Annotated in this window: 97 protein-coding genes and 8 pseudogenes (1 of these 105 only partly in view); 66 read left to right on the forward strand and 39 right to left on the reverse strand. The window is 70.6% G+C overall.

The window, feature by feature from the left end:
* Nucleotides 1-937 carry the 5' portion of a CHAT domain-containing protein gene (locus ACIBVL_RS25775; RefSeq protein ID WP_399100188.1) on the reverse strand. Its footprint begins 353 nt before the window's first position, so only the first 937 of its 1,290 coding nucleotides appear in the window; its start codon is at nt 935-937; its stop codon lies off the left edge, out of view.
* 120 nt (nt 938-1,057) lie between these two features.
* Between ACIBVL_RS25775 and ACIBVL_RS25780 the strand changes: the two genes are divergently transcribed.
* Nucleotides 1,058-2,134 (forward strand): hypothetical protein, encoded by a 1,077-nt coding sequence (locus ACIBVL_RS25780; RefSeq protein WP_399100191.1) that lies wholly within the window; start codon nt 1,058-1,060, stop codon nt 2,132-2,134.
* Nucleotides 2,135-2,251: 117 nt separating this feature from the next.
* Here the strand turns inward: ACIBVL_RS25780 and ACIBVL_RS25785 are convergent, their stop codons facing one another.
* The gene (locus ACIBVL_RS25785) at nt 2,252-3,007 is read right to left on the reverse strand and encodes a class I SAM-dependent methyltransferase (protein WP_399100418.1); all 756 of its coding nucleotides are present in this window, start codon (nt 3,005-3,007) and stop codon (nt 2,252-2,254) included.
* Nucleotides 3,008-3,087: 80 nt separating this feature from the next.
* Here ACIBVL_RS25785 and ACIBVL_RS25790 point away from each other — a divergent pair.
* Nucleotides 3,088-3,159, forward strand: a pseudogene (locus tag ACIBVL_RS25790) (ATP-binding protein); the annotation flags it as partial.
* A gap of 91 nt (nt 3,160-3,250) precedes the next feature.
* On the opposite strand, the gene ACIBVL_RS25795 reads toward ACIBVL_RS25790, so the two are convergent.
* From ACIBVL_RS25795 to ACIBVL_RS25805, 3 genes are all read right to left on the reverse strand, one after another.
* The gene (locus ACIBVL_RS25795; protein ID WP_399100193.1) at nt 3,251-3,658 is read right to left on the reverse strand and encodes a hypothetical protein; all 408 of its coding nucleotides are present in this window, start codon (nt 3,656-3,658) and stop codon (nt 3,251-3,253) included.
* Between the two features lie 271 nt (nt 3,659-3,929).
* The gene (locus ACIBVL_RS25800; protein WP_399100195.1) at nt 3,930-4,919 is read right to left on the reverse strand and encodes a hypothetical protein; all 990 of its coding nucleotides are present in this window, start codon (nt 4,917-4,919) and stop codon (nt 3,930-3,932) included.
* Nucleotides 4,920-5,194: 275 nt separating this feature from the next.
* Entirely contained in the window at nt 5,195-5,479 is a 285-nt protein-coding gene (locus ACIBVL_RS25805) for a hypothetical protein (protein ID WP_399100197.1), read from the reverse strand.
* 109 nt (nt 5,480-5,588) lie between these two features.
* Between ACIBVL_RS25805 and ACIBVL_RS25810 the strand changes: the two genes are divergently transcribed.
* Entirely contained in the window at nt 5,589-6,164 is a 576-nt protein-coding gene (locus tag ACIBVL_RS25810; protein WP_399100198.1) for a hypothetical protein, read from the forward strand.
* Here the strand turns inward: ACIBVL_RS25810 and ACIBVL_RS25815 are convergent.
* Both ACIBVL_RS25815 and ACIBVL_RS25820 read right to left on the reverse strand, forming a co-directional pair.
* Nucleotides 6,098-6,736, reverse strand: coding sequence for a GGDEF domain-containing protein (locus ACIBVL_RS25815; RefSeq protein ID WP_399100200.1), 639 nt, complete (start codon nt 6,734-6,736; stop codon nt 6,098-6,100). The two genes, ACIBVL_RS25810 and ACIBVL_RS25815, sit on opposite strands and share 67 nt — an antisense overlap.
* Nucleotides 6,737-6,964: 228 nt before the next feature.
* Nucleotides 6,965-7,867, reverse strand: coding sequence for a hypothetical protein (locus ACIBVL_RS25820; RefSeq protein WP_399100202.1), 903 nt, complete (start codon nt 7,865-7,867; stop codon nt 6,965-6,967).
* A 512-nt stretch (nt 7,868-8,379) separates the two neighbouring features.
* Here ACIBVL_RS25820 and ACIBVL_RS25825 point away from each other — a divergent pair.
* The 3 genes from ACIBVL_RS25825 to ACIBVL_RS25835 are packed head-to-tail and all read left to right on the forward strand — an operon-like array spanning nt 8,380 to nt 10,644.
* Entirely contained in the window at nt 8,380-8,889 is a 510-nt protein-coding gene (locus ACIBVL_RS25825; protein WP_399100204.1) for a hypothetical protein, read from the forward strand.
* 13 nt (nt 8,890-8,902) lie between these two features.
* Nucleotides 8,903-9,946, forward strand: coding sequence for a hypothetical protein (locus tag ACIBVL_RS25830; RefSeq protein WP_399100206.1), 1,044 nt, complete (start codon nt 8,903-8,905; stop codon nt 9,944-9,946).
* Nucleotides 9,943-10,644, forward strand: a complete 702-nt coding sequence (locus ACIBVL_RS25835) for a glycine-rich domain-containing protein (RefSeq protein ID WP_399100208.1) — start codon at nt 9,943-9,945, stop codon at nt 10,642-10,644. Before ACIBVL_RS25830 ends, ACIBVL_RS25835 begins: the two co-directional genes overlap by 4 nt.
* Nucleotides 10,645-10,818: 174 nt before the next feature.
* Here ACIBVL_RS25835 and ACIBVL_RS25840 read toward each other — a convergent pair whose 3' ends face one another.
* From ACIBVL_RS25840 to ACIBVL_RS25850, 3 genes are all read right to left on the reverse strand, one after another.
* Complete coding sequence (locus tag ACIBVL_RS25840) at nt 10,819-11,028, reverse strand: hypothetical protein (RefSeq protein WP_399100210.1); 210 nt, start codon at nt 11,026-11,028, stop codon at nt 10,819-10,821.
* Nucleotides 11,029-11,065: 37 nt separating this feature from the next.
* The gene (locus tag ACIBVL_RS25845) at nt 11,066-11,845 is read right to left on the reverse strand and encodes a hypothetical protein (protein ID WP_399100213.1); all 780 of its coding nucleotides are present in this window, start codon (nt 11,843-11,845) and stop codon (nt 11,066-11,068) included.
* 256 nt (nt 11,846-12,101) lie between these two features.
* On the reverse strand, nt 12,102-12,368 hold the full coding sequence (locus tag ACIBVL_RS25850; RefSeq protein WP_399100215.1) for a hypothetical protein: 267 nt from the start codon (nt 12,366-12,368) through the stop codon (nt 12,102-12,104).
* Between the two features lie 146 nt (nt 12,369-12,514).
* On the opposite strand from ACIBVL_RS25850, the gene ACIBVL_RS25855 reads away from it, so the two are divergent.
* Nucleotides 12,515-12,820, forward strand: a complete 306-nt coding sequence (locus ACIBVL_RS25855; protein ID WP_399100217.1) for a hypothetical protein — start codon at nt 12,515-12,517, stop codon at nt 12,818-12,820.
* Between the two features lie 414 nt (nt 12,821-13,234).
* On the opposite strand, the gene ACIBVL_RS25860 is transcribed toward ACIBVL_RS25855, so the two are convergent.
* The 5 genes from ACIBVL_RS25860 to ACIBVL_RS25880 all read right to left on the reverse strand — a co-directional run bounded on the left by ACIBVL_RS25860 (nt 13,235) and on the right by ACIBVL_RS25880 (nt 19,338).
* Nucleotides 13,235-14,458, reverse strand: a complete 1,224-nt coding sequence (locus ACIBVL_RS25860; RefSeq protein WP_399100219.1) for an acyltransferase family protein — start codon at nt 14,456-14,458, stop codon at nt 13,235-13,237.
* Between the two features lie 434 nt (nt 14,459-14,892).
* Nucleotides 14,893-16,011, reverse strand: a complete 1,119-nt coding sequence (locus ACIBVL_RS25865) for a glycoside hydrolase family 113 (protein WP_399100420.1) — start codon at nt 16,009-16,011, stop codon at nt 14,893-14,895.
* Nucleotides 16,012-16,016: 5 nt separating this feature from the next.
* Nucleotides 16,017-17,465: a glycosyltransferase family 2 protein gene (locus ACIBVL_RS25870; RefSeq protein WP_399100221.1), complete on the reverse strand. Its 1,449-nt coding sequence runs from the start codon at nt 17,463-17,465 to the stop codon at nt 16,017-16,019.
* Nucleotides 17,466-17,806: 341 nt separating this feature from the next.
* Nucleotides 17,807-18,424 (reverse strand): hypothetical protein, encoded by a 618-nt coding sequence (locus tag ACIBVL_RS25875; RefSeq protein WP_399100223.1) that lies wholly within the window; start codon nt 18,422-18,424, stop codon nt 17,807-17,809.
* 90 nt (nt 18,425-18,514) lie between these two features.
* Nucleotides 18,515-19,338 (reverse strand): IS5 family transposase gene (locus ACIBVL_RS25880; protein WP_399100226.1). Its coding sequence is split into 2 segments (ribosomal slippage): nt 18,515-18,882 and nt 18,882-19,338, totalling 825 coding nucleotides; the frame shifts between segments, so codons are not numbered across the junction.
* Here ACIBVL_RS25880 and ACIBVL_RS25885 point away from each other — a divergent pair.
* The 4 genes and pseudogenes from ACIBVL_RS25885 to ACIBVL_RS25900 form a co-directional block, all read left to right on the forward strand.
* Nucleotides 19,328-19,510, forward strand: a pseudogene (locus ACIBVL_RS25885) (histidine kinase dimerization/phospho-acceptor domain-containing protein); the annotation flags it as partial. The gene ACIBVL_RS25880 and the pseudogene ACIBVL_RS25885 sit on opposite strands and share 11 nt — an antisense overlap.
* Nucleotides 19,507-19,692, forward strand: a pseudogene (locus ACIBVL_RS25890) (IS5/IS1182 family transposase); the annotation flags it as partial. The pseudogenes ACIBVL_RS25885 and ACIBVL_RS25890, both read left to right, overlap by 4 nt.
* A gap of 369 nt (nt 19,693-20,061) precedes the next feature.
* Entirely contained in the window at nt 20,062-21,162 is a 1,101-nt protein-coding gene (locus ACIBVL_RS25895) for an amidohydrolase family protein (protein ID WP_399100422.1), read from the forward strand.
* Nucleotides 21,163-21,188: 26 nt separating this feature from the next.
* Nucleotides 21,189-21,854: a GntR family transcriptional regulator gene (locus ACIBVL_RS25900; RefSeq protein WP_399100228.1), complete on the forward strand. Its 666-nt coding sequence runs from the start codon at nt 21,189-21,191 to the stop codon at nt 21,852-21,854.
* 122 nt (nt 21,855-21,976) lie between these two features.
* Here the strand turns inward: ACIBVL_RS25900 and ACIBVL_RS25905 are convergent, their stop codons facing one another.
* Nucleotides 21,977-22,297 carry a hypothetical protein gene (locus ACIBVL_RS25905; protein WP_399100230.1) on the reverse strand — a complete coding sequence of 107 codons (321 nt, stop codon included), beginning with the start codon at nt 22,295-22,297 and terminating at the stop codon, nt 21,977-21,979.
* Nucleotides 22,298-22,645: 348 nt separating this feature from the next.
* On the opposite strand from ACIBVL_RS25905, the gene ACIBVL_RS25910 reads away from it, so the two are divergent.
* The 4 genes and pseudogenes from ACIBVL_RS25910 to ACIBVL_RS25925 all read left to right on the forward strand — a co-directional run.
* Nucleotides 22,646-22,972, forward strand: a complete 327-nt coding sequence (locus ACIBVL_RS25910) for a hypothetical protein (RefSeq protein ID WP_399100432.1) — start codon at nt 22,646-22,648, stop codon at nt 22,970-22,972.
* Nucleotides 22,905-23,081, forward strand: coding sequence for a winged helix-turn-helix domain-containing protein (locus ACIBVL_RS25915; RefSeq protein ID WP_399100424.1), 177 nt, complete (start codon nt 22,905-22,907; stop codon nt 23,079-23,081). The genes ACIBVL_RS25910 and ACIBVL_RS25915 overlap by 68 nt, the downstream gene beginning before the upstream one ends.
* A complete protein-coding gene (locus ACIBVL_RS25920; protein WP_399100233.1) occupies nt 23,078-23,617 on the forward strand; it encodes a transposase in 540 nt (179 codons plus the stop codon). Before ACIBVL_RS25915 ends, ACIBVL_RS25920 begins: the two co-directional genes overlap by 4 nt.
* Nucleotides 23,618-23,744: 127 nt before the next feature.
* A pseudogene (locus ACIBVL_RS25925) lies at nt 23,745-24,029 on the forward strand (transposase); the annotation flags it as partial.
* A 77-nt stretch (nt 24,030-24,106) separates the two neighbouring features.
* Here ACIBVL_RS25925 and ACIBVL_RS25930 read toward each other — a convergent pair.
* Both ACIBVL_RS25930 and ACIBVL_RS25935 read right to left on the reverse strand, forming a co-directional pair.
* The gene (locus tag ACIBVL_RS25930; protein WP_399100235.1) at nt 24,107-25,288 is read right to left on the reverse strand and encodes an amidohydrolase family protein; all 1,182 of its coding nucleotides are present in this window, start codon (nt 25,286-25,288) and stop codon (nt 24,107-24,109) included.
* A gap of 109 nt (nt 25,289-25,397) precedes the next feature.
* Nucleotides 25,398-26,201, reverse strand: a complete 804-nt coding sequence (locus ACIBVL_RS25935; RefSeq protein ID WP_399100237.1) for a FadR/GntR family transcriptional regulator — start codon at nt 26,199-26,201, stop codon at nt 25,398-25,400.
* A 178-nt stretch (nt 26,202-26,379) separates the two neighbouring features.
* Between ACIBVL_RS25935 and ACIBVL_RS25940 the strand changes: the two genes are divergently transcribed.
* On the forward strand, nt 26,380-27,219 hold the full coding sequence (locus tag ACIBVL_RS25940; RefSeq protein WP_399100240.1) for an enoyl-CoA hydratase-related protein: 840 nt from the start codon (nt 26,380-26,382) through the stop codon (nt 27,217-27,219).
* On the forward strand, nt 27,216-27,806 hold the full coding sequence (locus ACIBVL_RS25945; protein WP_399100242.1) for a DUF2889 domain-containing protein: 591 nt from the start codon (nt 27,216-27,218) through the stop codon (nt 27,804-27,806). Before ACIBVL_RS25940 ends, ACIBVL_RS25945 begins: the two co-directional genes overlap by 4 nt.
* A 197-nt stretch (nt 27,807-28,003) precedes the next feature.
* Here the strand turns inward: ACIBVL_RS25945 and ACIBVL_RS25950 are convergent.
* Both ACIBVL_RS25950 and ACIBVL_RS25955 read right to left on the reverse strand, forming a co-directional pair.
* Nucleotides 28,004-28,213: pseudogene (locus tag ACIBVL_RS25950) on the reverse strand (flotillin); the annotation flags it as partial.
* A 150-nt stretch (nt 28,214-28,363) separates the two neighbouring features.
* Entirely contained in the window at nt 28,364-29,590 is a 1,227-nt protein-coding gene (locus ACIBVL_RS25955) for an acyl-CoA dehydrogenase family protein (RefSeq protein WP_399100244.1), read from the reverse strand.
* Nucleotides 29,591-29,703: 113 nt separating this feature from the next.
* Between ACIBVL_RS25955 and fabG (ACIBVL_RS25960) the strand changes: the two genes are divergently transcribed.
* Genes fabG (ACIBVL_RS25960) through ACIBVL_RS25980 form a run of 5 tightly spaced genes read left to right on the forward strand, consistent with a single transcriptional unit; the run spans nt 29,704 to nt 35,180 of the window.
* On the forward strand, nt 29,704-30,450 hold the full coding sequence (fabG, locus tag ACIBVL_RS25960) for a 3-oxoacyl-ACP reductase FabG (RefSeq protein WP_399100246.1): 747 nt from the start codon (nt 29,704-29,706) through the stop codon (nt 30,448-30,450).
* Between the two features lie 23 nt (nt 30,451-30,473).
* On the forward strand, nt 30,474-31,724 hold the full coding sequence (locus ACIBVL_RS25965; protein WP_399100248.1) for an acetyl-CoA C-acetyltransferase: 1,251 nt from the start codon (nt 30,474-30,476) through the stop codon (nt 31,722-31,724).
* Nucleotide 31,725: 1 nt separating this feature from the next.
* The gene (locus tag ACIBVL_RS25970) at nt 31,726-33,162 is read left to right on the forward strand and encodes an OB-fold domain-containing protein (protein WP_399100250.1); all 1,437 of its coding nucleotides are present in this window, start codon (nt 31,726-31,728) and stop codon (nt 33,160-33,162) included.
* Complete coding sequence (locus tag ACIBVL_RS25975) at nt 33,162-34,370, forward strand: acetyl-CoA acetyltransferase (protein ID WP_399100252.1); 1,209 nt, start codon at nt 33,162-33,164, stop codon at nt 34,368-34,370. Before ACIBVL_RS25970 ends, ACIBVL_RS25975 begins: the two co-directional genes overlap by 1 nt.
* Before the next feature lie 15 nt (nt 34,371-34,385).
* A complete protein-coding gene (locus ACIBVL_RS25980; RefSeq protein ID WP_399100254.1) occupies nt 34,386-35,180 on the forward strand; it encodes an SDR family NAD(P)-dependent oxidoreductase in 795 nt (264 codons plus the stop codon).
* Between the two features lie 69 nt (nt 35,181-35,249).
* Here ACIBVL_RS25980 and ACIBVL_RS25985 read toward each other — a convergent pair whose 3' ends face one another.
* Nucleotides 35,250-37,946, reverse strand: a complete 2,697-nt coding sequence (locus ACIBVL_RS25985) for an ATP-binding cassette domain-containing protein (RefSeq protein ID WP_399100256.1) — start codon at nt 37,944-37,946, stop codon at nt 35,250-35,252.
* A gap of 129 nt (nt 37,947-38,075) precedes the next feature.
* On the opposite strand from ACIBVL_RS25985, the gene ACIBVL_RS25990 reads away from it, so the two are divergent.
* Genes ACIBVL_RS25990 through ACIBVL_RS26005 form a run of 4 tightly spaced genes read left to right on the forward strand, consistent with a single transcriptional unit; the run spans nt 38,076 to nt 42,796 of the window.
* Nucleotides 38,076-39,320 (forward strand): ABC transporter substrate-binding protein, encoded by a 1,245-nt coding sequence (locus ACIBVL_RS25990; protein ID WP_399100258.1) that lies wholly within the window; start codon nt 38,076-38,078, stop codon nt 39,318-39,320.
* A gap of 11 nt (nt 39,321-39,331) precedes the next feature.
* Nucleotides 39,332-40,057, forward strand: coding sequence for an ABC transporter ATP-binding protein (locus tag ACIBVL_RS25995; RefSeq protein ID WP_399100261.1), 726 nt, complete (start codon nt 39,332-39,334; stop codon nt 40,055-40,057).
* 10 nt (nt 40,058-40,067) lie between these two features.
* Nucleotides 40,068-41,408 carry a hypothetical protein gene (locus tag ACIBVL_RS26000; protein ID WP_399100263.1) on the forward strand — a complete coding sequence of 447 codons (1,341 nt, stop codon included), beginning with the start codon at nt 40,068-40,070 and terminating at the stop codon, nt 41,406-41,408.
* Entirely contained in the window at nt 41,408-42,796 is a 1,389-nt protein-coding gene (locus tag ACIBVL_RS26005) for an acyl-CoA reductase (RefSeq protein WP_399100265.1), read from the forward strand. The genes ACIBVL_RS26000 and ACIBVL_RS26005 overlap by 1 nt, the downstream gene beginning before the upstream one ends.
* A gap of 62 nt (nt 42,797-42,858) precedes the next feature.
* Here the strand turns inward: ACIBVL_RS26005 and ACIBVL_RS26010 are convergent.
* From ACIBVL_RS26010 to ACIBVL_RS26020, 3 genes and pseudogenes are all read right to left on the reverse strand, one after another.
* Nucleotides 42,859-43,088: pseudogene (locus ACIBVL_RS26010) on the reverse strand (IS256 family transposase); the annotation flags it as partial.
* A gap of 263 nt (nt 43,089-43,351) precedes the next feature.
* Nucleotides 43,352-45,178: an ATP-binding protein gene (locus ACIBVL_RS26015; RefSeq protein WP_399100267.1), complete on the reverse strand. Its 1,827-nt coding sequence runs from the start codon at nt 45,176-45,178 to the stop codon at nt 43,352-43,354.
* Nucleotides 45,168-45,869 (reverse strand): response regulator transcription factor, encoded by a 702-nt coding sequence (locus tag ACIBVL_RS26020; RefSeq protein WP_399100269.1) that lies wholly within the window; start codon nt 45,867-45,869, stop codon nt 45,168-45,170. Before ACIBVL_RS26020 ends, ACIBVL_RS26015 begins: the two co-directional genes overlap by 11 nt.
* A 92-nt stretch (nt 45,870-45,961) precedes the next feature.
* Between ACIBVL_RS26020 and ACIBVL_RS26025 the strand changes: the two genes are divergently transcribed.
* From ACIBVL_RS26025 to ACIBVL_RS26040, 4 genes are read left to right on the forward strand one after another with little or no spacing between them, the layout of a single operon-like run.
* Nucleotides 45,962-46,498, forward strand: a complete 537-nt coding sequence (locus ACIBVL_RS26025; RefSeq protein WP_399100271.1) for a hypothetical protein — start codon at nt 45,962-45,964, stop codon at nt 46,496-46,498.
* Nucleotides 46,485-47,780 carry a hypothetical protein gene (locus ACIBVL_RS26030; RefSeq protein WP_399100274.1) on the forward strand — a complete coding sequence of 432 codons (1,296 nt, stop codon included), beginning with the start codon at nt 46,485-46,487 and terminating at the stop codon, nt 47,778-47,780. The genes ACIBVL_RS26025 and ACIBVL_RS26030 overlap by 14 nt, the downstream gene beginning before the upstream one ends.
* A gap of 35 nt (nt 47,781-47,815) precedes the next feature.
* The gene (locus ACIBVL_RS26035; protein WP_399100426.1) at nt 47,816-48,490 is read left to right on the forward strand and encodes an ABC transporter ATP-binding protein; all 675 of its coding nucleotides are present in this window, start codon (nt 47,816-47,818) and stop codon (nt 48,488-48,490) included.
* Nucleotides 48,487-49,719, forward strand: coding sequence for an ABC transporter permease (locus ACIBVL_RS26040; RefSeq protein WP_399100276.1), 1,233 nt, complete (start codon nt 48,487-48,489; stop codon nt 49,717-49,719). Before ACIBVL_RS26035 ends, ACIBVL_RS26040 begins: the two co-directional genes overlap by 4 nt.
* Nucleotides 49,720-49,743: 24 nt before the next feature.
* Here ACIBVL_RS26040 and ACIBVL_RS26045 read toward each other — a convergent pair whose 3' ends face one another.
* Together ACIBVL_RS26045 and ACIBVL_RS26050 are read right to left on the reverse strand one after the other, a co-directional pair.
* Complete coding sequence (locus ACIBVL_RS26045) at nt 49,744-50,133, reverse strand: endo alpha-1,4 polygalactosaminidase (RefSeq protein WP_399100279.1); 390 nt, start codon at nt 50,131-50,133, stop codon at nt 49,744-49,746.
* A gap of 491 nt (nt 50,134-50,624) precedes the next feature.
* Entirely contained in the window at nt 50,625-50,891 is a 267-nt protein-coding gene (locus ACIBVL_RS26050; RefSeq protein ID WP_399100281.1) for a hypothetical protein, read from the reverse strand.
* 95 nt (nt 50,892-50,986) lie between these two features.
* Here ACIBVL_RS26050 and paaI point away from each other — a divergent pair, with 95 nt between their 5' ends.
* The 3 genes and pseudogenes from paaI (at nt 50,987) to ACIBVL_RS26065 (ending at nt 53,456) form a co-directional block, all read left to right on the forward strand.
* Nucleotides 50,987-51,454, forward strand: coding sequence for a hydroxyphenylacetyl-CoA thioesterase PaaI (paaI, locus tag ACIBVL_RS26055; protein WP_399100283.1), 468 nt, complete (start codon nt 50,987-50,989; stop codon nt 51,452-51,454).
* Nucleotides 51,451-52,797, forward strand: a complete 1,347-nt coding sequence (gene paaK, locus ACIBVL_RS26060) for a phenylacetate--CoA ligase PaaK (RefSeq protein ID WP_399100285.1) — start codon at nt 51,451-51,453, stop codon at nt 52,795-52,797. Before paaI ends, paaK begins: the two co-directional genes overlap by 4 nt.
* Nucleotides 52,798-52,822: 25 nt before the next feature.
* Nucleotides 52,823-53,456 (forward strand): annotated as a pseudogene (locus ACIBVL_RS26065) (TetR family transcriptional regulator).
* A gap of 19 nt (nt 53,457-53,475) precedes the next feature.
* On the opposite strand, the pseudogene ACIBVL_RS26070 reads toward ACIBVL_RS26065, so the two are convergent.
* From ACIBVL_RS26070 to ACIBVL_RS26085, 4 genes and pseudogenes are all read right to left on the reverse strand, one after another.
* Nucleotides 53,476-53,593: pseudogene (locus ACIBVL_RS26070) on the reverse strand (IS110 family transposase); the annotation flags it as partial.
* 50 nt (nt 53,594-53,643) lie between these two features.
* Nucleotides 53,644-55,101 carry an ABC transporter substrate-binding protein gene (locus ACIBVL_RS26075; RefSeq protein WP_399100287.1) on the reverse strand — a complete coding sequence of 486 codons (1,458 nt, stop codon included), beginning with the start codon at nt 55,099-55,101 and terminating at the stop codon, nt 53,644-53,646.
* Nucleotides 55,102-55,237: 136 nt separating this feature from the next.
* Nucleotides 55,238-55,588, reverse strand: coding sequence for an ArsR/SmtB family transcription factor (locus ACIBVL_RS26080; RefSeq protein ID WP_399100289.1), 351 nt, complete (start codon nt 55,586-55,588; stop codon nt 55,238-55,240).
* 106 nt (nt 55,589-55,694) lie between these two features.
* Nucleotides 55,695-55,880: a hypothetical protein gene (locus ACIBVL_RS26085; protein ID WP_399100291.1), complete on the reverse strand. Its 186-nt coding sequence runs from the start codon at nt 55,878-55,880 to the stop codon at nt 55,695-55,697.
* A gap of 66 nt (nt 55,881-55,946) precedes the next feature.
* On the opposite strand from ACIBVL_RS26085, the gene ACIBVL_RS26090 reads away from it, so the two are divergent.
* Entirely contained in the window at nt 55,947-56,201 is a 255-nt protein-coding gene (locus tag ACIBVL_RS26090) for a hypothetical protein (RefSeq protein WP_399100293.1), read from the forward strand.
* A 67-nt stretch (nt 56,202-56,268) separates the two neighbouring features.
* The gene (locus tag ACIBVL_RS26095) at nt 56,269-57,639 is read left to right on the forward strand and encodes an amidase family protein (RefSeq protein WP_399100295.1); all 1,371 of its coding nucleotides are present in this window, start codon (nt 56,269-56,271) and stop codon (nt 57,637-57,639) included.
* Between the two features lie 749 nt (nt 57,640-58,388).
* Here the strand turns inward: ACIBVL_RS26095 and ACIBVL_RS26100 are convergent.
* The 4 genes from ACIBVL_RS26100 to ACIBVL_RS26115 are packed head-to-tail and all read right to left on the reverse strand — an operon-like array spanning nt 58,389 to nt 62,189.
* Nucleotides 58,389-59,543, reverse strand: coding sequence for an acyl-CoA dehydrogenase family protein (locus ACIBVL_RS26100; RefSeq protein WP_399100297.1), 1,155 nt, complete (start codon nt 59,541-59,543; stop codon nt 58,389-58,391).
* A 4-nt stretch (nt 59,544-59,547) separates the two neighbouring features.
* A complete protein-coding gene (locus ACIBVL_RS26105) occupies nt 59,548-60,702 on the reverse strand; it encodes an acetyl-CoA C-acetyltransferase (protein WP_399100299.1) in 1,155 nt (384 codons plus the stop codon).
* Between the two features lie 50 nt (nt 60,703-60,752).
* Entirely contained in the window at nt 60,753-61,376 is a 624-nt protein-coding gene (locus ACIBVL_RS26110; RefSeq protein WP_399100301.1) for a TetR/AcrR family transcriptional regulator, read from the reverse strand.
* Between the two features lie 12 nt (nt 61,377-61,388).
* Complete coding sequence (locus tag ACIBVL_RS26115; RefSeq protein ID WP_399100303.1) at nt 61,389-62,189, reverse strand: SDR family NAD(P)-dependent oxidoreductase; 801 nt, start codon at nt 62,187-62,189, stop codon at nt 61,389-61,391.
* A gap of 104 nt (nt 62,190-62,293) precedes the next feature.
* Between ACIBVL_RS26115 and ACIBVL_RS26120 the strand changes: the two genes are divergently transcribed.
* The 21 genes from ACIBVL_RS26120 (at nt 62,294) to ACIBVL_RS26220 (ending at nt 83,762) form a co-directional block, all read left to right on the forward strand.
* Nucleotides 62,294-62,746, forward strand: a complete 453-nt coding sequence (locus tag ACIBVL_RS26120) for a MaoC family dehydratase (protein ID WP_399100305.1) — start codon at nt 62,294-62,296, stop codon at nt 62,744-62,746.
* A complete protein-coding gene (gene fabG, locus ACIBVL_RS26125) occupies nt 62,746-63,495 on the forward strand; it encodes a 3-oxoacyl-ACP reductase FabG (RefSeq protein WP_399100307.1) in 750 nt (249 codons plus the stop codon). Before ACIBVL_RS26120 ends, fabG (ACIBVL_RS26125) begins: the two co-directional genes overlap by 1 nt.
* Nucleotides 63,492-64,265 (forward strand): enoyl-CoA hydratase/isomerase family protein, encoded by a 774-nt coding sequence (locus tag ACIBVL_RS26130; protein WP_399100309.1) that lies wholly within the window; start codon nt 63,492-63,494, stop codon nt 64,263-64,265. Before fabG (ACIBVL_RS26125) ends, ACIBVL_RS26130 begins: the two co-directional genes overlap by 4 nt.
* Before the next feature lies 1 nt (nt 64,266).
* Nucleotides 64,267-65,076, forward strand: coding sequence for an enoyl-CoA hydratase/isomerase family protein (locus ACIBVL_RS26135; protein ID WP_399100311.1), 810 nt, complete (start codon nt 64,267-64,269; stop codon nt 65,074-65,076).
* Nucleotides 65,077-65,092: 16 nt separating this feature from the next.
* Nucleotides 65,093-65,887 carry an enoyl-CoA hydratase/isomerase family protein gene (locus ACIBVL_RS26140; RefSeq protein WP_399100313.1) on the forward strand — a complete coding sequence of 265 codons (795 nt, stop codon included), beginning with the start codon at nt 65,093-65,095 and terminating at the stop codon, nt 65,885-65,887.
* Between the two features lie 2 nt (nt 65,888-65,889).
* Nucleotides 65,890-67,506 carry a class I adenylate-forming enzyme family protein gene (locus tag ACIBVL_RS26145; RefSeq protein ID WP_399100315.1) on the forward strand — a complete coding sequence of 539 codons (1,617 nt, stop codon included), beginning with the start codon at nt 65,890-65,892 and terminating at the stop codon, nt 67,504-67,506.
* A 76-nt stretch (nt 67,507-67,582) separates the two neighbouring features.
* Nucleotides 67,583-69,286, forward strand: coding sequence for a class I adenylate-forming enzyme family protein (locus ACIBVL_RS26150; RefSeq protein ID WP_399100317.1), 1,704 nt, complete (start codon nt 67,583-67,585; stop codon nt 69,284-69,286).
* Nucleotides 69,283-70,554, forward strand: a complete 1,272-nt coding sequence (locus tag ACIBVL_RS26155) for a Rieske 2Fe-2S domain-containing protein (RefSeq protein WP_399100319.1) — start codon at nt 69,283-69,285, stop codon at nt 70,552-70,554. Before ACIBVL_RS26150 ends, ACIBVL_RS26155 begins: the two co-directional genes overlap by 4 nt.
* A gap of 3 nt (nt 70,555-70,557) precedes the next feature.
* Nucleotides 70,558-71,076 (forward strand): aromatic-ring-hydroxylating dioxygenase subunit beta, encoded by a 519-nt coding sequence (locus ACIBVL_RS26160; RefSeq protein ID WP_399100321.1) that lies wholly within the window; start codon nt 70,558-70,560, stop codon nt 71,074-71,076.
* Nucleotides 71,077-71,087: 11 nt separating this feature from the next.
* The gene (locus tag ACIBVL_RS26165; RefSeq protein ID WP_177262142.1) at nt 71,088-71,309 is read left to right on the forward strand and encodes a hypothetical protein; all 222 of its coding nucleotides are present in this window, start codon (nt 71,088-71,090) and stop codon (nt 71,307-71,309) included.
* 11 nt (nt 71,310-71,320) lie between these two features.
* The gene (locus ACIBVL_RS26170; RefSeq protein WP_399100323.1) at nt 71,321-72,583 is read left to right on the forward strand and encodes an acetyl-CoA hydrolase/transferase family protein; all 1,263 of its coding nucleotides are present in this window, start codon (nt 71,321-71,323) and stop codon (nt 72,581-72,583) included.
* On the forward strand, nt 72,580-73,797 hold the full coding sequence (locus ACIBVL_RS26175; RefSeq protein WP_399100326.1) for an acetyl-CoA C-acetyltransferase: 1,218 nt from the start codon (nt 72,580-72,582) through the stop codon (nt 73,795-73,797). Before ACIBVL_RS26170 ends, ACIBVL_RS26175 begins: the two co-directional genes overlap by 4 nt.
* A gap of 5 nt (nt 73,798-73,802) precedes the next feature.
* A complete protein-coding gene (locus tag ACIBVL_RS26180; protein ID WP_399100328.1) occupies nt 73,803-75,269 on the forward strand; it encodes an OB-fold domain-containing protein in 1,467 nt (488 codons plus the stop codon).
* Complete coding sequence (locus ACIBVL_RS26185) at nt 75,266-76,459, forward strand: acetyl-CoA acetyltransferase (protein ID WP_399100330.1); 1,194 nt, start codon at nt 75,266-75,268, stop codon at nt 76,457-76,459. Before ACIBVL_RS26180 ends, ACIBVL_RS26185 begins: the two co-directional genes overlap by 4 nt.
* A 79-nt stretch (nt 76,460-76,538) precedes the next feature.
* Entirely contained in the window at nt 76,539-77,735 is a 1,197-nt protein-coding gene (locus tag ACIBVL_RS26190; protein WP_399100332.1) for an enoyl-CoA hydratase-related protein, read from the forward strand.
* A gap of 2 nt (nt 77,736-77,737) precedes the next feature.
* On the forward strand, nt 77,738-78,904 hold the full coding sequence (locus ACIBVL_RS26195) for an acyl-CoA dehydrogenase family protein (protein WP_399100334.1): 1,167 nt from the start codon (nt 77,738-77,740) through the stop codon (nt 78,902-78,904).
* Nucleotides 78,905-78,936: 32 nt separating this feature from the next.
* The gene (locus tag ACIBVL_RS26200) at nt 78,937-79,800 is read left to right on the forward strand and encodes an SDR family NAD(P)-dependent oxidoreductase (protein WP_399100337.1); all 864 of its coding nucleotides are present in this window, start codon (nt 78,937-78,939) and stop codon (nt 79,798-79,800) included.
* A gap of 50 nt (nt 79,801-79,850) precedes the next feature.
* Nucleotides 79,851-81,182 (forward strand): phytoene desaturase family protein, encoded by a 1,332-nt coding sequence (locus tag ACIBVL_RS26205; protein ID WP_399100339.1) that lies wholly within the window; start codon nt 79,851-79,853, stop codon nt 81,180-81,182.
* Nucleotides 81,182-81,373, forward strand: coding sequence for a ferredoxin (locus tag ACIBVL_RS26210; protein ID WP_059210178.1), 192 nt, complete (start codon nt 81,182-81,184; stop codon nt 81,371-81,373). Before ACIBVL_RS26205 ends, ACIBVL_RS26210 begins: the two co-directional genes overlap by 1 nt.
* Nucleotides 81,373-82,608: an NAD(P)/FAD-dependent oxidoreductase gene (locus ACIBVL_RS26215; protein ID WP_399100342.1), complete on the forward strand. Its 1,236-nt coding sequence runs from the start codon at nt 81,373-81,375 to the stop codon at nt 82,606-82,608. Before ACIBVL_RS26210 ends, ACIBVL_RS26215 begins: the two co-directional genes overlap by 1 nt.
* Nucleotides 82,609-82,619: 11 nt before the next feature.
* Nucleotides 82,620-83,762, forward strand: a complete 1,143-nt coding sequence (locus ACIBVL_RS26220) for a CaiB/BaiF CoA transferase family protein (protein WP_399100344.1) — start codon at nt 82,620-82,622, stop codon at nt 83,760-83,762.
* An 89-nt stretch (nt 83,763-83,851) separates the two neighbouring features.
* On the opposite strand, the gene ACIBVL_RS26225 is transcribed toward ACIBVL_RS26220, so the two are convergent.
* The 3 genes from ACIBVL_RS26225 to ACIBVL_RS26235 are packed head-to-tail and all read right to left on the reverse strand — an operon-like array spanning nt 83,852 to nt 86,805.
* Nucleotides 83,852-84,553, reverse strand: a complete 702-nt coding sequence (locus tag ACIBVL_RS26225) for a TetR/AcrR family transcriptional regulator (protein ID WP_399100346.1) — start codon at nt 84,551-84,553, stop codon at nt 83,852-83,854.
* A 7-nt stretch (nt 84,554-84,560) separates the two neighbouring features.
* Nucleotides 84,561-85,610 carry an LLM class F420-dependent oxidoreductase gene (locus ACIBVL_RS26230; RefSeq protein WP_399100349.1) on the reverse strand — a complete coding sequence of 350 codons (1,050 nt, stop codon included), beginning with the start codon at nt 85,608-85,610 and terminating at the stop codon, nt 84,561-84,563.
* A gap of 37 nt (nt 85,611-85,647) precedes the next feature.
* Nucleotides 85,648-86,805, reverse strand: coding sequence for an acyl-CoA dehydrogenase family protein (locus ACIBVL_RS26235; RefSeq protein WP_399100351.1), 1,158 nt, complete (start codon nt 86,803-86,805; stop codon nt 85,648-85,650).
* A gap of 79 nt (nt 86,806-86,884) precedes the next feature.
* Here ACIBVL_RS26235 and ACIBVL_RS26240 point away from each other — a divergent pair, with 79 nt between their 5' ends.
* Nucleotides 86,885-87,772, forward strand: a complete 888-nt coding sequence (locus ACIBVL_RS26240) for an HpcH/HpaI aldolase/citrate lyase family protein (protein WP_399100353.1) — start codon at nt 86,885-86,887, stop codon at nt 87,770-87,772.
* A gap of 52 nt (nt 87,773-87,824) precedes the next feature.
* The gene (locus ACIBVL_RS26245; protein WP_399100355.1) at nt 87,825-88,847 is read left to right on the forward strand and encodes a MaoC family dehydratase; all 1,023 of its coding nucleotides are present in this window, start codon (nt 87,825-87,827) and stop codon (nt 88,845-88,847) included.
* 9 nt (nt 88,848-88,856) lie between these two features.
* On the opposite strand, the gene ACIBVL_RS26250 is transcribed toward ACIBVL_RS26245, so the two are convergent.
* Together ACIBVL_RS26250 and ACIBVL_RS26255 are read right to left on the reverse strand one after the other, a co-directional pair.
* Nucleotides 88,857-89,894: an MBL fold metallo-hydrolase gene (locus tag ACIBVL_RS26250; protein ID WP_399100357.1), complete on the reverse strand. Its 1,038-nt coding sequence runs from the start codon at nt 89,892-89,894 to the stop codon at nt 88,857-88,859.
* A gap of 141 nt (nt 89,895-90,035) precedes the next feature.
* Nucleotides 90,036-90,596, reverse strand: coding sequence for a TetR/AcrR family transcriptional regulator (locus ACIBVL_RS26255; RefSeq protein ID WP_399100359.1), 561 nt, complete (start codon nt 90,594-90,596; stop codon nt 90,036-90,038).
* Nucleotides 90,597-90,839: 243 nt separating this feature from the next.
* Between ACIBVL_RS26255 and ACIBVL_RS26260 the strand changes: the two genes are divergently transcribed.
* The 8 genes from ACIBVL_RS26260 (at nt 90,840) to ACIBVL_RS26295 (ending at nt 100,577) form a co-directional block, all read left to right on the forward strand.
* Entirely contained in the window at nt 90,840-91,241 is a 402-nt protein-coding gene (locus tag ACIBVL_RS26260; protein WP_045557809.1) for an SCP2 sterol-binding domain-containing protein, read from the forward strand.
* A gap of 37 nt (nt 91,242-91,278) precedes the next feature.
* Entirely contained in the window at nt 91,279-92,538 is a 1,260-nt protein-coding gene (locus ACIBVL_RS26265) for a cytochrome P450 (RefSeq protein ID WP_399100361.1), read from the forward strand.
* Nucleotides 92,539-92,558: 20 nt separating this feature from the next.
* On the forward strand, nt 92,559-93,350 hold the full coding sequence (locus ACIBVL_RS26270; RefSeq protein WP_399100363.1) for a coniferyl-alcohol dehydrogenase: 792 nt from the start codon (nt 92,559-92,561) through the stop codon (nt 93,348-93,350).
* A 13-nt stretch (nt 93,351-93,363) separates the two neighbouring features.
* Nucleotides 93,364-94,764, forward strand: coding sequence for an aldehyde dehydrogenase family protein (locus ACIBVL_RS26275; RefSeq protein ID WP_399100365.1), 1,401 nt, complete (start codon nt 93,364-93,366; stop codon nt 94,762-94,764).
* A 61-nt stretch (nt 94,765-94,825) separates the two neighbouring features.
* A complete protein-coding gene (locus ACIBVL_RS26280) occupies nt 94,826-96,373 on the forward strand; it encodes an acyl-CoA synthetase (protein ID WP_399100367.1) in 1,548 nt (515 codons plus the stop codon).
* A gap of 145 nt (nt 96,374-96,518) precedes the next feature.
* A complete protein-coding gene (locus ACIBVL_RS26285) occupies nt 96,519-97,733 on the forward strand; it encodes an acetyl-CoA C-acetyltransferase (RefSeq protein ID WP_399100369.1) in 1,215 nt (404 codons plus the stop codon).
* Nucleotides 97,734-97,771: 38 nt separating this feature from the next.
* Nucleotides 97,772-99,937, forward strand: a complete 2,166-nt coding sequence (locus ACIBVL_RS26290) for a 3-hydroxyacyl-CoA dehydrogenase NAD-binding domain-containing protein (RefSeq protein WP_399100371.1) — start codon at nt 97,772-97,774, stop codon at nt 99,935-99,937.
* Between the two features lie 439 nt (nt 99,938-100,376).
* Nucleotides 100,377-100,577 carry a transposase domain-containing protein gene (locus tag ACIBVL_RS26295; RefSeq protein ID WP_399100428.1) on the forward strand — a complete coding sequence of 67 codons (201 nt, stop codon included), beginning with the start codon at nt 100,377-100,379 and terminating at the stop codon, nt 100,575-100,577.
* Nucleotides 100,578-101,051: the final 474 nt, after the last annotated feature.

Raw genomic sequence — 101,051 nt, forward strand, 5'->3', positions numbered from 1 at the left:
CGTCGGGCAGGTCCGTGCCGGGCATCGCCGTCTCGCAGGCGGACAGGACCGCCAACCGGACGCGCAACTGCAGCTCCAGTAGCCGGCGCAGGGTGACCTTGCCGCCGGCGAGCAGCAGGCCGCTGTCCAGCGGGCTGTCGAGCCGGGCGAATCCGTGGCAGGCGAGGTGCAGCACGTCGGCCTCCGGTGCGGCCCGTTCGAAGGCAAGGAACGTCGCGTCGTTTCCGTGCAGAGTGGTCCCGACGGTCGGGAAGGCCGCGGCGGCTGATCCCGCTTCGTGCCGCGCCATCGCGAGCCGGGCGGCCGGCACCGGCCACGGGTCGGCGATCGCCAGCAGCCGGCTCGGCGTCATCTCTGCTGCGAGCCGTCGGGCCGCCGCCAGCGACCGCGCGTTGGGCGCGTAGCTGAGCGGCAACATGTCAAGCGCGTAGCGGCGCCCAGACCCGGCCGTGCTGTCCGGCGTCCACGCCGCATGCAGCGGCAGCAGTCCAAGCAACCCACCGGCGACCAGCACTGCGCCGCCTGCTCCGTCGACGCCTTCGAGTTCGGCGAGGACCGGGCCCATGACGTCGTCCCAGAGCCATGCGGTCACGTCGTCGAGGGAACCGTCCCACCGGGCGCGGTTGTCGCGGGGCGCGGCCCGGTACCCGGAATACGCCTCGAGGTACTGGTGTGTGCGCTCCTGCACGGACTCCGCCGAGAGGTGTTGCAGCGGGACGTGTGCGACGTCGGTTCCGCGGACGATCAACGCCAGCCCGCCGGGTTTCGCGGCGGCCACATACACCAGGGGACCGGCCTGTGCCGCGCCGACGACGTCCTCGAACGTCGGTGGGGCGAGGAACTCCTCGTATTCCGGCACCGCACGAATCTCGTCGATGACGGCGTCCAACTCGTCGCGCGCAGCCCGGATGTCGTCAAGGCTGGTCCCATCCGCCATGCTGACCCTCCTGCCGACCCGGGTCGGCGTCGCGTGCCACCCTGTCGCAACCGCGCCGCGCACCGGCTGTCCCCACCAGAGTATCGTGACAAACGGACATATGCGACGAAGGGTGCGGCGATGTACGACCTGACAGCGGCCGACGTCGGCCTGCTGACCGTGCTCACCGACCTGGTCTCGGCGAGCACCTGGGACGAGGCCCGCGACGTCGTCGACCAGAATCCCGTCCTGCTGACCGACCGCGCGCTCGTTCTTCTCGACCTGGTGGGAAGCCGGATTGCCACGCCCGACAACGGCGACGACATCGTCCGGCCGCTTCGCCGCTTCCTCACCCGCAGCCGCGAGATCGGCACAGTGGCTGCCTGGGAGGAGCACTCCGGTCGACGGCTACCGTCCTGGCTCACGCCGTATGCGGATCGGATCGAGTCCACCGAGGACGTGACGGCGGAGGTACAGGCGTACGAGGAGATCCTCGCCCACGCGGAGTTCGTCGGGCTTACGCCACAACTGCGGGCCCAGATCCTCGGTCGGGCGGCCTCAGCGCTGTTGCGGCGATCCGAAGCCGGTCCACAACACGACGACATCGATCGGGCTCTGCAGCTGCTGGACGAGGCGGGACCGCTCGTCCCGGACGACAGCGAGGTCGGCGGTGAAGTGCTCAGCCACCTCCTGTTCGGCCACGTGCGCCGCTACGAGCGCGACGGTGCGGAGCGCGACCTGGCGATGGCGATGGACGTCCTGCGCCAGGAGGACCGGCGCGATGGCCACGAGGTGTCCGACCACATTCACTACATGGCGACGATGGGCTTCGCGCTGCTCGACCGCTACGAACGCCACGGCCTACCGGCGTCGCTGAACTCGGCGGTGCGGATCCTGCAGCAGGCCGTCGACGCTTCCACAGGGGACGATCCCGAGCTTCCTGGCCGGTTGGATCAACTTGGTGGGGCACGGTTGCGGCTATACGAACTCGAAGGATCCGCAGACCAGTTGCGGAGGTCGGTGGCGTGCCTGGCGCGAGCGGTCGAGATGACGGCGACGTCGGCGCCGGAGCGGCCCGGCCGGTTGAGCAACCTCGGCAACGCGTTGCTGACCCGGTACGAACGCGACGGGACACCGGCCGACCTGGACGCCGCGATCGCGTCTGGATGCGACCAGGAAACAGCGCCACACCGTCACCTCGGATCTACCGCCGTCTGATCGACGAGCACTCCTCGTCCGAGGCGTTGCGTTGACCACTTGAACCCGCACCGATGAGAGGGCGCAAGCGTCCTGCGAGCAACCGCGCGGTCCGGCCAGGGCCTGAGAGTCCGGTGTTTATACCTTGCTCGCTACCACCATGTAGTTCTCGGCCTCAAGATCGAACGTGCTCAGTTCCGTCTGGAGTCCGACCCGGTGCAGCTCGACTTCGAGTTCCTCGTACCGGTAGGGCCAGCAGGACAGCTGTTCCGACCGGACGAGAACCGGCCCGGTCGCATCAACTTGCGCGATCGCAATCTCGATGTGGTGCTCCTCCTCCCAATGCGGCGCAATCTCCCAGCGGTAGACCACGACGGCATCGCGACCGTTCCGGCGGACGAGTCGGTCCCAGATGTCCAGCCGGGAACCTCTGGCCCTCACGAGTTCCCAAGTGCGGGATGTGAGTACCAAGTGCCCGCCGGGGCGCAGAAGCCGTGACATTGACTCCAGAGCAGCACCCCTGCCTGTCGCGCCCGTGGCATGGTGAAGCGAGTTGCCAACGCAGAACACCATGTCGAACGTGTTGTCCTGGAAATGGTCGGGCAACTCTTCCCAGTTCGCCCGTACGGTCCGGACGGGTGCCCCGTACTCGTCCGACAACTCTGCAGTCCGACGAACCATCGCTTCGCTGGCGTCAGTTGCGACAACCTGCATGCCACGACCGGCGAGGCCAACCGCCAACTGTCCGGTTCCGCACGAACAGTCGAGGACGTGAGCGTTCGACGGCAGGAGACTGAGGACGTCGTCGAACGACGCAGCGAACTCGGCTGGAGGCAACTTCGCATCCGAGATGAGCCATTCGTACACCTCGGCAAGCACGTCATAACCTGTCACAGCCACTACCTCCGTCACGCGGCAGACTCACGGTAGGACGTCAGTCCATCAGCGGAGCAAGCCGGGCACCAATGGGTTTCGCGCGGGCGATGGGCATGGTGCAGTTGGTTGTCAGCGAGCTGGTCACCAACGCCCGCAAGTACGCGCCCGGTCGACTTGGCGCCCTCTGGAGGACCGGCTCACCCGCCGTGTGTCCGCAATACCAGGCTGGGGAAGCGGTCAACGTCGTGCCCGCCTCGGGTGTCAGGTGACGCTGGCAGAGAGGCGCCGGACGGGGCTGCGCTGGGTGCTGTTGTCGGTGCGCCGGTCCAGCTCGGTGCGGAGTTCGTGGATGACCTGGGCATAGACACTGACGCGCTCGCGAAGCCGGTCGTTGTCTTCCCGCAGGGCCTGGGCGGCGGCCTCGGCGTCTACTGCGCGGGCGTGCAGATGCTGGAATGCGGGTGGGATGCCGTTCGCTTCGGTCTTTCGGCGGGTGAATTCTTCTTTGAGGTCCACGTGCTTGTGGGTGAGGACCCAGCGCTTAACGCCTGCCTCGGCGGCGAGCTGCAGCGTGGTGAGCGCCCCGGTGGACCGGGTTGGACAGCCGTCGAGCAGCCGCTGCATCGCTGCGGTGATGGCGTCGCGCTCGGCGTCGCGGTCAGTGGCCATCGTTGGGTTCTCCGGTCGAGTCGTGGGCGGTGACGATGCGTTCCAGGCGGTCGAGTTCGTGCTTCGCGGGCGTGGCGGAAGGCGGGAGCCAGCGGGTCGTCGACGAGCGGCCTTAGCCGCTCAATCTGGACGAGGACGTGTTCGATGTCGCGATCGGTCCGCGCGATGTTGACGCAGTTCGGGCGGCAGTCGTCGAGGTCGGGGGTGCGGCGTGTGCCGTCCTACTCGCTGCGCAAGGGGCAAGCTGCCCGCTTCGGGTCCAGGACGCAGGTCATGCCCTTGCCGGGAAAGATCTGCAGGTCGGGGTTGGCGAGCATGGTGGTGGCGTGCCGCTTGGTGCGCAGGACTCGGCCAGCGAAGCGAGTGGCGGCCTGGACGCGGTGCCCGTAGGTCTCGGCTGCCGGGCCGCTGACCTGTTCGCCTTCACGCAAGACTGGTGTGCGTCGGCGAGGGTGTCCAGCCGGGCCAGCCAGTCCTCGAAAGCGAGGTCGTCGGGGAAGCCCGAGGCGTAGTTTCCGGCGTAGCCGAGGGTCATCTGGATGCGGAGGTGTCCGCATTGGATGGCGGCGGCAACCAGACCCCGTGGCCGGCGGACGATGAACCAGGCCAGGGTGCGGCGCAGGCGAGCGGAGTAGATGACCGGGTGGACCGGGTCGGGCGGAATGGGGTCACTGCGGCCGTGCTCGGCGCAGTAGGTCTCGACCCAGGCCAGGAACTCGGCGATGTCGTGGTTGATCCGGGTCTCCGACCGGGAGCCGCCGACGCGGCTGCGCAGGATGGTCGCGCCGTCGCGGCCGTCGGTGAACAACGTCGCCGGGAACAGCCAGGTGCTCGTGTGCAGCCGTTCCAGGACGGCGACGGCGGTGGCGACGGCCTCGGTGACGACCCACGGATCGGCCCGGATCTCGCCCTCGGGCATCTTGTCGCCGGCAGCGTCGCGGACACCTTTCCAGTGTCGGCCGCGCAGGAGGACCAGGCCGTGGGCGTGGTCTCGCTCGACGCAGCCGCGTTCAAGACTGAGAGCTTCGCCTGCCCGCATCCCCGACAGGTAGCTGATCACGATGAAGCAGGCCGTACTCAGATGCCTGGCCAGGAAACCGGCCTCGGTGTAGTCGATGGCCCCGTCGTGCCAGGGCCGGCCGTCCAACTGCCCGGTAACCGGCGCGTCCAGCGGTGCGCCTTCGATGACGGGCAGCCCCATCTCGGCGAAAACGGCGCGGTTGCTGGGGTTGTCCAGCGCGCCGCGGGCCGTGTCGAGCACCTTTCCCAGATGCGAGAGGTTGACCCGTAGCGTGCCGTCGTTGTCCCGGAGGCCGGGAAGCGGACGTCCCCGCTCGCGGTAGTCGCTCAGCAGGACGCGCAGCTCATCGGTCAGCGCGCCCTTCGGACGCCGCGGTCGGGGAACGCTCCGTCCCCCACGGCTGCGGCCGCTGCGCCCTCTGCCGGGCCTCGGCGACGTCGGCGGCCGTCAGCACTCGCATGACCTGAGCGGCCCTCGCGCCGGCCAGCTGCTCCTCCAGCAACAGTTGCTTGTGGCTAGAGACCGCCCCCGCATCCAATGGCGATGCGGCTGGGACCGGCGGGCAGGTCGGCGTAGTCGGCGAGGTTGGCGAGCAGCTCGCGGGCGCCGGGGGTGTTCAGGACGACGTCCTGGACGCGGGGGTTGAGGCCGTCGAGGTCGAGGATGTCGCGGGCGGCGGCCGGGTCGTGGAGCCGGTCGCGGACGTCTTCGATCCGGTCGGCGGCGGGCGGGACGGGGGAGCCGTCCGGGCCGGTGGGCAGGTGCAGGTAGCCGAACGAGGTCAGACGGATCGGGCGCAAGTGGAGGCCTCCTGCTCGGTGATGAGGGGCGGGAACACAGGGAGCGCCGCGCCCGGCCGGGAAGGGCGGGCGCGGCGCTCCGGGGTGGTGCTACTGGGTGGTGGTGTCGGTGACCACGAGGAACTGGTCGCTGGGCAGGTCCATCACGACCTGGGCGTTGGTGCCCCGGGCGCGCTGGGCGGCGGCGTACTACCTTCGGCTGGCCAGGTGCCGCGGGGCCTCCGGCGGGGGACCGTTCCAGTACGGTGCGGGCCTGCGCGGCAGTGGCGGCCATCAGGCGTACGCCGCCCTCCGACAGACCGAGGGTCTCGCGGACGTGCTCGGGGCTGTCGCCGTTGTTAAGCATGGAGACGGCGGTGGCGGTGAAGGCGTTGGCGGGCATCTGAGCTCCAGTCGTCGGGGCGTCGGCGGTGGTGAGGTGGGGGAGCAGGGGCACGAGGTCGTCCTCGCCGCAGGGCAGACCGAGCGCGCCCAGCAGGTCGGCGAGGTCGTCCTTGTCTCGGGCGTGGTGGGCGACCACCAGGGAGGCGGCGCTGTGCTGGTCGCTGCCGAGCGGGGTGAGTTCGAGGTCCTCGGCTGCGAGGGCCTCTTTCATGTCGGTGAACATGACCGGCCCTCCTACGCGGCCCTGGTGCGGGGCTTGCGCTGGGCGCTGTCCAGCAGCTCGCGGGTGCGCTTCTGCTGAGCCGCCGTGAGCGGCCGGGCCTTTGCGCCGTGGCGGTGCCAGAGCGGGGAGGCGAGGGCGTGGTCGACGTCGCGGTCGGTGCTGCTCATGGCGGTCCTCCCGGTGGAGGTCAGGCGTCGCAGCGCCGACCGAGGCGGCGACGTCGACGGTGCGGCCGTCGTCCAGGACGACCGGGGTGTGCAGCATCCGGACCAGCTGCTCCAGGCGGTGCGCGCGGCCGTCGGCGGGCAGGTCCAGTCCACGGCGAACTCATCGCCTCCCGAGCGCCTGGCGCCGAACGCGGCGAGCACGGCGTCTCCGGCCGGATGTCCCATCGTGTCGTTCACGGCCTTGAAGTGGTCGGCGTCGACCATGACCACGGCCACGCTGTCGCCGTGGCGGGTAAGGATCCGGCGGGCGCGTGCGGTGTAGGCGTCGCGGCGCAGCAGCCCGGTCAGCGGGTCCTTCCGCGTGGCGGCGAGCCGCTTGTGCAGCGCGATGGCGTGCACCGCCCAGCCGGTCAACGGCACGGCGGCGGTGATAAGGAGTGTGCGCGAGCCGATCCGGCCCCGGTGGTGCAGGACGGAGTCCATACTGAGGATCTCCCTCTCGTCTCGTACGGGTTGGGTGGGCCCGGGGCAGGCGAACTGGTTTGGACGCCTTGAGCACCTGTCCCGGGGCAGAGCTACAGCTCGAAGGGGCTGGAGTTGAGCCAGATGTACGGGCTCCTCCAGGGGCCAGCCTTCGCGGCGGGCCAGTCGAGCTCCCAGCCGGGCCGGTATCCGCGAGCGCCCCAGCCGTCCGGGCGCCCGTGGGGAATCTCAAGTCCGGCCCGCCGCGGCGCGTGCCGCGGCGTAGACCTCATGCGCGGCCTTCATGGCGGCGCTACGGCTGTCGGCCTGGCCAGTGAAGATGTGCACGACTTCCAGGCCGGGGGTCTCGGTGCTCCGTATGGGGACGTCGACCTCGAAGTAGGGCAGGGGCATGACGTCCATCTCCTCTCGTGATCGCGGCGCTTGAGGGACCACCGCGACCGCCCCGGGCCCCAGGCGGTGAGCCGAGGGCCGGGGCAGCACGGAGGGTCCGTCAGCCGCGGATCGCTTCGAGGGCTTGCTCCTCGAGGTCGGCGCGGCCTTCGGGGTCGTCGTCCTGGTCGTCGGCGTTGTTCGGGCCGTGGACCGTGCAGACGATGTCCTCGTCGGCCAGGTTCGCCGTTCAGCGCGCGGAACAGGCAGGTGACGCTGTAGGCGGGCACCCCACGCGTAGCCGTCACATTCGTCGTCGTGCGGGCACGGCACCATCACGTCGAACCCGACGCCACCCTCGCCGTCCACGTCGGTGCGCAGGGCGAGGGTGAGGTACTGCTGGCCGAGGCGGACCTCCGCGACGCGGTCGCCGCCAGCGACGTTCGAGCCGGGCTTCCAGCGCCACAGCGGCAGGATCTCCTCGCCGAACACCTGGGAGACGAGGTCCAGGTCACCGAGGCCGTCGCCGCCGTCCAGCCCGAGGCCGGCTTGCCGGGCCTCGCTCAGGCCCTCCAGGAACGGCAGCAGCCGGTAGAGGCTGTCGGAGAAGACGATCTCGGCGAAGCCCTCCGCCTTGAGGGTCCGGTGCGAGTCGACCATGTCCTGGCGCTGCTTGACGACCGTAACCTCCGGCACCGTGCGGTTGGCCGGTCGCGGGCCCTGCCGCTCGATGCACACGGAGCCGGGCGTGGCGACCATGAGCGCGATGGGGGAGCATGTTGTGCCGCTTGGCGGCGGCGACCAGCGGCTCCCTGGCGGCCCTGGTGACAATTGGTTGCGTTCCCCCGCAAGTTCTCGTGTTCAGTTAGGTACCCAGCGACCTGGGACTCATTGGAAGGACGAGCCTCCCTTGCTCCAGCTGGGCGTGGCTGTGGATGACCGGCATTGGACCGCCGCTGTCCCTCTCAGGGAGTGCGACCGAGATACGCGCAGAAGGGGCAACGAATAGTCCGGGCGAGCCCTTGAGGCGCCGGGCCCGGCGGCCTGTCCGCCTCGCTGCCGCGGCAGTCGGGACGTACGCGTCGAGGATCAGCTGCAGGCCGCGGCAGTCTTACGGTGAGCACGGGCCCGTCGAGCTCGCGGTGCCGCCGTTGAACAGTTGCTCAACGGCGGCGATGCGGGCCGACTGCGGCCACTCGTCGTTCAGGCAGGCCAACACGCTGATCACGCAACAGCAAGCGAAAACGTCGGCAATATGCTCCAATTCGGACATGAGTAACGAATCGCTCCCCAAGAATGCAGTGTTCGAGAAGCTCGCCGCCGGAGGCGTCGACGTATCCGAGGTGATGTCCCTGCCCGGCTATGTCGGGTCGATGACCGAGGGCCGTCCAGTCCAGCTCTTCCCATCCCTGCAGGATCTTTCGATCTATGTCGAGATCCCAGCCGACGCGATTCTTCACATGGAGAAGGCAGCTGAGACCACACTGCCCAACAATGGGGTCATCGTCTGGGTCCGCAATGACACTGAGGTGATCTTCAAGCGCACGCGGACCGTCCACACCATGGCCCGGTGGGTACGTCACGTGTTCGGCAGCCCGGACACACACACGGAATCGTCGGCGGGAGCGGGGGCGCCGCTCGTCACCAAGCCCCAGCTCGTCGAAACGAGCCGTGGTCGGTTGCGCATCATGGCCCGCGACATGATGGCCGCCGATGTGTGCCAATCGAGGTGCAACACGTGTCAATCGAGATGTCTGACGTGCCAGTCGCGCCCGATGTGAGCGGTGGCTGTCGGTGAAGCTCGACGATCTGTGCGGGTTCCTCGACGCTCGGTCCTTCCCGTCGGCGCAGGCGCGGGAGCAACCGGAGCGGGACGACGTGGCGGCGACACGAACAGCCGTCTCGGCCGCAGTGGGCGACGACGAGTTCCTCGTCGACTGTATGGCTCATGAACTGAACCTGGTCGAGAGCGGAGTGCCCCGGCGCGGGCTAACCCCGTTCTTCACCATGCCCGATCTCGGCATCCGGTTCGCCTTCGGCTACTGGCGACCCGGCAGCGCGCCCGGCCCGCACGAGCACACCGCATGGACCATCACCGCCGTGTGCCGCAACGAACTTGAGGTGCTGACCTACGACCGCGAGGAGTCCTACCGTAGGCAGACACTGGTCCCGAAGAACCGGTTCGAAGCACCGGCGGGACGTTCCGGCTTCATCTACGAGCCGTGCATTCACAACCCGAGCAACAACACAGACCGGTGGTCATTGTCGTTCCACGTCACCAGCCCTCGGGACGGGGAACAGTTGGTCGATGAGGAACGGTCGCTGCCCATCCTCGACGAGTTCGTGGCCCGAATGCTGGCCGATCGTGGCCATCCATACGACGGGGTGCTGGCTGCTCGGCAACGACAGATCGTTGTCCGCCAGGTGGCGCACTTGCTGGCCTCGGTCGACTCGTCCCAGGCCGACATCCTGCTGAACCGCTGCCATCGGGCTGGCACTACGGCGACCCGGCGATTCATCGAGCAACTTCGTGGCGGCGGCGCGGTGGCAGGATGCGACGACCATGCTTGGATGCTCGTCCGCACCCATCCAGATCTAGCGATGAGCTATCGGAACGATGAGCAAAGCGGCCTCGTCAGGCTGGGCGTGGAGACACCGGAGGGCTGGGTGGAGGAGCTGGCCATGAGCAGGGTGGCCCGCGACGCGCTCGCCTTCGCCGCGCGAACCAACGCCTTTGACGTACGTCAGTTGCCGGGAAATCTGTACGAGGACGAGCGGCGGATGATCGCCGAGGCCCTTGAGGAGTCCGGCTTGTTTACGAGGAACACGCAACCATGACGACCGTGGCCACGCACCAACCGCTGGACCGCCCACCGGCCGAGCCAACCGAATCGGCCCTAGACGCCGTCGACTTCGAGGCGCCCTACGTCATCGACAAGCTCGTAAAGGACCACATCGCCGACACAGTCGACGAAGCCGAGTGTCTCTTTACCGAGGCGAAGCGATTCATCGTCCTGGCCCAGTCGGATGCCGACGCGACCTGCGAGATGTACTCGGTACGGGTCGACGAAGCCTGGCACCAGTTCATCCTCTACACCGACGAGTACATGGACTTCTGCCGGCGCTTCTTCGGCCACTACGTTCCACACAGCCCTAGCAACGCACCGAAACAGCCCTCGACTCAGCATTACGAGCGAATGACCTTCGACGAGTTCAAGGCGCGCTACGAAGCCCTGTTCGGCGAGGCCCTCCCTGACATCTGGTACGACACACGCAACCTCACGACGTCCCGACGGGTCATCCGCGACGCGACCCCGAAGGTGTCCATCTCCCGGCACGACGGCCAATGCGATCTGCGCGACGACGCGGGCGACCTCGTCCTATCGGTCAACGACCTCGCTCACTCCGCACTGGAGTTCATCACGCGGACGGGAGTGTTCTACATTCGGGAACTACCTGGCGAGCTGACCGACGAGGAGAAGACGGCTCTCGTCGAGGCGTTGCTGGCGGCGCATGTGCTCCGTCCCGCCGCCTGACGTACAGACTCTACCCAGAACACCCTCACAGGGCAGCGGTCCCCGCCGTCCCCGCTCTGGTACCCGAACCACATGCCACTCGCTCGACCGACGCCTCCCCTGACGCTCGAACTCGCTCAATCATCAGGGAAGTGGAGTCCACCAGGGTCGGCAATCGGCGTGCCAGGCGGCAGGTCAGCACCGTGTCGAAGACGGCGACCGCGGCCGGGGGGCTGTCCTGCAGACCGGGTCGTCTGCTACCCGCTCGCGGCAGTCGTCGAGGGACAGGCGCCAGGTGCGGGGGAACGCCGTGGCGATCCGGGTCTTGCCGCTCCTGGCCGCTCCGATCGTCAGGTAGAGGCCGGGCGTGGGCAGGCCAAGTGCGGCCAGGGCGGATTCGATCATGCGGCTCCTCACGTAGGGCTGAAAGTCGACCGGAGGGTCAGCGCTGGAGCGCGTGGATGTTGTCGCCGTAGTCGTCGCCAGACGGGGTGGTGGCGTGGAGGTGGAGCGCAGGGTTGAACTGGGGTTGGAACTGCGGCGGGTGGTTGTGGACGATGGGCCGCAGGGTCAGGCCGCGCAGGGCGAAGATGCTGGCCAGTGCCCACATGAGGGCGGCCAGCCCGGTGGCGGCGGCGCGGCCTCCGGCCGGGGATGCGGACCAGACCATCGCCGGAGTTACGCAGCCGAACAGGCCCCACGCGATGCGCGCCCCGGAGTTGCGGAAGAAGCCGCCGATGGGGGAGAGCAGTCCGGTCAGCTGCCAGAAGGCGTACAGGGCGGCGGGGGCGACGGCGAGGTGGGCGGCCTGGTCGGCGAGGAAGAGCCGGATGGGCTGGTCGACCGTGCCCCACAGGCCGCTGCCGTCACCGGCGTTCGTGGCCGGGGCGGTGGTCAGGCCCTTGAGGGTGGCGCTGGCGATGTCGCCGGCGGTGTCCACCATCATGACGATGAGGCTGATCCCGACGAGCAGTCCGGCCGCCTTGATCCAGTTGGCGACCTCGTGCCAGCTGCCGCGCCGGGCCTGGAAGATCTCTTCCCACCGCTGGTAGAGGAAGCCGCCCTCTTCCCAGGACCCCTTCCACGCGGCGCGGAGCTTCGCGAGCCGCCTGGTGCCGTGCTTGCCGTCCAGTTCGAGGACCGGCGGCGGGGGAGTCTGGTCGAACAGGTCGAAGAAGGACGGGTTGTCCTGGCCGTTGACCGGCTCGTCGTTGCTGGGCATGGCGTAGCTGCTCCTTCGGCGGAGGTCGGTGGTGAGCGGTGGTGCGCTGGCCGGAGCCGGTCAGCGGATCTCGTTGCGGTGCGGGCGAAGAACGCGCCGCGCGTGATGCTGTTGTTGTGGATCTCGGTGTGGTGGGTGACCGGACCCTCATAGACGTTCTTGGTGACGGCGGAGCGCGCCTTGCTGATCACGCCGCCGATGGCGGTGGCGGCCATGGCCAGGCCCGCGAACGGCAGGGTGACCATCAGGACGCCGTTCAACGTGACCGAGGCCAGGCGCTGAGCACCAGCCAGGCCCCGCAGCCGATGCCGGTGACTCCGGCGCCGACGCCGATACTCGCGACAGCGATCCCGGCCGCCCAGGCGGGCACGATCCTCTTGTCGTCCTGCTTCACGGGCGGGGCGGTGCCGAAGGCCGGCGGCTCGGTTTCGTCGCGGAACGAGGTGGGGTGGTGGCGTACGGGCTTGCTCGCCCAGTCGTCGATCAGGCGGCGGGCTTCGGCCGCGGCCTCGGACTCGGGCATGCCGTGCTGGGTGTTAGGGGGTCCATCGGGGTTCTCCGATCACCGAGAAGGACGCCTGCTACAGCGTCCCCCAACTACAAGACCTGCTCGATGAGTGGCTGGTGCATTACCATCACCGGCCCCACGAAGGCCTGCGCCACCCTCTGATGCCGAGAAAGGCCCTCACCCCGAACCAGATGTGGGCCGCGCTCGTCGCCGTCGCCGGACACGTCCCCGTCCCGCTCACCGGCCGCGACTACCTGGAACTGCTGCCCGTGCGCTGGCAGGCCATCACCCCCGCCGGCATCACAATCCACCACCGCACCTACGACCACGATCTCCTCGCCCCCTACCGCCGCCAGCCCTCCCCCGTCGCCGGCCGCGGCGGGAAATGGCCTCTCCCCCGGCCGTCGCGCAGCGTGCCCGGGACGGGGATTTCTCCCCCACTGGAATGGGCGGAATGCCGCAGGTAGCGGAACTGGACAAGGGGCAACGCAGGCGCCGGCCAGGCGAGTCCGCTCACCGTCGGTGCGCGGACTCTGTCCACAGGCATCTGCTCTGAAGATCGCTTATGAGGGCGCCGCGATCGGCGCGGCGCCCCGTAAGTTCAGGAGCCGTCATGCCCACCACCAACATGCCGCTCGCCCCGATGACCCCGGACGCGGCCATCAGCGCGTTCAGCTACTTCCGGGCCGTCCAGGCCGACGATGTCGAAGCCGCCCGCGAGTTCTCCAGCGGCGAGCCGCGGATGCCCGAGCTGCTCGGCTCCAGTCCATGGCATGGGTGCGGACGCGGGCTTCTTCGCTCAGCCGTCGGACCCGCGCCCACTCCGCCCCGTACCGACCAGTGGCATGTGGGCGGCTCACCGGCCGGTGAGCCCTTTCCGGTTACGCAGTCAGCACCGGCAGGGCGTATGCGCCCGCCACCACAGCGAGGTACGCCGCCAAGGTCAGCGGGACGGCCCGCCCGGGGCGCCATGGGCGGGTGCCCAGACGCTCGACCAGCAGGTAATGAACGAGCAGCGAGAGGAACCAGGCCGCCGCGCCCCCGACCAGGAACAGGGCGAGAGGGCTGACGCCGGGCTGGCCGCGCTGCAGCAGCCAGTACACGGGAAGGTGCAGCAGAAAGAGGCTGTAGGACATTCGGCCGATCTCGGTGAGCAGGTCGACCGAGAGCAGCCGCGCCAGGGGGCCTAGGCCGCCGCAGAGCACTGCCGTCAGCACAGCCGCTCCCAGCACGACCACGACCGCGTACCAGTCCCCGCCCTGACCGCTGCGGCGAAGGGCGGCCGACACCGCCAGGGCCGCAGCCACGGCGAGGCTGGTCGTCGTCAACAGTACGGCGGCCGGGCGGGACACCGCGCGGCCACCTCGTTCGACCAGGTGAACGAGGCACGCGGCGCCGGCACCGGCCAACGGGGCGAGTGCCTGCATGCCGGTGACGGTGGCGACGCCGGGCAGTGCCCCGCGGGCTGCGGCGACGGCCGACATCCCGGCGATCAGGACGGCAACCGGTGCCACCGCAAAGAGTCGACGCCGGGCCAGGAGGCCGAGGAACGCCAGCACAAGTGACCACGCGAGCACGGAACCCGCGGTGAGGTCCCACAACCGCAGCGGAGCGAGCGGCGAGTCCGTCGCGCGGACGGCGCCCGGGAGTCGCCCGTGCGCCCAGCCGCCCCAGTCCCCATAGCCGAGGAGCGCCGACGGAACCTGCCGGGCCAGTTCGCGGATGACGCGTGGTGAGCCCAGCATCCAGCAGAGCGCGAGGGTCATGGCGACCGACATGAGCAGCGCGGGAGTCAGCCGCTTGGCTCTGCGGGCCAGGAAACCGACGGCTCCCGTCCCCCCGGTCGCCGTGGCCGTACGGAGCAGCGGCAAGGTGGTGAGGAAACCCGAGAGCACCAGCAGGACATCGACGCCGGTGCCGGCCCAGGAGAACCAGCGTCCGGCCGCACCGGTGTCCCGCAGGAGAACGGCCAGCACCGCCGCTCCCCGCAGACCGTCGACGGCGGCGAAGCGTCTCCCACTCGGCTCCCGGCCGGAGTCCCGCCCCGTCGACGGGGCCGGTTCGGCCGGGGGCTTCGAAGCAGGCACGGCGCTCGGCGGCGTCATGGAAGCGGCGAAGTCCGCAGGGGGCACAGTGCCGACCGGCTCGCCGAACGCGAACCGTCCTGCCTCTGCTTCCGGCGCCGGCCACATGAAGGGATCTCGATCCGTGATCCGTCCATTCCACCCTGCCCGAGGCTCCTCGGCGACCTGGGGGTACCCATAGTCCCCTGCCCAGTCTGGGGCCTGCCCGTACTCGCCGGGGCGGTCCGGAATCCGGCCGTGGTCGCTGGCCCAGCCATGCGGGCTCGTGCCGCCGCCCGGTTCCTGGGCACCTGCCTGGTCCCCGATCGGTCCCGGCTCCGAAGTCGGCCTGGCGGGCCATGGATCCGATCCGGTGTACGGATACGTCTGCTCCCACGAGGGTTGGGGACCAGAGCCGTACTCGTACCAGTAGGACCCGGAGGGGTTCGGCGGCTCGTGCCGACGGCGCTCTTCGTTCATCTCGGCCAGGTCCGAAAGCAGGAGGAAATGACGGCCTCGGCGGGACGGCCGAGGAAGGAGGTGTGGGAGCCGGTGGGGGCACCGGCCGCCAGGTCGGCGTGGAAGTCGAGGTTCCACCAGTACAAACCGGCCATGTCCCGGTCCCGGGCGACCTTGCAGGCCGCTTCGAACCAGCGCTTCTGCACGGTCGGGTCAAGCCTCCCGCCGCCCTTCCAGGCGGCCGGGTGACGGTAGGCGCCGCTCTCGGCGGGGATGCCGACTTCGGTCAGCACGATCCGGGGCAGTCGCCCGGTGCTCTTACGGTCCAACCAGCGCTGCCACCCCGCGGTCAGGTCCGCGACGGAGGCGTCGTCGCCGAGCCCGGAGAGGGGGAAGTAGGCGTCGACGCCCAGGTGGTCGACGGGGACGGGTATGTGGCGGGACACGTAGTCGTCCCAGTTGGCGTCGTAGGAAATCTCACCCGAGAAGGACCTGCGCGCTGCGGCGATCACCGAACGCCAGCGCGGGTCGCTCTCCAGCGACGTCAGCTCCGCCCCGATGACGAACGTGCGCGCGTGGTGGCGGGCCGCGAGGGCGAGATAGGGCGCGAGGAAGGTCTCGTACGACCGGAACCAGGCCGCCCTGTCGGCAGGAGCGAGGGAGCCGCGCCAGGCCAGGGGGTCGCGGGCGGTGAGGTCTCGTTCGTCGAGGAGCGGACGCAGCGTGATGCGCAGCCCGGCCGCCGCCGCGACGTCCATGAGCATCCCGAGGTGCCGTGCCGAGGGCGTCTGCGACGAGGCGCCGACCTGACTCGCCGTGGGGCCTGCGGTCGTGAACGGAAAGGTCATCGAGATCGCGTTCATGTGTTTGCCGACCATGTAGTTCACCAGGCGCAGTGCCTGGGTGCGCACGGACGAGTCCGATTCACCCCGGTACGTGTACCAGAGGACCTGTGCGCCGAGTTGGGGGTCGCCGGGGCGCCAGGGGCGGGGGACGCGTGCCGGAACCGGGTTCCGGGACGCAGAGGCGGATGCGGTGGTCGCCGCCGGGCCTCCCAATCCCGGTGTGACGCACCCGGCCGTCAGGAGGAGGGGAAGGAGCGCGAGAAGGATGAGACGACGCCGACGTGCGCGCATGCCGGTCAAGCCGGTTTCGCTATGACGACGAACTGGTTCTCCACACCGCGCAGCCAGCGCAGCAGCCCCCGGAAGGAACCGGCCGCCTCCCAGACCGCGAAGAACGGCATCAGGGCGACCACCGCGATCGGCTCCCACCACAGTCGGCGGCCGTTACCCGACACCGAAGCGTTGATCTTGAGGCCCTCCCAGTACATCCAGACCGCGTAGCCCATGGTCACCGCCCACAAGGGCAGGATCCACGGCGTGACGGGCGAGGTGTTGAGGTCGCCGAGGAGCGCGCCGACCGCGAGGACGACGCCGACGTGCTGGAAGGGGCCCATGACCCAGGTCGTCACGCTGTACATGAGCAGGGCTCTGGAGCGGCGCGGAAGGCTGCGGTTGAAGGCCAGACCCACCAGACCCCAGGACCAGCGCTCGCGTTGTTTGAGGAAGTCCCTCACGGTCGAAGGGGACGCGCCGTAGCTTCGGCCGGAGAACCAGTCACTGCGGCCCTTGTAGCGGCTGGCGAAGACCAGGGCCAGGTGGGCGTCCTCGCAGATGGAGTCCGGGCCGAAGTCCCAGCCAATCGTGGCCTCGACGGAAGCACGTAGCAGCAGCAGTTCGCCGTGCAGCCCGGCCAGCGGGGTGCCGCCGCCGGTGAGGACGGCGAAGCGGGCGATGTCGTCGGCAGGGCGTATCGCGTCGGCCAGCCAGGTCAGACGGTTGACGGCGTTCTCACGCGGGTAGGTCAGCATGCCCTGGGCCAGGTGCTTGCCGTCGGGGCCGGCGCGTCGCTGGGCGTTGATGAAGCGGGCGACCTGTTCGGCGGTGTCAGGCCCGACGCCGGTGTCGTCATCCATGTGCAGCACCCACACGTCGTCCAGGGCTTCGCCCTCGGCGATGCGCAACTCGTGGGCGTAGTGGTTGGCGCGGGCCTTGAAGCGGGTGCCGTTCGGTGTGCGGTAGGCCTTCGGCACGGTGACCACGCGGATCAGGGGGCTGGCGGCAGCCAGGGCGTCGATGCGGCCGACCGCATCGCAGCCCTCCTCCGTGAGGACGTCGATGCGCAGGGCGGGGAACCACCGCGGCAGGAACGCACAGTACGAAAGCACCGACCGCTCCAGTGCCGGGTAGGTGTCGTGCCGGCCGATGGTCGGAACGAGCACCACGAGTCGGTCGTGCAGCGCCGGGGCAGCCTCGGCCCAGTCACGTTGGCGGGCGATACGGCGGCGGGTCAGCACGGCACCGGTGATGCCGACGAGCGAACTGACCACGGGCAGCGTCCACAGGACGCTGACCACCCAGCCCATCAGGGTCGCCCTGGGGTAGTACAGCGCGGAGGAGAAGGCGTACGCGAGTACTGCGGTGACCAGGAACGGCAGGAAGCCAGGCTTCCAGGCGGCCTGACGCTTCACCAACCGGGCGGTGCGGCGGGACTGGGAGATGGAGATGCCATCTGCAGAGGCGGTCATGATCTCCCACTTGCCTTTCTAAAAGGCGACTTATCACTCAGAAGCCGAACACTCCCGACACGCCCCTGCAGAATCTTCTATCACGCTTGTGCTCTTTTCGTGAATGTGATTCCGCCCACGGACCTGTCGACGAGGGCGTGCACCCGGGGTTCGGTGGCCAATGACAGATCGTTTCGGTATTGGTGTTGCCGATGCTTCGTCGTCGCTTCAGGCAGGTGCGTCGGGGCGGTAGTGGCTCTCGGTGACCGCGATCCTGCCGCGGTGAGCGGGCCGCAGCCGGGGTGTTCGGCAGACTGGAAGCGAACGGCAACGAGCTGTACGTCATGTCCCGCGACGCCCCCTCAAGCCCGACGCCTCGGCTGCACCCGCCTGCCCCTCGCCGCCCCACAGCCGAGCCCCGCCAAGTCGGTCAAGATCTGCGCCCAGCAGTCGATCACGATCCCGCCCGAAGCAGAAGCCCGGCACCACCCGGTCTCGCCCACGGTGGCGAAGACTGGCAGCGCGTCTACTTCCGGCTCCGCAACAGCGTCGAAGGCTTCAACGGCTTCGCCAACCGAATGGCGCCAGCCGCAGACGGCCGCCGCTTCGCGGGATGCGGCGAACTTCACCGCGTCCATCTTGCCGACCAGTTCCGCAGGCCGGACATCCAGCAGCGAGTGCCCGCCGTCCCCCATCACGGCCAGAAAGTCGGGGATGTGCCCGGCGTGGCCGTCGACGTGCTCAAACGTCAGGGCAAAGCGCTGCGGGATCACCTCGATCACCGTGATGAAGTCCAGGGCCAGCAGTGCCGCCCGCTCCTCCAATGACTCAAAGCCGTGCTTGCGCCCTGTCGAGACCAAGAACTCCAGCCCCGGACGATGCTTCTGCTTAGCCCGCCAGGTGAAGCCGCGGACCGGCTTGGAGGACAGCAGCGGCACCAAAGCACTGGCCAGATGACCTCCGATCCCTTGATCTGCCACGCAGCCGTCCAGCGGCTTGCCCAGTTGCCCCGCATCACCAGTCGCGTACGGGCCACATCAAGGCCCGCGTAAGGCGGCTTACTGATCATTTCAGAGTGAGGTTCGGAGCCGTCTCAAGCAGATGATGCTGCAGGCGGGTTGGAGCAGTCCGGGGTGGAGGTCGGCTCGTATCTCGTAGCGGATCCGCAGGCGCTTGAACTGGTGGAGCCGGGCGAAGGTGCGCTCGACGACCCACCTGGTCCTGCCCGGGCCGGATCCGTGGGCGGTGCCCTTGCGGGCGATCTTTGGCGTGATGCCGCGAGCGCGGAGGAGCCGCCGGTACGTGTCGTAGCCGCGGTCGGCGAACAGCCGCCGTGGTCGGTGACGTGGCCTGCCCACCAGGCCGCGGATGCGGGGTATCGCGTCCAGCAGGGGCATGAGCTGGGTGACGTCGTGACGGTTTCCGCTGGTCAACGACACCGCAAGGGCGTTCCGTGCCGGTCCGTGATCACATGGTGCTTGCTGCCCCGGCGGCCGCGGTCGACCGGCGAAGGACCGTGTGAGCCCCCTTTCAGGGCCCGGACGTGCGAGCCGTCGACCGCGGCGTCCTCCAACAGTCCGGCCTTGCGGAGTTCCGCGAGGAAGATCTCGTGCAGGCGGGGCCAGACGCCGGCCTCGGTCCAGTCCCGCAGCCGCCGCCAGCACGTCACCCCGCTGCAGCCGATCGCCTCGGTCGGCACGTCCGCCCAGGTCACACCTGTGCGCAGCACGTAGACGATCCCCCGCTGAGCCGCACGGTCATCCGCCGGCAGCCGGCCTGGACACCGCCGACGCCGCGGTGGGCGAGGCGGGAGCAACGGAGCGACACGATCCCACAGGTCATCAGGCACAAGATCATCCGATACCCTCTCGGTCAGGACCTGGCGCAAGGCCATGGTCAGCGACGTCGCCCATGAACTGCGCACCCCGCTCAGCACCATCCGCAGCTGGCTCGAGGCGGCCCAGGACGGCCTGGCCGCCTCCGACGAGGCGTTCGTCGCCTCCCTGCTGGAGGAGGCCCTGCTGCTCCAGCACATCGTCGACGACCTCCAGGACCTGGCAATGGCTGGCTCATGCTGCCCCGCCGCTTGGCCCGCGACTACGAGACCCTGCCCACCCGCTCCGAAGCCGTGATCCACATTGCCGTGACCGACCTGATGGCCCGTCGCCTCACTGGCGAGAACACCATCTCCTGGCGCGACCCGACATCACAGACCAAACAGCGAATTCCGGTTAAAACATCAGGATAAAACGACCTCTCAGGCGCAACGACAGTCTTCGCTCGGTGACCGTGCTGCTATTTCTCGTGAACATCCACGGGTCTCAAGATCCGCAACTGCTGTCGAAACCGGCAGACAAACGCTGCCGCCTGAAGTGAACGAAGCCAGTCAGCCATGGTTTGCCGAGGGCTACATGCCTCACGTCCTTCTCCGAACCAAAGGAAGTAGCGGCCGGACGATCAAGTGCCGCAAGTGGACGGCGGGAACGGGCCAGGCCCCGCCCTCTGGACCGCGTCCGTCCGAGGTAACCGGCCTCGAACAGGGCACGCCGTGCTGATTGCAGGCCCGTCGCCGGGCCATCGTGGTGCAGCAAGCTGGAGCTACGGATGGGATACGCGGATGCCGGAATCAACCGAGGCCATGAGTCGGCGCAGTCTGCTGATGACCGGTGGTGCGGTGGCGACCGCCGTCGCCGCGACGGGCGGGGCCAGTGCTCTGACCAGGGAGGAAGCGGTGTCGCAGGGCTCGCAGAGCGGTGCCAACGCCGGCCGGGCAAGGATTGACGTCCACCACCATTTCACCGCTCCGGCATGGGTCGATTGGGCCGAGCGTGAGGGCCTGGTGCGGCGGCAGGAACTGCCGTGGTGGGCGCGCTGGGATCTGGACTCCACTCTGGCGCTGATGGACCGGGTGGGCATCGCAACGGCGGTCCTCAACCCGACCATGCAGGACCGGTACCGCTCCACCGCGCAGGCCAGGGAAGGCCTCACTGTCGTCTTCGAGGCACTGGCCGAGCTGGTGGCCGCGCACCCGGGCCGTTTCGCGATCCTCGGCCCTGCTGTCCTGGACCATCCCGACGTGACCACGTGGGCTCTCCAACACGCTTTCGACAAGCTCGGTGCCGTTGGAGTCAGCGTGAAAGCCAACTACAGCGGTATCTACCTCGGTGATCCCTCCTACGACCGCTTCCTCGCGGAACTCGACGAACGCGCCACGGTCCTTTTCACCCACCCGCTCGACCTCCCGGGCGGACCACCCGGCGTGCCCACCGTCCCCGGAATCCCGAACTTCATGTGCGATTTCCTGCTGGATACCACGCGTGCCGCCGTGAACCTGATCCGTACCAGGACACTCGACCGCTACCCGCACCTGTCAGTCGTCCTGCCACACGCTGGCGGGTTCCTCCCTCAGATCGCCACCCGCATGAAGGCCTTCGGAAGCTTCTGCACCCCACCCCTCGATGCTGCCCGTGTACAGGACTATCTCCACCGCTTCTACTACGACACAGCGGGCCCGCTGGCCCCCTCGGCCACGCTGGTGGCCACCGCCGGTGCCGACCGGATCCTCTTCGGCACCGACTGGCCGGCGGCCTCCGCCGACATCATCACCAGCTTCACGGTGCCAGCCGTCGAGACCGACCCCGTCCTCACCAACCGCCAACGTCGCGGCATCAACCGTGACAACGCCCTCCGCCTCATGCCCACGCTCAAGCGCACCTAGCTCTATAGGTTCGCTCCGGTAAGTGCATGAGTACTCTCGCCGAGACCCCAGCCGAGCGGATCGCCGGTGGCCTCGCCCTGGCCATACACCAGCGGCTTATCCGGCCCGGCGAACGGCTCCCCTCGCAGTCCAAGCTCATGGCCTCGTACGGCGTCGCCATTGGCACCCCGTCCGCCGCCCTGGGCAAACTTGCGGCCACCGGCCTCATCCGGACCGTGCCCGGGGCCGGGACGTTCGCCGTCCGTCCGAACCCCGTGCTGGACTTCTTCGCGGCCGCCTCCCTGTGCCGGACCCTCACCGCGCACTCCTTCGGTCCGGGCTCCGCCCCGGTGCTGGAGATCCGCGTGGGCGAGGACGTCGACACGTCCGGGGGCCGTGAGGGGCCGCTGACGCGCCGGGTCGACGTCTCCGCCCTGGAGGACCTGGACCGGCACGTCCTCCGGTGGATGAGCGAGGCCCTGCTGCCCTCCGCGCGCCGCCTGGTCGCGGACGGCCCGTGCGAGGGCGACGCGCACGTCATCGCCACGGCCCGGCGATCCTGCGCGACGGCGGCCGCCGCCCCGAGGACCAGCCCGCATCGCCGTCCACGGCGGCCCCACGCCCAAGGAGGAGGCCGCCGTAGTGCTGCGGATCTGGCCCGAGCGCGACGAGCCCCGCGAACCAGACAGCCCGCCGTTCTAGGCGCCCCCTAACTCCCGACCGAATCACCGACACGTCCAGGAGGACGACCACACCGAAGAACACGCTCGGTGGAAGGGCCCGGAGTCCGCCGCCCCTACGACGTCCCCGCCTTCACGCCGCGGATCCACGTAGGTCAGGCGCGGTGCAGCGTGCGGCTGATGCGTCGGCGCAGCACATACGCGCCTGCTCCCAGGCCGCCCAGGAGCGCGAGTTCGCCGACAGGCGTCGAGCCGGAGGTGGCAAGACCGCCGCCACCGGTGTGCATGCCCCCCTTCGGCTTGTCGTGCTCACCACCGGCTTCCTTGTACTCGTCCTTCTTGTACTCGTGGTCGCTGCTGTAGGAGTGGTCGTCCTTGTCCCCTTCGCCGGCGCTGGAGGCGTAGGCACCAGGGGCTGCGACGGCGAGGGCCGCCGTTGCCGCGCCCGCGGCGAGGAGAGTGCGGGCAGAACGCATGCGTCATTCCTTCCGTCGCAGCCTGCGTCAGCTGACGTACTGCCAGCTGGTGGAAACCGCGGCGGCGACGTGGCTAACGTCAACCCAGATGTGCGCGCACCACCGCCCAGGCGGGTATCCGGGTGAAGGCATGTCAGGTGAATGGATGAGGCACTCGACTGTCCGTGTCACGCGAGCAGCCAACGGCACTCATCCGGACCCTTTGGATCATTCGGCCGTGTCCCGCTGGCGCATGCCTGCACTGCGGATCAGGGGTTACTGACCTTTTCGGGTTGCCTTCGGGTAGTGACGTTGCGTGATCCCTGCGGTATGCCGGTGTTATGCGGTACGCGGATGGTGGGGGCCTGAGTGCTGAGCGGCGGGCTGCGCGTGAGCGAGCGTTCGGTGGAGCAATGGCGCCGCAACTGGCGTGAAGGCGGCATGGAGGGGCTGAAGTCGAAGGGACCCTCGAAACTGCCGAAGCTGTCGGACGAACGCTTCGATGTGCTGGAAAAGGAGCTGGCCAAAGGTCCGGCCGCGCATGGCTGGGAAGACCAGCGGTGGACTCTGGAACGCGTCAGCACGCTTGATCGGCCGCCAGTTCCAGATCAGCTGCTACATCGCGGGAGTGTGGCGGCTCCTGCACCGCCACGGCTGGTCCTGGCAGAGCCCGGCCCGTCGTGCGCTGGAACGTGACGAGCACGCGGTCGAGCTCTGGAAGAAGGACGTGTGGCCGCAGGTGGAAGCACCGCGGCGGCGCTTGGGGCCTGGATCGTTTTCGAGGACGAGGCCGGGTTCGCGATGACGCCGCCACGCGCCCGCACCTGGGGCCGGCGCGGACAGACTCCCGTGGTGAGAGTGAGGGGCCGGTCCCGGCGGCGGATCTCGGTCGCCGCGATGTGCTGCTACCGGCCCGGCGAGAGGTCCCGGATGATCTACCGGCCCCGTTTCCACTCCTTGCTGAAGGGTGCACGCAAGAGCTTCGCCTGGCAGGACTACCGCGACCTCCTGGTCCGCGCGCACCTGCAGCTCGGCGCTCCGATCATCGTCGTCTGGGACAACCTCAACACCCATCGCACCGCTGGCCTGCGTGACTACGCCGCAGGCCACGACTGGCTCACGATCGTCCAGCTCCCCTCCTACAGCACGGACTTGAACCCGGTGGAAGGGGTCTGGTCCCTGTTACGGCGAGGCCCGATGGCCAACACCGCGTTCACCGACCCTGACCACCTCACCCGCACCCTCCGCCGCGGCCTCGCCCACATCCAGCGCCACCCGGAACTCATCGACGGCTGCCTCACCGAAACCGGTCTGACCCTCAGCCCCGGCACCCGAAGCTAATCCGACAAGGTCAGTAGGGCGACTCTCCCCCCGGTCTCGTTTCTCTGTGCTGGTTTTTCCGGTTGGATCCGTGAGGATCACTTCGGGTGGGCGGTCACCCTCGTCGTGATCGCCGCAGTAGCCCCATCAGGCGTACTCCGCCCGCGCGATCCGCGAGCACCTGCGCAGCCGCGGCATCCGCGCGGTGATTCCGGAACGGGCCGACTCGCAGGCCGACCGGCGGCAGCGCGGACAGGCGGGGCGGCACCGCCGGCCTTCGACCGCGAGGCATACGAGCAACGCAACACCTTCGAGGGGTGCATCAACCACCTGAAGCGGGTGGCGCGGCATCGCCACCCGCTACGAGAAGACCGCGACCGTCCACCTCGCCGGACTTCACATCGCGGGCGTCCTCCTCTGGTCTGCCCACTGATCCAGACGAAACCGCCTGGACGGGTCCCAGCCCGGTACCGGATCCCGGTACCGGGCTCGCCCCTTGAAGCGCGCCGCTCAGCGGCTGATCAGCTGCTGAGCGTTGTTGTACATGATGTCGTCCTGGGCGGACTCGTCGAGTTCGGCGATGAGCTTGCGGAAGTCGCCGGGGGCGGCCAGGCCCTCCGCGTGCGGGAAGTCGGAGCCCATGACGATGGACTCGTGGTAGCCGAGGCGCTTGACGACGTTCACGATGTCGTCCTCCGGATAGGGCACCACGCGGACGTGCTTGCGGAAGACCTGGCTGGGACGCTCGTCCAACTGCCCGCCGATCCACGGGCCGTTGCGGCCCATGCCGCGGCTCTTGTCCATGTGACGCACGAAGTGCGGCACCCACTCGGAGCCGAACTCGGACACCAGGACGTTGATGTCGGGGAAGCGGCCGAAGAGGTTGTCGAAGATCAGCGCGGACAGCGTCTCCTCGACGGGGCGCTGGCCGTAGGTGTTCTGCCACTGCCAGGCCGACATCCGGAAGTGGATGGGGTGCGGGTCGTAGCCCCAGGAGGGCGCCACCTGCGAGTTGTAGTAGAACTCGCTGATGTGGTAGCAGACGCTCGCCTTGGCCTCGTTGACCAGCTTCCAGAACGGGTCGAAGTACGGGTCGCCGGGCGAGCGGCCGTACACGGGTCCGGTGGGCAGCAGAATGAAGCGGGCGCCCTGGTCGAGGACGTACTCCAACTCCTTGACGGCGCTGGGCAGATCCCGCAGTGACAGCAGCGCGGGGGCGTAGATGCGGCCCTGGTGGTTGAAGCCCCAGACCTCGTTCATGTACCGGTTGAAGGAGTGGTAGTTGGCGTAGAGCGGCTCCACACCCTTCACGTACTCCTCGGCGACCAGCGCCCAGCCGCCCGGGTAGATGATCGTCTGGTCCAGGCCCTGCTCGTCCATGACGCGCAGCCGGGCCTCGCGGTTCTGGTACGACTCGTGCATCGGCTCGAACTGGTACGTCTCCTCGGGATTGCCCGAGGCCATCGCCTTGAGCATCTCCTTGAGCGAACCGGGACGGTAGACCTGCCCGAACTCCGGTTCCAGGCATACGACGATGCGGTCCCCGGCGAGGATCACCTCGCGCCCGTCCGGCAGGGTCACCGGGGCGACGGCCGCACCGAGGAACTCCTTCGGAAGGTAGCGGGTGAAGGAGTCCCGCTCCTCGTACATGTGCTGGTCGCAGTCGAAGATGGGCTTGCGCTGTTCGGCCATGGCGTCGCCTCCGGGCCCCAGGAACTATTCAGTACGCCTTCTATAATTATCTAACTGATTAGAGAGCGCAAGGGGGGAGTGGGGACGGGTCCGCCACAGGTGGAGCCGGTCAGTCGAGGAGTTCGAGCACCGTCTTGGGTCCCGCGGCGTTCACGACGTCGTCCGCGCTGGAGATGTGCCGCTGCCACAGCTTCTCGGCCTCGTCCGCCTTGCCGGACTCGATCAGGCCGACCATCCGCACATGCGCCCGGTGTCCCTTGAGGGCCTGCGCCTTCTGGGCCTCGGCATCGGCCGCGCCCGCCGTGTACGAGGCGTTGGCCCGGTCGATGATGTTGCGCAGCATGCCGCACAGCAGGATCAGGGTCTGGTTGCCGGTGAGTTCCACCAGCAGGGCGTGAAAGGCGTCCTGTGCGTCGACCAGGGCGAGCGGATCATCGAGGACGGCCTTCTCGGCGGCCACCGCGTCGCGCAGCCGCTTGATGTCGTCGGCCGTGTGCTTGATGGCGAGCTGGCGGGCGCACGGCGGCTCGATGAGGGCCGCGGCGCGGTAGATGTCACCCAGGGTGGCGCCGCGGTACTCGAGGATCAGGCCGGCGAAGCGGGCGGCGACATCCGAGTCCGGAGCGCTCACCCGGGCGCCGCCGTGGGCGCCGCGGCGCACCGTGATCAGGGACTCCGACTCCAGCACCCGGAACGCCTCGCGCAGTGTGGGCCGCGAGATGCCGAACTGCTCCATCAGGCCCGACTCCGGGGGCAGGGCGTCGCCGGGCTTCAGCTCGCCCCGTACGATCTGGCGCCGCAGGTGTCCGGCGACCAGCTCGGCGGTCTTCGGTACCCGCACCTGACGTCCGACGCGACTGCGGGCGGGGACCGGCACGGTCGCCGTTTCTGCGGTGCGGGCTGCCTCGGCCACGGTGGGCTCCTCGTATAGCTAAATGAATCGTCTTAGTGCATCGAGGGTACCAGGTCAAGCCCTCGGCGATCTTCTCCGTGCGCGACCTGATCTGGTGTCCTGGCGGTTGTCTGGTATATAGATGATTCATCTATCTATAAAGCCGGTCCAGCCGACGGATACCGCGGGAGTGACCTCGATGACCGAGAACCCGGCCCCTGAGATCCTCACCGATCTCACCGATGACGGGGTCATGCTGCTGACCCTGAACCGGCCCGAGCGGCACAACGCCTGGACGCTGGAGACGGAGCTGCTCTACAACGAACTGTTCGACCGGGCGGAGCACGATCCACGGGTGCGGGCCGTGGTGCTCACCGGCGCCGGGCGCAGCTTCTGCCCGGGAATGGACATGAGCGTCCTGGACGCCGCCTCGTCGGGCGCCCGCCCCTGGCCGACCGACCAGCTGCCCCCGCGCACCCGGCCCATGTCCTTCCCGAAGCCGGTGGTGGCGGCCGTCAACGGTGCCTGCGCCGGCATCGGGTTCAACCAGGCGCTGATGTGCGACGTCCGGTTCGCCGTGCCGCACGCCAAGTTCGCCGCCGCCTTCAGCGCACGCGGGCTGGTGGCCGAGGACGGCGTGTCCTGGATCCTGCCCCGGCTGGTCGGTTACGGCAACGCCGCCGACCTGCTGCTGTCCTCGCGCCGGATCACCGGGACGGAGGCCCTGGCCATGGGGCTGGTCAACCGCCTCGTCGAACCGCAGGACCTGCTCCCGGCGGCGCTCGCCTACGCGAGCGAACTGGCCCGCTCGGCCAGCCCGTACGCGATGTCCCTCATCAAGCGGCAGCTCGCCGACGACCAGGCGAGGACGTTCACCGAGAGCCGGGACCACGCCGCCGCCCTCCTGGCCACGGCGAAACGCGCCCCGGACTACCGCGAGGGCGTGCGCAGCTTCATCGAGCGCCGGCCGCCGGAGTTCGCTGGGCTGGGGGAGACCCCGGCCGCGGCCCCGGGGCTTGTGCGGGAGGCGTCGTCATGACCCGCTCCGAGCTCCCGCTGCACCGCCGCACGATCACCGTCACCGCCTACACGGAAGGCGGCGACGAGATCTCGGTCGAGGCGGAACTGAGTGACGTGCGCCCGTGGGCGGAGCCGTCGGCCGGCGTCGTCCACCGGATGGGCCTCGCCGTGCGCGTACGTCTGGCCGACATGGTCGTCGTGCACGCCGACGCGGACATGCGCACCTTCCCGCACGCCGAGTGCCCGTTGATCACCCCGGTGTTCGACGGACTGGTCGGGCTCAGCGTCGCCGCCGGATACAACCGGGCCATCCAGGAGCGGTTCCGCGGGGTGTCCGGCTGCTCGCACCTGCACGAGCTGGCCCGCGCCCTGGGCCCCGCGGTGGTCCAGGCGGCCATCTCGGCGAACGCGGGCCTGCGGTACGCCGGTGAGCAGGCCCACGACCCGCGCTCCACGGCCGGTGTGCTGAACAGCTGCCACATCTGGGCACCGGACGGAGTGGGCCTGCGCAAGCTGGACGCGGGCTGGGCCCCGGGGACCGGCCCGCGTCCGGTGCCGCTGCTCAGGACCTTCGAGCGACGTGGACCGGGGACGTCCGGCGCCTGAATCCGTCGGAAGGTTCCTGATGTCTCATCGCCCTGGCCCCGAACGCGCTGGACCGTCTCGGCGTCCCCCGCCACCCCGCCAGGGGCGTGCAGGGGTGCGTCCTGCCCAGGCCCGGCCAGGGGCTGCTGATCCGTTTGCGAGAACCTCGCGCCGCACCGGGCGGGGGCCCACGTACATCCGTCCATACGGGGGAAGCCTCAGCCGACGTCGACCGGGCCGTCGTCCGCCTCGCCGTGCTTGCGCGAGTGCAGCTGGAGCAGGCTGTTGCCGCCGCTCTCCGGGGGACGGCTGCCGTCGGAGGAGTCCGGGCCGCTCAGGTTCTGCCGGACCGGGTCGAGGATCGTCAGGCCCTGCGACACCGGACCGGCGGCGATCTCGCCGAGTCCGTCGGCGCCGTTGAGGATGTTGCAGCTCTTCATCGTCTGCCCCGGGATCCCGACGACAGACCCACTGCGGCCGGGGGCTCAACGGGCATGACGATCCGGCCCGCCACCCTTCGCTCGTCCCCCCGGCGACGTGGTTCGCCGCCGTGGTCGGCACAGCCCTCCGACCGGGTACTAGCCCGCCGCCGCCCTCGGCTCGCGCGGCAGCCCCAGCACCTTCTCCGCGAGGATGTTCCGCTGCACCTGGGACGTGCCCGCGTAGATGGTGCCGGAGCGGGCGATGAGGTAGGTCGTCGACCAGGACGCCGAGGAGTTCGCGGCGCCCGGGTCGTCGGTGCGGTAGGTGCGCAGGGGCGGTCGGCCGACCGGCACCTGGCCGTGCAGGCCCATGATGTCCATCGCGAGATCGGTGACCTTGGTGTGGTATTCGCTCCAGAACAGCTTGGCGATCGACGACTCGGGGCCGGGCTCGGCGCCCTTGAGCCAGCCGGTGAGGATCCGGTAACCGAGACAGCGCATGATCTCGACCTTGGACCAGCACCAGGCGATGCGCTGCCGGATCACCGGGTCCTGGTCCTTGCCGTACAGCCGCGCCAGTTCGACGAGGCGTTCCACCTCCGCCCTGAAGAGGATCGGGTTGGTCGCCGCCTCCTCCCCGCGCTCCACGCCGAGCAGGCTCTGGGCGACTGTCCAGCCGTTGTCGACGCCTCCGAGGACAAGGTCGGCGCGGGTGCGGGCGCCGTTGAAGAAGACCTCGTTGAAGTGCAGCTGCCCGCTCATCATGCGGAACGGCCGTACCTCGACGCCGGGCTGGTCGAGAGGGACGAGCAGGAAGGAGATGCCGCGGTGCTTGGAGGCGTCCGGGTTCGTGCGGGCCAGGACGAAGATCCAGTCGCTGTGATGGGCGCCGGAGGTCCACACCTTCTGGCCGTCGATCACCCACTCCTCGCCGTCCCGCACCGCGCGCGTGCGCAAGGAGGCCAGGTCGGAGCCCGCGTCCGGCTCCGAGTAGCCCTGGCACCAGGTGTCCTCGCCGCTGAGGATGCGGGGGAGGAAGTAGGCCTTCTGCTCGTCCGTGCCCCAGCGCAGCAGCGTGTTGGCCAGCATCTTCACGCCGAAGGTGTCCTGCGGCAGCCCGAACGGCACACCGGCCAGTGCCAGCTCCTCCATCAGCACCACCTGGTGGAGTTTGCTCAGGTCCCGGCCGCCGTACTGCTCGGGCCAGGTCAGCGAGAGGTAGCGGCGCTCGGCCAGCAGACGGCGCCAGTCCCGGGCGAAGGCCCAGGCCGCCCCCTCGTCGAGGGCGCCGATGCCCTTCCAGTCCGGCGGCAGTGTCCCGGCGAGGAACGCCCTCACCTCGGTGCGGAACGCTTCGGTCTCGGGGGGATAGCTGATGTCCACCTGCGTACTCTCCTCGTCCGGTCCCGTGCGCACAGCTCCGGCGCCGTATTGATTGTTTCAGCATAATAGGTTATCTATTTAAGAGGAATAGCGTCGAGCCAGGGCGGGCTGACATGGGACTGCTGGACGGCCGGAACGCGGTGATCACCGGCGGCGCACAGGGCATCGGTTTCGAGATCGCCGGAGTCCTCGGCGCCGAGGGGGCGTCCGTCGTCCTCGGCGACATCAACGAGGACGCGGCGGCGGAAGCCGCCGAACGCCTCACCAAGAACGGCGTGGCAGCCACCTCGCTGCGCTGCGACGTCACCGACGAGGACGAGGTCGCCGCCCTCGTCGCCCACTGCGCCGACAGCTTCGGACCGGTCGGCGTGATGGTCAACAACGCCGGGATCACCCGGGACGCGACCCTGCGCAAGATGGCTCTCGCCGACTTCCGCGCCGTTGTCGACGTGCACCTGACCGGAGCCTGGAACGGCACCCGGTACGCCGCAGAGGCGATGCGCGCGCACGGCCGGGGCGGCAGCATCGTCAACATCTCGTCCATCGCCGGCAAGGTCGGCAACTTCGGCCAGACGAACTACAGCGCGGCCAAGGCGGGACTCGTCGGTCTCACCAAGGCATCCGCCAAGGAACTCGCCCGGGCCGGGATCCGCGTCAACGCCGTCCAGCCCGGCCTGATCCGCACCGCCATGACCGAGGCGATGCCCAAGGCCGCCTGGGACGCGAAGCTCGCGGAGATTCCCATGGGGCGTGCCGGCGAGCCCGCCGAGGTCGCCCAGGTCGTCTTGTTCCTCGCCTCCGACCTGGCGAGCTACGTCACCGGAGCCGTGGTCGAGGTGACCGGCGGCCGGTACATGTGACCCCTCATGAAAGGCAACTGCTGATGCCCGCCCTCCTGCGTGACGCGGTGATCTGCGAACCCGTGCGTACCCCCGTCGGCGGCTACGGTGGCGCCTTCTGCGACGTGACGGCGGCCGAACTCGCCGCCACCGTCGTACGCGCCGTACTGGAACGCACCGGCATACCGCCCGCGGCCGTGGACGACGTCCTGCTGGGCCAGTGCTATCCCAACGGCGAGGCCCCGGCCATCGGCCGCGTGGCCGCCCTGGACGCCGGTCTGCCCGTCGAGGTGCCGGGACTGCAGATCGACCGCCGCTGCGGCTCCGGACTCCAGGCGATCATCACCGCGGCGATGCAGGTGCAGACCGGTGCGAGCGACCTCGTGCTGGCCGGGGGCGTCGAGTCCATGAGCCAGGCCGAGTTCTACACGACCGGTGTGCGCTGGGGCGTGCGCGGAGCCGGCACCACCCTGCACGACCGGCTGGCGCGCGGGCGCGTCACCTCCGGAGGGGTCAACCACCCCGTCCCCGGGGGCATGTTGGAGACCGCCGAGAACCTCCGCCGCGAGTACGCCATCCCCCGCGAGGAACAGGACGAACTCGCCCTGCGCTCCCACGAGAAGGCCGTCGCGGCCCAGCGGGAGGGCCGCTTCGCCGACGAGATCGTGCCCGTCACGGTCCGGTCCCGGAAGGGTGACACGGTCGTCGACACCGACGAACACCCGCGCCCCGACTCCTCGTTGGAGAAGCTGGCGAAGCTGCGTCCCGTGCTCGGCCGCCAGGACCCGGAGGCCACCGTCACCGCGGGCAACGCCAGCGGCCAGAACGACGGCGCCGCGCTGTGCGTAGTGACCCACCCCGAGAGGGCCGCCGAACTCGGCCTGCGTCCGCTGGGCCGCCTGGTCTCCTGGGCCGTCGTGGGCGTACCACCCGAGACGATGGGCATCGGTCCGGTACCCGCCACCGCCCGGGCCCTGGAGCGAGCGGGACTGAAGCTCGCCGACATCGACCTGATCGAACTCAACGAGGCCTTCGCCGCCCAGGTGCTCGCCTGCACACGTGACTGGGGCCTGACCGGGACCGACTTCGAGCGGTTCAACGTCAACGGCTCCGGCATCTCGCTGGGCCACCCCGTCGGCGCCACCGGCGGCCGCATCCTCGCCACCCTGCTGCGCGAACTGGACCGCCGCCAGGCCCGCTACGGCCTGGAGACCATGTGCCTCGGCGGCGGCCAGGGCCTGGCCGCGGTCTTCGAACGGCCGACCGACGCAACCCACGCTCATGGAGGACGCTGACATGGCCGGACTGATCGCATACGGCGCCTACGTGCCGTACCACCGCCTCGCGAGGACGGATGTCGCAGCCGCCCTGGGCGGCAAGGGCGGCAAGGGAACCCGCGCGGTCGCGGGCTACGACGAGGACACCACGTCCATGGCCGTCGAGGCGGCCCGCGGCGCCCTGGCCCGCGACGGCCTGCGCGGCCGCGTCAGCCAGCTCTTCCTCGCCACCGCAGCACCCGCCTACCTCGACAAGACCAACGCCACCGCCGTCCACGCCGCACTCGGCCTCGACCCGCACGTGCTCGCCGCCGACATGGCCGGCTCCGTGCGCTCCGGCCTCGGCGCCCTGGTCACGGCCGCCCGGTCCCCGCTACCCACCTTGACGGTCCTGTCCGACCTGCGCACCGGCCTGCCCGGCGGCACCGACGAGGTCGCGGGCGGCGACGGCGCGGCGGCGTTCGTCTTCGGCGGACACCGCAACGGGGCCCCGGTCATCGCGGAGTTGCTCGCCCACGACACGGTCAGCGACGAGATCCTCGACCGCTGGCGGCTGCCGGGCGCGCCCGTCTCCCGGGTCTGGGAGGAGCGCTTCGCCGAGGAGATCTATGTGTCCCTGGCGGACAAGGCGCTCACCGCGGCCCTCGACCACGCGGCGGTCGACATCGGCTCGATCGACCACTTCGTGGTGGCGGGACTGCACGCGCGCGCGTGCGCGACGGTCCGGCGCACAGCCGGTGTCCGGCCCGAGGCGGTGACCCCGGACCTGACCGGAGCGATCGGCAACGCCGGCACCGCCCAGCCCGGACTGCTCCTCGCCGACGTTCTCGACCGGGCCCGACCGGGCGAGCTGATCGCCCTCGTCGTGCTCGGCGACGGCGCCGGAGTCCTCCTGCTGCGCACCACCGACGCGCTCCCCGCGCACCGCGCGGCCCACCCGGTCGCCGCCCAGATCGCCGCGGGCAGCGCCCCCATGCCGTACGCCACGTATCTGTCCTGGCGCGGTCTCCTCGACCGCGAACCGCCCCGCCGACCGGACCCCGAGCCGCCCTACGCGCCGCCCGCACACCGCCGCACCGGCTGGAAGTACGGCTTTGTCGCCTCCCGTTGCGAGAAGTGCGCCACCCGGCATCTGCCGCCGGACCGGGTGTGCACCTCGTGCCGGAGCGTCGACGCCATGACCGACGAGCCGATGGCGCACGTGCGCGGCACGGTCGCCACGTTCACCGTCGACCGCCTGGCGGCAACGCCCAGTCCGCCGATGCTCGTCGTGGTCGTCGACTACGACGGCGGCGGCCGGTTCCGCTGCCAGCTGACCGACGCCACCGAGGCGGACGCCGTCATCGGCGCCCGGGTCGAGATGACCTTCCGGCGCACCGTCACGGCGTCCGGCGTCCACAACTACTTCTGGAAGGCCCGGCCGGTGCGCACGGGCGAGACCGAGGGGACACACTGATGGGCTCGCACGGAATACGGGACCGGGTCGCGATCGTCGGCATGGGCTGCACGCCCTTCGGCGAGCACTGGACCCGCTCGGCGGACGACCTGCTGATCGACGCCGTCGGCGAGGCCGTCACCTCGGCAGGCATCACCCTCGACGACATCGACGCGTACTGGTTCGGCACCCAGGCCTCCGGGGTGTCCGGGCTGACCCTCAGCCGGGCGCTCCACCTGCCCGACAAGCCGGTCACCCGCGTCGAGAACATGTGCGCGACCGGCTCCGAGGCCCTGCGCAACGCCTGCTACGCCGTCGCCTCGGGGGCGTACGACGTGGCGATGGCCGTCGGCGTGGAGAAGCTCAAGGACTCCGGCATGTCCGGGCTGTCCGGCACCGTCATCCCGGGCGCGGGCGACGACAGCCGCGGGGAGATCACCGCCCCGGCCAACTTCTCCCTCCTCGCCCCCGCCTACGCCGCGAAGTACGGCCTGGCGGAGGAGGAGATGAAGGACGTCATCACCCGCATCGCCTGGAAGAACCACGTCAACGGCGCCCGCAACCCCCGTGCGCAGTTCCGCAAGGAGGTGCCGCTGGAGCGCATCCGGTCGGCCCCGATCGTCGCGGGCATGCTGGGCGTGTTCGACTGCTCGGGCGTCTCGGACGGCTCGGCGGCGGCCATCGTGGTGCGGGCCGAGGACGCCTACAAGTACACCGACAAGCCGATCTTCGTGAAGGCGCTGTCCTTCGTCGCCGGTCCGGCCGACGGGCTCCTCGACCCCGAGTACGACTTCACCACCTTCCCCGAGGTCGTCGCCTCCGCACAGGAGGCCTACCGGCAGGCCGGCATCACCGACCCGCGCGCCGAACTCGCCCTCGCCGAGGTCCACGACTGCTTCACGCCCACCGAGTTGGTGCTGATGGAGGACCTGGGATTCTCCGAGCGCGGTCAGGGCTGGAAGGACGTCACCAGCGGCGCGTTCGACCTGGACGGTTCGCTCCCGGTCAACCCGGACGGTGGCCTGAAGGCCTTCGGCCACCCCATCGGCGCCTCCGGCCTGCGCATGATGTTCGAGGCCTGGCTCCAACTGCGGGGCGAGGCACCGGCCGAGCGGACGGTCGACTCCGTGGCCGAAGGACGCTCGCTCGCCCTGACGCACAACCTCGGCGGCGGACCTGGCGAGTGCGTCTCGTTCGTGTCGATCGTCGGCAATCAACTCACCGAGTAGAACAGGCGGTTCGCGATGACGCGACTCCAGGACAAGATCGCCGTCGTCACCGGGGCCGCGTCCGGCATCGGCGCGGCCACCGCACGCCGCCTGGCGGCCGAGGGCGCCCACACGGTGGTCGCCGACCTCGACGTCGACGGAGCCAAGGCGGTGACGGAGGAGATCCGCGCCGCCGGCGGCTCCGCGACGGCGGTCCCGGTCGACCTCGGCGACATCGAGAGCGTACGGGACATGGTGGCCGCGGCGGTCGAGACGTACGGCGGTCTCGACGTCCTGCACAACAACGCGGCCGCCACCCACCTGGCCGCCCGTCAGGACCTCGCCGTCCTGGAGGCCGACCCGGCGGTCTGGGACGACACGATGCGCATCAACCTGCGCGGGACCATGGTCGCCATCCAGGCCACCGTCCCGCACATGATCGCCCGGGGCGGCGGCTCCATCATCAACACCTCGTCCGGAGCCGGCCTCTCGGGCGACCTGCGCAACCCGGCGTACGGCGCCTCGAAGGCCGCCCTCATCAATCTCACGCAGTACGTCGCCACCCAGTACGGCAAGCAGGGCGTGCGCTGCAACGCCATCGCGCCGGGGTTCATCGTGACCCCGGCCAGCTCCGGTTCGGCGCACGGGGCGATCCGGGAGGCGATGCTGCGCCACCACCTCACGCCCCGCCTGGGGCGCCCGGAGGACGTCGCGTCGGCGGTCGTCTTCCTCGCCTCGGACGAGTCGGCCTTCGTCACCGGGCACACCCTGCGCGTGGACGGCGGGCTGCTGTCCCATCAGCCGTATGTCGCGGACCTTCGCGACGCCTGACACGGTTCCTGTCACTGCCGCCGGAGGCGCTGAGATCAGCGCCTCCGGTTCTCGGCGTTACCCGGTGGCTCAGGCGAGCGTCTCCGGCTCCAGGTCGCCCAGGTAGGCCGCCCGTACCGCCGGATCGCGCCGGACCTCCTCCGGCGTACCGGCGCAGATCCGGCGTCCGAAGTCCAGGACGACGACCTGGTCGCAGACGCTCATCACCATGTCGACGTCGTGCTCGACGAGCAGCACCCCCATGCCCCACTCCTCGGCGAGCCGCCGTACCAGGTGGGCCAGTTCCCTGGTCTCGTCGTCCGACAAGCCCGCCGCCGGTTCGTCGAGGAGCAGCACGGACGGCGAGGCCGCCACGGCGCGGGCGATGGCCAGCAGCCGGCGCTCTCCGTACGACAGGTCGCCCACCGGCCGGTCCAGGCTGTCCTGGAGGCCGAACTCCCGTACCGCGACGAGGGCTTGGGCAGGGAGCGGGCGGCTGCCGGGACGGACCAGGTCCGTGAGGTACGCCCACCGGCCGGGGCGGTCGCAGGCCGCGTACAGGTTGTCCAGGACGGTCATGTCCTCGAACAGCTCCAGCGACTGGAAGGACCGGCTCAGACCGCCGGTGGCCCGCCGGTGGACCGGCAGCCGGGTCACATCCCGGTCCCCGAGACGCACGCTGCCGGACGCGGCGCGGGTGAAGCCGGTGACCGCGTCGATGGCGGAGGTCTTGCCGGCGCCGTTGGGACCGATGAGCCCCACGACCTGGCCCGGTCCGACGTCCAGGGAGAGCCCGTCGACGGCGACGACACCGCCGTAGCGGACGGTGAGGTCCCGTACCCGGAGGGGGAGTGGGGTGGCACGGGTGACGGTCGGGGGGGCCGACAGCTCGTCCTTCGGGACGGTGGCCGGCCGCTTCGGGGGCAGCTCGCGCCGGCTCCCCGCCGCGCGTCTGCCGAGCCCCTTCCCGATGCCGTCCTGGTTGCCCACCAGCGTCAGCACCAGGATGATCCCGCCGATCAGCGGCATCCACTCACTGAGTCCGGGCAGCACGAGGTCCCCGAACCGGGCACCCACCGTCCCCGCGGCGAAGGTCGCGCCGAACAGCGGACCGACGAGGAAACCGACACCGCCGATGACCGCGAGGCCGAGCGCGGTGATGGAGCCGAAGCTCGCGAAGTCGGACAGGACGACCGAGGTCGAGCGGAAGCCGGTGAGCACTCCGGCGAGCGCGGCGATGGCCGAGGAGAGGCCGAAGGCGTAGAGCTTGGCGGCGCGGACGTCGATGCCGAGGGCGGCGGCGGCGCGCTCGTTTGCCCGTACGGCGATCAGCCGGCGGCCGGTCCGGCTGCGCCGCACGTTGGCGACCACGAGTGTGGCGGCGACGAACAGCACGAGCACCACGGCGGCGTACCGCTGGGGATGGTCGACGCCGGAGATGCTGATCCCGAAGAGTGTCTGCTTGCCCACCGCGATGCCGTCGCTGCCGGGGGTCGTGGACAGGTCGGTGTTCTGGAAGACCATCGCCTCCAGTGTGGTGCCGAGGCCGAGCGTGATGATCGCGAGATTGACGCCGCGTGTGCGGACCGCGGGGAGCGCGAACAGCAAGCCGATCGGCACCGTTCCCAACACCCCTGCCAGCAGGGCGAGTTCGAACGGCCATCCCCAGTCGGCCGCCGCGTGTCCGGCGAGGAAGGCGCCGGTCCCGGCCAGGGCGTAGGCCGCGAGAGAGACCTGTCCCGCGTACCCGGTGACCACGACGATCGACAGGATGATCAGTGACAGCACCAGGGTGGTGGTGATCGCGTCGGCCCACAGCGGGGTCGCCAGGCTCACCAGCGACAGCCCGGTCACGACGGCGAGCGCCAAGGGCAGGGGGCGGACCTTCCCGGTGCCCAGTCCGGGCAGCCGGTCCAGGAACGTGCCGCGCAGCGGCAGCGCCCGGCCGCGTGCGACCAGCACCAGGGCGATGAACAGGAAGGGGACCGAGGCGGCGAGCCCGGTGACGTCGGAGCCGAAGCGGGTCAGTTCGGACTGCACGACGCCGATGACCAGACCGCCCGCCAGCGTGACGGGGAACGAGGAGAACCTGCCGACCAGGGCGGCGGCCAGGGCGCTGAGCAGGAGGGTGGTCAGTCCGGTCACCGACAGGCCGATGACCGGCACGATCAGGATGCCGGTCAGCCCCGCGAGCGCCGATCCCAGCGCCCAGTTGCCGGTGGCGATCAGGTCCGGGGACCAGCCGAGCGAGGCGGCAGCGCCCTCGTTCTCCGCGACCGCGCTGGTGCCCAGGCCGAACAGGGTGCGCTTGTAGAGGAGGTGGAGGAGCACGGTCACGGCGACGGCGATGCCGATCAGCCACATGCGGTCCTCGGAGACCGTCGCCCCGGCGATCGTCAGCAGCTGGGTGGGCAGCTTGCCCGGCACCAGCTCCAGGCTGTCGCCGTAGCGCTTGACGGCGATCGCGGTGAGCACGATGAAGACCGCCAGGGTGCCGACCAGGCGGGCCAGTGAGGAGGCTCTGCGCAGCGGGCGGAGCACCAGCAGGTGGGTGAGCACGCCCAGCAGGCCGGAGGTGAGCACGCCGCAGGCGGTGGCGGGCCAGTACGGCACGCCGTGCTGGGTGGCGAGCTCCCACTGGACGTAGGCCCCGGCCATGCCGATCGCGCCGTGCGCGAAGTTCAGGACGCCGGAGCCCCGGTAGACCAGCACGATGCCGTGCGCGGTGAGCGCGTAGAGGGCACCGAGCCCGAGGCCGAGCAGCGCGAAACGCAGGACGTCGTCCATCGAGGAACCTCCCGAGGGCAGGAGCGAGACAGCACATTCATTTAAATAATTGTGCCGAGAGTACTTCACTAACCAGAAAACGCACCCCATGCTGTTCGGCATCTCGACGACGAGCACAGCGGAGGAACCATGAACCACTCACGCCGACGCAGAACCGCCGCGGCGGGCGCCCTCGCGGTGACCGGAGCCCTGCTCGCCGCCGGTTGCGGGGGAGAGGCGGCCGGCAGCTCGAAAGAGGCGACCTCCGCCCTGAAGGGCACACCGGTCAAGGTGATGGTCTGGGCACCGGAGGACACCCAGGGCAGCGCCCAGCCCGGAGTCCGGCTCACCGCCCAGGCGTACGAGAAGTGGATCAACGCCAACGGCGGGATCAAGGGCGCCCCGCTGAAGGTGCTCACCTGCAACGAGAAGAACAACCCCGACGAGGCCGAGAAGTGCGCCCAGCAGGCGGTCGCCGAGAAGGTGGTCGCGGTGGTGGGCTCCTACAGCCTCGCCGGCGATCGCTACATGCCCATCCTGCAGAAGGCCGGCATCCCGTACATCGGCGGCACCGGAGTCTCGGCGGCCGAGTTCTCCAACCCGCTGTCGTTCCCGGTCAACGGCGGCACCCCGGTGGTGTTCGCGGCCCACGGCCGGCAACTGGTGCAGAACGGCTGCAAGAAGATCTCCGGCGTCCGCTACGACGTGGCCGCCGCCGCGGTCGTCTCGCAGTTCCTCACCGTCGGCGCGGTCTCCGCCGGAGCGCCGGCGCCCAAGGACATCAAGGTGCCGCTCACCGCCACCGATCTCGCCCCGCAGGTCGCCGCCGCGACCAAGGAAAGCGACTGCGTGAGCGTCATCATGGGCACCGCCTCGGGCCTGTTCGTGAAGTCGTACGTGCAGTCGGGCGCCAAGACGAAGCTCGGCAGCGTCGTCGGCAACCTGACCCCGCAGCTCGCCGAGAGCACCGGCGGAGCCGGCGGCCCGCTGGAGGGCGCCGCGATCACCGGCTACTTCCCGCCCAGCTCCGACGCCGCCTGGAAGGACTTCCTCGCAGCCACCAAGGGCGACAAGGACATCGACACCAGCAACGGCGCCAACGAGACGACCTGGGTGGCCTTCAAGGTCTTCACCGAGGCCGCCAAGAAACTCCCGACGATCACGGCGAAGGCCCTGGTGCAGGAACTCGACACCGCCCCGGGCATCAGCACCGGCGGACTGACCCCGCCGCTGAGCTGGAACGCGTCCACGGCCCTGCCGATCAAGGGCCTCAACCGCATCCACAACACCACCGCCACCGAACTGACCATCCGCGACGGGAAGATCGAGTGGGCCAAGCCCGGATCGACCTTCGTCGACGTCCGCAAGGTCCTGACGGCCCTGTCGTCCGGCTGAGGAGCAGGCCCGTGCACGACACCGACGCACCCCTGATCGAAGCGCGCTCCCTGTCCGCCGGATACGGCAGCCGGCCCGTCGTACGCGAGCTCGACCTGGAGGTCCGGCCCGGCGAGGTCGTCGCCCTGCTCGGCCCCAACGGCGCGGGCAAGACCACCACGCTCCGGGCGCTCTCCGGCAGCCTCGCCCCGATGGGCGGCGAGGTGCGCTGGCTGGGCGCACCCGGCCGCGCACCGCTGCACCGCCGCGCCCGCCAGGGCCTGGCGTACGTCGGAGAGCGGGCGGTCTTCACTCGGCTCGACACCGCGGACAACCTGCGGGTCGGCAGGGTGGGGTCCCAGCAGGCGCTGGCACTCTTCCCCGAGCTCGAAAAACGACTCAGAACCGGCGCGGGCATGCTGTCGGGCGGCGAGCAGCAGATGCTGTCGCTGGCCCGCGCCCTGTGCCGCGCGCCCAAGCTGCTCCTCGCGGACGAACTCTCCCTCGGTCTCGCCCCGTTGGTGGTCGACCGCCTCCTGCGCGCGGTGCGCGAGGCGGCCGACCGCGGCCTCGGCGCGCTGCTGGTCGAACAGCACGTGCGCAAGGTGCTGGACATCGCCGACCGCGTGTACGTCCTGCACCGCGGCCGCGTCACGATGACCGGCACCCCGGAGGAACTGCGCGGCAACCTCGACGCGATCGAGTCGTCGTACCTCGCGCGCACCACAGCGGATGAGACAACCTACGCAACTGATTGAGGTGAACGCCGTGCCAGGCGCACGCGAGCAGATTCGATCCCTTGTCCTATCCGGCGACACCTTCGACCAACCCCCCGTCGAACTGCGAGAGTTGCAGTTGGAGGCCGCCCGGGAGACCTTCACCCTCCACCGCGAGCGGGTTCCGCTGCTGCGCACCCGGGCGGCGGAGACCGGCGTGGAGGAGGTCACCGGCCTCGACGACCTCGTACCGCTGCTCTTCTCGCACACCAGCTACAAGTCCTACCCCGTCTCCCTCATCACCGCCGGCCGCTGGGACCGGCTCCTGCGCTGGTACACGACCGTGTCGGCGGTCGAACCCGGTGACGTCGACATGGACGGCGTCCGCGACATCGACGAGTGGACCGACCGCATCACCGCCGCCGGCCACCGCCCGTACATCACCAGCGGCACCTCCGGGAAGGTCTCCTTCCTCAACTGCGACGCCAGTGACCTGAGTTTCCTGCACGACATCCTGGAGCACCTCACCTGCTGGCCCGACCCCCTGCCCCCGAAACCCACCCGCCGCGGCTATCTGCTCGCACCCGCGAGCGGCCCGATGCGCTCCATCGACGGCTTCCGGTGGCACGCCGACGTCTTCGCGCAACCCGGCGAGACCCGGCTGCTCACCGAGGACGCGATGAGGGTGTCCGAGCTGATGAGCAGCGCGCTGCTGCGCCGCCGGATCGCGGAGGGCGCCGCCACCCCACAGGAGATCAGCTCCTTCGAGACCGCCTCCGAGTCCCGCGAGGGGGAACTCGGCGCGGCCATGGCCCAGATCGTCGACGACATCGCCGCGCACCGCGACGAGCCGCTGCTGATCGCCGGCATGAACAACCAGCAGTTCACCCTCATCCAGGCCCTGCGCGCCCGCGGCGTGCCGGACGGGAGCCTGCACCCGGACACACTGGTGCTCAGCGGCGGCGGCAACAAGGGCCGCGCCCTGCCCGACGACTACCAGCAGCAGCTCACCGCCTTCTACGACGGTGTACGCCGCGTACGCAGCTACGGCATGACCGAGCTCCAGGGCTCCTGCCTCGCCTGCGAGCAGGACAACTACCACGTGCCGCCCTGGGTGATCCCCCTGGTGCTGGACGAGCCCGGTGAGAAGCTGCTCAACCCCGGATACGGCGTCGTCGAGGGACGGTTCGCGTTCCTCGACGTCTCCCTGGAGGGCCGCTGGGGCGGGCTGATCAGCGGCGACCGGGTCTTCGTGGACTTCTCGCCGTGCGCCTGCGGCCGCCCGGGACCGGCGGTCCTGCCGGACATCCGGCGCTACGGCGACCTCGGCGGCGACGACAAGATCACCTGCGCCGCGACACTCGACTCCTATGTGCGGGGGATGATCCACTGATGAGCGGTACGACACTCGACGGCACCGCGGCCGCCCCCGTGACCGTGGTCCACGTGATCCGCGGCGAGGCCGACCAGAGCACCCCCGTCGACCTCGGCCGGTTCACCGCGCCGGCCCTCGACCTGGACCGCCTCGTATGGCCCCGCACCGAACCCGGCCCCGCCTTCCACGTTCCCGTGGCGGAGATCGTCGACCTGCTGGTGGAGACCGGCGAGGCGCTCAAGGCGGACCGCGGCGGCCTGCTCGCCGAAGCCCTGGAACGGATGGTCCCGGTCAGCCCGCTGCCCGCGGAGGTGCTGGAGCGCGCCTACGCCGTGCTGTGGCGCAGCTTCCAACGCCCCGGCCTGTACGCCCAGATCGACCACGAACTCGGCGGCGCGGACGTGCTCGACGGCTGGCGCGAGGTACGCCTGCCCGACGACCGGATCGCGGCCACCCGCGCGTTCCCGCCCCGCCTGGTGCACATCATCGCCGGCAACGCACCCGGAGTCGCCGCGATGTCCGTCGTGCGCGGCGCGCTCACCAAGGGCGTCAACCTCCTCAAACTGCCCTCGAACGACCTGTTCACCGCGACCGCGATCCTGCGCACCATGGCCGCGGTCGCCCCCGGGCACCCGGTCGTGCGGTCGTTCTCCGCGGCGTACTGGCGCGGCGGCGACGAGGCGGTGGAGAGCGTGCTGTTCCGCCCGCAGTTCTTCGACAAGTTGGTCGCCTGGGGCGGCGAGGCCACCATCCGCAGCGCGCTGAAGTACGTCGGCCCGGGGTTCGAGCTCGTTTCCTTCGACCCCAAGACCTCCATCTCGATGATCGGGCGCGAGGCCTTCGCGTCCGAGGAGAGCCTGGCCCGGGCGGCCGACGCGGGCGCCGCCGACGCCACCTTCTTCAACCAGCAGGCCTGCGTGGCCAGCCGCTTCCAGTTCGTCGAGGGATCCTGGGAGGACGCCGACCGCTACGCCGCCCTGCTGTGCGAACGCCTGGGCGTGGCAAGGGAGTTCAGCTCAGCCGGCGGCCCACGGGTCGCCGCGGAACTGCGCGAGGAGATCGACGTCCTGCGGTCCATGGAACCCGAGTACCGGGTGTGGGGCGGCTACGACGGCCAGGGCCTGGTCATCCGCTCACCGGAACCCGTGGACTTCCACCCCGACGGGAAGATCGTCGACGTGGTCCCGGTCGCCACCCTGTCCGAAGCCGTCACCCATGCCGGGGTCGCCACCCAGACGGTCGGCGTGTACCCCGACACCCGCAAGGCGGAACTGCGCGACGCCCTCGCCTGCGCCGGCGTGCAGCGGGTGGTCTCCCTCGGCAGGGCGGGCGGCATGCCACCGGGTCTGTCGCACGACGGCTTCTACCCGCTGCAACGGCTCATGCGGTGGGTGAACGACGAGTGACGGCTTCGACCGCGGCTAACGCCGGGTCTGTGTAGCGAACGGTGGAACTCAGGCGGTTTTGTTCACCGGCGTGCGGCGGTGAGTCGGCCGTCGAAGGCGATGTCGAATGCTTGGAGCGCGGCCTTCCAGCGCATAGTCCAGCGTTTGCTTCGGGTGCCGGTCGGGTCCAGGCTCATGACGGCCAGGTAGACACATTTGAGGGCGGCCTGGTCAGTGGGGAAGTGCCCCGGGCCCGGACGGCCTTGCGGATCTCCACGTCGAATTGGAGGAAGGGCACGAACTCCGCCCAGGCCGCTTGAGCTCGCCCTCCAGCGCGGATTCCGACACCCGATCGGTCAGCTGCTGCAGGAGGCCACCCTCCCCGGTGAGCTTCACGTCACCGGCCTGAGCCCGGGCAACCACTCGGCGACCAGCCCGTCATGGTCGTGAGTGGTTCTGCTCGACGCCTGCCTGTTCGCGGCCCATCGGGCGGCGATCCGGGCGCGGGAGGAGGAACCGGGCCGGTCAGGATGCGGGTGAGGTGCTGACAGGCGAAGCCGACCCCACCGGATCTCATCACACGATGTCGGGCGCCTCCGCGTCGCGGGTGTGTGGCAGGCGCAGGGTGAAGACCGTCTCCGTGTCCGGGGTGCTGGTCACCGAGACCGTGCCGCCGTGGGCCTCGGCGAGCTGACGGACGATGGCCAGCCCCAGACCGCTGCCGCCGGTCTGGCGGCTGCGGGACTTGTCGGCGCGCCAGAAGCGGTCGAAGACGCGGGGCAGGTCGTCGGCGGCGATCCCGGTGCCGGTGTCGGCGACCTCGATCAGGACCTGGTCGTCGGCGCGGCGGCAGCGCAGGGTGACGGCGCCTCCGGGCGGGGTGTGCCGGATCGCGTTGGAGAGCAGGTTGCCGATGGTCTGCCGCAGACGCGCGGGGTCGGCGTTCAGGATCGGGGTGTCCTCGATGCGGGTGGTGAGCGTGACGCCGGCGGTTTCGGCCCGGCCGAGGTGGGCGGCGGCCACCTGGTCGAGGAGTTCCGGCAGACGCAGCGGTTCGGGGTGCAGCCGGAGCCGGCCGACGTCGGCCTGTGCCAGGTCCTGGAGGTCGTCGACGATGTGCTGGAGCAGCAGGGCCTCCTCCAGCAGGGAGGCGACGAACGCCTCGTCGGAGGCGGCCAGGCCGTCCTGGGCCGCCTCGAGCCAGCTGCGGATGGTGCTGAGCGGGGTGCGCAGTTCATGGGCGACGTCGCTGACCATGGCCTTGCGCCGGCCCTCCACTCGCTCGCGGCGCTCCGCCAGGTCGTTGAAGGCGGCGGCGAGACGACCGATCTCGTCGTCGGTGGTCACCGGTACCCGCAGGTGCTGCTGCGACGGGCGGCGGGCCGCGTCGGTCAGTGCCCGCAGGGGCCTGACCAGCCGGGTGCCGACGGTGACGGTCACGGCCACGGTAAGGAGGAGCACCAGAGCGGCGACGCCGGCGACCCGGACGGTGCCGGCCCGGGAGAGGTCGAAGCCGGGCGCGGCCGATCCGGCCGGGGCGGTGACGAACAGCAGCGCGGGCGGGGCGACGTGGCGGGCGAGCTGCTCGCGGCGGGCGGTGTCGACGCACCGTTGCACGGCCTCGTTGGCGACTCCGACGGGGGTGAAGCCGAGACCGATCGTCACGGGGGCCAGGTGCTGCCGTTTCACGCAGGCGCCGACCAGGGCGTTGAGCCGGTCGAGCGCCCGCTTCTCGGTGAGTGTGGGGGAATCGAGGGTGTACAGGGCGCACGCCTCGCCGATCTTCCGGCGGAGTTCGTTGTCGGCGGTGATGACGAGGGAGGGCCTGCCGCTCGGCGTTTCCGTGACCCGGGCGGTGGAACCGATGACGTTGCGCAAGCAGGGCTGCAGCGTCCCCACGAGGTCCAGCAGTTCCTGGCGCTCGGCTCGCGGCAGTCGGTACGGGCCGACCGCGCGCGGGTCGATACCGTCCGCCTTGACGCCGGGCAGCAGCGCCGGGTCGGCCCGCAGGGGGTCGACGAGCGCCGAGGCTCTCGTGGGGAGCGCGGCGGCGGAACCGGACGCGGCGATGGGCCGGCGGCCCTGGGTGGTCAGGGTGATGTGGCGCCCGGTCCGCTCGGTCAGCCGGTTCAGGGTGGGGGTCACCGCGGACCAGTCGGGGTGGCCGGCGGCGTAGCCGATGAGCGTGTCGTAGATCTGGGCGTCGTCGGCGAGGACCTGTCCCTGTTCCCGCTGGATGGCGCTGGTGGTGGTGCGGGCGGCGAGCCAGGCGGTGGCGGCGACCGAGCACACGGCGATGAGGATCGACGTCGCCAGCAGCCGGACCAGCAGACTCCGCCGCAACGGCACCCTTCCGTCGCCCCTGCCGCTGCCTTCGGGTGTCGCCGTCGTCTCAGCGCCCACGAGTGCCGTCGGTGAGGCGGTAGCCGACCCCGAACACCGTCTGCAGGTAGACCGGCTGCCGGGGAACCGGCTCGATCTTCTTGCGGAGGTTCAGGACGTGCACGTCGATGGTGCGTTCGGTGATGTAACGGTCGTCCCCCCGCGTCCGGGCCAGTAACTGACGCCGGGTGAAGACCCGTTCCGGTTCGGCGGCCATCGTCGCGAGGACGTCGAACTCACCCGGGGTGCACTCCACTCGTCTGCCCTCGACCTCGACGACGCGGCGCACGGGGTCGACGGCGAGGGCACCCACCCGGAGGACGGGGTCGTGCGCCGCCGCGCCGGACGGCCGGGTCCGCCGTAGCAAGCTGCGGATGCGTGCCATCAGCTCGCGGGGGCTGTAGGGCTTGGTCAGGTAGTCGTCGGCGCCGAGGTCCAGGCCGAGCAGCAGGTCCTCCTCGGTGCTGCGGGCGGTCAGCATCAGCACCGGCAGGTCGCTCTCGCGCCGCAGGATGCGGCACACGTCCAGACCGTCGACGACCGGCATCATCACATCGAGGACCAGCAGGTCGGGCCGGTGGCGGCGCACCTCGTCGAGCGCCGCGCGCCCGTCATGGACGAGCAGGGCGGTGTGGCCCTCACTCTCCAGGTAGCGGCGGATCACCTCGGCCTGTTTGGTGTCGTCCTCGGCCACGAGGACACGGGCGCTCATGGGGGTCAGACTAAGGGCGGCGAGAGGAGAGGAGACGGCTTTCTGACGGCGCCCTGACAGGATCTTCATATCGGCGGCCCATGGTCTGCGCCATGTTGAACCTCTTCAATCGTGCCGCGGTGGCCACCTCCCTCGCCGCGACCGGTCTCGTCGTCCTCACCGCCTGCGGGAGCGGCGACGCGGACGAGAACCGTCAGGGCGAGGTCGCCTCGATCACCACCCCGGCGGCGGGCGGTGGTTCGGCCAAGCCGAGCGCCGATCCCGACGCGGGCCGCCCGCAGATCCGGCTGGACAGTACGCAGGACGAGATCAACCGCATGTACGACGCCTGGACCACCTGTCTCAAGGACCACGGGGTGGAGAAGAAGTACAAGACCTCCCCGAACGCCGCCGGCGTGAAGGCCTGCAGGGGGAAGGAACCGCTCGATCCGCCGGAGCTGGACCCGGCCAAGAACCCGGACTACAGCGACGACGTGCGGATCATGGTGAAGTGCATGAACGAGCACGGCATCAAGAGCGTGGTCATGCAGGAGGGCTGGGGTCTGGAGGACGGAGCCGACCTCAACGCCCCGAACTACGACGAAGTCCTGACGGCCTGTCAGGTGAAGGCGTTCGATGGAGACGAGTGACGACACCGGGGCCCGCCGTCGGCCGGGCGGACGGCGGGCGGTCCTCGGGGCGGTGGCACTGGCGGTCGTCGTGGCGGGCGCGTCGACCGTGACCGCGTGGCAGAACCGCGACGGGAAGCCGGACACCGTGGGCGCCGACGCCGTGCGGGTCGCGACCGCCGTCGTGACCAGAAGCGACCTGTCCAACGCCCAGACGCTGGACGGGACCCTCGGCTACGGCCGGACGACGACGGTGAAGGGCGGCAGGACCGGCCTGATCACCTGGCTGCCGGCGCCGGGGACCACGGTGCGGAGGGGTGAGCCGCTGTACCGGGTGGACAACGTTCCGGTGCCGGTCTTCTACGGCAGCACGCCGCTGTACCGGACCCTGGAGGCTGAGGGCACCACCGGCCCGGACGTGAAGACGGTGGCCGACAACCTCAGGGCACTCGGCTACGACATGGGGGTACAGCCACCGGTGGGCACGTGGATCACCCCGCGACCGGTCGCGCCGGACGCGTCGTCGGGGCAGCCGGCCACGGGGGCCACGGCGGGCTCCCCGGGCTCGGCGGGGTCGGCGGGCTCCGCGGGCCCGGGGACGGCGAGCACCCCGGCGGACGCAGCCCCGTCCGCCCCCTCCTCGCCCACGGCGCCCGTCCGGGTCAAGCGCGGCGACGCTGTCCTGACCGCCGGTCTCATCGCCGCCGTCAAGCGGTGGCAGACCGCGGTCGGCATGCCGTCCACCGGCGTTCTGGGCGTCGGCGACATCTCGGTGCTCTCCGGAGCCGTGCGGGTCGACGGCGTACAGGCGCAGCTCGCCGACGCGGCCGACGGGAATCTGATGACGGTGACGTCCACCGCCAAGTCCGTGACCGTCTCGGTGGACCCGGGCGAGACGGGCTCGATGAGACGGGGCGATGAGGTGACGGTGATCCTGCCCGACGATTCCACGGCCCGGGGCACCATCGCCTCCGTCGGCGCCACCGTCCGGGCCGGCGACGCGTCGAGCGGCGACGACACCTCCGGGCAACCCCGGCTGACCGTCGGCATCGCCCTGCGCGACTCCGCGGCGGTGCGCGGACTCAACTCCGCCCCCGTGCAGGTGAAGTTCACGTCCGAGACCCGCAAGAGCGTGCTCACCGTGCCCATCGGCGCCCTGCTGGCCCTGCGCGAGGGCGGCTACGCGGTCCGGTTGCCGGGCGGCCGTCTGGTGGCGGTGAGGACCGGGATGTTCTCCAAGGGCGTGGTGGAGATCAGCGGCGACGGCATCAGCGCCGGGACCAAGGTGGTGACGACCTCGTGAGCGCGCGCCCGGTCCTGGCGGTGCGCGGCGCGAGCATGGTGTACCCGGGCGGGGTCACGGCGCTCCACGACGTCTCGCTCACCGTCGAGCAGGGCGAACTGCTCGGCATCGTGGGCCCGTCCGGGTCCGGCAAGTCGACCCTGCTGAACATCATGGGCACGCTGGACCGGCCGACCAGCGGCACCGTGGAGATCGGCGGCCAGGACGTCGCGCGGCTCTCCGACCGCAGGCTGTCGGCGTTGCGGGGCCGTCGACTCGGTTTCGTCTTCCAGCAGTTCCATCTCAGCGACGGGCTGACCGCCGCCGAGAACGTCGCCACCGGTCTGCTGTACGCCGGGGTGCCGCGCGGCAGGCGTCGCGCGCTGGCCCTGGAGGCGCTCGACCGGGTGGGCCTCGCCCGCCGGGCCCGGCATCTGCCGCAGCAGCTCTCCGGCGGTGAGCGGCAGCGGGTGGGCATCGCCCGTGCGCTGGTGAACCGGCCCGTCCTGGTGCTCGCGGACGAGCCCACGGGCGCACTGGACACCGCCAACGGCGTGGCCGTACTCGATCTGCTGACCACGTTGAACCGCGAGGGGACCACCATCGCGGTCATCACCCACGACCGCGACATCGCGGCCCAGTTGCCCCGCCGGGTGGAGATCCGCGACGGCCGCCTCCGCTCCGACATCCGCACCGACGACGTCCCCGCCCGCACCGAAAGCTGGTCATGACCACCACATCCACGAGGTCGGCTGCCCGGGGCGCCGACAGCAGGCCGGTGCGGCTGGCACCGCTGGACGTCCTGGGCCTCGGGCTGCTGGGCATCCGCACCCGCAAGGTGCGGGCGGCCCTGTCCGCCCTCGGCATCTCGATCGGCATCGCCACCCTGATCGTCGTCACCGGGATCCCGGCGTCCAGTCAGAAGGCCCTGATGAGGGAACTCTCCGCGCTGGGCACCAACATGCTCCAGGCCGTGCCCGCCCGCCAGGACCCGCCGGTGCTGCTGCCGCCGGAATCGGTGGACATGGCCCGCCGGATCGGACCGGTCACGGTGGCCAGCGCGGTCGCCAACACCCATACGGAGGTCTTCCGCAACGACCGCCTCGGCGCCGCCGACTACACGGGCCTGACCGTCCTGGCCACCAGGCTCGACCTGCGCCAGGCGATCAACGCGCGGGTCGCCTCGGGCCGATTCCTCACCGCGGTTACGGAGAGGTTCCCCACCGCCGTCCTCGGGTCGGTCGCCGCCTCCCGTCTCGGCATCCCGAAGATCATCGCCGGGCAGCCCGCCCCGCAGATCTACATCGACCGCCACTGGTTCACGGTCATCGGCATCCTCGAGAAGACCCCGCTGTCACCGGACATCGACCGCTCGGTCCTGGTCGGCTGGGACGCCGCGCGCAGCGTGCTGGAGTTCGACGGCCACCCCACGGTGATCTACCTCAAGGCAAGGGAGTCGGAGATCGAGGCCGTACGCGACGTGCTGCCCGCCACCATCAACCCCGAACTGCCCGGCGTGGTCCAGGTCAGCCGCCCGTCCGACGCGCTGGCCGCCAAACGGGCCACCGAGAACACCTTCTCGGCGCTCTTCCTGGGACTCGCCGGGGTCGCCCTCCTCGTCGGCGGCATCGGAGTGGCCAACACCATGGTCGTCTCCGTCCTCGAACGCCGCCGGGAGATCGGCCTGCGCCGCGCCCTGGGTGCCAACCGGGGCCAGATACGCGCCCAGTTCCTCACCGAGTCGGTCGTCCTGTCGGCACTCGGCGGCCTGGCCGGCACCGTCCTGGGCACTCTGGCCACCGCCGCCTACGCCCTCCATCAGCACTGGCCGCCGGTCATCCCCCTCAGCTCGGTGACCGCCGGGTTCGGCGGCGCGGTCCTGATCGGCATGCTCGCCGGCGTGTACCCCTCCGTCCGAGCCGCCCGCCTGACCCCGACGGAGGCCCTGGCGACGACCTGATGAGGCCCATGGCCGGGCCGTGCCTCAGCAGGTCCGATGGACGTAGCCGTTCGCGCCCCTGGGCACCACCACCTCGTCACGGCGGACGATGCTCAGGGTGCCGCCCCGGCCGGAGCACGCCCGCGCCATGCCCTTCGCCGTGTACTCGACCACGAACACGTCGTCACCGAACGCCTCGGCGAACTCTCCGCACTCGTCCCACTCGGCGCACTCCTCCACCACGGCGAAGTCCAGGCCCACGGACCTGCGGTCGGAGACGAGTTCCACGGTGTTCTTCTGGGCGACGGCCAGGCCCTTGTCGTGGGTGTGCGCCGACAGCAGTCTCATCAGCGCCTCGGCCTGGCCGCCCTTGAGGTAGGCCGGGAAGCGGGTGAAAGAGTCGTAGTTGTCGGGCTCGACCGCCTTGTACCCCATACGGTGGGTTGTCGGGCTCGACCGCCTTGTACCCCATACGGTGCGTTTCGTCGAGTCCGGGCCGGGCGGCCGGGTCCTTGTCCAGGCAGCGTTCGGCGATGCTCCTCAGGGTGCGTCGACTCCGGAGAGGTCCGGCGCCGCGTCCGCTTTACCGGTCTGTGTACTTCTTGTCCATTCATCTCCGGCTCGCCCTTGCGCTGCGGCTTGCTCCACCTGGCCGTGGCCGGGTGCCGCTTCTGCTCGGCCCAGGCGTAGGCGACCGCCTCCGGGCCGCGGTCCTGGGCATGCGGACCGCCCGCCTGAAAGGCCATCACGAACGCCTGGCCGGTGGTGTGCTCGACAGCGTGCGCGATCTCGGGGCTCGCCGCGTTCAGCCGGGCGAGGATCTCCGCGGCCACCCCCGCACGGGCGTCGGCCCCGGCGTCGCGCCACGGACCGGTGGCGGCCTTCGCTGCGGCCGGCGCCTCCACCCGGAGCGACGCGGGGGTAGGTCACACCCAGCGGGAAGCCGTACGGGACGTCTCGGTCGCCCCTACCGCGCCGTGCCCCGGGTGGCCGGGGAGCTCGAAGTGTCCTCCCAGCCTCTCCCGGAAGGCGGCTTCTCCGCTCTTGGAGGCGTCCACACCGTACACCGACTTGCTGGGCGACTCGGGATACGCCGTCCAGTGGTCCCGGCCGGCGGTGGCGGCGACCGCCTGTTCCAGCAGCGTGCGACGGCGTGCGAAGAAATCAGGGCCGTTCGGCCTCTTGTGCGGCACGTGGTCCACCTCTTGACAGGCGCTGGTCTGGCTGAATTACTAGCCGTGCCGCACGCTAACCGAATGTTCGGTCGGGAGACAAGGTGGCGGAAATCATGACACAGATCACTCAGCGGAGTCCTTCCGAGGCGATGTTCGCGGCGGACGAGGCGTCCCGAGGGCTGGGCATCGAGCTGCTCGAGCACGGCCCGGGGAAGGCCGTGCTCCGCATGACGGTGACCCCGGAGATGGTGAACGGGATCGCCCATGGCGGCTTCGTGTTCCTGCTCGCCGACACCGCCTTCGCCTGCGCCTGCAACAGCCACGGCCCCGTGACCGTCGCGGCGGGCGCCGACATCACCTTCGTCGCCCCGGCGTACGAGGGCGACATGCTCGTGGCGACCGCCGAGGAACGCACCCGGTTCGGCCGCAGCGGCATCTATGACGTGAGCGTCCGGCGCGGCGAAGAGGTGATCGCGGAGTTCCGCGGACGAAGCCGCAACATCACCGGCACCACACCGCACTTGACCAGGGACACGACGGCGCGCCGGACGCCGGGCACGACCACGGAGGAGTCGCGATGAGCAGCGAGACGACGGCCATGGCGGCCCCCACGTCCCGCCTGGGGGAATCGCTCCCCCACCACCTGCTGGACGACGGCGAGCGCCTGACGCGGGAGCAGCTGAGAGAACTCCAGCTCGACCGCCTGCGATCGACGCTGCGACACGCCTACGACAACGTCGAGCTGTACCGGAAGAAATTCGACGAGGCCGGTGTGAATCCCTCCGACTGCCGGTCACTGGAGGACCTGGCCCGATTCCCCTTCACCACCAAGGCCGACCTGCGGGACACCTACCCCTTCGGCATGTTCGCCGTGCCGATGGCGGACGTGCGGCGCATCCACGCCTCCAGCGGCACCACCGGTCGCCCCACGGTCGTCGGCTACACCGACAACGACCTCTCCATGTGGGCGGACGTGACCGCCCGCTCCATACGCGCCGCCGGCGGCCGCCCCGGCCACAAGGCGCACATCTCCTACGGCTACGGGCTCTTCACCGGCGGCCTCGGCGCACACTACGGGGCCGAGCGGGCCGGCTGTACGGTGATCCCGGCCTCCGGCGGCATGACCGCACGCCAGGTGCAGATCATCCAGGACTTCCGGCCCGAGATCATCATGGTCACCCCGTCCTACATGCTCACCCTGCTCGAGGAGTTCGAGAAGCAGGGCATCGACCCACGAACCAGCTCCCTGAAGGTGGGCATCTTCGGGGCCGAGCCGTGGACGGAGGAGATGCGCCGCGAGATCGAGGAGCGCATGGACATCCACGCCGTCGACATCTACGGCCTGTCCGAGGTGATCGGACCCGGCGTCGCGCAGGAGTGCGTGGAGACCAAGGACGGCCTGCACGTGTGGGAGGACCATTTCTACCCCGAGGTGGTCGACCCGGTCACGGACACTGTGCTGGCGGAGGGTGAGGAGGGCGAGGTCGTCTTCACCTCACTCACCAAGGAGGCCCTGCCGATCATCCGCTACCGCACCCGCGATCTGACCCGGTTGCTGCCCGGCACGGCCCGGCCCGCCTTCCGCCGGATCCAGAAGGTCACCGGCCGCTGCGACGACATGATCATCCTGCGCGGGGTGAACGTCTTCCCCAGCCAGATCGAGGAGATCGTGCTGCGCGTGCCCGGAGTCGCCCCGCATTTCCAGATCCAGCTCACCGAGCGCGGCCGCATGGATCACATGGTCGTACGTGTCGAGGCCCGCCCTGGCGTCGGCCCTGAACAGCGCGAGGCCGCCGCCAAGGCGATCGGCCAGGGTGTCAAGGACGGCGTGGGTGTCACCGTCGAGGTGGCGATCGTCGACCCCGAGACCCTGGAGCGGTCCCTCGGCAAGCTCCGTCGCGTCAAAGATCTCCGGCAGCGATGACAGCTGACATCGCAAGAATGGCCGGGTGAGCAGAACGTCTGTACAAAGCCCGGTCGGCCGTCGTGACCGGCCCGTCTACGACCGTGACTCCGTACTGCAGGTCGCAGTCGCCGTCTTCAACGAGCGCGGCTACGACGGCACGAGCATGGAGGAGCTGGCCAGACGCCTGGGCCTGAGCAAATCGAGCATCTATCACCATGTCGCCGGCAAGGGTGAGCTGCTCGAGCTCGCCGTCGGCCGGGCACTGGACGCTCTCTTCTGCGTACTGGACGAGGCGGACGGGGCTGAAGCCCCGGACACCACGGCGACCGTGCGGCTGGAGCACGTCGTGCACCGCAGCGTCGAGGTGCTCGTCGCCGTGCTGCCGTACGTCACCCTGCTGTTGCGGGTGCGGGGCAACAGCGTCGTGGAGCGGCGGGCGCTGGAGCGGCGCCGTGAGTTCGACCACCGCGTGGCCGACCTGGTCGCCCGTGCGGCTTCCGAGGGCGGCGTCCGCGCCGACATCGATCCGCATCTGGCGGCCCGGCCGGCTGCTGTTCGGCACCGTCAACTCGCTCATCGAGTGGTACCGGCCGGAGGGCGGACGGCCGGTCACGGTTCTGGCCGACGCTGTCACGGCGGTCCTCTTCGACGGGATGCGCGATCGGCCGGGCGACTGAGGGATCAGCAGTGGCTGACCATGCGCGGGGCCTTGGGCCGGATCACTTCGACCAGCCTGCGGCGTCCGGCTTTCGGCAGAGCCTGTGGGGCCATTCCGGCTGAGTCCCGGATCGACTCGCGGGCCGTCCGGCCGTTCCTTCGGTGACGGCGCGCCGTCCGTGGTCGGCGGCGGCTCCGGGTGGGCGGTCAGGCCGTGCCGGACGGTAGCTGCGCGCGGAGGGCGAACCCGGTGGCGGTGGCCTCGGCGAGGTACATGCTCTGCCGCAGCCGTCCGTCGGCTCCCACCGCGACCCTGCCCCGCGGCCCGGACAGCGTGAGACCTTGCAGGGCGCGGGCGACCTCGGTGCCGCGCGGCGACCCGGCCTTCCGGGCGGCCTGGGCGAACAGGTTCAGGCCCTCGTACGCCGACTCCGTCAGTGCCGACGGCGATGGCGCCCACGCTCCGAACACCGCCCGGTACCGCCGTAGGAAGTCGGTGTTCTCCGCCGTGTCCAGGGCGGAGAAGTACGGCAGGCAGGACCACACCCCGCTCGCCGCCGCGCCCAGGTGCTCGCGGGTGTTCTCCTCCAGCAGGGGCGCGAGCGTACGGATGCGGCGGCGCAGCCCCGCGGCGTAGAAGCGTCGCTCGAAGTCGACGGAACTCCACCCCACCAGGCCGGAGAGCACCAGGTCGGCGCCGGACGCCTCGATGTCCTCCAGGACGTCGTCGAAGACCGACTCGCCGAGCGGGACGAGGCGCCGGCCGACGATGTGCCCGCCGTGCCGCTCGGCGATGCGGCGGCCCTGCGTGCACACGGCCCGTGGCCAGGAGTAGTCGTTCCCGATGAGGTACCAGGCACGGCCGCCGCTCTCGCGCATCAGCGCCGGGATGGACTGCGCCAGTTGGTCCGTCACCGACTCGCCGAGCCGGAACAGCGTGCCGTCCTGCACCAGGCTGCCTTCGTTCGCGGCGGTGTACAGATACGGCAGGCCCGATGCCTGCGCGTAACGGCTCACTGCGTCGAAGGTCGCCGAGCTGTGCACGCCCACCACTGCCGCCAGCCCAGGCCGCCGGTCGAGGTCTCGCAGCCGGGTCAGCGCGGTGGCGGCGTCGGTGCGGTCGTCCACCACCTCGATACGTACCGGCCGGCCGCAGATGCCGCCTTCGGCGTTGATCTCCTCGGCCGCCAGCGCCGTGCAGTTGGCTGCGGCCCGGCCGAAGAGTCCGGCGCTCCCGGACAGGCTGGTCATCAGGGCGATGCGGATCTCGTCGGCTGCGTTGTCGCCCTCCGGCATCGCGCAGCCCAGACTCGCGGTCATCCAGCGGAGGGCGTCCTCGTCCAGTTCGGTGACGGCTCGCACCCGGGTGCCTCCGGTCGCGCGGGTGAAGGTCAGGGTGATCCGCCCGGTCCACGGGGTCTCGTGCTGGAGCACGATCCGCCGGTAGGGCCGTACCTCCACTATGCGTGCCGTGCCGCGCACGGACGCCTCGCCGCCTGTGGCGGCCGGGAGAGGAATGTCGACGCAGGCCGCCGCCCCGGGCACCGCGTTCTCGAAGCGTGCGGAGAACATCCAGCCGGCGCTGCCGGTCCGCCCGAACATGCCGAACGCCTCGTCCGGCGGCAGGCCAAGGTGCGTCTCGTTGACGAGGACGATCTCGCGCATGGTGCTCCCTCAGCCGGCGGCGGTGACGCGAAGGGCCGGCTGGAGGGCCCATCGGATGCCGTGCACCGGCGTCCCGCGGGTTTCGGCGGGCCGTACGCCCGCCTGGCGGTCACGCCGGAGGGTGCTCCCGCGACTGTCATCCGCTCTTCGCATCACGCAGTCCGTCCGACCGGTCCGATGCCGCCTGCCGGTCCTTGGGCAGCGACTGCTCGTAGATCTGGCGCAGGAACGCGATCGCCGCGTCGGCCCGGTTGGGGCCCAGACGGTAACGCCGGTGTTTGCCGTCGCGCACCTCGGAGACCAGCTGTGCGTCCCGCAGGACCCGCAGGTGGGCCGAGACGGCAGTACGGCCGAGCGAGGGGAACGCGGCCGCGATGTCTCCGGCCGTGGGCTCGTTCTCCGACGCCAGCAGGGCCAGGATGGCCCTGCGCGTCGCGTCGTTGAGGGCACGGAAGACCAGGTCGCTCTCGTGAGACTGATCGAACACTGCCTGGACCTCTCGTCCTTTCGAAGCCCGGAGACAACACGCCAACACATGACTACGTGTTGACCATACGCCTTCCGTGCCCCTCGGGACAGCCCCGGACGCGCTGTCAGGGCGCCATCCGGGACGCCACGTGGGCGAGGGTCCCCTCCTGGACCTGCTCGACGATCTGCCCCTTCTCCATCAGGTACCAGCGGTCCGCCACATCCAGCGCCATGTCGAGGTGCTGTTCGGCGAGGAGCACGCCGGTGCCGTCGGCCGCGATCCGCCGTACGGCGTCGGCGAACCGGCCCACGTTGGCGGGCTGCAGGCCCTCCGTCGGCTCATCGTCGCCGGTCCGAAGAGCCCGGCGGAGCCGGACATGCTGGTCAGCAGCCCGATCTTCACTGTGCCGCCGGAGCCGGTGTGCTGGGGCGCGTCACTCGACTTGCCGCTGTCGGTGGCGCAGGCGGAGAGTGCGAGCGCGGCTGCCGACGTGACGGCGGCGGCGATTTTGAGCCGGTGGACGGGCTTGATAGAGGGCACGATTTCCTCCAACATGTCATCGCGTGAGCGAACGATGACATGTGCTGCTGGGGCCGTCAATCCTCGGAGAACCCGGTTCCGCACCCGGTGACGCACGGGTGACGAGTGCAGTGATCGTCCGTGAGCTCTCCCAGCGGATCCCCACGAAGGAGCAGGCCATGAGCGAACCCACCACGAGACAACCCATCACCGAGACCGGCCCGACGGCGGGTGCCGACACGCGGAGCGAACCTGAGGTCACAAGCGCTCTGGAACGGGCCGAGGAGACGGCACACCTGGGCGGCTTCATCACCCTCGACCGCGACGCAGGGGCAAGGCCCCCGGGCGGTCCGGGCCCGCTGTCCGGGATGACGATCGCCGTCAAGGACAACATCCACGTCGGCGGACTGCCCAACACGGCCGGCACTCCCGCTCTGCGGGACTTCGTCCCCGCGAGCGACGCACCCGCGGTGCGGCGGCTGCGGGACGCCGGGGCCGTCATCCTGGGCAAGGCCAACATGCATGAGCTGGCCTTCGGCATCACCAGCAACAACCACGCCTTCGGCCCGGTCCGCAACCCGTACGACCCCAGCCGCTTCGCCGGAGGCAGCAGCGGCGGGGTCGCCGCGCTGATCGCGGCCGGGGTCGTGCACGCAGGGATCGGTACCGACACCGGCGGCTCGGTGCGCATCCCCGCGGCCGTCACCGGCACCTGCGCACTGCGGCCCACCGTCGGGCGCTACCCCGGCGAGGGAGTGACCCCCCTGTCGAGCACCCGGGACACCATCGGCCCGATGGCGCGCCGGGTCGCCGACCTGATCCGGCTGGACGGCGTCCTCAGCGGGGACGACATTCCGGTCGCGGCACGCCCGCCGCGGTCCATCAGGCTGGGCGTGCCGACCGGTCACTTCACCGAACAGCTGCAGGACGATGTCGCCGCTCTGTGGGAGGCGGCGCTGCACTCCCTCTCCGCGGTCGGTGTGACCCTGGTCCCGGTCGACGTCACTTCGTTCGTCGAGCGCGAGTACGAGACCGGTATGGCCATCGTGCTGTACGAGACCCGCGTCGAGCTGTCCGCCTACCTGGCGCAATACCGGCCGGAGACGGACCTGGCCGGGCTCGCTGCCGGCATCGCGGGTCCGGACGTACAGGGCATCTTCGAGAACTGCCTTCTCGACGGGGCCCCGGGTCTGGTCGCAGAGGAGGTCTACCGCGAGTGCCTGGCCCACCGGCAACGGCTGCGTGCCGCCTACGCCGAGACCTTCACCGCACACAGCCTGGACGGCCTGACGTTCCCGACCACCCCGGCCACCGCCCTGGACCTCGCCACCTGCGACCAGGGCATGGTCCTGTGCGGGGAACCCGCCGACACCTTCTCCACCTTTATCCGCAACACTGGACCCGCCAGTGTCATCGGCGCCCCCGGCCTGAGCATCCCCATGGGCGTGGCACCGAACGGCTTGCCGGCCGGGCTTGAAATCGACGGCCCTGCCGGAGCCGACCGCGAACTGCTCGCCCTCGGCCTGACGCTGGAGGCGACCTGCGGCTGAGGCTGCCCGAGCCCGCCGGGCGGGCCCCCGCCCGGGCTGGGCCCAGGGCGGGACGGGCGACAGCGACCCGCGGCGTCTTCGCGGCCGGTCCGCAACGAGACGCGCCGAGGCCCGGCCCCCGACTCGCCGGCCGGGTCGGCCTGCTGGCCGCCATGTGGCCGACCCGCAGCGCGGCCCGGCTGAACATGCTCACGGTCATCGAGTCCGAGTGGGGCGAGCGGGTCACCGTACGTCGGTCTCTGCTGGGCCGCACGTGACTACGCCACCGGCGCGGCCGCCTACGACGTCGAACAGGCCGGGCTGGGCCGCCTGCGCCAGGCTGGACTCCCGGTGAACTCGACGTGCTGGTGGACATGTCGCAGATGACCGCCACCAGCACCGCCGAATCCCACCAGCAGCGGCCGCACCGGCCGGCGGAGCAGATGCTGCACTGGTCGCGCCTGCCCGTGGTGCGCGCGCCCGACGACGTTCCTCGACGTTCACCGTCCTCGCGGCGCGGTCGATCCGCGAGAGCGGGACGTGTGGCGCTGCCGCCCGGGTGGTCACGACCACCCTGCGTGATCCTGGGGGGAGCCCGCCGGGAAGGCCTACGAGCCGACCGGACCGCGAGCGCTCGGCATGACCGATGCAGTGGCCGAACAACTCGGCCACTGCAATGGCGTGCTGTTCCTCGACGGCACCGGCTTCGTTGGCCGCTTGCCGATGAGGCGGTCAGCGGAGGATGCCTGTTGCTCCCCGGCCTCTGCGCGTCATCCGTTGGATGCCAGATCGCGTCCGATGAGCTCCTTCATGATCTCGGTGGTGCCGCCGTAGATCGTCTGGACTCTTGTGTCGACGAATGCGCGGGCGACCGGATATTCCGTCATGTAGCCGTAGCCGCCGTGCAGTTGCAGGCAACGGTCGATGACCCGCTTCTGCAGTTCGCTCACGTACCACTTGCCTTTCGCCGCGTCGACGGCGGTCAGTTCACCGGCGTTGTAGGCGTGTACCGAGCGGTCGACGTAGGCCTCGGCGACGTCGATCTCGGTGGCCATCTCGGCGAGTTCGAAGCGGATGTGCTGGAGGTCGCCGATGGGGCGGCCGAAAGCCCGGCGCTCGAAGCAGTAGGCACGGGTCAGATCGAAGACCGCCCGGCTGGTAGCGATGGCTGTGGCCGTCACGCCGAGACGTTCCCGGGGCAGGTGGCTCATGAGCTCCTGGAGGCCGGATCCCACCGGGCCGAGGACGTTGGCGGCCGGTACCCGCACGTCCTCGAAGAACAGTTCGGCCGTGTCCTGGCCGGGCAGTCCGATCTTGTCCAGTTTGCGGCCGCGGGTGAAGCCGGGCATGTCCCGCTCGACCACCAGGAGAGTGAAGCCCCGCGAGCCGCCTTCGGGATCCGTACGCGCGGCGACGATCACCAGATCGGCCATGATGCCACTGGTGATGAAGGTCTTCTGTCCGTTCAGGACCCAGTCGTCGCCGTCGCGGCGGGCCGAGGTGCGGATGCCCCGCAGGTCGCTGCCGGTCCCGGGTTCGGTCATCGCCAGCGCGCCGATGATCTCGCCTGAGGCGAAGCCCGGCAGCCAGCGCCGCTTCTGTTCGTCCGTGGTCAGGTCCAGCAGATAGTGCAGCACCAGGTCGTCCTGGAGGGAGACGGTGAGACCGAAGGAGAGCGCGTGGACGCGGGCGATCTCCTCGCAGACGACCATGCGATAGCGGTAGTCCCGCTCGCCGGCGCCGCCGTGCTCCTCGCCGATCTGCAGGCCGTAGACACCCTGCCGGGCAGCCGCGGCGAACACCTTGCGGTCGATCCACCGGTCGGCCTCCCACCGCTGGTGGTGGGGGACGACCTCACGCGCGAGGAACTCGCGGACGGTCTCCCGGTACTGCTCGTGATCGTCTGTGTACAGGCCCCGTCGCATCAGGTCAGCCGAGCCTCTCGATGATGGTGACGTTGGCCTGACCGCCGCCCTCGCACATGGTCTGCAGACCGTAGCGGCCGCCGGTGCGCTCCAGCTCGTGGAGCAATGTGGTCATCAGCCGTGTCCCGGTGGCCCCGAGCGGGTGACCGAGTGCGATGGCACCGCCGTTGACGTTGACCCGGGCCGGATCGGCGCCGATGTCGGCCTGCCAGGCCAGCACCACGGAGGCGAACGCCTCGTTGATCTCGACGAGATCGATGTCGTCGATGGTGAGTCCGGACTTCTTGAGGGCGTGCTCCGTGGCAGGGATGGGAGCGGTGAGCATCATGACCGGGTCGGAGCCACGCACCGACATGTGGTGGATGCGGGCCCGGGGTGTGAGGGAGTGAGTGCGCATGGCGGCCTCCGAGGCGATCAGCATCGCGGAGGAGGCGTCGGAGATCTGGCTGGCCACCGCGGCGGTCAGCCGCCCGCCGGGCGTCAGTGTCGCGAGTTCGGCCATCTTCTCCAGTGTGGTGTCGGGCCGTGGACCCTCGTCCGACACGACCCCTTCGAACGGAATGATCTCCGCGTCGAACCGGCCCTCCCGCTGGGCCGTCAGGGCCCGGCGGTGACTCTCCAGCGCGAACTCCTCCATGACCGAGCGCTCCACGCCCCACTTCTCCGCGATCATCTCCGCGCCGCGGAACTGGGAGATCTCCTGGTCGCCGTAACGGGCGTGCCATCCCTTGCAGTCGGTCCACGGATCGGTCGACCCATAGGGCTCGCCGGCGGTGAACCCGGACAGGATGGGGAACTGGCTCATCTTCTGCACACCGCCGGCCACGATGAGGTCGGCCGTGCCGGACATGACGGCCTGCGCGGCGAAGTGGACCGCCTGCTGGGACGAGCCGCACTGCCGGTCGATGGTCGTACCGGGCACCGACTCGGGCAGCCCTGCGGCCAGCGCGCTGGTCCGCGCGATGTCACCGGCCTGCGAGCCGATCTGGTCGAGGCAGCCGAGAATGACGTCGTCGACGGCGGCAGGGTCGAAGTCGTGGCGTGCGACCAGTGAGCGGATGACGTGGGCGGCGAGATCGGCCGGGTGCGTTCCGGCGAAGCCGCCGCCGCGTTTGCCGACCGGGGTGCGTACCGCGTCGACGATGTAGGCCTCGGGCATGACGGTCCTCCAGTGTGCTGTGCGAAGGGGTGATGAGGGCGGGCCCGGGGTCAGGGCACACCCAGGCCGTGCCGCACCAGGCTCTGCGCGGTGCGGATGACACCGGTCAGCGAACCCTGCCGCGGGTTCCACCACTCCGGCGTCCAGTTGAGGGCTCCCATGACGAGCATGCGCGCCGCTCGCAGGTCGATGTCGTTCCTGATGGCGCCCGCGGCCCTGGCTCTCGCCAGCAGGTCCCGCCACAGGTCGAAGTAGGCGCCGCTGTCCGCCCGCAGACGGGCGCGTATGTCCTCGGGCAGCTGTCCGCTGTTGCGGCTGACCGCGGTCGCGAAGTCCGACAGGTGCAGCTCGACCTGCAGATGCGCCTCGACGGCGGCACAGATCCGGTCCATCGGGGGAGTGCCGTCGGGCAGCGCGGCCAGCGCGGTCTCGACGTGCTCCCGAAGCCGCAGCTGGCCGACCGCCATCACCTCGGCGATCAGCTCCTCGCGGGAGGGGAAGTAGTAGTACACGGCGGGCGGACGCACACCGGCCCGTTCGGCGATGTCGGCCAGCCTGGTAGCGGAGTAGCCCTTGAGGCTCAGCGTCCGAGCGGCCGCGGCGAGAATGCGGTTTCGGGTCGCCGCCGCCTTGACGGCCGGTGTCCCGGTGCCGGTTCTGCTGGTGGTGTTCACTGAGCGCGCCTCCTACGGCATCGAGTAGCCGCCGCTGACCGAGAAGACCTGGCCCGTCACCTGCCGGGCGCGGCGTGCCGAGGAGACCCAGACCACGGCGTCCGCGATGTCTTCCGGCGTGGTGAGCCGGCGCAGTGGGATGTTCTTGCGGACTGCCTCGATCTGCCGGTCGTCGAAGACGGCGGACTGGTCGCCCCGGGTCCACAGGCTGCCCGCCCCGATCGCGTCCGGGCTCTGGGGGACGACGAGTCCCGGGCAGACGACGTTCGACCGGATGCCGTCCCGGCCGTGCTCCCGGGCGACCGTGCGGGCGAAGGCGATCACCGCGGCCTTGGTCGCCCCGTACACCCCCTGCCGTATCTCCCCGAAGGCGGCGTCGCTGGAGATGAACACGATGGATCCGTGGCCCTCGGGCCGCATCGCGTCGAGGGCCGCACGGGTGCACTCGACGGAACCGAACAGATTGAGGTCCACCATCCGCCGCCAGCCGTCGCGGTCCGCGTCCTGGGCGACGAACCCTGGCAGGCTCAGCCCCGCGTTGTTCACGAGCACGTCGATTCCGCCCCAGGCGGCGACGATTTGTTCGACGGCCATGGCGCCGGCACCCTCGGCCGTCAGATCGATGACGGCGACCTCCGCCCCGGCCGCTCCCCGCTCCAGCGCTTCGGCACGTGTCTTGGCGGCCTGCTCCGCGTCGATGTCGCAGATCAGTACACGAGCGCCTTCCGCGGCGAAGCCGTGCACGATGCCCCGGCCGATGTTCGAGGCACCACCGGTGACCAACACCCGTGCCCCGCCGAGTTCCAGATCCATCCGCTCGCTCCCTCATGGTGCGCGGCCCGCTGCACAACCGTTGACCCGTTGCGATTTATGAATCTAGATTAGATTCAAAATTCTGACCAGCCCCGGAGCGCGACATGAAGATCTTCAATGGACTAGCCGGACTCGCCGCCGCGGCAGGCGAGTCGCTCGGCACCACCGACTGGATCGAGGTGGACCAGGAGCGCATCGACCGGTTCGCCGACGCCACGGGGGACCACCAGTGGATCCATGTGGACGCCGGGCGCGCTGCCCAGGGGCCCTTCGGTTCCACCATCGCGCACGGCCTGCTCACGCTGTCCCTGCTGCCGGTGTTCCTGCAGCGGCTCTACCAGGTCGAGGGGGTGAGCATGGCCGTGAACTACGGGCTCGACAAGGTGCGCTTCCCCGCCCCGGTGCCCGTCGGTGCCAAGCTGCGGGCCACCTCGACGATCACCGAGGTCACACCGCTCGACGGCGCGGTCCAGCTGAAGCTGTCGACGGTCATCGAGATCGAGGGCGGCGCGAAGCCGGCTTGCGTCGTGGACTCCGTCGTACGGTATCTCGGCTGATGGGCGGGCTGGTGGCGGGCCGGTCCGCGATCGTCACGGGCGCCGGCCAGGGGATCGGTCTGGCAATCGCCCGGCTGCTGCACGAGCATGGCGCACGGGTGACCGTGGCCGACGTGGACGCCACACGCGCGGAGCGGGCCGCAGCCGACATCGGTGGTGACGACCCGGCTTCCGTACTGGCTCTCGGCTGTGACGTCACGGACGAGACGGCGGTCGAGAACATGGTGGGGCGGGCCGTCGAGCGGTTCGGTGCGTTGGACGTCCTGGTGAACAACGCGGGGATCACCCGTGACGCCTCGCTGAGGAAGATGACCGCGGACGACTTCGACGCCGTGGTCGGCGTGCACCTCAGGGGGACCTGGCTCGGCGTCCGGGCGGCCGCGGCGGTGATGCGCGAGGCGGAAAGCGGCTCGATCGTGAACATCTCCTCGCTGTCCGGGAAGTCCGGCAACCCCGGCCAGACCAACTACAGCGCGGCCAAGGCGGGGATCGTCGGTATGACGAAGGCGGCGGCCAAGGAACTCGCCCACCACGGGGTGCGGGTCAACGCGGTGCAGCCCGGCCTGATCCGCACCGCCATGACCGAGGCGATGCCGCCGGACGTCTTCGCGGCCCGCGAGGCCGACGTGCCCATGAGGCGGGCGGGACGGCCCGAGGAGGTCGCCGGGGCCGTCCTCTTTCTCGCGAGCGAGCTGTCCAGCTACATGACCGGCGCGGTTGTCGAGGTGGGGGGCGGGCGGTCGATGTGAGTACCCAGGTCACCCAGGTGGTGCGCACGCGCGTGGAGGGTGCGGTCGGCCACGTCCTGCTGAACCGCCCCGAGGCGATGAACGCGATCACGGTCGAACTCGGCGAACAGCTGGAGCGCGCCCTGAGGGAGGTGGCGTCAGCGGCACGGGTCGTCCTGATCCGGGGCGCGGGAGGCAACTTCTGCGCCGGCGGCGACTTCAAGGAGCTGCAACGGCTGCGCGCCGGCGGACCGGGGGCGATGGCGCCGCTGTTCGACAACTTCGGCCGGGCCTGCGCCCTCATCGCGACCCTGCCGGTCCCCGTGGTGGCCGTCGTCGAGGGGTACGCCATGGCCGGCGGCTTCGAACTGATGCAGTCCTGCGACATCGCTCTGGTGCGCGAGGACGCCCGGATCTCCGACACGCATGCCAACTTCGGCCAGGTACCGGGCGGCGGCAGCACCCAGCGGCTGCCCCGCCTCGTGGGCCGTCAGCGGGCCCTGGCCCACATCCTCACCGGGGACCGCCTGTCCGGCGCGGAGGCCGCGGCCTGGGGGCTGGCGTACCGGTGCCTGCCGGACAACGGGTTCGAGGAGGCGGTCGCAACGTTCGCCGAACGGCTCGGCGGTATGGACCCCCGGGCACTCGGCACCGCGAAACGCCTGGTGTACGAGGGGCTGCGGCTGCCGCTGGCGGACGGCCTCGCCCTGGAGCGGGCCGCGGTGCTCGAGCACCTGGGCGGGACGGCGGCCGGTGCCGGAATCGAGAGCTTCACGGCGAGAGGTGAGTGAGATGACGGACAAACTGATCGACTCCGGGCCGGTGCTCCTGGACCTGGACACGGACGGAGTCGCACGGCTGCGGCTCAACCGTCCGGAGGCGTCCAACGGCATGGACGTGCCCTTCCTGCGCGCACTGCACGCGGCCGTCATGCGCTGCCACGCCGAGGACGGGGCGCGAGTGGTGCTGATCACCGGAGAGGGCCGCAACTTCTGCGCGGGCGGCGATGTCCACACCTTCGCCGGCCTGGGGGAGAAACTCCCGGAGTACCTGCGGGAGGCCACCTCCTGGCTGCAGATCACCACCTCCGCGCTGCTCCAGCTGCGTGCCCCGGTCGTCGCCGCGGTGCACGGCTTCGCGGCCGGAGGCGGTGGCTTCGGGCTGGTGTGCGCGGCGGACTTCGTCATCGCCGCGGAGTCGTCGCGGTTCATGTCGGGCGCGGTCCGGGTCGGGATGGCCCCGGACGCCGGAGTCTCGGTGACGTTGACCCGGCTCGTGGGTCTGCGCAAGGCCATGGAGATCCTGCTGACCAACCCCACCCTGACCGCCGCCGAGGCGCTGGACGCGGGGCTGCTCACCCGGGTCGTGCCGGACGACCGGCTGCTGGACGATGCCCTCGCGTTCGCCGGCGGCCTCGCCGCGGGCCCGCCCCTGGCGCTGGCGGCGACCAAGCGGCTGGTGTGGAGCGGGTTGGGCGCCGGCGTCGAGGAGCGACTGGCCGAGGAGGCCCGTACGGTCGCCGAACTGTCGGGCACGGCGGATTCCAGGGAGGGGCTGGCGGCGGTCAGCGAGCGCAGGCCCCCGCTCTTCACGGGACGGTGACAGGGGATGAGACGCCATGACTGAGCAACACAGCCGCGAGGACATCGTGCTGGCCGAGGACCACGGCGCCGTCCGGGTACTGACCCTGAACAGGCCCCGGAAGCGCAACGCGATCGACCTTGCGCTGCGGGTGGTGCTCGCGGAGATGCTGGAGTCCGCGATGGCCGACGACACCGTACGGGCGATCGTGCTGACCGGCAGCGGCGGCACCTTCTGTTCGGGCGGGGACATCTCCACGATGCGTCGGCAGAGCCCCGAGGAGACCCGCCCCAGGGCCGAGGCGGCCCAGCGGGTGATCCGGGCCATCTGGGACGGGCCCACACCGGTGGTGGCAGCCGTCGAGGGTTTCGCGTACGGCGCGGGGGCGGCGCTCGCGCTGGCCTGCGACCGGGTGGTCGCCGCGACCGACGCGTCGTTCAGCACGGCGTTCACCGGCGTCGGCCTCGCCGGTGACATGGGGATCACCGTGTCCCTGCCTGCCAGGACCGGTCCGGCCGCCGCCCGGCAGCTGCTCCTGCTGCCCCGCCCGGTCCAGGGCCCGGAAGCGCTCACCCTCGGCCTCGCCGACGTACTGACCGAGCCCGGGGCCGCGTTGGACTGGGCGCTCGCCGACGCCGAACGCATCGCCGAGGGCCCGCCCCTCGCGCTCTCCGCTCTGCGGGCGATGCTCGGCGTCCGCGCCGGGGGCGATCCGCGCGCGGCACTCGACCACGAGGTCGAGCACCAGATCCGGCTCTTCGACTCGGCGGACTTCGCCGAAGGGGTCGCCGCTTTCCGCGAACGACGCCGCCCCGAGTTCAAGGGATGCTGAACATGACAGAACCACTGGTGTCCTCACTGTGGCCCAGGGACGACAGTGTGCCCCTGGTCGACCACACCGTCGGCTCCCTGCTGGCGGAACGGGCCGTGACCCACGCCGACGCCACGGCTCTGGCTGGTGTCGCGCACGGTGGTGGTGCGGAACGGCGGCTGACCTACGGGCAGTTGTACACCGAGGCCCGGCGGGTGGCCGCCGCCCTGCTGAGGCTGGCCGAGCCGGGGGAGTTCGTTGCCCTGTGGGCGCCGAACGTCGTCGAGTGGCCGATCGTCCAGTACGGCGCGGCGCTGGCGGGAGTGACCCTGGTCGCCCTCAACCCCGTGCTGCGGCCCGAGGAACTCGTCCATGCCCTCAACCACTCCGGAGCCGTCGCGCTGCTGCACGCGGACGTCAGCCGCGACTACGACCTCGCGGCCGTCGCCTCGGCCCTCCGGCCCCGGTGCCCCGGGCTGCGGCACGTGGTCTCCCTCGCCGAACACGACCGGTGGAACGCCGAGCCGCGGGATCCGCCGGACGCGGCTGTCCAGGACCCCGGTGCACGGGTGATGCTCCAGTACACCTCGGGCACCACCGGCCTGCCCAAGGGCGTGCTCCTGACCCATCGGTCTCTGGTCAACGTCGCGCGCCTGACCTTGGAGACGGTTCAGGCCGAGCCGGGAGCGGTGCACGTCAGCCCACTGCCGATGTTCCACACGGCCGGGTGCGTGGTCGCCACCCTCGGCACCCTGTGGCTGGGAGGCAGCCTCGTACTGGTCGAACAGTTCCGGCCCGGCCCCGTACTGGAGTCGATGCGCGAGGAGCGGGCCTCCCTCCTGTTCTGCGTGCCCGCCATGCTGTCCGCCCTGAACGAGACCGCCCGGGAGACGGGTGGTCCGGCCCCCGCCCTGCGCAAGGTCCTCGTGGGCGGCGCCAATGTGCCCGCCCCCCTGATCGAGGCGACCCGGGAACTGTTCGGCGCCCGCGTGCACAACCTGTACGGCCAGACGGAACTCGGCCCCACCCTGACCGCCACCCGGGTCACGGACGACGACACGGACGTCAGGGACACCGTGGGGCGGCCACTGCCACAGGTGGAGTGCAAGATCGTCCACCCGGTGACCGGCCAGGTGCAGCCGCTCGGCACGCCGGGTGAGATCTGCGCCCGCGGCTACCAGCAGATGATCGGGTACCTGCACGATCCGGAGGCGAGCGCGCGCACGGTCGACGCCGAGGGCTGGCTGCACACCGGTGATCTCGGCGCCATGGACGCGCGCGGGGTGATCACCATCACCGGACGGCTGAAGGACCTGATCATCCGCGGTGGCGAGAACATCGCGCCGGCCGAGATAGAGACCTGCCTGCTGGGGCACGAGGCCGTGCTGGAGGCAGCCGTGGTGGCACTGCCGGACGAGAGGTGGGGCGAGGCCGTGGCAGCGGTCGTACGTCTTCGAGGACAGGTGTACGACGGCCTGCACGATGCCCTGGTCGAGCACTGCCGCGGCCGCCTGGCCAAGTACAAGGTCCCGCAGTACTGGTACGTCGCCGACGAGATGCCGGTCACTCCGGCCGGCAAGGTGCGCAAGTTCAAGCTCCGTGAGGCCGCCGCCGCGGGGATCCTGCGCCGGCTGGGGTGAGTCCCGTGAACCGGGTGGTTGCCTACCTCTGTCCCCGTCATTTAATCTAACGTCAATTAGAAAAAGGAGGTGTTTCGTGACATCGGAGATCGAGCGGCGCCGCGAGCACCTGAGTGCCCGGTTCCCGCGCTGGACCCCACGCACCCTCGACGACTGGCTCGACCACTGCGCCGCGCGGTACGGAGACCGCCCCTTCGTCATCACGGACGAGCGGACCATCGGCTACGCCGAGACGGCCGAGTGGGCCGCCCGTCTCGCGGACGGTCTTGCCGCGCTCGGTGTGCGCCCCGGCGACCGGGTGGGGCTGCTGATGGCGAACTTCCTGGAGTTCGCCCCGCTGAAGTTCGCCGTCGCCCGGACCGGTGCCGTGGCGATCCCGTTCAACTACCTCTACCGGCAGGAGGAACTGGCCTACGTCCTGGCCCAGTCCGAGTGCTCCGTCCTGATCTCCATGACCGCGTTCGGCGACCTCGACTACCAGACCATGCTCGACGCCGTCGCGCCCGGCTGGGACGCCGGCGCGGCGACCCCGCTGCCGCACCTGCGGCAGGTCGTCCTGCTGCCCACCGAGGGCACCGAGCCGCGCGACGGCGTGCCGACCGTGGCCTCGCTCGCGGACGTCGGCGACCGCCACCGAGGGGGGTGCCCCGGCGGAGCGGCCCGGCCGGACGAGATCGGGGACCTGCTCTACACCTCCGGCACCACCGGCTCGCCCAAGGGTGTCCTCGTCACCCATGACTCCGTGCTGCGGACCGCCTACGCCTCGGCCTTGACCCGGGCGTTCCAGGATGGCCGGAGGATCCTGTTCTCGCTGCCCTGCTACCACATGTTCGGCTACGTCGAGGGGATGCTCGCCGCGATGACGGTGGGCGGCGCGATCGTCCCGCAGACCGCCTTCGACCCGGTCCGTTACCTCGCCGGGATCCAGCGCCACCGCGCCACCGACATCCTCTGCGTGCCCACGATGACCGTGGCCCTGCTGGAACACCCCGCACGCGTGGACCACGACCTCTCCTCGCTCACCGCGCTGCTGTCCGGCGCGGCCCCGGCCCCGGTCTGGCTCTGGAAGCGGGTGCGTGCGGAACTCGGCGTGGAGGAGATCACCACGGGATACGGCATGACCGAGTGCGGCGGAGCGATGACGTTCACCCTTCCCGATGATCCGCTGGAGCGGCACGCCGGAACCGTCGGCAGACCCAAGCTGGCCGGCCCGGCCGGACTGCCCGACGGGACGCTCGCCACCTACAAGGCGATCGACCCGCTCACCGGCGAGGACCTACCTCCCGGAGCCGAGGGCGAACTGGTCTCCCGGGGCCCGACGCACATGCGGGGCTTCTGGAAGAAACCCGAGGAGACCGCGAAGGCCCTGCGCGACGGCTGGGTGCACTCCGGCGACCTGGGCCGGGTCCGGGACGACGGATACCTCGAAGTCACCGGCCGCACAAAGGAGCTGTACAAGAGCGGCGGCGAACTGGTCATGCCCAAGGAGATCGAGGACCTGCTCACCGCCCACCCCGCGATCAGCCAGGTCTACCTGGTGGGCGTGCCCGACGAACGATGGGGCGACGCCGGCTGCGCCTGTGTGGTCCGTGCTCCCGGCGCGGACTTCTCCGCCGCGGATGTCGTCGCGCTGTGCAAGCAACGGCTCGCGCGGTTCAAGGTCCCCAAGCACGTGCTGTTCCTGGACGCCGCCGAACTGCCCACCACCCCCACCGGCAAGGTGCAGAAGTTCCGGCTGGCGCAGTACGCCCAGAAGCGAATCGAGGATGGCGAAGCATGACGGCCACGCTGCCGGAGACGGCACACGAGCAGACGGACAAGTACGCACGGCTGATCCAGCCGACCAGGGTGCACGGATCGCTCTACACCGATCCGGAGGTCTTCGCCGAGGAACTGGAGCGCATCTGGTACCGCACCTGGGTCTACGTCGGGCATGTCAGCGAGGTACCTCGACCGGGCGACTACGTACGCAAGAACATCGGGCCGCAGGACGTCGTCATGACCCGGGACCGCGACGGCGAGGTGCACCTGCTGCTCAACCGCTGCGCCCACCGCGGCAACCTGGTGTGCGACGCGCCCAGTGGCAACTCCAACTCCTTCCGCTGCCCCTACCACGGCTGGACGTACCGCAACAACGGCGACCTGCTGGGCTACCCCTACAACAAGGGCTACGGCGGCAAGGGCAAGCTCGCCCTCGGCCTCGGCCGGGTCCCCAGGGTCGCCTCCCACCAGGGCTTCGTCTTCGGCAGCTTCGCATCCGACGGCCCGACGCTCACCGAACACCTCGGCGCCGCCGCCGGAGAACTGGACCGTCTCGCACGGCTCTCCCCGGAGGGCGAGGTCGAACTCACCGCTGGCTGGCTCAAGCACCGCACGCGCGCCAACTGGAAGCTCCTCGCGGAGAACGAGACGGACGGCTACCACCCGCAGTTCGTGCACGGCTCCATCTTCAGCGTCACCGGCAGCCCGATCGGCGCCCTGTACAGCGACAACTCCACGGCCGTGACCCGCGACCTGGGCGGCGGCCACAGCGAGAACGACCTGCGCCCGGAGTTCCGCCGCTTCGGCGAGCCGATGCGCTGGTTCGGCACCACCGAGGACCGGGTGCCCCAGTACGTGGCGCGCATGAGGGAACTCCACGGCCCCGCCGCCGAGGAGATCCTCGTCGAGGGGTCCCCGCACGTGATGATCTTCCCCAACCTCTTCATCGCCGAGATCCAGCTCTTCGTCATCCAGCCGCTGACGGCCGGCGAGTGCGTCCAGCACTCCACCGCCATCCAGTTCAAGGGCGCCCCCGAACTCAACCGGCGCATGGTGTCGCAGTGCGTCGGCTCGGTCGGGCCGGCCGGGATGCTGCTCGCCGACGACACCGAGATGTACGAGCGCAACCAGCGCGGCGTCGCCCTGCGCGAGCCGGAATGGGTCGACATCCGGCGCGGAGTGGACCGGGAACGCACCGACGACAACGGCTTCCGTATCGGCACCGCGACCGACGAGACGGGCATGCGGGGCTTCTGGTCGCACTACCGGAACCTGATGGAGGCCTGAGAAGTGACCGCACCGGCAACCACTGACGACTCTGCCCTCGACCTGCGCCAGGTGGAGCAGTTCCTGTACCGCGAGGCCCGTTACGCGGACGAGCACGACTACGACGCGTGGGAGGCGCTGTGGACCGACGACGCCCTCTACTGGGTGCCCGCGGGCGCCCCGGACGGTGACCCCGTACAGCAGATGTCGGTGATCAGCGACAACCGCAGTCGTATCGCCACCCGGCTGGGGCAGCTCAGGACCGGCAAGCGGTACGCCCAGTCACCCCCCTCCCACCTGCGCCGGATCGTCTCCAACGTGGAGATCCTCGACGACGACGCCGGTCCGGGCGGGGAGCCCGGAGACCTGACCGTCGGCGCCAACTTCGTGCTGGTCGAGTCCCGCGAACGCGGCAAGGAGATCTGGTCCGGGCGTACCACGTACCGGCTGCGTCTCGTCGAGGGGCGGCTGCGGCTGGCGTACAAGAAGGTCGTCCTGGTCGACCACGACCGTGCGCTGCCCACCCTGTCCTTCCTGATCTGAGGGCGGCACCGATGAACGGGAACGAGATCGTGGGCAGCGAGTTCGCCGAGGTCGCGGTGAGCGTGGACACCACCGCCAACGGTCCCCGGCTCCGGCTGGAGGACCGGCGCACCGGGCGGGTCAGACACCTGGACGCGCTCGAACTGGAAGCCCTGGTGTGGCTCCCCGACGGACACCTGTCCAGGCTGCTCGACCCCTCGGCGGACCGCTGGCGCGAAGACGCCGGCAGCTGACGGGCCGGCACATGGATGTCATCGCACCCGACGAACTCGACCTGTCCCACTACGTCCGGGCGGGCGACACCGTCGCCTGGGGCCAGGCGTGCGCCGAGCCGCGGACCCTGACCGAGCGGCTGATGCGTCAGCGCGCCGGGATCGGGCCCTTCAGATGCTTCCTCGGGATCCCGGCCACCGACACCGTGCGGCCGGACCACGCGGACATGGTCTCCTTCGTCTCCTACACCGGCAGCGGCGGCAACCGGGCCCTGCACCGGGCCGGGAAGCTGGACGTGCTCCCCGCCCCCTATTCCAGCCTCCCCGGTCTGCTCACCACGGGCCCCGTCCGCGCCGACGTGGTGCTCATCCAGCTCCCTCCGGCGGACGAGCACGGCCGGCACAGCCCGGGGCTGGCCGACGACTACCTGAGCGCGGCCCTGCACACCGCGCGGGTGGTGATCGCCGAGGTCAACGACCAGGTCCCGCAGACCTGTGGCTCCCGCACCCTGGGTGCCGCCGACATCGACGTCGTGATCCACACGTCCCGCCCGCCCGCCGAGGTCCGGCCCGCCGCGTCCGACGGCGTCACCGCACAAGTGGCGGCCCGCGTGGCCGGCCTGGTGGAGGACGGGGTCACGCTCCAGTTCGGCGTCGGAGGGCTTCCGGAGGCCGTGCTCGGGCTGCTGACGGACCGCCGTGACCTGGGCATCCACTCCGGCCTGATCAACGACGCGGCCATGGACCTGATCGAGGCGGGAGTGGTGACGGGCGCCCGTAAGACGCTCGACCGGGGCCGCTCGGTCGGCGGCCTGCTGATGGGCACCCGGCGGTTGTTCCGCTACGCCCACCGCAACCCCGCGATCCAGTTGCGCGACACCGCCTACACCCACGACCCGCGGACGCTGGCCGCCCAGCACCGGCTGGTCGCCATCAACTCGGCCATCGAGGTGGACGTCTCCGGCCAGGTCAACTCCGAGCTGGCCAGGGGGAGTTACGTCGGTGCGGTCGGCGGCGCCGGCGACTTCCTGCGCGGAGCCGCCCAGTCACCGGGAGGCCTGCCCGTCATCGCCCTGCCCTCCACCGCCGGTACCGCCAGCCGCATCGTGGCCCGGCTGTCCGGCCCGGTCAGCACGTCCCGCAGCGACGCGGGACTCTTCGTCACCGAGTACGGCGTCGCCGACCTGCGCGGACAGCCGCTGAGCGTACGCCGTGAACGCATGCTCGCCATCGCCCACCCCGACCACCGAGCGGCGCTCGAAGCCGCGCTCGAAGAGCAAGGAGCCCCGGCATGACAGCCCTGCGCCGCGCCGCGATCGTCACACCGCTGCGTACCCCCGTCGGCACCTTCGGCGGCACCCTGCGCCCCGTACCCGCGCACGACCTGGCCGCCATCGTCATCAAGGCCGTGGTCGAGCGCTCCGGGGTCGACCCGCACCGTATCGACGACGTCGTCTTCGCCCAGTCGTACGCCAACTCCGAGGCCCCGTGCATCGGCCGCTGGGCCGCCCTCCGGGCCGGTCTGCCCGTCGAGGTGCCCGGCTTCCAGCTCGACCGGCGCTGCGGCGGCGGACTCCAGGCCGTGGTCACCGCCGCGATGACGGTCCAGACCGGAGCCGCCGACGTGGTCCTGGCGGGCGGCGCGGAGAGCATGAGCAACATCGAGCACTACTCCCCGGACGTCCGCTGGGGCAGCCGCTCCGGCACCGTACAGCTCTACGACCGCCTCGACCGGGGCCGGGAACGCTCGCAGCCGCAGGAGCGGTTCGGCCCGATCAGCGGAATGATCGAGACGGCCGAGAACCTCGCCGAGCGCTACGCCATCACCCGCGAGGAGGCCGACGCGTACGCGGCCCGCAGTCACCGGCGGGCCGCCGAAGCGCGGGACGCCGGACGCTTCGCCGACGAGATCGTGCCGGTCGACCTCCCTCGCCGGCGACCCGGGGACCCCCTGTCGTGCCACCGGGACGAGGGCATCCGCCCCGGCACCACCGAAGAGATCCTCGCCGGACTGCGTCCGTTGATGCCCGACGGCACCGTCACCGCGGGCAACTCCAGCCAGCAGAACGACGCCGCCGCGGCGTGTCTCGTCGTCGCCGAGGACAAGCTCGGCGAACTCGGCCTGGAACCCATGGGTTTCCTGCGCGGCTGGGCGGCGGCCGGATGCGAGCCCTCGGTCATGGGCATCGGCCCGGTGCCGGCGGTCGCCAAACTGTTCGCCCGGACCGGGCTGGGCTTCGACGACCTCGACCTCGTCGAGCTGAACGAGGCGTTCGCCTGCCAGGTGCTCGCCGTCCTCAAGGGATGGGGATTCAAGTACGACGAGGACGACGACCGGCTCAACGTCAACGGCTCCGGCATCTCGCTCGGCCACCCCATCGCCGCCACAGGGGTACGCATCCTCGCCACCATGCTGCACGAACTGCGGCGCCGCGGCGGCAGATACGCCCTCGAGACCATGTGCATCGGCGGCGGCCAGGGCATGGCCGCGATCTTCGAGGCGGCGTGACCACCATGACGACCACCCTGACCCGCGGCCCCTACGGCATCGTCTCCTACGCCACCTACCTTCCCCGGCACCGCGTCATGCGCGACGAACTGGGCACCGCCCTCGGTATCCGGGCGGGCCGCGGCGCCCGTGTCGCCGCCTCCTTCGACGAGGACAGCACCACCATGGGCGTCGAAGCCGCCCGCCGCCTGCGGTCCGCCCCGCCCGCACCGGCGTCGCTGTACTTCGCGACCACCTCTCCCGCCTACCTCGACAAGACCAACGCCTGCGCCCTGCACGCCGCACTCGGCCTGCCGCGCGACACCTTCGCGGCGGACCTGGCAGGCTCCGCGCGCTCCGGGATCGCCGCGCTGCGCGCCGCCGGACTCGACGGCGGTCTCGCCGTACTGTCCGACGTCCGCACCGGGCGCCCCGGCTCGGCCGACGAGCGGGACGGGGGAGACGGCGCGGCGGCCTTCCTCTTCGGCTCGGCGGACGCCGCGGTCGCCGAGATCCTCGCCCACACCTCGGCCACCGCCGAGTTCCTCGACCGCTGGCGCACCCCGGGGAGCCCGTCCGGCGAGCAGTGGGAGGAACGGTTCGGCCTGGAACGCTACCTGCCGCGGATCGAGGACACCGGACAGCGCGCTCTGAAAGCCGCCGGCACCGGACAGCCCGACCACGTGCTGCTCGTCTCGCCGAACGCGGCCGTCCGCAAGCGCGCCCCCAAGGTCTTCCCCGCACGCCTGTCGGCGAGCGGCTCACCCCTCGGGCATTCCGGAGCGGCCGACGCCGGGCTCGCCCTGGCCGACGTCCTCGACCGCGCCGGCGCCGACGAGACCATCCTGCTGCTCTCCGCCGCCGACGGCTGCGACGCCCTCCTGCTGCGGACCACCGACCGCCTCCCCTCCGCCAGGCAACACGACCCCCTCGCCCGGCAACTCGCCGAGGGCCGCCCCGTCCCGTACCCGACGTATCTGACCTGGCGCGGGTGGCTGGAGCGGGAGCCGCCGCGCAGGCCCGAACCGGATCGGCCGGCAGGACCGCCCTCAGCACGCGGGGAGAGGTGGAAGTTCGGGTTCACCGGCAGCCGCTGTGAGAACTGCGGCTTCGTCCACCTGCCGCCCGCCCGTGTGTGCAAGGACTGCGGCGCGGTGGACGCGATGGCGGCCGTGCCGCTGGCCGGGACGACCGGCACGGTGGCGACGTACACCGTCGACCGGCTCGCCCACTCGCCCTCGCCCCCGCTGATCGACGCGGTGGTCGACTTCGACGGCGGCGGGCGTTGCACGCTGGAGATCGCCGACACAGTGGCCGATGAACTCGACGTGGGTGTACGGGTCGAGCCGGTCTTCCGGCGGCTGCACACCGCGGGTGGCGTGCACAACTACTTCTGGAAGGCCCGTACGACGGCCGGGACGACGGCTCGTGCGACGGCCGGTACGACGGCCTCCGCCGCGGCGGGCACGAGTGAGCGGGAGGGCACGGCATGAGCAGCAACGGGATCCGCGACAGGGTCGCGGTCGTCGGCATGGGGTGCACCTCCTTCGGCGAGCACTGGGAGCGTTCGGCGGACGACCTGCTCCTCGACGCGACCCAGGAGTGCTTCGACGGGACCCCGGCCCTGGCGGCCGATGACGTGGACGCCTACTGGCTGGGCACCCTCGGCTCCGGACAGTCCGGCCTTGCGCTCAGCCGCCCACTGGCCCTGGACCACAAGCCCGTCACCCGGGTCGAGAACTACTGCGCCACCGGATCGGAGGCCTTCCGCAACGCCTGCTACGCGGTCGCCTCCGGGGCGTACGACCGGGTGATGGCCGTCGGCGTGGAGAAGCTGAAGGACTCCGGCTTCTCCGGGCTGCTGCGCTCCGACCCGCCGGGCGACGGCACGGCGCCCGAGCTGTCACTGACCGCGCCGGCCGCCTTCTCCCTGCTCGATCCGGCGTACTGCGCGCGGTACGGGGTGGAGCCGGCCGCGATGCGGGAGGCGATGACGCACGTCGCGTGGAAGAACCACGCCAACGGCGCCCGCAACCCCAAGGCCCAGTTCCGCTCCGTGGTCGCCAAGGAGACGATCGAGCGGGCGCCGCTGGTGGCCGGACGGCTCGGGGTCTTCGACTGTTCCGGGGTTTCCGACGGCGCCGCCTGCGCCCTGATCGTCCGGGCCGAGGACGCCCTGCGCTACACGGACCGGCCGATGTACGTGAAGGGGCTGTCCCTGGTCGCGGGGGCCGTCAGGGGAGCCATGGACCCCGGCTACGACTACACCACCTTCCCGGAGGTGGTCCACGCCGCCGCCGACGCCTACCGGCAGGCGGGTGTCACCGACCCGGGCACGCAGATATCGCTCGCCGAGGTGCACGACTGCTTCACCCCGACCGAGGTGGTGCTGATGGAGGACCTGGGGTTCGCCGAGCGCGGCCAGGCGTGGAAGGACGTCCTGGACGGGGCCTTCGAGCTGGACGGCCGGCTGCCCGTGAACCCCGACGGCGGGCTGAAGTCCTTCGGTCATCCCGTCGGGGCGAGCGGCCTGCGGATGCTGTACGAGTGCTGGCTGCAGTTCCGCGGTGAAGCGGGCGAGCGCCAGCTGACGGATCCGCGTCTCGGCCTCACCCACAACCTGGGCGGGCGGCCGGGCGGATGTGTCTCGTTCGTCTCGGTCGTGGGTCCCGACCCGGGGTGACCGGTCCCGCCCGGCGAAGGGGCGTTGACCCGGAGTCGGAATTTTATTTATATTAGATTCAAAACTGGAGGCTGTGAGCGTGCGACACGATGAGAAAGAGGCGGTGGCGGCCGAGCTCTACCGGGCACTGGCCCACGGAGACCGCGAGCGGCTCGACCGGATCCTGCATCCCGCGTTCGAGGGCCGGACCACCGAGGGACTCCCGCTGGGCCTGGGCGGGACGTACACCGGAAGCGACGCCATGCGCCGCGGGTTCTGGGGCCGGATCGCCAGGAGCTACGACGCCCGGGCGGAACCCGCCGGTTTCCGCCACCTCGAAGACGGCGACCTGCTGGTCACCGGCCGGTACGTGGGCGAGGCGAGACAAGGCGGCGGCAAGCTCGACGCGGAGTTCTCCCACCTCCTGAGCTTCGAGGGTGAGCGGATCACCGGCCTCGTCCAACTGACGGACAGCGCACGCTGGTCCGAGGCCCTGGGGACCGGCCGGGCCCTGTCGACCGTGGATTTCCGCGTCACCGACGGACTCGCCGAGCTCCGGCTCGACCGCCCGCACGCCCGCAACGCCCTCGACCAGGCCATGGCCGACGACCTGTACGAGGTCGCCCAGCGCCTGGCCGCCGATCCGGACGTGCGGGCGGTACTGATCACGGGCGACGGTCCCGCCTTCACCGTGGGCGGCGACATCGCCTACTTCGCGGGCAACGCCGGCGCCGGGCTGCCCGGCACGTTGCGCAGGATGATCTCGCCGTACCACGAGGCGCTTCGTCTGCTCAGCACGCTCGACGCGCCGATCGTGTGCGCCGCGCACGGCGCGGTCGCGGGCGGCGGGCTGGGGCTGCTGTACTGCGCCGACATCGTGCTGGCCGCCGAGGGCACCAAGTTCGCCTCCGGGTTCACGGCGCTCGGGCTGTCCGGTGACGGTGGCAACTCCTGGTTCCTGCCGAGGCTCGTGGGACCCCGCCGGGCAGCCGAGTTCTACTTCGAACAACGGGTGCTCGACGCTCACGAGGCCGTCGAATGGGGCCTGGCGACACGCGTGCTGCCGGCCGGTGAACTGGCCGACGAGGCCCTCGCGGTCGCCCGGCGACTGGCCGGCGGTCCCACCCGCGCCCATGGCGAGATCCGCCGGCTGCTGCGCGAAACCTGGTCGGCCACGCTGGCCGAGCAGTTGGCGGCCGAGGGGGAGGCGGTCGCCCGCACCGCCCGGACATCGGACGTCTCGGCGGCCGTCGCCGCCTTCATCGACAAGCGCAAGCCCACGTTCCAGGGACGGTAGCGATGACAGCACTGATCACGGACAGCGACGAACATCGGCTGATCCGGGAGAGCACCGCCAAGATCGCCGCCCGCTACGGGCACGCGTACTACAGCGAACGTGCCCGGACGGGCGCGGGCGTGGAGGAGCTGTGGAGCGAACTGGGGGAGGCCGGGCTGCTGGGCGTCCACCTTCCCGAGGAGTACGGGGGCGGGGGCGCGGGTCTCGCCGAACTCGTCGTGGTCCTCGAGGAGTTGTCGGCGCATGGCATGCCGATCCTCAGCAGCGTCATCTCGCCCGCCATCTGCGGCTCGATCCTCGCTGCCCACGCCTCGCCGGAGATGAAGCGGGCCTGGCTCCCGGACATCGCCACGGGTCGCCGGAGGATGGCGTTCGCCATCACCGAGCCGGACGCCGGATCCAACAGCCATGCCATCACCACCACCGCGCGCTCCGACGGCGAGGGTTGGCGCATCTCGGGCTCCAAGTACTTCATTTCCGCCCTGAACGAGGCGGACGCCGTGCTCGTCGTCACCCGGGACGGCGATCTCGCCCCCTCGGCGTCCGGACGCAGCCCGCTGTCCCTGTTCGTGGTTCCCGTCGACTCGCCCGGCCTGCAGTTCCAGCCCATCGAGACCGAACTGGTCTGCCCGGACAAACAGTTCACCCTGTTCTTCGACGACGTCCAGGTGACCGGCGACGCCCTGATCGGGGAGCGCGGCAAGGGCCTGCGGCAGGTCTTCGCCGGCCTCAACCCCGAGCGCATCACCGCCTCGGCGCTCAGCAACGGCATCGGCCGCTACGCGGTGGGTAAGGCCCGCGACTACGCCCGCGAACGCACGGTGTGGTCCGCTCCGATCGGAGCTCATCAGGGCATCTCCCACCCCCTCGCCGAAGCGCACATCGGGGTCGAGCTCGCCCGGCTCGCCACCGCCCGCAGCGCGGAGCTGTTCGACGCCGGACAGGACGCCGCGGCAGCGGCCAACATCGCGAAGTTCACCGCCGCCGAAGCCTCTCTCAAGGCCCTCGACCAGGCGATCCAGACCCATGGCGGCAACGGCCTGTCCCGCGAGTACGGCCTGGCCGACCTGTGGTTCGTCGCCCGCATGCTGCGCACCGCCCCGGTCAGCCGGGAGATGGTGCTCAACTTCGTGGCCCAGCACAGCCTCGGCCTGCCGAACTCGTACTGATCCCCCCCATCCGAGCAACGAGGAGTACCCACATGGCAGGAGTACAGGACCGGGTCGTCGTGGTGACCGGCGCGGGCGGCGGGCTGGGGCGCGAGTACGCGCTGCTGTTGGCCCGGCACGGCGCCCGAGTCGTCGTCAACGACCTCGGTGGCGCGCGGGACGGCACCGGATCGGGCAACGCGATGGCCGACGCCGTCGTCGCCGAGATCCGGGCCGCGGGCGGCCAGGCGGTCGCCAGCTACGACAGCGTGGCCACCGAGGAGGGCGCCACCGGTGTGATCGGCACCGCCCTGCGGGAGTACGGGGCCGTGCACGGCGTGGTCAACAACGCGGGCATCCTGCGGGACGCCTCCTTCGCGAAGATGACGGTGGACCAGTGGGAGGCCGTGCAGCGCGTGCACCTCTTCGGCGGGTACCACGTCACCCGCGCCGCCTGGCCGCACTTCCGCGAGCAGGGACACGGCCGGGTGGTCATGGCCACCTCCACCTCCGGGCTGTACGGCAACTTCGGACAGGCCAACTACGGCGCCGCCAAGCTCGGCCTGGTCGGCCTGGTCAACACGCTCGCCGTCGAGGGACGCAAGTACAACATCCTCGCCAACGCGGTCGCACCGCTGGCCAGGACCCGGATGAGTGAGGACGCCGCCCCCGCCGAGCTCCTGGAGCGGCTGCCGGCCGAGTTCGTGGCACCCGTCGTCGCCCATCTGCTGACCGACGAATGCACCGATACCGGCACGGTGCTGATCGCGGGAGGCGACCGCGTCCAGCGGGTCGCGTACTTCGCCTCCAAGGGGGTGACCTTCACCGGCACCCCGAGCCTGCGGGACATCGCCGACCGCTGGTCCGACATCACCGACATGGACGGCGCCGCCGTCGGCACCAATCCGCTGGCCTGAGCCCGGAAACCCGAGCCCGGAAACCCGAGCCCGGAAAGGAGACAGCCTTCGTGAAATCCTTCGACGCCCTGGTCATCGGCGCCGGCGCGGGCGGCCTGTTCACCGCCGCCCGCCTGACCCACCACGGTTACCGCACCCTCGTGGTGGAACGCCTCGACCGGGTGGGCGGGCGCGCCTCCACCCACGACATCGACGGCTTCAAGGTCAACAACGGGGCCATCGTCATCGAGGTGGGCGGCATCACCGAGCAGACCTTCCAGGAGGTCGGCGCCAAGTTCGACGTCCGCCGGGCCAACCCGCCCATCCTGTACCGCATCGGCGGCAAGGACATCGACGTGACCGGCGGCGGCTGGGGCATGCTGCTGTCCAAGCTCACCCGCCAGGGCGCCAAGCTCCTCGGCGGCCTCGGTGCCGCGCGCGAGGACAGCGGCCTGCCCGACGCCGAACTGTCCACCGCCGACTGGATCCGCCGCTACACCAAGAACGAATCCGTGCACGGTGTCTTCCGCAACATGTGCGGATCGGTCTTCGCGGTGAGTTCCGAGGAACTGCCCGCCCGCGTCTTCCTCACCTACTTCACCCGCAAGAGCGCCTTCAAGAAGTTCGGGTTCTGTCCCGACGGCACCATCGGGATCTGGCGCGCGCTCGCCGACGTGGTCACCGCCGGCGGCGGTGAGGTCTGGCTGGACAGCGAGGTGCGCAGGCTGACGGTGGACGCCGGCCGGGTCACCGGCGCCGTCGTCGCCCGCGACGGCCAGGACACCGACATCGCTTGCCGGTTCGCGGTCAGCGACGTGGGGCCGAGCGCCACCGTGGCACTCGCCGGCGAGGAGCACTTCTCCGAGGAGTACCTGACCTCGGTACGGCGCGGCGACCGGCCCTGCGCGATGATCTCGGTCAACTTCGCCAGCCGGGAGCGCCTGGTCGAGGCCCCGGGCCTGCTCAGTTTCGCCAGCACCCGCCGCATGTGCTACGTCGCCAACTTCACCGCGACCTGCCCGGAGATGGCGCCGGAGGGCTGGCACCTCTACGTGGGCACGGCCGTCCCGCAGCCGGCTGTCGGCGACTTCGACGAGGCGGCCGAGACCGAGCTGCTCATGGCCGATCTCCGCGACCAGATCCCGGGTTTCGACCGCGCCCGGATCCTGTCCACCGTCGTCACCCGCGACGGCTGGCCCCCGCAACGTGCCGTGGCGGGCTTCGACCTCCCGAACACCACTCCCGTTCCCAACCTCTGGAACGTCGGCGACGCGGTCAAGGAGTACGCCAACGGCGGCACCACGGCCTGCGCGGAGACCGCGAAGCTCGTCGTCGAACAGATCCTGCGACACCACCCGGTCGGCGTCGCGGCCGAGCCGACCGGAGCCCCGAGGGAGCACTGATGAAGATCACCGTTGACCGTTCCAAGTGCACGGGTCTGGGCATCTGCGAGTCCCTGGCACCCGACGTGTTCGAAGTGAACGACGAGGGCGAACTCGTGCTGAAGACGCAGACCGTCCCCCCGGGGACCCTTTCCGACGTCGAGGAAGCCATCGCGGGCTGCCCGACCGAGGCCCTCCGGCTGGAGCCCTGATGGGGACCCGCCGGCTGGTCGTCGTCGGCGCGTCCCTGGCCGGGCTCCGGGCCGTCGAGGCCGCACGCAAAGGCGGCTTCGAGGGGCGGATCACCCTCGTCGGGGCCGAGCCGCACCTCCCGTACGACCGGCCTCCGCTCTCCAAGCAGTTCCTCGACGCGAACGGTGCGGACGGGGCCCCGCCGACCTTCCGCACCGAGGAGATGCTCCGCACCGACCTCGGCGCGGAACTCCTGCTCGGCGCCCCCGCCACGTGCCTGGACACCGCGGCCCGCACGGTCGTCGTCGGCGAGCGGCCCATCGGCTACGACGCCCTGGTCATCGCCACCGGCGCGATCGCCCGCCGGCTGCCCGGCACCGAGGGTCTGGCAGGCGTTCACACGCTGCGCACCCTGGACGACGCGGCCGCCGTCCGACGTGCCCTCGATGCCGGGGCGCGGACCGTGGTGATCGGCGCCGGTTTCATCGGCGCCGAGACCGCGGCCGCCGCCAGGAAACGCGGGCTGGACGTCGTCGTGGTCGAGGCACAGGCGACGCCGCTGGTACGTGCTGTCGGCCAGGCCATGGGAGGCGCTCTCGCCTCCCTGCACCGGCGCCACGGCACCGATCTGCGGTGCGGGCTGAGCGTCACCGCGCTGGAGGGGGCGGGCCGGGTCGAAAGGGTCCGGCTCTCCGACGGGAGGGTGCTCGACGCCGACCTTGTCGTCGTCGGCACCGGTGCGGTACCCGCCACCGACTGGCTGGTGGGTTCCGGCCTGACCCTGGACGACGGCGTGGTCTGCGACGAGACGCTCTCCACCGGAGCCGAAGGCGTGTACGCGGCGGGCGATGTCGCCCGCTGGCACAACCCCGTCTTCGACCGGCCCATGCGCCTGGAGCACTGGACCAGCGCGGCCGAACAGGGGGCCCTCGCCGCCCGCAACGCCCTGAACCCCCGGGCGGCGAAAGCCTACGTGACAGTGCCGTACTTCTGGTCCGACCAGTACGACACCCGTATCCAGTTCGTCGGCGTCCCCGACGCGGAGGAGATCGCCGTAACCGACGGCGACATCGAGCGCGACCACCAGTGCCTCGCCCTGTACCGCGCGGGTGACCGGCTGGTGGGGGCCCTGGCCGTCAACAGGCCCACCGAGATCATGAAATACCGGCGACTCGTCGCCCGGGGCGCCTCGTGGGAGGAAGGGCTCGCGTTCGCCCGGTCGAGGCGCAGGTCCCGGCAGACCGCCGACGTATGAGAGGGAAGAAGATGGCAGAGGGCCCGCTGTCGGGATGCAGGGTGCTGGAACTCGCGGGCATCGGCCCGGGCCCGTTCGCGGGCATGACCCTGGCGGACCTGGGCGCCGAGGTGGTCCGGGTCGACCGCCCCGGCGGCAGCGGGCTGTTCCCGGGCTTCGAGCACGTGGACGTCCTCAACCGGGGGAAGAAGTCGGTCCTGCTCGACCTGAAGCGACCGGACGCCGTGCGGGCCGTACTGGACATGGCGGCCCGGGCCGACGTCCTCATCGAGGGGTACCGCCCCGGAGTCGCCGAGCGACTCGGTCTCGGCCCCGACGACTGCCTCGCCAGGAATCCGAGCCTGGTCTACGGCCGTATGACCGGCTGGGGCCAGGACGGGCCGCTGGCCCGACTGGCCGGTCACGACATCGGATACATCGCCCTGACGGGAGCCCTGCACGCCGTCGGCAGCGCCGGCGGCCCGCCGCAGATCCCGCTCAATCTCGTCGGCGACTTCGGAGGCGGCGGGACGTACCTCGTCATCGGAGTCCTGGCCGCCCTGCGTGAGGCCGAGCGCACCGGCCGGGGGCAGGTCGTGGACGCCGCCATCGTGGACGGCACGGCCCATCTGCTCGCCGGCACCCACATGCTGCTGGCGACCGGAACGTGGCAGGACGAGCGCGGCGTGAACCTCCTGGACGGCGGAGCGCCGTTCTACGCGGTGTACGAGACCTCCGACGGCCGTCACATGGCGGTCGGCGCCCTGGAGCCGAAGTTCTACGCGGAACTGCTCGCCGTTCTCGGACTCGACGAGGACCCCGCCGCCCAGCACGACCGCACCCGTTGGCCGCGGCTGCGCGAGCGCCTCGCGGCGGCGTTCGCGAGCCGTACCCAGGGCGAATGGGCCGAGGCGTTCTCCGCGTCGGACGCGTGCGTGGCGCCGGTACTGAGCCTGCGGGAGGCGTCGGACCACCCGCACATCAGGGCCCGCGGCACACTGGTGGAACGCGACGGCGTCCTCCAACCGGCGCCCGCACCCCGCTTCTCGGCGACGCCCACCGCTCTCGGACCGCCCCCGCCGGTGCCGGGCCGGCACACCGCCGACGTCCTCAAGTCGTGGGAGGTCGAGGACGCCGAGGGCTTGCTGGCGTCGGGCGCCGCCGTACAGGCCTGACCCTTCGGCACGGTAATTCTCTAATGCACATTAGATTACCTCTGAAGCGGGGAAGTCCCTGAGGCCCCTGCATGTGCCTCTCAGGCTGTTCAGCCCGCGGACGTGGCCGTCCGCCGACCCCGGGAACCGCGTGACGGCCGCGCGCCGCCCTGTTCCTGCGCGGTGGGCACTTCCAGGCCGTGCCGCACCAGGGATTTCGCGGTGCGTACCACGACGTCCAGCGAGCCCTGGCGGGGATTCCACCACTCGTTCGCCCAGTTCAGGGCGCCCAGGACCAGCATGCGGGCGGCCCGGGGTTCGAGGTCGGCGCGGAGTTCACCCGCCTTCTGGGCGTCGTGAAGGAGCGTGCGCCAGATGTCCCCGTACTTGCGCTCCTCGGCGAGCTGCCGGGTGCGGATGTCCTCGGGGACCTGGCCCGCGTTGCGGATCGCGGCGGTGGCGAAGTCGGAGATGGCCAGCTGATAGCGCAGGTGTTCCTCCACGGCGGTGTCGATGCGGTCCATGGGGGTGGTGTCCGGCGGGAGCGCTTCGAGCGCCTCCGCCACATGCTCCCGCAGGCGGGCCACACCGACCCACATGACCTCTTCGATCAGTACTTCCCGGGAGGAGAAGTAGTAGTAGATGGCGGGAGCCTGGATCTCCGCCTGCTCCGCCACGTCACTCAGCCGTGTTCCGGCGTAGCCCTTGCGGCTGAGGACGTGGGCCGCCGCGTCCAGGATGCGTTCGCGCGTGCGCGCCGACTTGGAGTCGGATGGATCGGCCGGCGGCTTACCCGCGGATTTTCTAGGCACGGGTCAACTATAGGTCGTCGACCAGCCGCCGGACGGCCTCCACCGTGCCGGCCGGGTCCGGCCCCACCGGGTCCAGGTTCAGGGTCGTCACGCCGGCCTCCCGGTACGCGTGGATCCGTTCCGCCACCAGACCCGGCGGACCGATCAGCGTGGTCCGGGCCAGCCACTCCCGGGGGACCGCGGCCTCGGCCTCCTTCTTCTTGCCGTCCAGATAGAGGTCCTGGATGAGCTCGGCCTCGGCCTCGAAGCCGTATCGGCGGGCCAGGTCGTTGTAGAAGTTCTTGTCGCGGGATCCCATACCGCCGATGTACCGGGCGGCCGTCGGCCGTTCCAGGTCGAGCAGGTCGTCGACCGGGAGGTTCTCCCCGACGGCGACCGGGCCGCCGGCGACGATGTCGAGCGGCGGCAGTTCGGGGGAGCGGCGTGCCGTTCCCGCAGCAAGCGCGGGCCCGAAGACCTCCGCCGATTTTTCCGGCATGAAGAACAACGGAAGCCAGCCGTCCGCCAGTTTGGCCGTCGCGGTCACCGAGCGCTCCATCAGGGAGGCCCAGTAGACGGGGATGTCGGCGCGGTACGGATGGTTGATCAGCCGCAGCGGCTTGCCGAGCCCGGTCCCGCGGTCGGCGGGCAGGGGCAGCTGGTAGACCCTGCCGTCATGGGTGAGGGGTTCCTGGCGCCGCCACGTCTTCCGGCAGATCTCGATCGTCTCGGTGATCCGCCGCATCGGCCGGTCGAACGGCACTCCGTGGAAACCTTCGACGACCTGCGGCCCGGAAGCGCCGAGACCGAGGGCGAAACGGCCCCGGGAGAGGCTGTCCGCGGCGGCGGCGCTCATGGCCAGGAGGGCGGGGGTGCGACTGAAGACGTTGACGATGCCGGTGCCGATCCGGATCCGTTCGGTCGTCGCGGCGAGATAGCCGACGAGCGTCATGGCGTCGAAGCCATAGGCCTCCGGGACCCACACCAGGTCCAGGCCCGCGGACTCCAGGTCGCGCACGAGGCCGGCGGTGGCCACCGGATCGCCGGTGTATCGGGACAGCAGCATCGAGAGTTTCACGTGGTCCTCCGGTCGGTCGTGGACTGCGGTGGCCGGTTCACGCCAGACCGCCTCTGTCGACCAGCTGGGCGGCGATGACGTTGCGCTGGATCTCGTTGGTGCCCTCGCCGACGATCATCAGGGGGGCGTCGCGGAAGTAGCGCTCGACGTCGTACTCGGTGGAGTAGCCGTACCCCCCGTGGATCCGGACCGCGTCGAGCGCGATCTCCATGGCGGTCTCGGAGGCGAACAGCTTGGCCATGCCCGCCTCCATGTCGCACCGGTCCCCGGAGTCGTGGCGTTCCGCGGCGTACAGCACCAGCTGTCGTGCCGCGACGAGCTTCGTGGCCATGTCGGCGAGACGGTGGCCGACCGCCTGGTGCCGCCAGATCGGCTTGCCGAAGCTCTCGCGCTCCCGGGCGTAGCGCAGGGCGTCGTCCAGGGCCGCCTGACCGACGCCGAGTGCCCGCGCGGCGACCTGGATACGGCCCGTCTCGAGGCCCTTCATCATCTGTGCGAACCCGTGTCCTTCGACGCCGCCCAGGAGCGCGTCGCCCGGCGCCCGGTAGCCGTCGAAGGAGAGTTCGCAGCTCTCGACGCCCTTGTAGCCCAGCTTGGGCAGGTCGCGGGAGACGGTGAGGCCGGGGCCGTGCTCGACGAGCAGGATGCTGATGCCCTTGTGGCGGGGCGAGGCGTCGGGGTCCGTCTTGCACAGCAACGCGATGAGTCCGGAGCGGCGGGCGTTGCTGATCCACGTCTTGGCGCCGGAGACGATGTAGTCGCCGTCCGGCCGCCGACGGGCGACGGTGCCCATCGCCTGGAGATCGGAACCGCCGCCCGGCTCGGTGAGCGCCATCGTGGCCCGTACTTCCCCCGTCGCCATCTTCGGCAGGTAGCGGTTCTTCTGTTCCTCGGTGCCGAAGGCGAGGAGGAGCTTGGCGACGACCGTGTGGCCGCCCATCGCCCCGGCCAGGCTCATCCAGCCGCGGGCCAGCTGCTCGGTCACCTCGACATAGCAGGACGTGGACACCGGCGCCCCGCCGTAGGACTCCGGGACGGCCAGGCCGTAGATCCCGAGCGCCTTCATCTGCTCGATCAGCTTCTCGGGGTACTCGTTGGCGTGCTCCAGCTCCCGCACCACGGGCCGCACATCCCGGTCGACGAACTCCCGGACGACATCGACGACGTCCTGTTCCTCCTCGGACAGGGTGGGCATACAGGTCTCCTCACTCGGCTACCGGACTCGCGTCTCTCGATTATAGTCTAATTTAGATTAGATAATGAGAGGGGATGAGGTGACCGCGAACATTTCGGCGGGTGCGCTCAGGGCACGTCTGTCGGTACCCGGCTCGGACGAGCACAAGATGGCGAAGGCCCTCGCGTCAGAAGCGGACGAGATCGTGCTCGACCTCGAGGACGCGGTCGCGGCCACGGCCAAGGCGGACGCACGGGAACGCGTCGCCGCCTGGCTGGCCCGTGCGCCGGAGGCAGGTCCGCGGATCGCGGTCCGGGTGAACGCGCCCCGGACGCCGTGGTGTCACGAGGACGTCGTCGCGTGCGTGCAGCAGGGCGCGCGGGTGTCCGTGGTGCTGCCCAAGGCCGAGTCGGCCGGTGACCTCGCCTTCGTGGACCGGCTGCTGGCGGGCGCGGAGGCAGCCGTCGGCCGCGTCGACCCGGTCCCCGTACAGGCGCTGATCGAGACGGCGGCGGGACTGGCCAACCTGCGCGAGATCGTGACGTCGACGCCCCGGCTGACCACCTTGATCATCGGCTACGCCGACCTGGCCGCGTCGCTCGGGCGGGCCGCCGACGCGCCGGCGGAGACCTGGCTGCGCACGCAGGATGAGATCCTGACGGCGGCTCGCGGGGCAGGCCTCGCCGCCGTGGACGGTCCGTATCTCGGGGTGGCCGCCGACGAGGAGTTCGCCGGACAGGTGCGCCGTGCCGCGCGCCTCGGCTTCGACGGCAAATGGGTCATCCATCCACGCCAGATCGCGCACGTCAACGAGGCGTTCACACCGTCGGCCGAGGAGGCCGCGAGGGCCCGGACGGTGCTGGCCGCCCTGGAGCGGGGGCACGCGCGTGCCGAGGGCGCCGTCGTCCTGGACGGACGGATGGTCGACGAGGCCGTGGCGGTCGCCGCACGCCGGATACTCGCCCGCGGGGGAGGGGCAACAGCGTGAGCACCGCTCCCGAAGGCGGGTCTCGACGGCCGACGAAGAGAGGGGCACGGCAGTGAGTGCGGCGATCCCGAAGGAGACGGCACGTACGGCCGAGGGGCCGTACTTCGACGAACTCGCCGTGGGGCAGGTGTTCGGCGGGGCGCCCGGGGTGACCCTGACCTCCGGTCACGCCGCCACCCACCAGTCCATCGTGGGGGACCGGCTCGCGCTCCCGCTGGACGAGGAACTGAGCCGCGCCGTGACGGGCCAGGCCCCCCTGGCCCACCCCGCCCTGGTCTGGGACATGGCGATCGGTCAGTCCACGCTGGCCACCCATCATGTGAAGGCCAACCTCTTCTACCGCGGCCTGGTCCTGCGCCGCACCCCGCTCATCGGCGACACGCTGCGCACCTCCACCGAGGTCGTCGCCCTGCGTCGCAACAAGGACCGTCCCGGGCGCCGTCCCACTGGTCTGGCCGCCCTGCGGATCACCACCACCGACCAGCATGATCGCCCGGTACTGGATTTCTGGCGGTGCGCCATGTTGCCCCTGCGGGACCCGGACGCCGGTACCCGCCACGCGGCCGACCTCGACGCCGTGGGTGCCGAACCCGACCACGCGGCGCTCGCCGCGGTGGTGCGGGGATGGCGACTGGACCGGTTCGCGCGGCGCGTGGTCGGGCCCCGGTTCGCAGATCTGGCCGAGGGCATGGTCTGGGAGGTCGGCGGTGGGGACGTCGTGTCGGGCGCTCCCGAATTGGCCCGGCTCACGCTCAATGTGGCCATGGTGCACCACGACCGGCATGCCGCGGGCGGGCGGCGGCTCGTCTACGGCGGCCACACGATCGGCGTGGCCCTCGCGCAGGCCGCCCGAGCCCTGCCGTCCATCGTCACCGTGGCGGGCTGGCAGGGCTGCCACCACCTGGGCCCCGTCCATGAGGGCGACACCCTGTACAGCACCGTGGCCGTGGAGCGCCTGCGGTCGCTCGGCGAACACGGCGGGCTGGCGCACCTGCGCTCGCGGGTCCGCGCGGTCGGCGGCGACGAGCCCGCCCGCTCCGTCCTGGACTGGCGCTATGCGGTCGTGCTCGCATGAGGACCACCGTCACGCGGCCGACGTGAACCGCCGGACCCCGTCGACGCGTTGCGGGCTGACCGCACCCAGCTGGGCCAGGACGTCCAGGTGGGCGTCGATCTCCAGCACCGCGGTCATCCGGTGCACCGGCGGGAGTTCGTCGAGCCCGCTCCGGCGACGGGTCCACGGCAGGGCGCGGGCCACCTCGTAGGCCGTGTCCGCGCCGGCCGCGACCTGCCGGAGGACCTCGTCCAGCCGCTCCTCGTGATGCGCGATCAGCTGGTCCACCCGGGTGTGGACGCTCCTGGTCACGGGGCCGTGGGCGGGCAGGAGCAGCGCGTCCGGCAGCTGTCGGGTCAAGCGCAGGGAGGCGAGATAGGACCGTAGCGGGTAGCGCTCGGGCGAGCGTTCGAAGCCCAGCGACGGAGTGATGTGCGGAAGCACGTGGTCACCGGAGAACAGCAGGCCGTCGGTCGGGTCCCCGACCACGACATGCCCCCGCGTGTGGCCGGGCGTGGCCCGTATGTCCAGGCGGCGGTGTGCGAGATCGATCCGCTCACCGTCCCTCAGCCACTCGTCCGGAGGCCCGAACGGCATGTCCCGGTCGCTTTGTTCGACCGGTACGGCGGCGATCAGGGCCGCCAGCTCGGGGGCGCCGCACTCGCGCAGCAGCCCGACCTGGCGGGGCCATACCCCGTCCTCCAGATCGAAGCCCTCGATGGTGTGACGCTCTTCCCAGCCGACCCGGACCCGGCTGCCGATCGACTCACGCAACGCCAGGGCCTGGGTGTAGTGGTCCCAGTGGGCGTGGGTGACGATGATCTGGCCGATGTCCTCCAGGCGGTGTCCGAGGCTCTGCACCGCCTCGATCAGTGCCTTCTCGGTGTCGGGCCCGGCCCAGCCCGAGTCGATCAGCACCAGGCCGTCGTCGTCCTCGATCAGATAGACGTTGACCGCCGCCAGCCCGTCCAACGGCAGCGTCAGAGGGATGCGGTACACGTGGTCCACCACGGGGTGGGCACCGGGTTCGGTCCAGTCGTCGGGTTGGTCGAGCAGTGGGGGCGCCAAGGTGTGCTCCTGCAAGCTGACGGCGGAAGTTTTTATCTAGCGTATATTAAAATTCCCAGGTGGGTCAGGGCGCTCCAGCCGGCCGGGTGGGTAGCGGCGCGCCGGATGCGGGCGCGCCGGATGTGGGCGTGGCGGGACCGGTCATCGTGGCGCGGAGCGCCGTGCCGCTCCCTTGGTCGCCGTCCTCTTCAGCTCGTGCAGCGCCCACGAGAGCACTTCCGGGTCGCGGAGTGACTCGGCCTGCTCGAACCCGATCAGAAGGTACATGCCGAGCGTGGCGAGTCGGTCGGCCTCTTCCGAGTCGACCAGGGCGGCGAACGCCTTCCGGACGAAGCTGTGCCGCTCCAGGTCGACGCTCTCCTGGATCCGGTGGACCGCCGGGTCGATCGTGCTCCACACCCGGATCGCGGCTTCCGCGCCGTGCGGGAGTTCCATGGCCGCGTCGAGGAGGACCTGGAGCCGGTTCAGTGGGTCCGGTTCGAGACGGGCCAACTCGACGAGCCGGTGGGTGCGCTCCTGGTGCCAGTGGTCCAGCAGTGCATCCGTGAAGGCGCCCCAGTTGGCGAAGTGGTGATAGAAGGCGCCTGTCGTCACGCCCATCCGTTCGCACAGGGGGGCGAGCTTGAGTCCGCCGTAGCCCTGTGCGGCGAGGATGGCGAACGCGCAGTCGAAGTAGCGGGCGGCATCCTTGCGTGCGGGCATGCGCGGACTCCTGGTCGGGGGTGTGGGAAGTCATGGTAGGCGCCCCGCGGGTATGAGTCGGTGCCGGGCTCTAGTCGCCATAAGAAGACTTATGTTACGTTCCCGAAACGCACCCCCTTTCGAGACCGCGGCACGTGAGGTGCTGCCCGTCGGGAACCCGCTTGGGTGCGGAATCTAATCAAACTTATATTTGAATCGCTCATCGGATTCGGGCGATCTTCCTCGCGGACGTCAGGAGGAACCGTGGGATTCAGGGACGCGGACGAGGTCAGGAAGTACATCGGCGGCATCTTCGAGGCGGCGTTCGCCGACGCGGAGATCGGGCCCAAGCTCCGGGACACCGCAATGGTCCTGCAGTTCGCCTTCACCGAGCCGGACACGGTCGTGGAAGTGGACACGACGGCGGGCACCGTCGGGGACGGCACCGGCGGTGCACCCCCGCAGGCCGTCATGAGAATGGCGGCCGACGTCGGCAACGCCTACTGGCAGGGCAAGGTCAACCTCCCGCTGGCGATGGCCAAGAGCAGGATCAAGGTCGAGGGCAACGTGGCGAGCCTGCTCAAGCTGGCGCCGCTCGGCAAGAAGCTCTTCCCCCTCTACGTCGACAGCCTGCGCGGCGACGGCCGGGACGACCTCGTCCTCTGAGCCCGCCCGGGCCCGCCACCCCACCCACGGAGGAAAGATGGCCACCCAGTCCACCGAAACCGCGTCACGGGCGTACGACCCCGTGAGCATCTCCCCGTTGTCCTTCTGGGCCGGCACCTGGGAGGACCGGGAGAAGGCGTTCCGTACGCTCCGCGACGAGCGCCCGGTCAGCTGGCACCCGCCCCTCGAAGGCGCCCTGATGCCCCCGGAGAACGACGGCGTGTGGGCCGTCACCCGGCACGAGCACATCGCCGAGGTCAGCAAGAACCCGGAGATCTACTGCTCGGCACGCGGAGTGATGGTCGAGGAGGTCCCCGAGGACATCATTGAGGCGGCGTCGTCGTTCCTCGCCATGGACGCTCCACGCCACTTCCAGCTCCGGCGCCTGGTGAGTTCGGCGTTCACGCCCAAGCAGGTCGCGAGGATCCACGACCAGATCAGGCGGCAGGCCACGACGATCGTCGACGACCTCCTGGCCACGCGGGAGGGCGACTTCGTCAGCCAGGTCTCCAAGCGGCTGCCCATGTGGACCATCTACGAGATGATGGGCCTCCCCGAGGACCAGCGCGAACTGGCCGCCCATCACGCCGACGGCATGGTCTCCTGGGCGGACGAGGACGTCGCCGCGGGGCGCGAGCCGGGCGAGGTGCTCAACGAGGCACTGGTCACCCTGTTGCAGATCGGCCTGGAACATGCCGAGCGCCGCCGGGCGGAGCCGAAGGACGACCTGTGGACCAGCCTGGTCCAGGCCGAGGTGGACGGCCGGCGGCTGACCGACGACGAGATCGCCGCCTTCTTCGTGCTGCTGTCCGTCGCAGGCAACGACACCACCCGCAACACGATCAGTGTGACCGCCCGCGCCCTCCAGGACTTCCCCGACCAGAAGGCACTGCTGCTGGAGGACTTCGGGGGCCGGGTCGCCCCGGCCGTCGAGGAGTTCGTCCGGTACGTCACCCCCGTCCAGACCTTCCGCCGTACCGCCACCCGCGACACCGTGCTGGGCGGGCAGGAGATCAGGGAGGGCGACTGGGTCCTGATGATGTACGCGTCCGGGAACCGGGACGAGCGCGTCTTCAAGGACCCGCACCTCCTCGACATCCTGAGGCCGGCCAACAACCACCTGGCCTTCGGCGGCGGCGGTCCGCACTACTGCATGGGCAACTTCCTGGCGAAGATGCAGCTCACCGAGATCTTCGACCAGCTGCTGCACCGTGCGCCGACCCTTCGGGTGGGCGAGCCCGTGTACCTCGCCGGCAACTTCGTGCGTGCCGTCAAGAGCATGCCGTACACCCTCTGAGCGCGTTGAGAGGCAGTCAGATGTCGCAGTTCGCGGGAAAGCGTTACCTCGTCACCGGAGCCGCCTCCGGCATCGGTCACGAGGTCGCGGAGAAGCTGGTCGCCGCCGGCGCGGAGGTGTACAGCCTCGACCGTAACCAGCCCACGGCGAAGGTCCATGCCCACATCGAAGTCGATCTCTCCGGCCCCGCCTCCATCGACGAGGCGGTCGGCCGGCTCGACGGCTCCTTCGACGGGCTGCTCAACATCGCGGGCATCCCCGGCACGGCTCCGGGCGACACCGTGTTCGCCGTGAACTTCCTGGCCGTACGGCACCTGACGGAGTCGCTGCTGGAGCGGCTGAAGCCGGGCGGCTGTGTCGTGATCGTGTCGTCGACCGCCGGCTTCGGCTGGCAGGAGCGCCTCGGGGCCATCAGGGAGCTGCTGGCCACCGACACCTTCGAAGAAGGCGCGCGATGGTTCGCCGACCATCCCCAGCAGGGCAACGCCTACAACTTCTCCAAGGAGGCGACGACCGTCTACACGATGGCGATGGCGCTCGCCCTGGGAGAGATGGGCCTGCGTATCAACGCCGTACTGCCGGGGCCGGTCGAGACTCCCATCCTGGCCGACTTCGAGCTTTCGATGGGCAAGGACCAGCTCGACGGAGTGAAGGCGCTGCTCGGCCGGCACGCCACACCGGACGACATCGCCGGCGCCGCGCTGTTCCTGCTGACTGACCAGGCCCGCTGGATCAACGGTCACCCGCTGACCGTCGACGGCGGCATCACCGCCTCGGTCCTCTCCGGCAACGTCCCGGCGCCCCAGGTCTGAGGGGCGGACGGACATGGCCACCTCACCGAGCACCCGGGCCGCCCAGGAGGCGGCCGGACTCGACGTACTGATGGCGACCCTGCGGTCGGTCCACGCCGACGGCCGCACCCGGAGCCTGGAATGGCGCAAGCGGCAGCTCGACGGCATCGCACGGCTCGTGGAGGAGCGCGAGACGGAGATCGCCGAAGCCCTGGCCATGGACCTCGGGCGCGGCGCCGCGGAGTCCTGGCTGGGCGACATCACCTCCACCCGGGGAGAGGCGCTCTACGCACGCCGGCGTCTGCGCTCGTGGATGAAGCGGAAGCGACAGCGCATGCCGCTGAGCCAGCAGCCGGCGTCGGGCTGGGTGCAGTACGAGCCGCTCGGGGTCGTGCTGGTCATCGGGCCGTGGAACTACCCGGTGTACCTCAGCCTGGGCCCGCTGGTCGCGGCGGTCGCCGCGGGCAACTGCGCCGTGCTCAAGCCGTCCGAGCTGGCCCCGGCCACCTCCGCGCTGCTGGCGCGGCTGGTTCCGCGGTACCTGGACCCCGAGGCGGTCAAGGTGGTCGAGGGGGACGCCATGGTGACCCAGGACCTGCTCGCCCTGGGCTTCGACCACGTACTGTTCACCGGCGGAACCGAGATCGGCAAGAAGATCATGGCCGGAGCGGCTCCGACGCTGACCCCGGTGACCCTCGAACTCGGCGGCAAGAGCCCGGCGATCGTCCTTGCCGACGCCGACCTCGACGTCGCCGCGCGCCGCATCGCGTGGGTCAAGCTGATGAACTCGGGACAGACCTGCATCGCACCGGACTACGTGCTCGTGGAGCGTACGGTCCGGGAAGCCCTGGTCGACAGGATCGTCGCGTCCATGAAGGCCTTCCGTGCCGACCAGGACGGCGGGATGCGCATCGTCAACGAGCGTCAGTTCGAGCGGATCGCCGGTTACCTCGACGCCACCGAAGGCTCGGTCGTGACCGGGGGTGGCACCGACCGCGCCGCGCTGACCGTCGAGCCGACGGTCGTCGTGGACCCGGCCCCCGACGAGCCCCTCATGACCGACGAGATCTTCGGACCCGTCCTGCCCGTGCTGACCGTCGACTCGGCCGACGAGGCCATACGCTTCGTCACCCGTCGCCCGAAGCCGCTGGCCCTGTACGTCTTCACCAGAGGCAGGGCGGCACGCACCCGGCTCGTGGACGAGATCCCCGCCGGCGGCGCCGTCGTCAACCACGCGGCGATGCACTGCCTCGTCCCCTCCCTCCCGTTCGGCGGGGTCGGCGCCAGCGGTATCGGCGCCTACCACGGGGAGTGGGGCTTCCAGCGGCTCAGCCACCGCAAGGCCGTACTGGCCAAGACCTTCAGACCCGACCTCCGCGCCATGTACCCGCCGTACACCGAGAAGGCGCTGAGCATGATGCGCCGGATCCTCTGACCCGCGGCCGGACCGACACCCCAGTGAGGACGCCATGCCCAACCCAGCGCCAGACTCACCCATGTGGTACCCCGGAGCGCACCGGGGGGACAAGGAGACCAAGCCGGCGGTCGTCATGGCGGACACCGGCGAGGTCCTCACCTACGGCGAGCTCGACGACGCCGCCAACAGGATCGCGCGCGTGTTCGGGAGCCTCGGGCTCGCCCCGGGCGACCACGTGGCGATCTGCGCGGAGAACCGTGTCGACTATCTCGAGGTGGTGTGGGGCGCGCACTACGCGGGCCTCTACTACACGCTGATCAGCACCCACCTCGCCCCGGACGAGGTGGTGCACATCGTCCGGGACTGCGAGGCCGGCGCCGTGGTCCTCTCCGCGACGACCGCGGCAGTCCACCTCGACGCGGTACGGGCGGCTGTCCCCGGCACCGCCGTCCTGACCCTCGACGCAACGCCGTACGGCGGAGCCGAGGAACTGTCCGTCCTCATGAGCGGCCGGCCCGCCGAACCGCTCCCCGGCGCGGTCGAGGGCTCCGAGATGCTGTACTCCTCCGGCACGACGGGCAGGCCCAAGGGCATCAGGCCGACCTCGGTCGGCGCCCCGCTCGGCACCACGCCCCCGATCCCCGCACCGGCCCTGGCCATGTTCCAGGTCGACGAGGACACCGTGTACCTCTCCCCGGCCCCGCTCTACCACGCGGCGCCGGCCAGATGGACCCGCTCCGTCACGGCCGTCGGCGGGACCGTGGTCCTCCTGCGGAAGTTCGACGCCGCCCTGGCCCTGGAGGCGATCGCGAAGCACCACGTCACGCACAGCCAGTGGGTGCCCACCATGTTCACCCGCCTGCTCCGGCTGCCCGAGGAGGTACGGCGCGGGTACGACCCGTCCTCCCACCGGTTCGCCATCCACGCGGCGGCGCCGTGCCCGCCGCAGGTGAAGCAGGCCATGATCGACTGGTGGGGGCCGATCCTCGTCGAGTACTACGCGGGCTCCGAAGGGCACGGCATGACCGTGTGCACCACCCCCGAGTGGCTGGAGCACCCGGGCACCGTCGGCCTGGCGGTGGTCGGCCGGGTGCACATCGTCGGCGCGGGTGGAGAGGAACTCGGCCCCGGCCAGGAGGGTGTCGTCTACTTCTCCGGCGGGCCGCCGTTCGAGTACTACAAGGACCCGGACAAGACCAGGTCGGCACAGCTGCCCGGCGGTCTGGCCACCATGGGCGACATCGGCAGGCTGGACGAGGACGGCTACCTCCATCTCACCGACCGGCTCAGCAACATGATCATCAGCGGCGGGGTGAACATCTACCCCCAGGAGATCGAGAGCCTGCTGGCGAGCCACCCCGACGTCGAGGACGTCGCGGTGATCGGCGTGCCGGACGAGGAGTTCGGCGAGCAGGTCAAGGCCGTCGTCACACGGGTGCCGGGCCCCGACTCCGACGAGGCCGTGGCCGCACGGCTCATCGCCTACTGCCGCGACCACGCGGCGCACGTGAAGTGCCCGCGCTCGGTGGACTTCCGGGCGGAACTGCCCCGGCACCCCAACGGCAAGCTCCTGAAGCGCCTGCTGAAGGACGAGTACTGGGCGGGTCAGGCCACCCGACTGGTCTGACCCGCGCGCAGCCGGTCCTTTTTACCGAGGGGCCCACCCGCCGGAGCCTCCTACAGCATGGGCCGGAAGCCGCCTGCGGTCACCTACACCCATGTTTTCTAATCTATCCAAGATTCAAATCTACTGCCGGGAAGGGCCGTCGCCTGTGACCACCGAAGCCTTTGTCTACGATGCGATCCGCACCCCGCGAGGCCGCGGCAAGAACACCGGCGCCCTGCACGGCACCAAACCGGTCTCCCTGGTCGTCGGGCTGATCGACGCCCTGCGCAAGCGCAACCCGACCCTGGACCTCGACCGTCTCAGCGACCTCGTCCTCGGCGTCGTCACGCCTGTGGGGGACCAGGGCGCCGACATCGCGCGCACCGCCGCCCTCGTGGCCGGACTGCCGGACACCGTGACCGGCGTCCAGCTGAACCGCTTCTGCGGCTCCGGCCTGGAGGCGGTCAACACCGCGGCGCAGAAGATCCGCTCCGGATGGGACGACCTGTTCCTCGCGGGCGGCGTGGAGTCCATGTCGCGGGTACCGATGGGCTCGGACGGCGGAGCCCTCGCGGCCGACCCGGCCACCGCCTACGACCTGGGCTTCGTGCCGCAGGGCGTCGCCGCCGACCTCCTCGCCACCATGGAGGGCTTCACCCGCGTGGATCTCGACCGGTACGCGGCGGGCTCGCACGAGCGAGCCGCGCGCGCCTGGCAGGAGGGCCGGTTCTCGGGCTCCGTGATCCCGGTGACCGACCAGAACGGCCTGGTCGTCCTCGACCGCGACGAACACCTGCGGCCCGAGACCACCGCGGAGAGCCTGGGCCTGCTGCCGCCCGCGTTCGCCAAGGCGGGCGAGGCGGGCGGATTCGACGCGGTCGCCCTGCAGAAGTACCACCACGTCGAGTCCGTCGACCACCGGCACACGGCCGGCAACTCCTCCGGCGTCGTGGACGGAGCTGCCCTGCTGCTCCTCGGCTCCGCGCAGGCGGGACACGACCTAGGGCTCACCCCCCGGGCCCGGATCACCGGCGCCGCGACCTCCGGGGCGGATCCCACGATCATGCTGACCGGCCCGATCCCGGCCACCCGCAGGCTGCTCGCCCGTGCCGGGCTGACAGTCGACGACATCGACCTGTTCGAGATGAACGAGGCCTTCGCCTCCGCGGTCCTGAAGTACGCGGGGGACCTGGACGTGCCCATGGAGAAGCTCAACGTCAACGGCGGCGCCATCGCCCTGGGACACCCCCTCGGCGCGACCGGCGCCATGCTCGTGGGCACCGCCCTCGACGAGCTGGAACGCCGTGGCGCCCGGCGGGCCGTGATCACCCTGTGCGTCGCCGGCGGCATGGGCGTGGCGACCCTCGTCGAACGCGTCTGACGCCGTCCAACACGTCGTAGGGAAGAGGAAGACGAGACATGAGCGAGCAGGACACCATTCACTGGTCCCGTGACGAGGACGGCGTCGTCGTACTGACTCTGGACGCCCCGGGCCAGTCGGCCAACACCATGAACACCGCCTACATCGCGTCCATGGGCCGGGCCGTCGACCGGCTGGAAGCGGAGCGCGACACCATCACCGGAGTCGTGATCACCTCCGCCAAGAAGACCTTCTTCGCCGGCGGCGACCTGCACGACATCATGGCCGCACGCCCCGAGGACGCGCAGTCGGTCCACGACACCGCCACCCGGGTCAAGGACCAGCTGCGCAGGCTGGAACGGCTGGGCAGGCCCGTGGTCGCCGCCATCAACGGCAGCGCCCTCGGCGGCGGCCTCGAGATCGCCCTGGCCTGTCACCACCGTATTGCCGCGGACACCCCAGGCTGCCGGATCGGCCTGCCCGAAGTCACCCTCGGCCTGCTGCCCGGTGGTGGTGGCATCGTCCGCACGGTCCGCATGCTCGGCGTCCAGGAGGCGCTGCTCAAGGTGCTGCTCCAGGGGCAGCGGCACCGGCCGCGAGCGGCTCTGGCCATCGGACTGGTGGACGAGGTGGTCGACACGGCCGCGGAACTCCTGCCCAGGGCCAAGGCGTGGCTCCGGGCGAACCCGGAGCCAGTGCAGCCCTGGGACACCAAGGGACACCGCATCCCGGGCGGCACCCCGTCCACCCCCTCCTTCGCCGCCGTCCTGCCCGCCCTCCCCGCGAATCTGCGCAAGCAGCTCAAGGGCGCACCGGTCCCCGCACCGCGGGCCATCCTGTCGGCGGCGGTCGAGGGCGCGCAGGTGGACTTCGACACCGCGCTGCGTATCGAGTCGCGCTACTTCGTGGAGCTGGCGACCGGACAGACCGCCAAGAACATGATCCAAGCATTCTTCTACGACCTCCAGCACATCCAGTCCGGCGGCTCCCGACCCCAAGGTCACGAGAAGTCGACCGCACACAAGGTCGGTGTCCTCGGCGCGGGCATGATGGGAGCGGGCATCGCCCATGTCTGCGCCGTGGCCGGACTCGAGGTCGTCCTCAAGGACGTTTCGGCCGAGGCCGCGGAGAAGGGCAGGGACCATTCGGCCGGGCTCCTCGCCAAGGCCGTACAGCGGGGCCGGATGACCCAGGCCGACGCCGACACCGTCCTGGCGAGGATCACGGCCACCGCACTCCCCTCGGACCTGACCGGCTGCGACGTCGTGATCGAGGCAGTGTTCGAGAGTCAGGAGCTCAAGCACAAGGTCTTCGCCGAGATCGAGGAGATCGTGGCCCCCGCCGCGCTGCTGGGCTCCAACACCTCCACCCTGCCGATCACCGGGCTGGCCGAAGGTGTCGAACGCCAGGCGGACTTCATCGGGCTGCACTTCTTCTCGCCGGTCGAGCGGATGCCGTTGCTGGAGATCATCCGGGGCGAGCGGACCAGCGACGCCACCTTGGCCCGGGCGATCGACCTCGCGGGCCAGATCGGCAAGACTCCGATCGTGGTCAACGACAGCCGGGGATTCTTCACCAGCCGGGTGATCGGGGCGTTCGTCAACGAGGCCGTGAGCATGGTGGGGGAGGGGCTGCCGCCCGCCTCCATCGAGCAGGCGGGCGCCCAGGCCGGGTATCCCGCGCCGCCTCTGCAACTGGTGGACGAACTCTCGTTGACCCTCTGGCTCAAGGTCCGGGAGGAGACGATCGAGGCCCTGGAGAAGGAGGGGCGGGACGCGCCCGTCTTCGGCGCGGACGACGTCGTGCGCCGCATGGTGAGGGACTTCCACCGCGGAGGCAGGGCAGCAGGGGCCGGCTTCTACGAATACGCCGAGGGCAGGCGCCTTCGGCTGTGGCCCGGCCTGGCGGAGCACTTCGGCTCCGGCCGGCACCGGATCCCCTTCGAGGACATGCGGGAAAGGATGCTGTTCGCCGAGGCGCTGGAGGCTGCGCGATGCTTCGACGAAGGAGTGATCCTCTCCGAAGCGGACGCCAACATCGGGTCTCTTCTGGGGATCGGTTTCCCGGCCTGGACCGGGGGCGTCGCGCAGTACGTCAAGGGCTACCCGGGAGGCGTGGCGGGCTTCGTGACGCGTGCCAGGGAACTGGCCGACCGCTACGGTGAGCGCTTCCTTCCGACGCCGTCCCTGGTGGCCAGGGCTGACGCGCCCGGCGACCGTGCGTGAAACGACAGCGGAACGGGTTGACTTGAGGCTGCCTGACCGGCCGCCGTCCTGCGGTCGGCCGGACCGGCCGGAGCGAGGTCGTGAGCCGCGGCTACGTGTTCAGCAGGTGGAGGAGGACGGCGACCAGCTGCGGGCATCGGCGTCGAAGACCGATGCCCGCGGGGCGTCGATCACGTGGTGGAGGACCACCGGATACGTGTGTGCCGCGTGCCGCCGAAGACGGTGCCGAGGGCCAGCCGACGTCGGGCCTTGACCCAAGGCCGGGTGGTTAACGGATCCTTGCTGGTGGCAAGGGGGTTCGGCGTCGATCGCAACGTGGGCAACGGAATCGACGTTGATCAGATGGTCCGCCAAGACTGCTGATCGTTGAGGAGTCCCGTTGCCTGCGTCTCTGTGTGCCCTGCCACCCGGTCTGACGGCCTTCTCTCAAGAACTCACGGTGGCGGCGGGGCAGTACGGGCCTGTTTCACCTGGGCGAGTTGACCAGGTCGTACCCTTCGACCTCGTCGACGCCGTCCTGGAGGAGACCCGGTGTGTGCAGCGCCGGTTACGGGACCTACCCACACGGGTCGCGGTCTACTTTTTGCTCGCGATGCGCCTGTTCCCGGAGGTCGGCTCGGTTTCGGCTCCGCCGTGGTGAGGAAGTCGCGGGCGATGGCACGGGCCTCGGCGATCTCCGCGCTGCCCTCGAACGCGGCACCGGCCCTGATCAGACGGTCGGCAAGCGGGTCCTGGCCCTCATTTCGGGCAGCAGCATCCATGGAACCGCCTCACGTCCGAAGCGCCGAGCAGTGCCCACCCCGCATACCCCCGGAACACCACAGCACGCGCCCACACACGAGGTCACGGCGGCGCGTACCTACGGGCCGTGCTTCCGCGGCGTCGAAGCGGGCCGACCGCATCAGATGCCGGTGCAACGAGGCCGGCCGTGCCCTTGTCAGCGGTGGCGCGGGCGAGGCAGCAAGGCGAACGCGCTCTCCGCGATCGAGGTCAAGCGGTCGGGACTGTAGCCGTACGCGCCCACGACATCGGTCCCGCGGATGACGGTCAGCAGAAGGTACGCAAGGTCGTCGGGGTCCGCGTCGGGGTCGATGTCGCCGTTGCGCTGCGCCGC

It is taken from the genome of Streptomyces sp. NPDC049687 (assembly GCF_044465285.1).
Lineage (GTDB): Bacteria > Actinomycetota > Actinomycetes > Streptomycetales > Streptomycetaceae > Streptomyces.

Coding starts and splice junctions, on each gene's coding strand:
- ACIBVL_RS26185 (WP_399100330.1), top strand. CDS start 75,266: ATGAGCAGCAACGGGATCCGCGACAGGGTCGCGGTCGTCGGCATGGGG.
- ACIBVL_RS25780 (WP_399100191.1), top strand. CDS start 1,058: ATGTACGACCTGACAGCGGCCGACGTCGGCCTGCTGACCGTGCTCACC.
- ACIBVL_RS25845 (WP_399100213.1), bottom strand. CDS start 11,845: ATGCCCAGCAACGACGAGCCGGTCAACGGCCAGGACAACCCGTCCTTC.
- ACIBVL_RS25870 (WP_399100221.1), bottom strand. CDS start 17,465: ATGACCGCCTCTGCAGATGGCATCTCCATCTCCCAGTCCCGCCGCACC.
- paaI (WP_399100283.1), top strand. CDS start 50,987: ATGACACAGATCACTCAGCGGAGTCCTTCCGAGGCGATGTTCGCGGCG.
- ACIBVL_RS26095 (WP_399100295.1), top strand. CDS start 56,269: ATGAGCGAACCCACCACGAGACAACCCATCACCGAGACCGGCCCGACG.
- ACIBVL_RS25965 (WP_399100248.1), top strand. CDS start 30,474: ATGCCCGCCCTCCTGCGTGACGCGGTGATCTGCGAACCCGTGCGTACC.
- ACIBVL_RS26235 (WP_399100351.1), bottom strand. CDS start 86,805: ATGCCCACCCTGTCCGAGGAGGAACAGGACGTCGTCGATGTCGTCCGG.
- ACIBVL_RS26210 (WP_059210178.1), top strand. CDS start 81,182: ATGAAGATCACCGTTGACCGTTCCAAGTGCACGGGTCTGGGCATCTGC.
- ACIBVL_RS26105 (WP_399100299.1), bottom strand. CDS start 60,702: ATGCCCGAGGCCTACATCGTCGACGCGGTACGCACCCCGGTCGGCAAA.
- ACIBVL_RS25895 (WP_399100422.1), top strand. CDS start 20,062: ATGCCGGAATCAACCGAGGCCATGAGTCGGCGCAGTCTGCTGATGACC.
- paaK (WP_399100285.1), top strand. CDS start 51,451: ATGAGCAGCGAGACGACGGCCATGGCGGCCCCCACGTCCCGCCTGGGG.
- ACIBVL_RS26275 (WP_399100365.1), top strand. CDS start 93,364: ATGGCCACCTCACCGAGCACCCGGGCCGCCCAGGAGGCGGCCGGACTC.
- ACIBVL_RS25900 (WP_399100228.1), top strand. CDS start 21,189: ATGAGTACTCTCGCCGAGACCCCAGCCGAGCGGATCGCCGGTGGCCTC.
- ACIBVL_RS26030 (WP_399100274.1), top strand. CDS start 46,485: ATGGAGACGAGTGACGACACCGGGGCCCGCCGTCGGCCGGGCGGACGG.
- ACIBVL_RS26155 (WP_399100319.1), top strand. CDS start 69,283: ATGACGGCCACGCTGCCGGAGACGGCACACGAGCAGACGGACAAGTAC.
- ACIBVL_RS26255 (WP_399100359.1), bottom strand. CDS start 90,596: ATGCCCGCACGCAAGGATGCCGCCCGCTACTTCGACTGCGCGTTCGCC.
- ACIBVL_RS26290 (WP_399100371.1), top strand. CDS start 97,772: ATGAGCGAGCAGGACACCATTCACTGGTCCCGTGACGAGGACGGCGTC.
- ACIBVL_RS26025 (WP_399100271.1), top strand. CDS start 45,962: ATGTTGAACCTCTTCAATCGTGCCGCGGTGGCCACCTCCCTCGCCGCG.
- ACIBVL_RS26265 (WP_399100361.1), top strand. CDS start 91,279: ATGGCCACCCAGTCCACCGAAACCGCGTCACGGGCGTACGACCCCGTG.
- ACIBVL_RS25795 (WP_399100193.1), bottom strand. CDS start 3,658: ATGGCCACTGACCGCGACGCCGAGCGCGACGCCATCACCGCAGCGATG.
- ACIBVL_RS26040 (WP_399100276.1), top strand. CDS start 48,487: ATGACCACCACATCCACGAGGTCGGCTGCCCGGGGCGCCGACAGCAGG.
- ACIBVL_RS26115 (WP_399100303.1), bottom strand. CDS start 62,189: ATGGATCTGGAACTCGGCGGGGCACGGGTGTTGGTCACCGGTGGTGCC.
- ACIBVL_RS26035 (WP_399100426.1), top strand. CDS start 47,816: ATGGTGTACCCGGGCGGGGTCACGGCGCTCCACGACGTCTCGCTCACC.
- ACIBVL_RS26170 (WP_399100323.1), top strand. CDS start 71,321: ATGGATGTCATCGCACCCGACGAACTCGACCTGTCCCACTACGTCCGG.
- ACIBVL_RS26045 (WP_399100279.1), bottom strand. CDS start 50,133: ATGGGGTACAAGGCGGTCGAGCCCGACAACTACGACTCTTTCACCCGC.
- ACIBVL_RS26100 (WP_399100297.1), bottom strand. CDS start 59,543: ATGCGACGGGGCCTGTACACAGACGATCACGAGCAGTACCGGGAGACC.
- ACIBVL_RS26175 (WP_399100326.1), top strand. CDS start 72,580: ATGACAGCCCTGCGCCGCGCCGCGATCGTCACACCGCTGCGTACCCCC.
- ACIBVL_RS26090 (WP_399100293.1), top strand. CDS start 55,947: ATGCTGGTCAGCAGCCCGATCTTCACTGTGCCGCCGGAGCCGGTGTGC.
- ACIBVL_RS25860 (WP_399100219.1), bottom strand. CDS start 14,458: ATGACGCCGCCGAGCGCCGTGCCTGCTTCGAAGCCCCCGGCCGAACCG.
- ACIBVL_RS26075 (WP_399100287.1), bottom strand. CDS start 55,101: ATGCGCGAGATCGTCCTCGTCAACGAGACGCACCTTGGCCTGCCGCCG.
- ACIBVL_RS25840 (WP_399100210.1), bottom strand. CDS start 11,028: ATGATCGAATCCGCCCTGGCCGCACTTGGCCTGCCCACGCCCGGCCTC.
- ACIBVL_RS26180 (WP_399100328.1), top strand. CDS start 73,803: ATGACGACCACCCTGACCCGCGGCCCCTACGGCATCGTCTCCTACGCC.
- ACIBVL_RS26165 (WP_177262142.1), top strand. CDS start 71,088: ATGAACGGGAACGAGATCGTGGGCAGCGAGTTCGCCGAGGTCGCGGTG.
- ACIBVL_RS26220 (WP_399100344.1), top strand. CDS start 82,620: ATGGCAGAGGGCCCGCTGTCGGGATGCAGGGTGCTGGAACTCGCGGGC.
- ACIBVL_RS26200 (WP_399100337.1), top strand. CDS start 78,937: ATGGCAGGAGTACAGGACCGGGTCGTCGTGGTGACCGGCGCGGGCGGC.
- ACIBVL_RS26140 (WP_399100313.1), top strand. CDS start 65,093: ATGACTGAGCAACACAGCCGCGAGGACATCGTGCTGGCCGAGGACCAC.
- ACIBVL_RS25815 (WP_399100200.1), bottom strand. CDS start 6,736: ATGGACTCCGTCCTGCACCACCGGGGCCGGATCGGCTCGCGCACACTC.
- ACIBVL_RS25850 (WP_399100215.1), bottom strand. CDS start 12,368: ATGCCCGAGTCCGAGGCCGCGGCCGAAGCCCGCCGCCTGATCGACGAC.
- ACIBVL_RS25990 (WP_399100258.1), top strand. CDS start 38,076: ATGAACCACTCACGCCGACGCAGAACCGCCGCGGCGGGCGCCCTCGCG.
- ACIBVL_RS25985 (WP_399100256.1), bottom strand. CDS start 37,946: ATGGACGACGTCCTGCGTTTCGCGCTGCTCGGCCTCGGGCTCGGTGCC.
- fabG (WP_399100246.1), top strand. CDS start 29,704: ATGGGACTGCTGGACGGCCGGAACGCGGTGATCACCGGCGGCGCACAG.
- ACIBVL_RS25855 (WP_399100217.1), top strand. CDS start 12,515: ATGCCGAGAAAGGCCCTCACCCCGAACCAGATGTGGGCCGCGCTCGTC.
- ACIBVL_RS25980 (WP_399100254.1), top strand. CDS start 34,386: ATGACGCGACTCCAGGACAAGATCGCCGTCGTCACCGGGGCCGCGTCC.
- ACIBVL_RS26135 (WP_399100311.1), top strand. CDS start 64,267: ATGACGGACAAACTGATCGACTCCGGGCCGGTGCTCCTGGACCTGGAC.
- ACIBVL_RS25865 (WP_399100420.1), bottom strand. CDS start 16,011: ATGCGCGCACGTCGGCGTCGTCTCATCCTTCTCGCGCTCCTTCCCCTC.
- ACIBVL_RS25835 (WP_399100208.1), top strand. CDS start 9,943: ATGACGACCGTGGCCACGCACCAACCGCTGGACCGCCCACCGGCCGAG.
- ACIBVL_RS25930 (WP_399100235.1), bottom strand. CDS start 25,288: ATGGCCGAACAGCGCAAGCCCATCTTCGACTGCGACCAGCACATGTAC.
- ACIBVL_RS26120 (WP_399100305.1), top strand. CDS start 62,294: ATGAAGATCTTCAATGGACTAGCCGGACTCGCCGCCGCGGCAGGCGAG.
- ACIBVL_RS26005 (WP_399100265.1), top strand. CDS start 41,408: ATGAGCGGTACGACACTCGACGGCACCGCGGCCGCCCCCGTGACCGTG.
- ACIBVL_RS25940 (WP_399100240.1), top strand. CDS start 26,380: ATGACCGAGAACCCGGCCCCTGAGATCCTCACCGATCTCACCGATGAC.
- ACIBVL_RS25920 (WP_399100233.1), top strand. CDS start 23,078: ATGACGCCGCCACGCGCCCGCACCTGGGGCCGGCGCGGACAGACTCCC.
- ACIBVL_RS26145 (WP_399100315.1), top strand. CDS start 65,890: ATGACAGAACCACTGGTGTCCTCACTGTGGCCCAGGGACGACAGTGTG.
- ACIBVL_RS25975 (WP_399100252.1), top strand. CDS start 33,162: ATGGGCTCGCACGGAATACGGGACCGGGTCGCGATCGTCGGCATGGGC.
- ACIBVL_RS25820 (WP_399100202.1), bottom strand. CDS start 7,867: ATGGTCGCCACGCCCGGCTCCGTGTGCATCGAGCGGCAGGGCCCGCGA.
- ACIBVL_RS25905 (WP_399100230.1), bottom strand. CDS start 22,297: ATGCGTTCTGCCCGCACTCTCCTCGCCGCGGGCGCGGCAACGGCGGCC.
- ACIBVL_RS25970 (WP_399100250.1), top strand. CDS start 31,726: ATGGCCGGACTGATCGCATACGGCGCCTACGTGCCGTACCACCGCCTC.
- ACIBVL_RS26280 (WP_399100367.1), top strand. CDS start 94,826: ATGTGGTACCCCGGAGCGCACCGGGGGGACAAGGAGACCAAGCCGGCG.
- ACIBVL_RS25825 (WP_399100204.1), top strand. CDS start 8,380: ATGAGTAACGAATCGCTCCCCAAGAATGCAGTGTTCGAGAAGCTCGCC.
- ACIBVL_RS26270 (WP_399100363.1), top strand. CDS start 92,559: ATGTCGCAGTTCGCGGGAAAGCGTTACCTCGTCACCGGAGCCGCCTCC.
- ACIBVL_RS26020 (WP_399100269.1), bottom strand. CDS start 45,869: ATGAGCGCCCGTGTCCTCGTGGCCGAGGACGACACCAAACAGGCCGAG.
- ACIBVL_RS26215 (WP_399100342.1), top strand. CDS start 81,373: ATGGGGACCCGCCGGCTGGTCGTCGTCGGCGCGTCCCTGGCCGGGCTC.
- ACIBVL_RS26195 (WP_399100334.1), top strand. CDS start 77,738: ATGACAGCACTGATCACGGACAGCGACGAACATCGGCTGATCCGGGAG.
- ACIBVL_RS25945 (WP_399100242.1), top strand. CDS start 27,216: ATGACCCGCTCCGAGCTCCCGCTGCACCGCCGCACGATCACCGTCACC.
- fabG (WP_399100307.1), top strand. CDS start 62,746: ATGGGCGGGCTGGTGGCGGGCCGGTCCGCGATCGTCACGGGCGCCGGC.